Source organism: Cohnella sp. WQ 127256 (assembly GCF_024519285.1).
Taxonomy (GTDB): Bacteria; Bacillota; Bacilli; order Paenibacillales; family Paenibacillaceae; genus Cohnella.
Genome location: NZ_JAMZCY010000006.1, coordinates 57,672 through 173,014, shown reverse-complemented (window position 1 = coordinate 173,014; position 115,343 = coordinate 57,672). Strand labels below are relative to the sequence as shown.

The 115,343-nt window shown below is 46.5% G+C and carries 96 protein-coding genes, 2 pseudogenes and 1 riboswitch (1 of these 99 only partly in view); of the genes and pseudogenes, 26 read left to right on the top strand and 72 right to left on the bottom strand.

Going from position 1 to position 115,343, the window contains the following annotated elements; genetic code table 11:
• Positions 1-100: 100 nt before the first annotated feature.
• The 15 genes and pseudogenes from M1K58_RS19220 to M1K58_RS29515 all read right to left on the bottom strand — a co-directional run bounded on the left by M1K58_RS19220 (position 101) and on the right by M1K58_RS29515 (position 22,662).
• Complete coding sequence (locus M1K58_RS19220; protein ID WP_256760494.1) at positions 101-2,344, bottom strand: glycoside hydrolase family 2 protein; 2,244 nt, start codon at positions 2,342-2,344, stop codon at positions 101-103.
• Between the two features lie 25 nt (positions 2,345-2,369).
• Positions 2,370-5,084 carry a glycoside hydrolase family 38 N-terminal domain-containing protein gene (locus tag M1K58_RS19215; RefSeq protein ID WP_256760493.1) on the bottom strand — a complete coding sequence of 905 codons (2,715 nt, stop codon included), beginning with the start codon at positions 5,082-5,084 and terminating at the stop codon, positions 2,370-2,372.
• Between the two features lie 81 nt (positions 5,085-5,165).
• Positions 5,166-6,794, bottom strand: a complete 1,629-nt coding sequence (locus tag M1K58_RS19210; RefSeq protein ID WP_256760492.1) for an extracellular solute-binding protein — start codon at positions 6,792-6,794, stop codon at positions 5,166-5,168.
• A 58-nt stretch (positions 6,795-6,852) separates the two neighbouring features.
• Positions 6,853-7,734: a carbohydrate ABC transporter permease gene (locus tag M1K58_RS19205; protein ID WP_256760491.1), complete on the bottom strand. Its 882-nt coding sequence runs from the start codon at positions 7,732-7,734 to the stop codon at positions 6,853-6,855.
• A 17-nt stretch (positions 7,735-7,751) separates the two neighbouring features.
• A complete protein-coding gene (locus M1K58_RS19200) occupies positions 7,752-8,828 on the bottom strand; it encodes an ABC transporter permease (protein WP_306220576.1) in 1,077 nt (358 codons plus the stop codon).
• A gap of 78 nt (positions 8,829-8,906) precedes the next feature.
• A complete protein-coding gene (locus M1K58_RS19195; RefSeq protein ID WP_256760490.1) occupies positions 8,907-11,264 on the bottom strand; it encodes a helix-turn-helix domain-containing protein in 2,358 nt (785 codons plus the stop codon).
• A gap of 134 nt (positions 11,265-11,398) precedes the next feature.
• Positions 11,399-14,542: a GxGYxYP domain-containing protein gene (locus M1K58_RS19190; RefSeq protein ID WP_256760489.1), complete on the bottom strand. Its 3,144-nt coding sequence runs from the start codon at positions 14,540-14,542 to the stop codon at positions 11,399-11,401.
• A 112-nt stretch (positions 14,543-14,654) separates the two neighbouring features.
• Entirely contained in the window at positions 14,655-17,180 is a 2,526-nt protein-coding gene (locus M1K58_RS19185) for a glycoside hydrolase family 2 protein (protein WP_256760488.1), read from the bottom strand.
• 285 nt (positions 17,181-17,465) lie between these two features.
• On the bottom strand, positions 17,466-17,726 hold the full coding sequence (locus M1K58_RS19180) for an S-layer homology domain-containing protein (protein WP_256760487.1): 261 nt from the start codon (positions 17,724-17,726) through the stop codon (positions 17,466-17,468).
• Between the two features lie 3 nt (positions 17,727-17,729).
• Positions 17,730-17,861: pseudogene (locus M1K58_RS29715) on the bottom strand (S-layer homology domain-containing protein); the annotation flags it as partial.
• Positions 17,809-18,924 carry a response regulator gene (locus tag M1K58_RS19175; RefSeq protein ID WP_256760486.1) on the bottom strand — a complete coding sequence of 372 codons (1,116 nt, stop codon included), beginning with the start codon at positions 18,922-18,924 and terminating at the stop codon, positions 17,809-17,811. The pseudogene M1K58_RS29715 and the gene M1K58_RS19175, both read right to left, overlap by 53 nt.
• Entirely contained in the window at positions 18,924-20,654 is a 1,731-nt protein-coding gene (locus M1K58_RS19170) for a sensor histidine kinase (RefSeq protein WP_256760485.1), read from the bottom strand. Before M1K58_RS19170 ends, M1K58_RS19175 begins: the two co-directional genes overlap by 1 nt.
• A gap of 198 nt (positions 20,655-20,852) precedes the next feature.
• The gene (locus M1K58_RS19165; RefSeq protein WP_256760484.1) at positions 20,853-22,142 is read right to left on the bottom strand and encodes a hypothetical protein; all 1,290 of its coding nucleotides are present in this window, start codon (positions 22,140-22,142) and stop codon (positions 20,853-20,855) included.
• On the bottom strand, positions 22,129-22,362 hold the full coding sequence (locus tag M1K58_RS29520; protein ID WP_372339190.1) for a sigma factor-like helix-turn-helix DNA-binding protein: 234 nt from the start codon (positions 22,360-22,362) through the stop codon (positions 22,129-22,131). Before M1K58_RS29520 ends, M1K58_RS19165 begins: the two co-directional genes overlap by 14 nt.
• Before the next feature lie 24 nt (positions 22,363-22,386).
• A complete protein-coding gene (locus M1K58_RS29515; RefSeq protein ID WP_306220574.1) occupies positions 22,387-22,662 on the bottom strand; it encodes a sigma-70 family RNA polymerase sigma factor in 276 nt (91 codons plus the stop codon).
• 164 nt (positions 22,663-22,826) lie between these two features.
• On the opposite strand from M1K58_RS29515, the gene M1K58_RS19155 reads away from it, so the two are divergent.
• The 3 genes from M1K58_RS19155 (at position 22,827) to M1K58_RS19145 (ending at position 24,021) form a co-directional block, all read left to right on the top strand.
• Positions 22,827-23,150 carry a 2Fe-2S iron-sulfur cluster-binding protein gene (locus M1K58_RS19155; protein WP_256760483.1) on the top strand — a complete coding sequence of 108 codons (324 nt, stop codon included), beginning with the start codon at positions 22,827-22,829 and terminating at the stop codon, positions 23,148-23,150.
• A 203-nt stretch (positions 23,151-23,353) separates the two neighbouring features.
• Positions 23,354-23,719 (top strand): DUF6864 domain-containing function, encoded by a 366-nt coding sequence (locus M1K58_RS19150; RefSeq protein ID WP_256760482.1) that lies wholly within the window; start codon positions 23,354-23,356, stop codon positions 23,717-23,719.
• Positions 23,716-24,021 (top strand): hypothetical protein, encoded by a 306-nt coding sequence (locus tag M1K58_RS19145; RefSeq protein ID WP_256760481.1) that lies wholly within the window; start codon positions 23,716-23,718, stop codon positions 24,019-24,021. Before M1K58_RS19150 ends, M1K58_RS19145 begins: the two co-directional genes overlap by 4 nt.
• A gap of 10 nt (positions 24,022-24,031) precedes the next feature.
• On the opposite strand, the gene M1K58_RS19140 is transcribed toward M1K58_RS19145, so the two are convergent.
• The 11 genes from M1K58_RS19140 to M1K58_RS19090 form a co-directional block, all read right to left on the bottom strand.
• Entirely contained in the window at positions 24,032-24,970 is a 939-nt protein-coding gene (locus M1K58_RS19140) for a WD40/YVTN/BNR-like repeat-containing protein (protein WP_256760480.1), read from the bottom strand.
• A 145-nt stretch (positions 24,971-25,115) separates the two neighbouring features.
• Positions 25,116-25,925, bottom strand: a complete 810-nt coding sequence (locus M1K58_RS19135) for a MerR family transcriptional regulator (RefSeq protein WP_256760479.1) — start codon at positions 25,923-25,925, stop codon at positions 25,116-25,118.
• Between the two features lie 301 nt (positions 25,926-26,226).
• On the bottom strand, positions 26,227-29,271 hold the full coding sequence (locus tag M1K58_RS19130) for an S-layer homology domain-containing protein (RefSeq protein WP_256760478.1): 3,045 nt from the start codon (positions 29,269-29,271) through the stop codon (positions 26,227-26,229).
• Positions 29,272-29,414: 143 nt separating this feature from the next.
• Positions 29,415-30,596: an N-acetylglucosamine-6-phosphate deacetylase gene (gene nagA, locus M1K58_RS19125; RefSeq protein ID WP_256760477.1), complete on the bottom strand. Its 1,182-nt coding sequence runs from the start codon at positions 30,594-30,596 to the stop codon at positions 29,415-29,417.
• Positions 30,597-30,600: 4 nt separating this feature from the next.
• The gene (locus M1K58_RS19120) at positions 30,601-31,761 is read right to left on the bottom strand and encodes a glycerate kinase family protein (RefSeq protein ID WP_256760476.1); all 1,161 of its coding nucleotides are present in this window, start codon (positions 31,759-31,761) and stop codon (positions 30,601-30,603) included.
• 97 nt (positions 31,762-31,858) lie between these two features.
• Positions 31,859-32,653 carry a creatininase family protein gene (locus M1K58_RS19115; RefSeq protein ID WP_256760475.1) on the bottom strand — a complete coding sequence of 265 codons (795 nt, stop codon included), beginning with the start codon at positions 32,651-32,653 and terminating at the stop codon, positions 31,859-31,861.
• Positions 32,654-32,672: 19 nt separating this feature from the next.
• The gene (locus M1K58_RS19110) at positions 32,673-33,677 is read right to left on the bottom strand and encodes an N-acetylglucosamine kinase (RefSeq protein WP_256760474.1); all 1,005 of its coding nucleotides are present in this window, start codon (positions 33,675-33,677) and stop codon (positions 32,673-32,675) included.
• Positions 33,678-33,699: 22 nt separating this feature from the next.
• The gene (locus M1K58_RS19105; RefSeq protein ID WP_256760473.1) at positions 33,700-34,992 is read right to left on the bottom strand and encodes a 6-phospho-beta-glucosidase; all 1,293 of its coding nucleotides are present in this window, start codon (positions 34,990-34,992) and stop codon (positions 33,700-33,702) included.
• A gap of 41 nt (positions 34,993-35,033) precedes the next feature.
• A complete protein-coding gene (locus M1K58_RS19100) occupies positions 35,034-35,873 on the bottom strand; it encodes a carbohydrate ABC transporter permease (protein ID WP_256760472.1) in 840 nt (279 codons plus the stop codon).
• 27 nt (positions 35,874-35,900) lie between these two features.
• Positions 35,901-36,782, bottom strand: coding sequence for a carbohydrate ABC transporter permease (locus M1K58_RS19095; protein WP_256760471.1), 882 nt, complete (start codon positions 36,780-36,782; stop codon positions 35,901-35,903).
• Between the two features lie 92 nt (positions 36,783-36,874).
• Positions 36,875-38,272 (bottom strand): extracellular solute-binding protein, encoded by a 1,398-nt coding sequence (locus tag M1K58_RS19090; RefSeq protein WP_256760470.1) that lies wholly within the window; start codon positions 38,270-38,272, stop codon positions 36,875-36,877.
• 200 nt (positions 38,273-38,472) lie between these two features.
• On the opposite strand from M1K58_RS19090, the gene M1K58_RS19085 reads away from it, so the two are divergent.
• Positions 38,473-39,339, top strand: a complete 867-nt coding sequence (locus tag M1K58_RS19085) for an AraC family transcriptional regulator (RefSeq protein ID WP_256760469.1) — start codon at positions 38,473-38,475, stop codon at positions 39,337-39,339.
• 141 nt (positions 39,340-39,480) lie between these two features.
• Here M1K58_RS19085 and M1K58_RS19080 read toward each other — a convergent pair whose 3' ends face one another.
• Complete coding sequence (locus M1K58_RS19080; RefSeq protein WP_256760468.1) at positions 39,481-41,259, bottom strand: hypothetical protein; 1,779 nt, start codon at positions 41,257-41,259, stop codon at positions 39,481-39,483.
• A 721-nt stretch (positions 41,260-41,980) separates the two neighbouring features.
• On the opposite strand from M1K58_RS19080, the gene M1K58_RS19075 reads away from it, so the two are divergent.
• Together M1K58_RS19075 and nspC are read left to right on the top strand one after the other, a co-directional pair.
• Entirely contained in the window at positions 41,981-43,219 is a 1,239-nt protein-coding gene (locus M1K58_RS19075; RefSeq protein WP_256760467.1) for a saccharopine dehydrogenase family protein, read from the top strand.
• A gap of 1 nt (position 43,220) precedes the next feature.
• Positions 43,221-44,348, top strand: a complete 1,128-nt coding sequence (gene nspC / locus M1K58_RS19070; RefSeq protein WP_256760466.1) for a carboxynorspermidine decarboxylase — start codon at positions 43,221-43,223, stop codon at positions 44,346-44,348.
• Positions 44,349-44,777: 429 nt separating this feature from the next.
• Here nspC and M1K58_RS19065 read toward each other — a convergent pair whose 3' ends face one another.
• From M1K58_RS19065 to M1K58_RS19025, 9 genes are all read right to left on the bottom strand, one after another.
• Positions 44,778-47,045, bottom strand: a complete 2,268-nt coding sequence (locus M1K58_RS19065) for an S-layer homology domain-containing protein (protein ID WP_256760465.1) — start codon at positions 47,043-47,045, stop codon at positions 44,778-44,780.
• A 381-nt stretch (positions 47,046-47,426) separates the two neighbouring features.
• Positions 47,427-48,671 carry a DUF4153 domain-containing protein gene (locus tag M1K58_RS19060; RefSeq protein ID WP_256760464.1) on the bottom strand — a complete coding sequence of 415 codons (1,245 nt, stop codon included), beginning with the start codon at positions 48,669-48,671 and terminating at the stop codon, positions 47,427-47,429.
• A gap of 13 nt (positions 48,672-48,684) precedes the next feature.
• Positions 48,685-48,903, bottom strand: a complete 219-nt coding sequence (locus M1K58_RS19055) for a helix-turn-helix domain-containing protein (RefSeq protein ID WP_256760463.1) — start codon at positions 48,901-48,903, stop codon at positions 48,685-48,687.
• Between the two features lie 10 nt (positions 48,904-48,913).
• On the bottom strand, positions 48,914-49,396 hold the full coding sequence (locus M1K58_RS19050; protein WP_256760462.1) for a DUF2975 domain-containing protein: 483 nt from the start codon (positions 49,394-49,396) through the stop codon (positions 48,914-48,916).
• Between the two features lie 517 nt (positions 49,397-49,913).
• Positions 49,914-50,588: a hypothetical protein gene (locus M1K58_RS19045; RefSeq protein WP_256760461.1), complete on the bottom strand. Its 675-nt coding sequence runs from the start codon at positions 50,586-50,588 to the stop codon at positions 49,914-49,916.
• A gap of 504 nt (positions 50,589-51,092) precedes the next feature.
• Positions 51,093-51,512 (bottom strand): DUF1801 domain-containing protein, encoded by a 420-nt coding sequence (locus M1K58_RS19040; RefSeq protein WP_256760460.1) that lies wholly within the window; start codon positions 51,510-51,512, stop codon positions 51,093-51,095.
• Between the two features lie 40 nt (positions 51,513-51,552).
• Positions 51,553-52,029, bottom strand: coding sequence for a GyrI-like domain-containing protein (locus M1K58_RS19035; protein WP_256760459.1), 477 nt, complete (start codon positions 52,027-52,029; stop codon positions 51,553-51,555).
• 76 nt (positions 52,030-52,105) lie between these two features.
• A complete protein-coding gene (locus tag M1K58_RS19030; protein ID WP_256760458.1) occupies positions 52,106-54,004 on the bottom strand; it encodes a serine hydrolase domain-containing protein in 1,899 nt (632 codons plus the stop codon).
• 421 nt (positions 54,005-54,425) lie between these two features.
• Positions 54,426-55,334, bottom strand: coding sequence for a LysR family transcriptional regulator (locus M1K58_RS19025; protein ID WP_256760674.1), 909 nt, complete (start codon positions 55,332-55,334; stop codon positions 54,426-54,428).
• Positions 55,335-55,449: 115 nt separating this feature from the next.
• Between M1K58_RS19025 and dapA the strand changes: the two genes are divergently transcribed.
• The gene (dapA, locus tag M1K58_RS19020) at positions 55,450-56,337 is read left to right on the top strand and encodes a 4-hydroxy-tetrahydrodipicolinate synthase (protein ID WP_256760673.1); all 888 of its coding nucleotides are present in this window, start codon (positions 55,450-55,452) and stop codon (positions 56,335-56,337) included.
• Positions 56,338-56,610: 273 nt separating this feature from the next.
• Here dapA and M1K58_RS19015 read toward each other — a convergent pair whose 3' ends face one another.
• From M1K58_RS19015 to M1K58_RS18950, 14 genes are all read right to left on the bottom strand, one after another.
• On the bottom strand, positions 56,611-57,087 hold the full coding sequence (locus tag M1K58_RS19015) for a hypothetical protein (RefSeq protein ID WP_256760457.1): 477 nt from the start codon (positions 57,085-57,087) through the stop codon (positions 56,611-56,613).
• Positions 57,088-57,142: 55 nt separating this feature from the next.
• Positions 57,143-57,907: an SDR family NAD(P)-dependent oxidoreductase gene (locus M1K58_RS19010; protein ID WP_256760456.1), complete on the bottom strand. Its 765-nt coding sequence runs from the start codon at positions 57,905-57,907 to the stop codon at positions 57,143-57,145.
• A 136-nt stretch (positions 57,908-58,043) separates the two neighbouring features.
• Complete coding sequence (locus tag M1K58_RS19005; protein WP_256760455.1) at positions 58,044-58,469, bottom strand: MarR family winged helix-turn-helix transcriptional regulator; 426 nt, start codon at positions 58,467-58,469, stop codon at positions 58,044-58,046.
• Positions 58,470-59,016: 547 nt separating this feature from the next.
• Positions 59,017-60,927 (bottom strand): serine hydrolase, encoded by a 1,911-nt coding sequence (locus M1K58_RS19000; protein ID WP_256760454.1) that lies wholly within the window; start codon positions 60,925-60,927, stop codon positions 59,017-59,019.
• A gap of 526 nt (positions 60,928-61,453) precedes the next feature.
• Entirely contained in the window at positions 61,454-62,323 is an 870-nt protein-coding gene (locus tag M1K58_RS18995; RefSeq protein WP_256760453.1) for a sulfurtransferase, read from the bottom strand.
• Between the two features lie 19 nt (positions 62,324-62,342).
• Positions 62,343-63,116: an ABC transporter ATP-binding protein gene (locus M1K58_RS18990; protein ID WP_256760452.1), complete on the bottom strand. Its 774-nt coding sequence runs from the start codon at positions 63,114-63,116 to the stop codon at positions 62,343-62,345.
• 21 nt (positions 63,117-63,137) lie between these two features.
• On the bottom strand, positions 63,138-64,154 hold the full coding sequence (locus M1K58_RS18985) for an ABC transporter substrate-binding protein (protein ID WP_256760451.1): 1,017 nt from the start codon (positions 64,152-64,154) through the stop codon (positions 63,138-63,140).
• A 33-nt stretch (positions 64,155-64,187) separates the two neighbouring features.
• The gene (locus M1K58_RS18980) at positions 64,188-64,967 is read right to left on the bottom strand and encodes an ABC transporter permease (protein ID WP_256760450.1); all 780 of its coding nucleotides are present in this window, start codon (positions 64,965-64,967) and stop codon (positions 64,188-64,190) included.
• Between the two features lie 40 nt (positions 64,968-65,007).
• Positions 65,008-66,372, bottom strand: coding sequence for an LLM class flavin-dependent oxidoreductase (locus M1K58_RS18975; protein WP_256760449.1), 1,365 nt, complete (start codon positions 66,370-66,372; stop codon positions 65,008-65,010).
• Positions 66,373-66,420: 48 nt separating this feature from the next.
• On the bottom strand, positions 66,421-67,407 hold the full coding sequence (locus M1K58_RS18970) for an aldo/keto reductase (protein ID WP_256760448.1): 987 nt from the start codon (positions 67,405-67,407) through the stop codon (positions 66,421-66,423).
• A 234-nt stretch (positions 67,408-67,641) separates the two neighbouring features.
• Positions 67,642-68,778 carry a THUMP domain-containing class I SAM-dependent RNA methyltransferase gene (locus M1K58_RS18965; protein ID WP_256760447.1) on the bottom strand — a complete coding sequence of 379 codons (1,137 nt, stop codon included), beginning with the start codon at positions 68,776-68,778 and terminating at the stop codon, positions 67,642-67,644.
• A gap of 243 nt (positions 68,779-69,021) precedes the next feature.
• Complete coding sequence (locus M1K58_RS18960) at positions 69,022-70,593, bottom strand: ABC-F family ATP-binding cassette domain-containing protein (protein WP_256760446.1); 1,572 nt, start codon at positions 70,591-70,593, stop codon at positions 69,022-69,024.
• 85 nt (positions 70,594-70,678) lie between these two features.
• Positions 70,679-71,689 carry a S66 family peptidase gene (locus M1K58_RS18955; RefSeq protein ID WP_256760445.1) on the bottom strand — a complete coding sequence of 337 codons (1,011 nt, stop codon included), beginning with the start codon at positions 71,687-71,689 and terminating at the stop codon, positions 70,679-70,681.
• A 5-nt stretch (positions 71,690-71,694) separates the two neighbouring features.
• On the bottom strand, positions 71,695-72,177 hold the full coding sequence (locus M1K58_RS18950; protein WP_256760444.1) for a GNAT family N-acetyltransferase: 483 nt from the start codon (positions 72,175-72,177) through the stop codon (positions 71,695-71,697).
• A gap of 245 nt (positions 72,178-72,422) precedes the next feature.
• Between M1K58_RS18950 and M1K58_RS18945 the strand changes: the two genes are divergently transcribed.
• The gene (locus M1K58_RS18945) at positions 72,423-73,826 is read left to right on the top strand and encodes a GNAT family N-acetyltransferase (protein WP_256760443.1); all 1,404 of its coding nucleotides are present in this window, start codon (positions 72,423-72,425) and stop codon (positions 73,824-73,826) included.
• Between the two features lie 82 nt (positions 73,827-73,908).
• Here the strand turns inward: M1K58_RS18945 and M1K58_RS18940 are convergent, their stop codons facing one another.
• Positions 73,909-74,124: a hypothetical protein gene (locus M1K58_RS18940; RefSeq protein ID WP_256760442.1), complete on the bottom strand. Its 216-nt coding sequence runs from the start codon at positions 74,122-74,124 to the stop codon at positions 73,909-73,911.
• 561 nt (positions 74,125-74,685) lie between these two features.
• On the opposite strand from M1K58_RS18940, the gene M1K58_RS18935 reads away from it, so the two are divergent.
• Entirely contained in the window at positions 74,686-75,120 is a 435-nt protein-coding gene (locus M1K58_RS18935; RefSeq protein WP_256760441.1) for a methylglyoxal synthase, read from the top strand.
• Positions 75,121-75,216: 96 nt separating this feature from the next.
• Here M1K58_RS18935 and M1K58_RS18930 read toward each other — a convergent pair whose 3' ends face one another.
• The 7 genes from M1K58_RS18930 to M1K58_RS18900 form a co-directional block, all read right to left on the bottom strand.
• On the bottom strand, positions 75,217-76,443 hold the full coding sequence (locus tag M1K58_RS18930) for a winged helix-turn-helix domain-containing protein (protein ID WP_256760440.1): 1,227 nt from the start codon (positions 76,441-76,443) through the stop codon (positions 75,217-75,219).
• Between the two features lie 170 nt (positions 76,444-76,613).
• The gene (locus tag M1K58_RS18925; protein WP_256760439.1) at positions 76,614-77,462 is read right to left on the bottom strand and encodes a Gfo/Idh/MocA family oxidoreductase; all 849 of its coding nucleotides are present in this window, start codon (positions 77,460-77,462) and stop codon (positions 76,614-76,616) included.
• Positions 77,463-77,474: 12 nt separating this feature from the next.
• Complete coding sequence (locus M1K58_RS18920) at positions 77,475-78,536, bottom strand: Gfo/Idh/MocA family protein (RefSeq protein ID WP_256760438.1); 1,062 nt, start codon at positions 78,534-78,536, stop codon at positions 77,475-77,477.
• Between the two features lie 27 nt (positions 78,537-78,563).
• Positions 78,564-79,433 carry a carbohydrate ABC transporter permease gene (locus tag M1K58_RS18915; RefSeq protein WP_256760437.1) on the bottom strand — a complete coding sequence of 290 codons (870 nt, stop codon included), beginning with the start codon at positions 79,431-79,433 and terminating at the stop codon, positions 78,564-78,566.
• Between the two features lies 1 nt (position 79,434).
• Positions 79,435-80,337, bottom strand: coding sequence for a carbohydrate ABC transporter permease (locus tag M1K58_RS18910; RefSeq protein WP_256760436.1), 903 nt, complete (start codon positions 80,335-80,337; stop codon positions 79,435-79,437).
• A 92-nt stretch (positions 80,338-80,429) separates the two neighbouring features.
• Positions 80,430-81,776: an ABC transporter substrate-binding protein gene (locus tag M1K58_RS18905; RefSeq protein WP_256760435.1), complete on the bottom strand. Its 1,347-nt coding sequence runs from the start codon at positions 81,774-81,776 to the stop codon at positions 80,430-80,432.
• A 252-nt stretch (positions 81,777-82,028) separates the two neighbouring features.
• Positions 82,029-82,739, bottom strand: coding sequence for an N-acetylmannosamine-6-phosphate 2-epimerase (locus M1K58_RS18900; RefSeq protein WP_256760434.1), 711 nt, complete (start codon positions 82,737-82,739; stop codon positions 82,029-82,031).
• A 189-nt stretch (positions 82,740-82,928) separates the two neighbouring features.
• Between M1K58_RS18900 and M1K58_RS18895 the strand changes: the two genes are divergently transcribed.
• Positions 82,929-84,497, top strand: coding sequence for a DUF4127 family protein (locus M1K58_RS18895; RefSeq protein WP_256760433.1), 1,569 nt, complete (start codon positions 82,929-82,931; stop codon positions 84,495-84,497).
• Between the two features lie 64 nt (positions 84,498-84,561).
• On the opposite strand, the gene M1K58_RS18890 is transcribed toward M1K58_RS18895, so the two are convergent.
• Together M1K58_RS18890 and M1K58_RS18885 are read right to left on the bottom strand one after the other, a co-directional pair.
• On the bottom strand, positions 84,562-85,506 hold the full coding sequence (locus M1K58_RS18890) for an ROK family protein (RefSeq protein WP_256760432.1): 945 nt from the start codon (positions 85,504-85,506) through the stop codon (positions 84,562-84,564).
• 74 nt (positions 85,507-85,580) lie between these two features.
• Positions 85,581-86,450 carry a MurR/RpiR family transcriptional regulator gene (locus M1K58_RS18885; protein ID WP_256760431.1) on the bottom strand — a complete coding sequence of 290 codons (870 nt, stop codon included), beginning with the start codon at positions 86,448-86,450 and terminating at the stop codon, positions 85,581-85,583.
• A 446-nt stretch (positions 86,451-86,896) separates the two neighbouring features.
• Here M1K58_RS18885 and M1K58_RS18880 point away from each other — a divergent pair, with 446 nt between their 5' ends.
• From M1K58_RS18880 to M1K58_RS18870, 3 genes are all read left to right on the top strand, one after another.
• Positions 86,897-87,676: a TerC family protein gene (locus M1K58_RS18880; RefSeq protein ID WP_256760430.1), complete on the top strand. Its 780-nt coding sequence runs from the start codon at positions 86,897-86,899 to the stop codon at positions 87,674-87,676.
• Between the two features lie 402 nt (positions 87,677-88,078).
• Positions 88,079-89,569 (top strand): ABC transporter permease subunit, encoded by a 1,491-nt coding sequence (locus tag M1K58_RS18875; RefSeq protein ID WP_256760429.1) that lies wholly within the window; start codon positions 88,079-88,081, stop codon positions 89,567-89,569.
• Entirely contained in the window at positions 89,562-90,284 is a 723-nt protein-coding gene (locus M1K58_RS18870; RefSeq protein WP_256760428.1) for an amino acid ABC transporter ATP-binding protein, read from the top strand. Before M1K58_RS18875 ends, M1K58_RS18870 begins: the two co-directional genes overlap by 8 nt.
• A gap of 100 nt (positions 90,285-90,384) precedes the next feature.
• Here the strand turns inward: M1K58_RS18870 and thrS are convergent, their stop codons facing one another.
• The gene (thrS, locus tag M1K58_RS18865) at positions 90,385-92,298 is read right to left on the bottom strand and encodes a threonine--tRNA ligase (RefSeq protein WP_256760427.1); all 1,914 of its coding nucleotides are present in this window, start codon (positions 92,296-92,298) and stop codon (positions 90,385-90,387) included.
• Between the two features lie 512 nt (positions 92,299-92,810).
• On the opposite strand from thrS, the gene M1K58_RS18860 reads away from it, so the two are divergent.
• Complete coding sequence (locus tag M1K58_RS18860; protein ID WP_256760426.1) at positions 92,811-93,296, top strand: DUF2798 domain-containing protein; 486 nt, start codon at positions 92,811-92,813, stop codon at positions 93,294-93,296.
• On the opposite strand, the gene M1K58_RS18855 is transcribed toward M1K58_RS18860, so the two are convergent.
• Positions 93,249-94,130, bottom strand: coding sequence for a bifunctional 5,10-methylenetetrahydrofolate dehydrogenase/5,10-methenyltetrahydrofolate cyclohydrolase (locus M1K58_RS18855; RefSeq protein WP_306220563.1), 882 nt, complete (start codon positions 94,128-94,130; stop codon positions 93,249-93,251). The genes M1K58_RS18860 and M1K58_RS18855 overlap by 48 nt on opposite strands.
• Before the next feature lie 58 nt (positions 94,131-94,188).
• A riboswitch (ZMP/ZTP riboswitch) is annotated at positions 94,189-94,269 on the bottom strand.
• Between the two features lie 285 nt (positions 94,270-94,554).
• Here M1K58_RS18855 and M1K58_RS18850 point away from each other — a divergent pair.
• Positions 94,555-95,592, top strand: coding sequence for an NAD(P)/FAD-dependent oxidoreductase (locus M1K58_RS18850; RefSeq protein ID WP_256760425.1), 1,038 nt, complete (start codon positions 94,555-94,557; stop codon positions 95,590-95,592).
• On the opposite strand, the gene M1K58_RS18845 is transcribed toward M1K58_RS18850, so the two are convergent.
• Entirely contained in the window at positions 95,552-97,165 is a 1,614-nt protein-coding gene (locus M1K58_RS18845; RefSeq protein ID WP_256760424.1) for an AraC family transcriptional regulator, read from the bottom strand. The genes M1K58_RS18850 and M1K58_RS18845 overlap by 41 nt on opposite strands.
• Positions 97,166-97,289: 124 nt before the next feature.
• Positions 97,290-98,309 carry an ABC transporter substrate-binding protein gene (locus tag M1K58_RS18840; RefSeq protein WP_256760671.1) on the bottom strand — a complete coding sequence of 340 codons (1,020 nt, stop codon included), beginning with the start codon at positions 98,307-98,309 and terminating at the stop codon, positions 97,290-97,292.
• A gap of 252 nt (positions 98,310-98,561) precedes the next feature.
• On the opposite strand from M1K58_RS18840, the gene M1K58_RS18835 reads away from it, so the two are divergent.
• From M1K58_RS18835 to M1K58_RS18825, 3 genes are read left to right on the top strand one after another with little or no spacing between them, the layout of a single operon-like run.
• Positions 98,562-99,611: a FecCD family ABC transporter permease gene (locus M1K58_RS18835; protein ID WP_256760423.1), complete on the top strand. Its 1,050-nt coding sequence runs from the start codon at positions 98,562-98,564 to the stop codon at positions 99,609-99,611.
• A 52-nt stretch (positions 99,612-99,663) separates the two neighbouring features.
• Positions 99,664-100,644 (top strand): FecCD family ABC transporter permease, encoded by a 981-nt coding sequence (locus M1K58_RS18830; RefSeq protein ID WP_372339189.1) that lies wholly within the window; start codon positions 99,664-99,666, stop codon positions 100,642-100,644.
• Between the two features lie 16 nt (positions 100,645-100,660).
• Complete coding sequence (locus M1K58_RS18825) at positions 100,661-102,376, top strand: ABC transporter ATP-binding protein (RefSeq protein ID WP_256760421.1); 1,716 nt, start codon at positions 100,661-100,663, stop codon at positions 102,374-102,376.
• 81 nt (positions 102,377-102,457) lie between these two features.
• Here M1K58_RS18825 and M1K58_RS18820 read toward each other — a convergent pair whose 3' ends face one another.
• From M1K58_RS18820 to M1K58_RS18805, 4 genes and pseudogenes are all read right to left on the bottom strand, one after another.
• A complete protein-coding gene (locus M1K58_RS18820) occupies positions 102,458-102,871 on the bottom strand; it encodes a VOC family protein (protein ID WP_256760420.1) in 414 nt (137 codons plus the stop codon).
• A 91-nt stretch (positions 102,872-102,962) separates the two neighbouring features.
• A pseudogene (locus M1K58_RS18815) lies at positions 102,963-103,379 on the bottom strand (M48 family metallopeptidase); the annotation flags it as partial.
• 72 nt (positions 103,380-103,451) lie between these two features.
• Positions 103,452-104,102, bottom strand: coding sequence for a response regulator transcription factor (locus tag M1K58_RS18810; RefSeq protein ID WP_256760419.1), 651 nt, complete (start codon positions 104,100-104,102; stop codon positions 103,452-103,454).
• The gene (locus M1K58_RS18805) at positions 104,099-105,229 is read right to left on the bottom strand and encodes a sensor histidine kinase (protein ID WP_256760418.1); all 1,131 of its coding nucleotides are present in this window, start codon (positions 105,227-105,229) and stop codon (positions 104,099-104,101) included. Before M1K58_RS18805 ends, M1K58_RS18810 begins: the two co-directional genes overlap by 4 nt.
• Before the next feature lie 134 nt (positions 105,230-105,363).
• Between M1K58_RS18805 and M1K58_RS18800 the strand changes: the two genes are divergently transcribed.
• From M1K58_RS18800 to M1K58_RS18785, 5 genes are all read left to right on the top strand, one after another.
• Complete coding sequence (locus tag M1K58_RS18800) at positions 105,364-106,038, top strand: hypothetical protein (RefSeq protein ID WP_256760417.1); 675 nt, start codon at positions 105,364-105,366, stop codon at positions 106,036-106,038.
• A gap of 65 nt (positions 106,039-106,103) precedes the next feature.
• Complete coding sequence (locus M1K58_RS18795) at positions 106,104-107,063, top strand: hypothetical protein (protein WP_256760416.1); 960 nt, start codon at positions 106,104-106,106, stop codon at positions 107,061-107,063.
• 37 nt (positions 107,064-107,100) lie between these two features.
• A complete protein-coding gene (locus tag M1K58_RS18790) occupies positions 107,101-107,286 on the top strand; it encodes a hypothetical protein (RefSeq protein ID WP_256760415.1) in 186 nt (61 codons plus the stop codon).
• Positions 107,255-107,551, top strand: a complete 297-nt coding sequence (locus tag M1K58_RS29710) for a 5' nucleotidase, NT5C type (protein ID WP_372339185.1) — start codon at positions 107,255-107,257, stop codon at positions 107,549-107,551. Before M1K58_RS18790 ends, M1K58_RS29710 begins: the two co-directional genes overlap by 32 nt.
• 186 nt (positions 107,552-107,737) lie before the next feature.
• The gene (locus M1K58_RS18785) at positions 107,738-108,067 is read left to right on the top strand and encodes a hypothetical protein (RefSeq protein WP_256760414.1); all 330 of its coding nucleotides are present in this window, start codon (positions 107,738-107,740) and stop codon (positions 108,065-108,067) included.
• 440 nt (positions 108,068-108,507) lie between these two features.
• Here M1K58_RS18785 and M1K58_RS18780 read toward each other — a convergent pair whose 3' ends face one another.
• Together M1K58_RS18780 and M1K58_RS18775 are read right to left on the bottom strand one after the other, a co-directional pair.
• Positions 108,508-109,857 carry an amidohydrolase family protein gene (locus M1K58_RS18780; RefSeq protein ID WP_256760413.1) on the bottom strand — a complete coding sequence of 450 codons (1,350 nt, stop codon included), beginning with the start codon at positions 109,855-109,857 and terminating at the stop codon, positions 108,508-108,510.
• 1 nt (position 109,858) lies between these two features.
• Positions 109,859-111,250: a purine-cytosine permease family protein gene (locus M1K58_RS18775; protein WP_256760412.1), complete on the bottom strand. Its 1,392-nt coding sequence runs from the start codon at positions 111,248-111,250 to the stop codon at positions 109,859-109,861.
• A gap of 308 nt (positions 111,251-111,558) precedes the next feature.
• On the opposite strand from M1K58_RS18775, the gene M1K58_RS18770 reads away from it, so the two are divergent.
• Together M1K58_RS18770 and M1K58_RS18765 are read left to right on the top strand one after the other, a co-directional pair.
• The gene (locus tag M1K58_RS18770; protein ID WP_256760411.1) at positions 111,559-112,317 is read left to right on the top strand and encodes a TrmB family transcriptional regulator; all 759 of its coding nucleotides are present in this window, start codon (positions 111,559-111,561) and stop codon (positions 112,315-112,317) included.
• Positions 112,318-112,364: 47 nt separating this feature from the next.
• Entirely contained in the window at positions 112,365-112,976 is a 612-nt protein-coding gene (locus M1K58_RS18765; protein ID WP_256760410.1) for a TetR/AcrR family transcriptional regulator, read from the top strand.
• Between the two features lie 83 nt (positions 112,977-113,059).
• Here the strand turns inward: M1K58_RS18765 and M1K58_RS18760 are convergent, their stop codons facing one another.
• Positions 113,060-113,830, bottom strand: a complete 771-nt coding sequence (locus M1K58_RS18760) for an SDR family NAD(P)-dependent oxidoreductase (protein WP_256760409.1) — start codon at positions 113,828-113,830, stop codon at positions 113,060-113,062.
• Positions 113,831-114,097: 267 nt separating this feature from the next.
• A complete protein-coding gene (locus M1K58_RS18755; RefSeq protein WP_256760408.1) occupies positions 114,098-114,478 on the bottom strand; it encodes a winged helix-turn-helix transcriptional regulator in 381 nt (126 codons plus the stop codon).
• A 118-nt stretch (positions 114,479-114,596) separates the two neighbouring features.
• On the opposite strand from M1K58_RS18755, the gene M1K58_RS18750 reads away from it, so the two are divergent.
• A protein-coding gene (locus M1K58_RS18750; RefSeq protein ID WP_256760407.1) for a zinc-dependent alcohol dehydrogenase family protein crosses the window boundary here: on the top strand, positions 114,597-115,343 show its 5' portion. Its footprint extends 267 nt past the window's final position; only the first 747 of its 1,014 coding nucleotides appear in the window; its start codon is at positions 114,597-114,599; its stop codon lies beyond the right edge, outside the window.

The following is a 115,343-nucleotide window of genomic DNA, read 5'->3' as shown; positions in this document are numbered from 1 at the left end:
AACCATCATGTTTTAATTATAGAGAACACGCAACAATCAAAGCTCATCTTCGTTTCGGAAAAAGTTGACTTTATTTCGGATTTGCGAAGTTGTGCGGCCGTTACATATTGAGCAATCGCGCCCGTGATTCCTCGGAGGATAGAGAAGGTGTATATTGCAACGTATATAAGGAATCCCACTCCTCCCTGCCCCGTATCCGAAGTTTCAAAGTCATATACTCGGCCGTTCTATGCGGAAGCACGTACCTAACGATGGGTCCGCAACGGTTCGCGTTAGGCTCCAACGCCGCGAAGTTCCATTCCAGCAGTGGTACTTCGTCTTCTCCCGGTCCGAAATTCAGAACCGCCTCTACCGTCCCGCCAAGCAGATCCTCGTAACAATCGTTAAGAACCCACAGTTCGGGAGCGAACATCTCTCCCTCCGTCCATGCGAACTTCTCGATTCTCGCGCTGGCCAGCACCGGTCGGCAGGAAGCTTTCACCGCTTCATAGGCGGGCTTCGGTTCCGCAGGCCAATTGACGAGGCTGTTATTTGCCGCAGTAGGCCATGGCTCGTTAAAGCACCAATTCAACGCCATGGAGCATTTCGGCTTCTGTCTTCGGGCTTCCTCGTAGATCGCTTTGTAGCCCTCAGCCTGCAGCCATTGCCCCCGCTCCACAAGTTGCTCCAACGATTCGCAAGGTCCGAAATAATGCTCGATCGTCCCCAGGTTCAACCAATCGTCGGATAGCCAAGCCCCGAAAGCATGATGGGTCTCCCACGCCGTGCCGGGCCGCGGCGGGAAAAGTTCGGATTCGGGAATAAACTGCCGAATATACTCGGCAGACGAAGGTCCCGGCACTCCAAACTCCGTATACGCCGTGTTGTTCGCACGGGCCATCCATTGATAAACCTCTTCTCCTGAATCGTCCCGGAATTTGTAGTGTCCATGAGCCATCCCCATTAACGGAGAGGTCATTAAAAACGGTCGCTGCGGATCCAATTCGTAACAATTTTTGTTTAACAGTCGCAAGGCCAACGATTGATCCGTCATCCCCGACCAGCTATTGAACAACTCGTTTCCCCCGCACCACATCACAACAGAGCAATGGGAACGCAATCTGTGAATAATGGATTTGGATTCCTGATCCAACACCTGCAAATACGCATCCGTACCGACGTAATTGTTGCAGGCCAGCGGGAACTCCTGCCAGACCATCAAACCCATCTCGTCGCAAAGCTGGAAGAAGACGTCCTTATTAATAATCCCACCTCCCCAGGAGCGCAGGAGATTCATATTCGCGTCTTTGGTCAACTTCAGCAAACTTCCGTAAGTTTGCTCCCGAATCGTCCCCGGGAAAATCTCGGGATTGACCCAGTTAGAGCCTTTGCAGAAAATCTCCCTTCCGTTTACTTCGAGCATAATGGGAGGATTGCTGCGACTCTTAGGAAATTGGGACGGCTCTTGCCAAGCCCCAGGATGCATGACTAGCCTTACGGTTCGGAAACCGACAGCCTGCCGCTTCCGGTCGTTCCGACGCCCGCCCTCAGTCCACTCTACGGCCGATTCGTACAAGACCGGATCGCCGTGTTCGGCCGGCCACCATAATTCCGGCTTTACAAGTTCCGTGCGAATCCGTAACGTTCGCTCCCCCGGTGCGATCTCTTTGGAAGCCACGACCGCTCCGTGTCGATCCGTTAAAGTCCACCGAAGAACGCCTTCCTCATACGGCAATTCGGACAGTTGCACGGCCATGTCGATCTCCGCCAATTGTAAATCCGACGACAACCGATAGAATGTCTCGAAAGATTCAATATGGGACGCGGCTCTCGTCTCCAAATAAGTGTCGTCCCAGATGCCGAGCGGCACGAGCCGCGGGTGCCAATCCCAGCCGTAGCTTACGGCCGGCTTACAGGATTGATCAGCTTGCTCGCGCCCGGGCGACGCTCCCTCTCGCTTGGGCGCCGGGAAAACGACGATCCGAAGCTCGTCGCCTTCCACCGCTAAACCCGTCAAATCGATCTCAAACGGTGTGAACATCCCTTCCTGCTCGTGCAGAATGTCCCCGTTCAGCAGGACCTTAAAGCGATAGTCGACCCCCTTGCATACGAAATAGAGACGCTCCCGGGCTTCTAATTCCGGCAAAGACAGAATCGCGGAATACGTCCAGAAGCAATCCTCCATCCACGCATACTGCTCCAAATGATCGACATACCCGTGATCGCCCCAGCCTTCCGCCCGCGCCCAGTCCAATTGCACGGCCCCGGGTACGATCGCCGGCACCATTTTGTCTGGATGCATATCGCTCGACCGGCTCCAGCCGACTGTCCATTCTAGCTCTTTCTTTCTTAGCGACTGAGACATTAATATGACCTCGCCTTTCTATTCTTTAATCCCTAGATACGTTCAAGCGAACCGTTTCAATTCGGCGAGGTCCCACCTCAATTGTTAAGGAATCCCGATCCGAAACGATAGGCTGGCAGGGCTCCTCCAATAAGTTCGTCAGAGAAGCTCTCCTGATCGGCACCGGCAAACGGAGCTTTGCTGAATCCGTTACATCGCTTGCATTGAATAAGCGCAGCACGAAGCCATCACGATCCTCTGCCTCCTTCACCGCCGAGAGCATCACTTCCCCATCTATCGATAACAGGGTTTGACCGAGAGGGAGCTTGTCCTTATGTTCATTTGGATCTGCTTCCTTGAATACGCCGGTATGCATGGAAGCTTGCACCCATGCTCTCCCTTCATTCCATCTCCGCTCGTCCATGGCAAACAGCTTTGTCTGCAAGCCTTGATGGAACAATTCGGCCTCTTGATAGAGCAGCGTTGCCTGATGCGAATAATCTCCCTCAGTGGATGCGAAAGGACGTATAGCTAGAGAATAGGAATGATTACCCAGACATTGGCCCTTGGGCTGTAAATCCTGTTCTAAATGTATCGCTTCTCTGATATTGATATTTTCAACTCCGCGCAGCAGCGTAACTTCCGCCTGTCGTCCTTCTTTAGTCATTTCGTATTCATGAATCCCTTTGGCGAAAACTGCGACGCCGCAACCTTTGCTAACGGGCGCAAACCATTTCCAGAAAGGTTGAGCATTCGCATCTGGCTGCCATTCCATCCCCTGATCCCATGAACGTTTGACGATATCGAACTGACCTCCAGCCCACACTTCATCCGCAGCGGTTTCGCAAGGGAACAGCACCCTAATCCGGTGATCCTTCGCTAGATTGTTCATCTCGACATGCATATTCACCTGCCGCGCGCCCTTCTCCAGCCTTAACCGAACTTCAAACGTGCAAGGCACGACAGAATCGCTTCTCGTCATGCGATCTTCGTTCAAGTGTTCCGGCAATTCCCAAGTGAAGCGATAAGAGCATTCCTCGTAGAGCTCATTGGATATAGCCGTTTCCATGACGACTTCGCCGCTCCACACTTCGCTTTGCCGCTTTCCTTCCGTCCGCTTGAACACGTAGAGATAGCCGCGGTCGCCGTCGTCCTGAAAGCGTCCTTGATTGCGATGAGTCACGCCGCTCGCTTTATCAGAGAGATGGAACGAACCGTCCGACTGCACTTCGACACGAATATGCTCATTCTCCAGTACGACGGCATGTTTATCCATCACCTGATCCATAATCCCCCCGATAACAGATTCAGACGGGCAAACCCGAAAAGTAGCGTAGCCAAGCTTCGGCACCTCCGGCTGCCATTCGATGTCGTACCGTCTAAGCTTCAGATCCCCCGGCAAGTTAATCGGGCTAGTGACGTAATAACGCGTAGGCTGAGAGGACAATACGCGATAGGGAATTTCGCGTCCTTCTCCGTCCAAGATCACGAAAGCTTTCACCTGATCGCTCTCCATAAAATAAATAGCCGTTTGAATTACGGGTGACGCGGCGAGCTGTGATGTGTTCGCAACAAACAGCTTTTGATCCTGATTGTCGAACAACGATGCTCCCACCTGACGGGCAAGCACGGTCATCTTACGGTCGATGACCTCCTCCGCCAATTCGCGTACGCGTACATAACGGTCCATCATATGATCATGAACGGCATCTTGGCTGCAGCCACATATCGAATCGTGAGGATGATTCTCCATATAGAGCTTCCAAACATAGCGCATCGTATCCGACTCATAAGCATCCAATCCAAGCATAGCGCACCATACTGACAAGGGCTCCATCCACTTCTCGATCAAATCGTGGCATGCCATGTTCTCCTGCTTAATATAGATCCGACTCGACAGAGTTCCGGCGAGTATTTCATGCTCGAGTCCTTCCCTCAGTTCGCCAACTACGGTTTCGAATGAACCGGATGGTTGCTCAATCATATGCTGACGGACAGCTTCGGCATATTGGGGCAAAGTATCATGCACAATATGGATTTCATCGCCATAACGCTTTCTCAGCTTCCCCAGCACTTCGGTAAGATCGTACTGAGCCTCCAGGTGATCGACTCCGTTCATCATGGCATAATGCGGAGAGTCAATCGCCTTCTCCTCCCGTTCCCGGATCACATCGAACAATTCGAATAACCGGGTTTCTTCATTCGGTAGACGCTGTGCATTATTGTACCAGTGAGCCATCAGAATTCCGGTCACATTAGAGCCGTCTGGAGACTGCCAATGGAAATAAGGGCTGGCATGTCTCTTGAGATCATACCCCCTCCCGAATATCACCCGATCCAACCCAACTCCGTAGAAAATTTGCGGCATTTGCCCAATAAGGCCGAAATGATCCGGCAAATATCCAATTTTCATCTCGCCTCCGAGCTGTCGTGAACGTCCGATCCCCTCTATTAAATTGCGTACCGTTGATTCCCCGCTCGTTAAGTAAAGATCGTTTTGTTGAAACCAGGGACCGATTAAAATTCTACCCTCCCGAATGTAACGCTCTAGCCGTTCAGTGTTGTTCGGGCGCAATGCGGCATAATCCTCCAGCACGATCGTCTGGCCGTCCAAGTGAAAATATTTGAACTCTGGATCCCGGTCGAGCAAATCCAGTAACCGATCAATCAGATTAACCAACCGATATCGAAACTTCTCGAACGTGAGATACCATTCCCTGTCCCAATGCGTATGCGAAATAAAATGATAGGTTTTGTTCAACCGATTGTCCTCCTATAAAAACAGGATCGACTGGTTAATGCATTGTCGATCCTGCTTATAATTTGAATAGGGATGCGAGTCTTACTTAGCTGCCAAATACGCATTAATCTGCTTGGTTGCCTCTTCACGAATCTTATCTAACCCAAGCTTGCGCGCTTTCTGGTTTAAATCGTGGGCTTTCTTGAATGTATCTTGGAAAGCACCCGAAGCATAGATTTGACCGATTTGATCCATAACTGGAGCTACTTTAGCTATTTCCGATTTAACAGGCTCGGTATCGAAGGTAAAGCCCGCGAGCGGCGTTTGATAGTAGCTATCCACATTCATGGAATAATCGAGAAGCTGGTATACCTGTTCATCCATTCCTGCCAAATTACGGATCGAATTCGGATTCCAAGTCATTTGATAGCCTGGGAACACATATCTTGGACCGCTTTCTGGATATTTGAACAGAGCATCCCCTTCCGCAATCCAATCGACGCCCTCTATCCCGCGTTCGAACAAATCATGATTGGCCTTATCTGAGAACAACCAATCAAAGAACTTCATAACCGAATCCGCTTTCTTGGAGGTTACCGGAATGCTAATAAAGTTGAACGCTTTGAAGTCTGTTTTCATTGCACGAGGCTGTAAAGCGCGCTGTGAATCACCGGAGGAGAAAAACTCTAATTGCGCACCGGGCACTGCTTTAGCAAGCTGATCTTTAAGGGTCGCAAATTGAGAGATGCCATGCGCCAGGGCTCCGGACTTCCCAGCAGAGAACATAGAGGCTGCATTTTGCTGTGTCAACAGATCCTTCTCGAAGTAGCCTGTACCCTTCCAACGTGTCGAAATCTCTACAGTATCATATGGAATTCCCTCTAATTGCTCTTGTCTATCTCCGGGCAGCTCCATAGTAACGCATTCCTTCAAGTCTCCACTCATTTCACATTGTGCCTGTATGCTGCCTGTCAGTCCGATCATGAACTTATTGGACTTTGCAAGGAAATAGTCGTTCTCGTCATTCAGGCCGTAATTCCATCTTAAAGCGTTCCCATCATCGGCTAACGGAATCATTCCTGACTCATTCTTTAGGACATGATCAAAGTATTGCTCCAGCTCGCTTAGACTCGATATCTGACCCATTCCGTACTTTTCTCTTAAGTCTTTGCGAATAAAGAAGCCATTAATTTCTTTATAACCTTGCGTGAAAGGAATCCCATAAAGCTTTTCATTAAACTTGTTGTTATTGACATACTCTTGTCCGAAAGCCTGCTTTAATCCCGGATATTCGTCATTCAAGAAATATTTGTCTAATTCCAGATATAGATCTTGATTGATATTGTTAATCATTGTAGCCCAAGGGGCATCAAAGACAGCATCCACTTCTTCGCCAGCCGTCAGCTTCAACTTCACTTTATTGAAGAAGTCAGCCATTGGCGTCCATGAAATATTGATCTTCATATTCAGCGTGTCTTTGGTTCTCTTCTCGAATTCTGCCAGCACATCATCCATTCCCGCCGGTTTATCCCCCCATAGCATGAAATTCAACTCAACGGGGTCTGGTGCAGGCTTGCTTGCTTCAGGAGCTTCTGATTGTGCGCTTTCTGTTGGAGCATTTGCATGGGTCGCGTTGCTCTTATCGTTTTTTTGCGCACACGCTGCCAACATACTCATCAACATAACCATGAATAACACTAGCGCTGTACTTCTCATCACTTTGATCTTCAAAATTGAACCCTCCATTTTTTTTATAATAACATCTATACTAAACCGATGGATATCGGACTTAGCCCTTCACAGCACCCATAACCAGCCCTCGAATGAAATACCTCTGGAGAAAAGGGTATAGAAAAATGATAGGCCCAATTGCAACGACAGTAGTCGCCATCCTTGCCGAGAGCGCAGGTACGACCGTGGCGATTTGCTGATTGCTATTAATCATGCTGCTCGCAAAATCGAGATTACGAATAATAGCCATAATGATATATTGCAAAGGATAAAGATCTGGTTTCTCAATAAACAACAGTGCTCTGAACCATTCATTCCAGAAACCGATTGCATAAAACAACCCAATCGTTGACATCGCAGGCAACGAAACCGGTATAATAATTCGCAACAAAACCGTAAAATCGTTGGCCCCATCAATACGTGCAGATTCAGACAAGGCTTCCGGTACTGTACGGAAAAAGTTACGGAGCATATACACGTAATATGGACTTAAAATACCTGGAAGAACTAGCGCCCATAACGTATCCTTCATATGCAAATACTTCACAATTAACAGGTAATACGCGACTAAACCGCCATTAAACAAGATAGTTAGATATAAGAAAAAAGAGATGACGCCTGCATACTTCAGTCTTCTTTCTGAAATCGCGTAAGCAATCCCGCTAGTTACGATCATACTGAGCACCGTTCCAACTAAGGTCATGATGGCGGTGACAAGATAAGAATTGTAGATGACATCTGTCTTAAGAATGAGCTTATAAGCTTCAAAGGAAAATTTCTGAGGCATCAGGTTGTATCCATTCTGAATAAGTGACAATTCATCCGTCATTGAGCTGGAAACCAGCAACAGGAAGGGTAGAATACAAACGAGAGCAAATAAACTAATGGCAATATAGAAAATCCCCAGTAACAACTTGTCGCTCCATGTTCGTGTTTTCATGTTGGTCCCCCAGCAAATTAATAAATTGAAGCATCTCTGTCGTATAATTTCACGATCTTATTCGTGATCAAGATAAGGATAAGCCCCATAATGGACTGATACAGTCCAACTGCTGAAGCCATGCCGAAATCCCCTAACGTACGAAGTGACCTGTACACAAACGTATCGATGACGTCCGTCGTTGGGTACAAGAATTGGTTATCTCCGACCAGCGCATAAATCATGCCGAAATCTCCATAGAAAATTTTCCCTAGAGCAAGCAGGACAAGAAGGATTGTGATGCTCTTCATTAGAGGGAGTGTGATATAACGAATCATTTGCAAGCGGTTTGCTCCATCAATCTTGGCCGACTCGTATAAATCATTGTTAATTCCGGCCATTGCAGCCAAATAAATAATGGTTCCATATCCGGCGCTCTTCCAAATACGGATTGCGATCAGAATCCCTGGCCACGCTTCGGGAGACGAATAAAAACTGATGGATTGTAAGCCCATAGCCTCTAAAGTGTTGTTGATCAAGCCCGTATCTGAGGAGAGGAGTGCAATCATGAATATCGAGACCACTGCCCAAGAAATAAAGAAAGGAAGAATAATGACTGACTGCGTTACTCTCTTAAACCATTTACCGCCTATTTCATTAATGACGACAGCCAACACGATTGCGGATACAATCTCTCCCAGGATAAATAGAAGATTAAGATAAATCGTATTAAACGTCACTCGCGGCCAATCGAGTCCGCTGAAAAAGAAGTCGAAGTTTCGCAAGCCTACAAACTCACTGCCAGTCAAACCCTTGATCGGATTAAAATCCAAGAAGGCTACATAGACACCGAGCATCGGAATGTAATTGAAGATCAGAATAAAAAGTAAGCCTGGCACTGTCAGCAAATAAAGATATTTATTTCTTGCCAATTCTCGAAAAACCGATTGAAACACGTTTCTTCTAAATTTTGTCTGCTCCATCCACTCTGCACACTCCTGATCCATAAAATCACCAATAAGTATTTCTAACTCTTGACCTCGTCGATTGCTTATCAGCTTATCCTTTAACGCACATTGTTGAGTAGCTTGTTTTTTAATGATTGCCTTGATCATTCATGAATGGGCACCTAATATCCTCATTACGTAACCGATTATTCATGAATAACGAAATGAAAGAACGCCATCTGACCCTTATGAGGTCAAATGGCGTTCTTTGGAATCTTCCCGATACTGCGCAGCGCTTACTCCCGTATATTTTTTGAAGCTCGTATAGAAGTAGCTTGAGTTAGCAAAGCCCACTTCTTCCGCAATATCTTTGATCGAATCATTTGTTTCTCGCAGCAGCTGCATAGCATGCATGAATCGAACATCCGTAATATATTCGGATATCGACTTTCCTACCTGCTTCTTGAAGATTAATCGCAAATGATTAGGCGATAGGTAAACCAACTCAGCCAGACTTTCAACGCTCAAGTTCGTATCGTGATAATGTGTAAGGATGTATTCCTCAACTTTCTTAATCACTTCTTCTTGCTTGGAATCTTTTCTTTCGTTCACAACGGTGATAATTGCAATATAAAGCTTCTTGTACCAATCCTTAATTTCATTAAGGGTGTCTAACTCAGAAATTTGTTTCATAATATTCTGTCTCTGTGATCCCAGTCGCTCAGGATCAACCTGCATGATGCCTGTAGCTGTCTTAATGATTGCAAGTGCCGATTGGGTTAAGGAGAGAATAATCTCGTCATAAGTAAATTGACTTACCGATTGCATGAGCTTGTCTAATGTTCGCATATATTTTTCTTCATCTTCAAGCTTCAGACTATCCACTAGCTTTTTTTCCAAATCAAGCGGGTATAAATATTCTTCTCCCCCATTACCTGGAACTGAATCCTGATCAATAATAGCTCCCCTGCCAAGTCTGAGTCTGCTATTCGAAGCGTTTATAGCACTATAATAGGACTTTCCAATATCTGAAATATGACTGAATACAGTACCGATTCCCACAGTTATGGACAGCTTCACATTGATTTCAACTGCTTCTTGAATGTTTTTGAAATTTTCTTTTACATTCAGTAAGGGTTTGCCTTTCATTGAGCTAATAAGAAAGCTAATTGTATCCTCTCTGCTCTCAATTTCTTCAACATAATAATTCCCTTCAATTAGCTCACTCGAAATATTAGAAATGGCAAACCGGTATAACGCGATATCCCGCAGAGAGTAGCGCTCTGATAATGCTTTATATTCATCTATTCTAAGGATAACAATAAGATTGTGCTCAGAATTGGGTGGGATGCCGACAGATTGAAGTTCATCCTCCATATTCTTGTTCAGGTAGACTTCGTTACGTATGAGCCGCTCCAGAAGCTCCTTTTTCTTGGCCGGCCTATAGGCGTTCAATGTATGATTCAATCCGGATATATCGGTTGTCATGTGATCGAAGGCATCGCGAAGAAACTCGAATTCGCTGACCGATGAAGAATTCGCCGAAAGCTTGCCCTGTGATTTAACCCGCTGGATTAAGCGATGTATCGGTTTATACAAGCTTCTTATAAACAATAGAGAAATAATGGCGGATATGAGGATAAAAATGCCTGTAATCAGAAAAACGGTGTCTCCCAGTTGAGATATTCGGGATACCAATTGTTCATATTCAATGATACTGATGAAGTACCATCCTAGAATATTACTGGATTTTAAATACGTAATGAAGTGCTTCTTGCCCTGTTTATCCGAGGTGAAGTATCCGCTATTCTCTTCTTTGGCATTTGATTGAATCGTGCGAAAAAACGCTTCATCCGACAATTCACGATTGGAGGCAAAATTGTCCGTTTGTATAATGACGGTACCCTTGTGGTTAACGATCAACTTCTGATTCTTATTGCCCATCGACTCCAGCGCCAACATTTCCTTTATTTTTTCGAGGCTGATATTGATAATTAACGCTGCATCGGTCGTCGCTGTATTCGATGATTCTGAGAAAATAATAGAGATAAACTTGTGTTCTTCCCATTTATCATAAATACGAAAGTTTGCATCCCTAGGAATAAAGATCGGATTGTTGACCACATTAGTCTCGTTCAAATAATCCACAATGTCCTTGTCGTAGAATTCCCCGGTCTCCCTAACTGTTGTTCCACTTGAGAATACGGCGTCAGCATTCCGATTTAGGATATAAACAGACGAGACTAAGGGACTGAACTGCATAGAGTCGATAAGCGTTTTACTAATCTCGTACATCTCTTCCGTTCCGAATTGATCGGCATAGAGAGCATTAAATACATTGCTGTTGTTTCTAAAAAATCTGGAGTAATAATTATACACAGCCATCAACTGTGCATCTATCATTCGATAAGTCTGCTCTAGTTGATCCACTGAGATGCTGTACGTATCCTGTATGCTTCTTTCCGAATATTTGCTGAATAGAAATGCAGACAACGATGAAAGAAGAATAGCACAGGACATGATTAGGATGAGGAGCATTCGAATTAATGATTTGTTATGCTTCAAGAAATAGATAAATGGACTCCATGCTGATGTCTTCCCCATAGGCTACCCCACCGTTGATATTTAAGAATAAATGGAAATTTCAAGAGCCGCCATACAACGATAAAAGTAATACCTCTGCAATTGATATGCAGAAGTATTACTTTCACTTTTCCAGAATCGCTTAGCGAGCGATATTAATTTGCAAATGTGTACTCCACTCTTGCTAATTGCGGGTTCCAATAATTTGTGGAATTGTGCTTGTACACAATCTTAAGGTACTTTGTTCCGGCAGGCAATGTATCTCCGCTATACGTTACTTTATTCCAGACTATGCCTGTTCCGTTTACGGCTGTCTTCGACGGAGCTAATTGCGTAAAGATTATGTTATCCGGCGAAGTGTAGAACGCATAATCTGTAATGGCTTCATCGGGCCAAAACCATCCATCCGCCGAGAAGCTTGTCATAGATTGAGCTGTTGCAGGCGTCTTATAGACAACATATTCCTCTGTATTCGAAGTCCTGGCAAGCCTTGATGCGTCTCCATTAAAATTCGCTTGACCGCTTGCGTCGATAAAGAGGCTCGCACTATGACTGAATACTTTCGACCAATCATTCATGTCATCGGTCACTGTCTCGGATATAGGCTCAGTGAGGATTTCAAAGCTGCCCAACTGTGGATTCCAATAATTCGACGAATTATGTTTATACACAATCTTTATAAATTTTGTCCCAGCAGGCAGATTGCTTCCATTATATATTACTTTGTTCCAGACCGATCCCGTTCCGCTTACTGTCGTTGTCGACGAGGTAAATGACGTATAGGTTATGTTATCCGGCGAAGTGTAGAACGCATAATCTGTAATGGCTTCATCGGGCCAGAACCATCCTTCTGCTGAAAAACCAGTTAAATCCCTTGTCATCGAAGGAGTCTTATAGACCGCGTATTCCTCTGTATTCGAATTCCTAGTCAGCCTTGAAGCATCTCCATTAAAATTCGTTGGACCGCTTGTGTCGAAATACAAATTCGGGCTATGACTATGCATCTTCGAGAAATCATTCAAGTCATCGTGCATACTCGTTATTAATCGATCAGCATACAACCTTTGTGCAGACACCATTTCATCTAATCTGGCAAATTTATATTGACCAGGAAATAAAGCATTTAGCGTATCTTGGACTTCCTTTAGAATTGTCGGATTTACAGCCATCACCTGCCCTGCTCCGGGCTCATGACCATACTGGTTTTTTTCAGCCTCTCCTGTAAACATATAGCCATAGTAACCTGAGAGAAAAGAGGGTTTTGCTTTTGCGATATCGACGGTTTGACTCTTAATATAATTGATAATCTGTTGTGCTTGTGTAGTAGATACAGCCTTTATCTCATCAAAGTGAGTATGGGATGATCCGGTTGCCAATCCTAGTGATCCAGATGTGAAAGTTGCATCTGTTATATCAATTACGAGCTTATTGTTAACGTAACCTTTGAGAGATGTACCTGATGCAACAATTCTAAGATCATAGAACGTATCCGCTTGATGTGTGAAGTCCACTTCTGTCCCGAGAATCGTCTGGGTTCCATTAACCACCTTCATAAGGCCTGCCTTGTTGCCATCCTTCAAATAGAACCAGTAATAATTGTCACCCGTTCCCTTCCTGAAGACAATTCCGGCCGAGCCTGATACGGAGGCTTGCTTGCTAAGCCTGACATCCGCATTCACATAAGTGTGCACGCCGCTAGTCGCATAAGCCAGGCGTTGGGTAAGGGCGGTGCTGCTCTGACTGAATTCCCCTCCTTCAATTGCCCAAGTCCCACTTGCTGATGTCCATTTGCCGGTACCACTTGAGAAGTCATCACTGAAGTCAGTTTGTCTTAGCGGATACATGTTTGATCTGCCCGACACGAAAGTATTACCCCATACTTGATAATCGCCCGACGGAATTTCCGACACGAAGGCGTCTAGCCCTAACGCTCCGCCCAAATCTTCATAGATGGCAGGATCGAATGGACCGATCGCCCCATAACCGCTGTATAAATCAAGAAATCTTTGATCTACCTTATTCATTAGAATCGCACCACGATTTTTAATGTCATTTCTTGCATCCACGGGCATTTCATCATAATCGGCAAATCCTAGCGGTGTAGCCCCACCGCTAAAGAAATAGTCATTATCTGTCGCAGCTGCGTAATAATATTCTGCTAGTGCAGGTGTTTCTTCCGCCATACTTGCCTCGAATCCCCAGTTGATCGGAACTTCTCCTCTATTGTCGTCAAGCCACGATCCGAACTGGAATGTCGTGACAGCTTTAGGCGTATCATTCTCGGAGGCAGTAAATGTGATGTAATACTTATCTTCATCTAACGTTGTATTATCCATAGTGTAGTTCACATTATGTTTGAAAGAATTTTCTGCAGTCGGTATTTTATTATGAAATGATAAGTTGGTACTGCCCGCCATCTTGATATACCCACCATAGGGTGCCATGGCATCGAGATCTATATCTTCCTGTTGAACCCAACCCCATACAGGGAATGAAGCATTCCTAGCATCATAATAGCCGTAAATACTTTTTAAGAGGTTAAATTGATTCGAATCCCCTGATAGAAGGTATGCATAGAACATTTTTCTTTCTGCCGCCAGGTCAAAGGATTCTTCAGCCATATGATGAAACTCATGAGGGTTACAATATTTCAGCAAATGATTATAACCCCATTCATAAGCTTGCAACGGCGTAGTCCATCCATAGGTTTCGAGCCTCCCGCTTATTATACTGGGGGCATCTGGATAATCCATAAAGCTATCCGTAAGAGTCAAAGTTGTAGCAGGGTATAGACCATATTCGGTTTGAAAATGGCTAACCTGTGAGGATAAGATCGGTATTCTGTCGGTAAGAGATCCCACCACAGCAGCCATATCAAGCTCCGGCCAATGGTACAGGTCCGTGGTAAGCGTGTGATTGAAGGTGACTACACCATTGAAATAGCTTTTGAAGGTGTCATACACCTCACCGATTGAATTTAACGTGACGAAGGTGTATCCTTTGTTCTCATAATAGGCTTTCCAGTGTATATCGCTGTCAGTGTAATAATTTAGGCTTTGATCTACAAAGAGATTAGGTTCCGTCCTGTTTACAACCCCTTGCACGATTTTTAATGCGACATAGTCTGACATCCCAAGCAGAGTACTAGGTAATCCAGTTTCTGGGTCATTGTAACCGGCCAGATCATACGCTTTGAAATAATAGACGGTTTTTCCTGTTGCAGTGGAAACTTGGTAACCACTAAAGGTTGAAGCAATACAAATTAAAATGGTGATCATTATCTTCGTAGCTTTTCCCATCAATACCACCCCATTTGTTTGAATTGACTTTGCATTAAAACTACCACATCCTTCTCTCTAACAAGCATTCGAATATTCATTCATTGCATGATTTATCATGAATTCTGTCTTTTCATCTGATGTTTAGCCCCTCCATATATAAATCCTGCTGTTCCAGCGATCCTTGAGCACATCGAACAGCTTGCTGCTCTCCAGGCATTAAGATCAAATCATTGCGATCCAATTGCAGCATGCGACCGGCATCCCGTTCAATCAACATCAAACCGACGGCACAGATATGCGAATCGTTAACTAGCACGATTCCTTCGTCCTTTTTCAGCAACCTGATTTTGGCCTGTGGAAGTGACCGCAATGGCGCCAACGGCGCGATTGCGTCTATGGTGAACAAATAGCGATTGTCGGCCACTACTCCACCGCGGCTTGTTGTTGTCAATGATACGATAAATAAGGAATGCTCCAATGGCTTAACATCCCATTCGATCGAGCCGATCTTGTTCACGACTGTAAGCAAATCGGACTCAAATACTCTCTCCAGCAGCAACATGCCGTCAGCGGAATAGATCCTGCATGTAACCGTACACTCCTGGAGACCTTCTTCATCATGTACATAAACCGATGCCGAGAATCGCTCACCAGTCTTATAAGTCAACCGCTCGTATGATGCTGAAACATGAAACTTGGCGAAAGCCTTTTTAAGAGCATAGTAAGCAGGCTTCGGCACCCCATCGAATTCAATGAGCGAAGTGTTGGCATTGTTGGCAAACGGCTCGTTACCCATCCATACGATGAAACCGGAGGATTGCGGTTCTCGACGACGCACAGACTCCGCCATATATCGCAGCGATTCCATTTGCAAATATCTGCTTGCTTGGCAGTAGGCGTCTAACTCTTCATTTTCCTTGTCCCAACTGCCAAACAATTCGGTCAATTGATCCCACTGGAGCCACCATGAGCCGCGATGATTCCAATAGGGATTGTCCTTGGTTGGCGGCCAACAGGATTGCTTGCCTGCCCATTTTCTGATCATTTCCACCCTCGAAGTACCTGGCGTTCCGCTCTCCGAGCGAAATAAAGCATCGTCTCCATTGAAGTAACGATAGTGTGACTCCTCCCCCGAATAAACCCAAGGGCCATGCACGTCATGATGCACACCTAGACCAAATTCATCTTCAGAAGCGGTGAAGCGTGGACCGGATGCACTTGCCGGCAAAAAATACTTGTGGGGATCCAGCTCGTCAACAATACGTTTAAGCAGCGCAATATTGGAGTGGTTTTCATTTACTGGTCGAAAATTATCCCACATGAGTTCATTGCCGCCGCACCAAATGATCAAGCTTGGATGTGCTCGTTTCTCGATGATAGCGATTCGGGACACTTCCTCCAATTGCTTCAAAAATACGGCACTGTCCGGAGGACAATTATTAATGCCGCTGGAGGATTGCAGAAATTCCTGCCATACCATCAGTCCATTCTGGTTGCAATAGTCATAGAACGGCTCTTTCTCTGTTATGCCGCCACCCCAAACCCGCAATACATTCACATTCATCGCTTTGAACCGGCTTAAGTAACGCTCATAGTCCGATTGGGATACGCCTCCATAATAAGGATTAATCGGCACCCAATTGACACCCTTCATAAAGATGCGCTTTCCATTAAGAAGCAGCGTATAGGGAAGAGATCCTGCCGGCGCTTGCTCATTCTGGATAAACTTGATGTTCCGGAATCCGATGCTTCTGGTCCGAACATCGCATGTTCGTCCCTCCGCATCCCAAACTGTCAGAATAGTGGAATAGACCGGATGCTCTCCATAACCATTAGGCCACCAGGGCTTCACATCGGCGAGGGATATATGCTGCTCCAACATTGTTCTGCCCGCTCGAAGCGCCGCTGATGATTGGTTGATATAGATTGTCTGCCCATCGCTATTCATTACCTTATATTCAAAGGTAAAGCACCCTGGCGACAATACCTCTATCTCCGTTTTAAAGTGTACATGCCCTATTGTCAGATCATTCTCTAAGGAAGCATCGGGGTAGAAATCCGTAATTTTAAGCCCGCGGTATGTTAACAATCGCACACTTTGCCATATTCCAACCGGAACGATTCGCGGACACCAGTCCCAGCCATAGTTAAATCGCGACTTCAATACCTCTATCCTGTTGGAATATCCATATTGCCCGTAGACCTCCCGACTTGGAAAAAAAGCGACCAGCAGCCGGTTTACACCCTCATCGCGATTACGAATAAGTCCGGTAACATCAAGCCGGATTGGCTTAAACATCCCTTCGAAATCAGCCAGCTTAACTCCATTGAGATAGATTTCTCCTACATCGTCTAGTCCATCGAATATCAATTCGCACCGATCCTGAAGCCATTCCTCTGATACTTCGAAGGACTTCTCGAATACCCAATCCCGATGATTGACCCATTCGTGATTCAAGCTGTTTAAACCTTCATTAGGATTGGATAGCCATCCTGCTGCCATTAAATCTTGCTGTACCGCACCGGGTACCACCGCTTTAATACAGGGAACTGGTGCGTGGAATGAACTGCCCAGCTCCATAGATGAATGCACGTGCCACTGAAGATGATGCCAGCCTGTTAGCGTCCAGTCATCACCGCTTAAGCTTATTTCCACTTCACCGTCATCTCCTATCAACGTTAAATATGTTCTAGCTCGCGGAACCCTTCAATTTCATTTCTCTCTAGCTAACCTCCCGCTCATCATCTCTGCCGGATGTCTCTTAATGTACATCGCAGGATTATGAATATGTAGCTTGTTTTTTAATGATTAGCTTGATCGTTCATGATCTTTTAACATATATTGAAATGCAAACAAGTACCCATCGATTGGATGGGTACTTGTTTGCATTTCTAATGATAAGGATTTTCCTATACGTGAGATAAGTTGCGCGAGATAAGTTCAATTAATCAATTTGGAATTTTGTGGCAGTCGCTTGATAATGACAGTTACTTCGGCTTTCGTTATAGACGCTTGAGGTGCAAGCATTGTACTCGTTTTATCAGAAAAGATATCCGCTAGCAAGCTATCGGTTACGCCACTCTTTGCCCACTTGGAAACTTTTCCTGCATCTACAAATGATCCAAGCAATTCGTTTGGCGTTTTCGCAGGAAGTGTTTTTTTCAACTCCGTCATTTTCATAGCCACAGACATAATGGTCATTGCTTGCTCTCTCGTAATCTTATCATTTGGACGGAATGTTCCGTCAGCAAAGCCGTTGGTAATTATTTGATTGAGAAAGTGGTCACTGAAATCGCTGAATGAGCTGCTGAATTTTCGTCGAAGGCTGCATGCCAAGCTCTAGTAGTAGCAATTGTGTATAGCGTTCATAATAGTTATGGAGCGACTGCCGATCTCCCATCGTAGCGAATATATTCAACATCAGTAGGCTTGATTCTTCATCAAACTCATTACGGGATAAGATTTTCTTAGCCATTTGTGCTGCTTCACTGAACCGTTTACGTGCCAGCAACCAGCTTGCAAGACGCTTCAAGAATGAAACAAACAACATCGTTAGTCGTTCTTTTTCCGCATTTGCCCAATCATAGCACTTGCCCTCGAACAGCTCGCCTATGTATTCTTTCTCTACCTCTATAGCCGCAGCTTCATTATCTTCGTTGATCTCTATCATTTCCTCCATAACCAGTTCAAATCGAATAAAATCAACGACGATCTGATCCATATCCACACGATACTGTTCTTGTGCTGAAATAACGACATCCTTGAACCCTTGTAGCGATAAAACCTTCCTAAGCTGGTAGACCGCTGTATTGAGGTAAGTTTCCGCATTCTTAACAGGCATCTCTGGGAAAATATCCTCCAAAATCCGGATTTTCGCTACACTCCGACCTCTACTAGTGAGCAAATAGGCGAACAATTCCATACTTTTTTTGGAAATCCATTTCACTGAACCTTCTTGCTTGCTGCTGACCTCGAAGCACCCCATTCCCCGAACCATCAGCTGGTTAGGTACGAGATCACCAGTATCATAGGTTGCAGCGCTATACATGTTAGCCGCTCTTGCGATCGTCTGGGTCAGGCGTATTCTGGAAATCGGCTTAACTATATAGTCCAATGGATAAACATCGTAAGCGTCCATCGCAAATTCTGCATGCGAGGTTGTAAACACAATGGCAAGCTCAGCACGAATCGAACGCAAGCGACGGGCCAGCTCTAAACCGTCATCCTCAGCAATCATGATGTCCAGGATTGCAAGATCCACGTCACAGTCCCGAACGAAGTTGAGCGCCTCTGCCGCACTGCAGAAGCTTCCAACAAGCTCCACGTCTTCCATCGTCGATAACATTCGCTTCATCACCAGGAGCATCGCAGGCTCATCATCAACAATGAGAACTTTCATCAGGGTGTACCTCCTCTCACGGTGAAATGAAATACGCTCCCTTGCCCCGCTTTGCTTTCCACCCACAAACGCCCACCGCTTCGTTGTACGAACTGCCGACTTACGAGCAGTCCAAGTCCCGTTCCCCTCTCTCCCAGCGTGCCGTTCAATGAGTTGAGCTGCTTCTCACCAAATAGCTGACGAACCTGCTCTTCTTCCATACCAACCCCATTATCGCGGACGGAAATAATCACCATGCCCTCCGATAACTGTGCATTCACATCGACTGAACCACCTGTTCCAGTAAATTTGATGGCGTTGGATAACAAATTGCGGATAATTAGCCCGACAGCTTCCCGATCAGCATACACTTGAGTACCTGAAGCAATGTTGTTATTCACTGTAATTTGTTTGGACTCGCTTGTAATATGCAGTATATGACAGCAATCCTCCACAACCTCAGACAGCTCCAGTAACTGTGGATGAAGAACCATGTCTTCTCTCTGGCTGCGGAACCACTCTAACAAATTATTAGCCATTCCGAGTGTGGTGCGAGTCTGATTAGCCAGCCTCTCGATGATTTCCCGATGATCCGTTTCGAAGCTGTCACTATCTTCCTCTAACAATTCAACAAGTTGAAACTGCAGCGCCAACGGACTTCGAATATCGTGTGACACAATTGTAAACAGTTGGTCCTTCAACTGGTTAAGCTGTGCAATCTGCTCCAGATGCCGTTGCTTCTCCGTAATATCAAAGATAAGAGAAATACTGCCCTGCCTCCGTCGACGCTGTGTACGCAATTGATATACATTCACACTGTAAATTTTTCTTTCTCCATCTAGCCAAATGTCAATTTCCACATTACCCTGCTGCATAGACTCACAAAGCATATGCCAATTGGGCCACTGCTCTAGCAGCTCTGCGATATTTCGGCCGGATATAGCTGAATAACCCATCTTCTCAAACCACTGAGAGGCTTGCTTATTGCTGTCAATGATCTGCCCTGAAGCATTCGCGATCAGAATACTTTCCTGAAGGGTATCAAGCACCATGTTCCTAGCAAAAGGAACGATAGAGAAAAATTTATAACGCAGTATAATAACGAGCATTAACATACCTATAAATCCACAATAAACCGTCAACGGAAGTAGCCATGGCGACCATTCGGGATTCAAGTATTTTACAATCTCAAGTATAAAAGAAAATGAAGCAAGAAACAGAACCCACATCACCGGCTTACGCAAATCATGACGAATATTCCTTATATACTGAAATAGAAAGTACATACATACAACCACAATACTGTAGCACATCATAGCAAACGTAATGGAATATACAGTTTTCATAGTGACTAAATGGCCGTCATAGAGCTCAATCGAGCGATAGATCATATGAAGATCTGAATCGAACCACATCAGAAGCGACCATAGCGCGAACACCACGAAAAGCATAACCTTCCATCGCGTCCTTAATAACCTGTCGCGAGCGATTAATTCAAGTGTAAACAATAAAAAGAACGGCACCATTAAATTGAGCGCCGTTTGATGGATATTGCGAAAAAACAGCTTATCCAATAATAAATCGCTGCTTTTCTCTAGGATGACACCGCTCGCGTAAATAATCCGACACACGATTACACCGACAAGATAACTTACACCACGAACTTTTCTGAACCTATAAATAGAAAGCAAAATGAAACCCATCATCATCATTGACGCAATCATAAAGACAAGCTCTAACGTGGCATTCATGAGGTAGGCTTCCTTCATTCTGACATGTAAAGGGTATTAATTTCTTTGAATTAAAATAAACCTATATAATAGGAATATCTTACCATTATATAGGTCGCTCTATTGCAAGGCAAGGAGAAGCTTCACAGAGAAGATCCTCTTCATTTAAATAACATTGCCAGTGCGATTATACTTGTTACCATTATTCTTAACTGAAACTTATTTCCCTACCTTAAAGCTTTCTTCCGCAAATTCAAATTGCCATGGTCCCCTCATGATAACTCCCGGTCTAATTAACTTTAAGTTAACTTGCTTACTACCTGGTTCAACTTCAAATTCGATGTAATCAATTGCACCGGTACGCTCATTTAGTTTGGCGACGTTGCTAAATCCCTCTATGTCGAGGTTATATAGAGATGCAGGCGCTTCCTCGTTATAATGAAAATCCATATACACCCTAAGCCCGTTTTCTTTTAGCTTTTCGATCCGTGTGATCGTTACCGGAAATCCGGCGATTTCGAAGGTTTGATTCCATAGCTGTTTCGCTTCTGTCGATACCTTAATCGAGACCTCATCCTTATAAGTCACACTAATTTCGGGTAGAGATAACGTATAGTGCCCTCCTGCTTTTCCCGACAATCCGAAGTAAAACTCGCTTGCAGGACTACTAACGCCTCGAATATGCTCGATTTCTACCTTTTTGCCGGTGTCATTTAATACATATAACTTTTGACTCTCATCATGCATATGCACGCCATATATCCCGTAATCGCTAATGTCAAAGTCCTCGGAATGACGAGCAACGAATGAGATCCTCGCCTGCTCTCCTACCCGGTCGGCAATTGCGGTAATGGATACGCCGTTTGCAGTAGCTGTTTCTCCCATATCCTGATAACTGGAAACCGTTTCGGCTTTCGCGAGAGTAATAGGCACTTCGATTGTAGGTTCCAAAGGGAAGATCAGCTTGATGTTTTCCCCACCAATATTTAGCTTACCTTTATGCCAGAATCCAGACGTCCACTCCGTCGAACTCCAAGAGGCCGTGGAGCTTCTTAAGTTATACTCGGCTCCTTGTTCACTTACTAAAGTAATACTTTCGAACCTTTGCGTATTCTTTCCCACCATCGTGATATAAGTCATATCTTCATCTGACAGAATACCGGTAATCATAATGGACCCTTCCCCAACATTCAAAGAAATCGGTTGCTTCAGAACGTACCGTTCCGATGATGAATCTTCCTCTTTGACAATGCCAATGCCAGGCACGAACTGAAGCGCCTTTTGTATTGAGGCCCAGACATAATTATGATTCATGAGATCTGTTGACAGAAATATTAGGGCAAGAGCTGCGACAATTGCACCCACTCTCCGCCTGACCCTCTTGTTCTTTCGACGGCTGTCTTCTTGTTGCTCCAACATGGCTTGTTCAATGCCCAGCTGACTCTTTTGACGAATCCCGGAAGGAATGGGGATAGCGCTGAGCTGCTGTTTAAGTTTATTTGGACTCATAAATGTTATCCCCCTCTACCCGCTTCCGCAATTTTCTCAATGCTCGATACAACAATGTCTTTCCTGTTCCAAGTGGAATGTCCATGATCTTTGTTACTTTACGGATTGTAAAATCATAATAAAACCTCAAAATAATCACATGCTTTTCCTCAATATCAAGCGTCCCGATTAACTCTTGTAACGATAAGGAGAGCGGAGTATCGCCATCATTGCTCGCTATTATCGAATCGTAGTATTCAGGTTTTCAATGAACCTCTTTTTTACGTTTACGGAGCAGGTCAATGGCACAGCTAATGGTTATTTTGATAAGCCAGGTTTTAAAGTGCTGTGGCTCCTTCAGCTTGCCAATGAATTTATACGATCGATATGCAGTTTCTTGAACAACGTCGAGCGCATCCTCCTGATTGCCTAAATAAACGTAAGCCGTACGGTATATATCATCCTCATACTGCTGATACAGTTCTAAATACGCGATTCCATCGCCTCGCTGTGCTCTTTTAACCAGATCTATAATCTCCATCACCCACTCCACTTTTAAGCTTCTATAGATTAGACGCAGTTAATTGGACATTTAGCTTTAATACGGCGAATTTCTTTTGACGAAATAACGATCGAATTGGACTAATCCATGAAGGTAATGGTTTAATAGTAAGCGAGTAAGGACAAAACAAGGAGGAATGGTCGATGCCGACGGTTCAAATAGAAGGAAGAGACGCCATTCAGGCTGTCGAAGGTACGAAGCTAGTACTAGCGTTAGAGGATAGCGGGGTCGACATTCTGCACCGATGTGGTGGCAACGCCAAGTGCACGACATGTGCCGTAGAGGTTCTTTCTGGGAATGTGAGCGAGAAGGAAGAAGCAGAAGCGACAGTGCTCCGCAACAAAGGAATCGAGGACGACACCGTCCGACTATCCTGCCAAATTCGGCTACATAGTGACATAACGGTCCGTCTTATTAAGACAGCCACATCTACAGGCCTGGAACCAGGAACACGTCCCCAGGATTGATTGAACTTTCTTTGAGAACAAGACTTCCATATCCATATCAGATGAAGCCACTTCTAACGGGAGTGGTTTCATTATTATTTTCAAAAACTTGAAGTGAAATATCCTCAGTAAAATCAGGTGCCAGTTGTCATGTACTAATTACTTATTCATATAAATAGGAAGATGACGCTCGTACGAATGACAGTCTGCCTTGGGGGATGAGCATGAAAATAACGTCCGGAGGATTCGAAGTTGTTTATCACGGAAGAGTATTCGCTTACGGAATGAGCCCGATTGAAATCATGTTGTCCGAAGAGAATGATCCTTTAACGTTTGTTTTTTGCATTGAACATGAAGCGGAACGGGATGACTTCATGACCGACATACGGCTTACCCATTACAACGAGGTGCGCATCGCATGCGTCAACTTCCCTAGAGGCAAGCCGATCGGTAACCAGGATATGATCCATCTCGGCGTTCTAAACAATCGTAAGTTGTCTCTTCGTTACGAGGTAACCATAAACTTCGACATGACGGCTTGGCTGCTGACATTTACTTTTTACGCGGGGGAAGGGGTCTTGGATTCATGAATAAAATTGAAATCCAAGATCCTAAAGTCACCAGCAAGATCATTGCAGCGAATGCAGAGAACGAGAAACGTAAAGCAGAGCTGGGGTTCCTCGGAAGGTTCTTCGGCTCGGGGGACAACGTCCGTTTGTACATCGTTGGTACAATCGCACTCGGAATACTCCTCATCGCGCTTGTCTATACTTTGACACCTGAGAAGTATCGTTCAACCGATTTCGGATTAAAAGAAATGTGGTCGCTGGTACTCCCCGTCGAAACAACAATTATCGGATATTTAATCGGATCACAATCTAAGAACACCTGAGGTTAATAGCTTATTTGTAACCTTCCAGCTTGTCATATGTTTCATCATAAACCCATGTCAGGCCACCATCTTTGCTGATAAGATTAATGGTTCCAATGTCATTGAGCTCCTGATCTCTTACTGCAATCGGAAACAGGCCTTCTTTCCCGTTAAATATAGGCGAGAGAGGATTCATCCTGTATTCGTCAAACTTATCCGGCAGCGTGACGGTGAGTCTTTCCCATGACTTTCCTTGATCTTTGGTCCAATAAATGACTGGCCCGTAGTCCATATAATATCGGAAGCCTAAAAAGCCAATATCTTGGTTATAAAAACCCGCAGCCGTCAGATGTTCCGAATAAACCTCATTTGCGTTCCCAATTTCTACCCATGTCTTTCCACCGTCCGAGGTTTGGTATACGTAATTCAATGCACTTCCGAGCCCGTTGGAAGCGCCGCTAACAATCCAACCTTCCTTATCCGTTGCGAACCCGATAAATTTTGTCTCAAATCCTTTTGCACCTTTGATTTCATAGTCGTTCCATGTGTCACCTTTGTCATCCGTGATTAATACATGGAGTGGCTCTGATGCTCCGTTCGCGAAACCGTACACGATAGCCGTTTTGTCCTCCGATATATAAAGTCCTGTTTCTTCCTTACCCATCCCCATAACTTTCCCGGTCACATCTAACTGCACAGGAGCTTTCGCAGTAACGGCTCCGTTCTTGTAAGAAATCGATATATTGCCTTCTTGGTCAATCGAATACGAATTACCGGCATCATAGGAAATGAATTGATTGCCGTTGAAGCCGACGGAATATACGGTGCCCGGTTTAAACGCCGAGCTCTGTCCATTCACGCTCGTACAAGCGGAGAGCAGGACGACCGCCCCAATCCACAGCAAGACGGAAGGGACAACCCCATTTCGTTGTTTCTTCCTATTTAAGATATCCACAAATCGCTGCCTCATAGTATGTTTCCCTCCTGAACTCATCGATAATGCCTTTTTATCAGTACGGAATTACATAATAGACGATTTTAAGGAAGAAAAAGTTAATTGCAAACGCAGAAAAAAAGAGAATCAGATTCGTCTGATTCCCTTCCCCCTACTCTGCTCAAGCTACTGGAATATAGATATCCATTTCCGAGCGCTCGTCCTCCGGCCCGATAAACCGTTCGTCGTATCGCTCAAAGTCGATGCCTTTGATTGGCTCGAGGCCATGGAACGGTAACCACTTGCTGTAGATCAGCTCGTAAGTTACGCCTAATTGCTCGATATTCCCTTTGTGAGTGAAGACGGCATAGCGCTGCGCCGGAGCGGTTACTTTCGTCATCCCTTCAGGAATACTCTCACCATTCGTCTCAAAACCCGCTACATAAGTAAAGCCATCGTTGTCCCCTGACTGGCAAATCCCATAGGTGACAGTGGGATTTAGCTTACCTGTAATTTCATGCTCTCGCGGCATGAACCTCTGCCACATACCAGGAATATCCCCTTCGCTAGTTTTGCTGTTCCACTCCATGCCGACAACTGTGAACGAGTCGTTTTCCACCATTCTTGGTTCCATCGGTATGCCTCCATTAAACGTCATATACTCGACCATGCGATGGATGGCAGCAAGCTGCTTTTGCTGAGCTGCAATTTCGCTTTGAATACCGTCTGCTCTCTGCTGGAGAAGCAGTCTGATCTTATCAGCGTCACCCAAGGTACCGTTGCGCTTAAGTACCTGGATCGCTTCAATTCCGAGACCCATGGAACGAAGGAATACAATTCTTCGCAGCTCGGGTAATTGATCGGGAGAATATAAGCGGTACAGATTATCTTCTCCGATTCGGACTGGCTTGAACAATCCGATGGCATCATAATGCCTGAGCGTCTTGGGTGTTATATCGAATAAGCGCGCGATAAGTCCAACGGTAAGCAAATCGAGTCCTCCTTTCGCAGTGGTCTGTATTTCCATCCTACAACGTTTACCTTGGGGCAAGGTCAATCCTTATTTTTATTCGAGCCAAGATCCTAATTGAGGGATATTGGGGTTAGTTGATCTTCAGGGGCTGATGCAGGAAATTATGTTGCACCAGCAAACGACACAGTAAGTACGGGAGTCATAACTGTTGCACCCTAATAATCATTTACAAAGATCATTTCCTCAATAAAAGACCTTTCTAGCGGAAGTGCAGAAGCAACCCAAGCCGCCACAGTCGAATAAGACTGTGGCGGCTTTTTTACCTTATACCAGAACTCCGTGTAGCCGATTTAATAGGAGTAGCTTTGCTTTCAGCACCCTTATTATTCACTGCTGTGATCTTATAGTAGTTTGTTGTACCAATTGCGGCCGTTGAATCCGTGAAAGTCGTACCGCTAACCTTGGAACCTATTGCTTCATAGGTACCGTTCGCAGCGCCTGAGCGCATCACGTTATAGCCTGTTGCACCTTCAACCGCGTTCCAACTGAGGATAACTTTCCCGCTGTTTATGTCTGTACTTGCATTGAAATTCCCGGGAGTAGGCACAAACAATGGGTTTACGGTTATTACTGGATCTATTGGTATTACAATAATGTCTTTAAGATCAATAGGCGACACCGGCTTAGCCTCTTTAATAAGGGAGTCCTTGCTTTCATTGCCGATATTATTCAACGCTGTGACCTTGTAGTAGTACGTTTTGCCGTTTTCAACTGTCGTATCCGTGAAGGTCGTATCGCTAACCTTGGAACCAATTGTTACATAGGTACCGTCGGTAGCATTCGAGCGCTTCACGTTGTAGCCTGATGCTGTGTTTACTGCATTCCAACTGAGGACAACCTTCCCACTGTGTGGCTCTGCGATAAAATTGTCGGGAGCAGGCATTAACAATACTTCTATAGGAACTTGTGGTGTGACGGGTGTTATATCTATTACAACACCCTTAGTAACATATGCCTTATTGCTAATTTCACTTTCTCCACCACGATCTAATGCTGTGACGATGTAGCTGTATCCTTTAAGAATAGAAGCCGCTGTATCCGTAAACGTAGACTCGTTAATGTTAGAAGCTATCGTCTCATAGGTATTGCTGGAGCCTTCAGCTCGCTTCACATTATACGTTATGAAGCCACCAATTTTATCCCAGTTGAGAATGGCTGTTCCGCCACTCCTTACCGCGGTTAAATTCACAGGTGGTTGAGGTGGCATATCCACTACGGTGACAGGTAGAATTCGAGAGGGCGCGCCTTCACCATTTTCATTCCCTGCTGTGACTTGATAATAGTACGTATTCCCTTTGGAAGCTGTCGTATCCGTATACGTAGTCCCTTTAAGGTTGGAGCGTTTGGCCTTAAACGGACCACCAGGAGCATCCGAGCGCTTTACGTTATAGCTCGTTGCACCGCTCACTGTGTCCCATCTCAGTTCAACATCAGTTCGGTCCAATATGCCCTCACCAAACTTACCGAATTGAACATTTACACCAATTAATTTGGCATTCAAGTTATTAGGTGGCTGTGGTGGTGCACAATTGATTTCATCCTTAAATAACAGATAATCCAAGTTCACCAAAGTTTTTGATATTTTACCATCCGCTACCCACACGTCATAGCCTGCAATCACATCTAATTTGAGAAAAGCGCTAACACTGATCGCATCACATGGCTCTTGTTCTATAAAGTCCGCTCGAATACCAGGATAAAGTTCAATTCCAGCATAGGCAATATCTAATAAAGTCAGCGTTAATTGGAAATCCGGACCGGCAGCGAGACTGGCGTTAACCTTCGAGTTCACATCTAACGTTGCTGTGTTCGTTGTTTTATTAATAGCTTGGAAGCCTTTATTGGACGAATAGGTGAAGCCTTGTTCCAGATGAAATTTATCCTCAAACTTGATTTCTAATGAAGCTCCAAATTTAGGGTCGATTCTCAAATATAGCTGTCCTTTTACGAATACACCAGTAAAAACAGGCACATAAAATGGAGCTGTCAACGGAATAAATTTGGGCTTGTTTATGTCACCTTTTCCTGTATCGGCTTTCAATGTCACATTAGTCGTTATATCTCCGGTTAGCACCAGTTTTGAATAAAAATCCAAATCCACATCAAACCAATCCACATCAATATCAAGACCAATATCCGCAATTACCCCTAAGTTACAGAAATTCATGCGAGCATTGAGAACAAGACCTTCGTAATTTGCATTATTCATGGCAATATTGAAGCAGGGCAGGGTCAAGGACGTATCCAATTTGGATACTTCGTTCATCTTAATCTGGATCGAAGGATCTGCTGGGACGAGCATCTTTGGATTAATGGCCTCTATCGCATGCACGTCGAGCTTGGAGAAAACCTCCCTAAGCCTGGGAACTGATGTTTTAACGACAAGAGCACCCTTCTCCCGACTAATGGATACCACTTTTTTCGCAATACCGCCAAAATATTTGTCATTCGGAGGCATGACAAACACATCGCCAACCTCTAACTTCAAATTTGGATCGTTAATGACCCATGTAACTTCATCTCGTTTCGAATAATTCGTACTATTGCTTTGCTTCACTTCAGGCTTGTATTCTACAATTTTGCGAGGAGCATCTGATGACGAAGTCGGTGTTGTCGGCGTTTGACCCGGTGAATAATGAAGAGCGCGCACCAACATAACCGCTGCTTCCGCTCGAGTAGAATTATTCCCACCTTTGAACGTACCATCTGGATTCCCTCGAATAATTCCCGTTCCTAACGCTGCTTCGATCAAGTCACGATTCCACTTAATATCCGCTTGATCCTTCACATTTCCAAGTAATTTCTCTTCCTTTTGCGGCGGAAGCTGCAACGCTCTTACAATCCAAACCGCCATTTCATTCCGCGTAATGGGCTGGCTCGGTTTAAAACCGTCTGGAAAATCAGCGAGAAGCAAAATGCCGTTCGTTAATCCTGCAGCGATATAAGGTACAGACCAGCGCTCCGGCTTAACGTCATTGAACAGAACAGCGCTGGATTCCTTCGGAAGCTTCCTTAGCTCTACGAGCATCTTCAGAAACTCTTCCCGAGTGACATTGCCAGTAGGCTTAAATGTTCCGTCTTTGAAACCATTCACAATGTTCGCAGCGGAAAGCTCCATAATTTCTTTGTACGCCCAATGAGACTGGATATCGCTGAATGTAGCCGGTTGCTCCCCACCCTTGGCACCGCTTTCAGCAGCAGAAGCAAGATACGGAGCGATTACGCTAAACAGCATCAGAAAAATGGATGTCCAGATCAGAGATTTAAATCTTCGCCTAAAAATAATAACACCTCCCCATTTCATTTTTACTTAGTTCATGATATCACGCCCTTAAATAGTCCGATATTCTCCTAAAGGTGTAGAAAAGTATGATTTTTACCATAAGCCTGCTCATTCTTCGTGCATGAACAGGCTACTTCACCCGAATTCCCGAACGGTATTCTTATTCAGCCATGCATGCTTAACGGTATTCCCCCTATCCACACCCTACGCAATTCGAGAGCTGGGCTGAGTTGTATGAGGTCCGCCCGAAGACCCTGTTTCAGGCTGCCCGTAACGTCCGCAAGCCCGATCTGCTTGGCTGGATTAACACTCGCCATCTTACTGGCTTCCTCGATGGATAGGCCAGTTTCCCGAATCATGTTGCGGAAAGCGTCGATCATAGTAAGTGTGCTGCCTGCCAAGTTACCTGACGATTTCAATCTTGCGATTCCGCATGACATCACTACGGGCAAGCCTCCAAGCACGTATTCTCCGTCTTCGTGACCTGCCGCCAAAATGGCATCCGTCACGAGTATGATCCTATCCGTGCCTTTCACCTTTTGGAGCAGTCGAAGACCTGCTGGATGGACATGATGGCCATCCGCGATGACCTCTGCCATGATGCGGTCATCCGTCAACACTGCGCCAACCGTTCCCGGCTCTCGGTGATGGAAAGGACGCATTGCGTTAAAAGCATGGACGGCATGCCGCAGCCCTCTATCTGCGGCCTCCTTAATCTGATCAAATGTCGCGTCAGTGTGTCCACAGGAGGGAACGATTCCGTGGGCTACCAGACGATCGATGTAGACTAAAGCTCCATCCAGCTCGGGAGCAAGCGTCTGAATTCTGATGATGCCTGGGAAATCCGAAACCCACTCCTCGAGCCATGCGAGCTGGGGGACGATCGCGTATTGCCCGTTCTGTCCCCCTTTCCATTCTTCATTAATGAATGGACCTTCCAGATGCGCACCCCACACCTGCGCATAGGGCATCGGTTCCGACATGTATTCGCTGACCCCGCGGAGCATACTGCTTATATCCGCTTTAGGCGCAGTAAGCGACGTAGCGAGCAATCCCGTCGTTCCATGCTGTGCATGGAATCGGCTAATCTCTCCTATGCCTTGCGTATCAACATCCATGAAGTCATAGCCAGCTCCGCCATGGACATGAACGTCGATGAATCCAGGGAGTAGCCAACCATTTTCCGCGTCTAACCACTCTAAATCCTTCTGCCTATTCAGATCTAAAGTCGTCTTATCACCAATTTCAGCCACACGACCTTCTTCTACCCGTAGCCAGCCTCCTTCAACTATTCCGTCTGGCATAACGATCTTAGCGTTCATGATGATCCTATCCTGTTTGTTCATGTGATTAACCCCCCTCTTGGTTGCGAGATGTGAAGCCCGTTGCCCGAACTAGGCGAAACAGCTGCATAGTCGTCTCTTCCACCCATTCTGAAGTCCGAGAGAATGCCTCTTGCAAGGAGCAAGGATTCTGCACGACAGAGAATGCCGCTGTAAGACCCAGCTCATCAAGCTCTTTTCCCGTTAATTCCTTGCCTCCGCAAATTCCCAATACAGGTACCCCATGCTTACGAGCGAAACGGCAGACACCGGATATCGTCTTACCCGATAAGGTCTGCTCATCCAGTCTGCCTTCTCCGGTAACCACAAAGTCAGCCCTTTTCAAGGTAGCCTCAAAGCCGGTTGCTTGCAGAACAAGCTCAATTCCTGGTTGGATATCGGAGTGCAGGAATACAGCTAATGAAGCGCCCATCCCACCCGCTGCTCCCCCACCTGCCATCCCCCTTACTTCCAACCCTTTCTGCGCAAGTATACAGTCTGCAAGTTTATTTAAACCTTCGTCTAAGCGGACAACCGCCACTTCATCAGCACCCTTCTGTGGCCCGAAGATCACAGAAGCACCATCGGGACCAACCATCGGATTCGCGACATCTCCCGCCGTACTGAAGGTACATTCCCTAAGACGTGCATCCAGTCCCGACTCATCAAAACGAACCAATTCAAGAAGCGAGCCTCCGCCCTCCGCTAATTCCCTTCCATTCGCCCCATAGAATTCCAACCCGAGTGCGCGCAGAAGTCCCATGCCTCCATCATTTGTGGCACTTCCGCCAAGACAGATAATAAATCTTCGGAATCCCCTGTCTAACGCATCCCGTATCAGTTCACCCGTCCCTCGACTCGATGTGACTAGCGGATTTCGCTCCTCGTCCTTCAGGAGAGGAAGTCCGCTCGCTCTCGCCATCTCGATGACAGCCGTCTTGCCATCTCCGAGCACACCGTAGGCGGCTTGAATCTTCCGCCCTAGCGGATCGGAAACTGTAACTTCCCTCCATGTTCCACGTGTCGATCGAACCAGTAGCTCAGCCGTTCCTTCTCCACCGTCTGCGAGGGGGTGCATGTCGATGATAGCATCGGGGTACACCCGCTTCACTCCCCGTGAGATGCTTGCACATAGCTCATCCGCTGATGCTGAGCCTTTAAAGGAATCAGGTGCTGCAATAACCCGCATAACTGCGCCTCCTTTTATTTACCAATTTCAGCTTACGCAAATCGCCCGCCATCGCCGGGAGAACCGACTATTGCGGGCGATTTCATGTGCATAACTCTTAACTCTTACTCTGACCGCCAGACACTTCACGAACCAGACCGAAGAACTCCGCGTTTAAACCTGCCACAGCCTCGTCTTTCTTCACAGCACTGATGAAGCTCGCGAAATGACTTACATGCAAATCGACAAGCGGTTTTGAGAGTTCAGCCGACGCTTTACGCGCGTCGCCAGCATAATGATCCGGATATTCTGCATACCAATGAATTCCTGTTCCTGCGTTGGGAATATGGCTAAGCCTGCCAAGTGGGAGCGCGGGCTCCTTCGGAACTTTGTCCCATTGGGTAAGATTAGGGCTTATTCCATGAGATAACGTTGTCTCCCATTCGTCCGCATGTCCTTGGTCCATACCGGTTAGAGCTTTGATTTCCTCGCTCAATCGCTCTACATACAAGTACACTTGATAGCTTTTCTCTTCCCATAGGCTGCACTGGTTTAGGAATTGGAGAAAATGCCAGTTTCCACCGTGCGTGTTATAGAGAATAATTTTCTTGAAGCCATTACGACCGATCTCATCAAATACACTCTGAAATAGCTCAAGCAGCAATGTCGGTTTGATCGTGAACGTTCCAGGGAAACAGCGGGCTTCATAAATCTGTCCGAAGTAAAAAGGGGGAAACACGACAGCCGGCTCCTTCTCCGCTGCCAAGACGGATATCCCATGTGCATTCAGAAAATCCGTGCCGAGTGGCAAATGCTCGCTATGCTTCTCAAGAACGCCGAGCGGAAGAATGCATACTCCCGTCTCCTTAACCGCTTCCGCAAACCCTGTGGACGTTAGCTGTTCCCATTGCATAAGCCATCTCTCCTTTAAGTTAACTTACCAGTGATTTCAATTGTCTTCCCAAATCCGCTTTCTCGTCAACCGTCAGTTTTGCCCCGGCCAGTTCGAGTGCCCATAGAATCGCGCCCATAACCGGAGGCTCCTGAAGCAGCATATATCGAACCGTCCGTCCGTCCGCATGTCCATCAACGTAAGTCGTGAACGCATTCAGCATTTCCGAATGCCGACCCTTGATATAGAGGGAGCCCGCTAAGATGATATCGACTGGCTCGTCCACCGGAAACCGCAAATTACGTAGCGCTCCTGCGACAGAACGCGCTGCTGAATTGCCGTTAGCCCTTAGGAGAGAGAGGGCAGTCTCGTCTCCCGCTTCCGCGGCAATGAAAGCAAGACGGGACAAGCTATCCATTCGAATGGGACCTTTGTTCACTTGAGCATACACAGCAGACACAAGCGCTGAGGGCTTATCGATACCCAGCTTTTCAAACAATAAACCGGTAAGTGCCGTTTCATTCCCCATCCGATAGTGCTGCTCGTAAACCGCGCGAATAACGTCAGCCCCCAGCTGGGCGCCGCCTGCTACATCCCCGAACACGCTTCCTACGCCACCAACCTGAAGCTCGTTACCCTCGGGATCCATTGCGGCACAGATTGTGCCCGCGCCGTTAATGCTACAAATCCCGAAGCCGTTGACGCTTCCCGCTTTTATTCCCAAAAATCCATCATTACAAGCCTTGAAGCGCTGAATTCCAATATCAGAAATGATCCTCTCGATGCTCGTCTTCTGCTCCTCAATATCAATACCCGCCATACCGAATATGGCAAAGGCAATGTCGTCGAACGTAAGCCCTGCTTGCGATAACAGGGACTGGATTTGAAGTGTTAATTCTCGACGTGTTCCCTCATACCCATCCGGGAAACACTCGTGACTAGACGTACCGCCTTGGATAAATTGTAACGGACGTCCGTGCAAATCGGATAATACATAGTGGGTTTTGCTGTTTCCACAATCCACTCCGATGACGTAGTTCCCCACTTTCCAACCTTCTCTCAATCATTTATTTAAAAAATTGTGGCAAATAGATTTTGTTCACTTCCAGCATCTCATCAAGAGCCCCTTTGGCTTTCGTGAAATCTCCAACAAGCGGATTCATCATCAGTGCATTAATTGCAGCTTCGTAATCACCATATAGGCCTGCTTTGACTGCATATTTTTCATATGATTTCACGGTTCTCATCAAGCTCTTGATGTGCTCGTTCGCAAAGTTAGGAACCGCGATCGCTTTAGCACCATGCGCCCCCACAAGGCAATTAATCTCGATGACATCATCATCCGCCATGAAATCAAGAGCACCCTCGTTCCGAACATTGACAATATGGCGCTCATTCTTATCATTGACGATGGCACTGACGACCGAGAGGGCCACTTCTGAATAGTTGCCGCCACCGCGTTGACTGAGTAGCTCTGGAATATCTACTCGGTTCGGATCTGCATACATATCCATAAGCTCGTTCTCGATATCACGGCATACCTCTCCGCGTGTTTTCTCTTCAAGCTTTTCTTTCTGCAAATGTCGCTCCGGGTAATAATAATAAGTCAGGTAATTGTTCGGGACACCACACGCACTACGAATAAGGACATCGTCATAATCGATAATTGGAATGTTCTTCATCCGGGTAAAATCGTATTGGCCAGACAACTGCTTCTGAAGAATCTCTACACCATCTGCATAGATCGAAGTTATCCACGCAAGATGGTTTAACCCGACGTATTCAATGAAGACATCCTTGGTACCCTCCGGCACGCGACTCAACGAGTCCTTCGACATTGAGAACGGACAGTTGCATAAGCCGATTGCATTCGTGGATGTGTAATTTAGCAAAGCCTCGGTCACCAATCCCGCCGGATTCGTAAAGTTAACAATCCAAGCACCTGGCTTCGCATATGCCTTTACGACATCGGAGATGTTCTTCATAACAGGAATCGTACGCATCGCTTTCATGAACCCACCGATACCGACCGTTTCTTGGCCAATGAGATCATATTTTAGAGGGATTTTCTCATCGTTGATACGGGCTTCAAGCTGCCCTACCCGAATTTGGGTTAGAACGAAGGAGACATCGCGTACAGCAGCGACGATATCCGTTGTGAGGACGACCTCGCATTTGATTCCGCCCTTCTCAAGCAGCTTCTTAGCGAAGTTACCTACCGTTTCGAGCTTGGAAAGATTAATGTCCATTAGATAGAGCTTCTCAACTTGAAGCTCGTCTTTTCTTTTGATGAAGCCGCCAATTAACTCCGGCGTGTATGAGCTACCAGCGCCGATTACGGCTATTTTGAGACCAGCCATAGGGATCACTCCTATCCATGTTGTTTGATATCGCCAAATGCTTATCCTTTGGTCGCTCCGGCTGTTAGACCCGCAATGAGCTTGTTCTGAAATATAAAGTAAATGATTAGTACAGGAAGCATGGCAATAACTAAACCGGCGAACAACGCGCCCCAGTCCGTCGCGAAACGTTGAATGGTCGACAAGTCTACGATGTTAACGGCGACCGTCTTCTTCTCAGGGGAGCTTAATATTGCCATGGCGAGTGGATACTCGTTCCATACGCTTATAATATTCAATATCCCAATTACCACTATGCCAGGCATCGCGATCGGAAAGATGATTTTCCAATATGTGTTTGTCGCACTGCTTCCGTCCAATAATGCTGACTCTTCAAAGCTAGTGTCCAGATGCTTGAAGAATCCAGCTAAGATGAAGATCGACATCGGGAGACCACCCGCAGCATAGACGAGCACGAGACCGCTAAGCTTATTCAATAGATTCAATTCCATCATGAGCAGGAACGTCGGAATAAGCGCGAAAACCGATGGCAAGAAGAGCGACAGCATCATTATTTTATGAATGAAGGAAGCTCCGAAAAATTTGTATCTCGTTAAAATAAATGCAGTCGTAGAAGATAAAATAATAATCAGCGCTACGGACAATACCGATACATAAATACTATTAAAGAAGCTCTCAAAAAACTTAGACTTGATAAGCGCGTTGTAATAGTTCGAAAACTCAATTCGTGACGGCAGTAGCCAAGGATTACGGTAAAAATCAGTTCTCGTCTTAAACGAACTATAAATCGTCCACAGCAACGGATAAACAACAGCTACAGCCTGTACCGCAAGAATCAGCCTAACTATCCATCTTCCCAAAAAATGGTTTGCGCTCCCCACTTCTACCCCTCCTTCCTTTCGTCGTGGCTAGTCTAGTTTGCTTTTGCGGGTAAGAATCTGGCTAAGCAAGGAAAGTCCCGTCGCAATGATGAAGATAAAAACCCCTATTGCTGTAGCGTATCCGTATTCGTGGTCGTTCTGAGCTACGCGGTACATATAGGTTGCGATAAATTCCGTCGAGCGGGCCGGTCCACCGTCTGTCATAATCCAAGGAAGTGCGAATGAGTAGTTGAATGCCCCTAGAATGAACAGTACCAAGGTAACTCGGATTGTCTCCCAGATAAGCGGAATCGTTATATATCTAACCTTATCCCATTGACTAGCTCCATCAATTGAAGCAGCTTCCATGAGAGATTCATCGATATTGTTAATCGCAGTCAAGTAGAGAACCATATAGAAGCCGACGACTGACCAGATCATAGGAACGCACAGTGCCCATAAAGCGGTATCGGGATTACCTAGAAGTGGATAATCTAAATGAATACCAAACCATCCGAGAATGGAGGTCACAAGTCCATAATCTCCGCCGAGCATGTTCTGCCAAAGAATCGCAGTAATCGTTACCGGCAATACATACGGTACGAAGAGCAGCGCGCGATACCATTTCGATTCCTTGAGCTTGAATTGCGAGATTGCAACCGCATTAAATAATGCGAAAATAAAAGAAAAGATCGGAACAGCCAGCATAATATACAAATTGTGCTTCAGCGTCATCGGAATAATATCGTCGTCAAGCATTCTCTTGAAATTATCCAATCCAACGAACGTGGTAACATCACTGAAGCCCGACCATTCATAGAAACTCATCTTCAGCCCATTGAAGTAAGGATAGAGCGTAAATATTCCGAATAGGGCCAGCGTCGGCGTTAGGAAGCTGAGGATGAAGACGAGTTCGTGTTTTTTAAGCATTAGGTCATCCCCTTACCAACTGAATAACGACTCAAGACGGTTGTAAGGGAACTACTTCAAGCTTAGCTCCCTTACAGCCCTTCTATAATCTGTTATTTGGTCGAATTAAATTTCTTGGCAATCGCTGCTTGAACTTCCTCGGATGTCTTCTTCTTGAGCATAATTTCCGTAAATCCTGTCCATGCTTCGCCGAGAGCACCGTTCATCTTGGCATCGAGACGATCGCTTATGAGCGTTGCACCAGTTTGCTCGATGACATCGATTGTGTTCTGAACCGATTGCGGAATTAACGAGCCTACAAGTTCAACCGCACCTTTGACCGGTTTAATCGCGGTTGTCTTCTCAGAGTAAAACTTGATGTTTTCTTGCGTTAAGCAGAATCTTAGAAATTCTTTAGCTAATTCAGGATTTTTGGCTTTTGCCGGCATGTACATAAGCTCATAGTCACCAATTACGTATCTCGGTCCGCCCGCTTCGGCAGCCGGCATCGGCATGAAGCCGAATTCAAATTTATTAGGTAATGTCGGAAGTACGTCTTTCATTTCGCTCTCCGCCCAAGTTCCCCATGGAATGAATAGGGATTTTCCTAGAAGGAAATCGGTCTGTGCTTGAACCTCAGTTTTGTCGAGAATGTTCTTCATAACGAGGTCATTTTTTGCCAGGTTCTCTATCGTTTGTAGCGCTTGGACTACGCAAGGCTTCTCGATGGCACCGTCTTGAGCAGTTTTGATTGCTTCATAACCATCCGCTCCGCAGTATGCGGCAAGTGCTCCGTAGAAGTTAATGTGCATGTAATCGGGATACATTCCTTGATAGGTCCAGAATGCTTTCGAATCAGCGTATTTTGCTTTGAAGGTTTCGCCAAGCTTGAAGAACTCATCCCACGTCGTAGGTACGCTCCAACCATTTTCCTTCATAATCGTCGCATTATAATAAATTCCTTGGTAGGTAACGTTAAGTGGCAACGCGGCAATTTTACCGTCAACATTGATCGTAGGATAATTGAGAACCTCTGGATTCAGAATGTCCTTCAGTGTGCCTTGTCCGTCCAACGTGTCGGAGTTCACAACATCGGATAGATCAGCTAGTTGGCCTTCACGCATGAGAATTCGAACATCCATTTTGCCGTTATTCGTATTCGCAACGATGTCTGGATAGTCACCCGCTACGAAACGCGGTTGAAGAATGTCGCTCAGTTTAGGACTAGTCAACAGATTTACTTTAGTACCAGGATACGTTGCTTCAAATTTTTTAACGATTTCTTCCCAATAAGCCGTCCCGAATCCGCCAGCAAATGCTGCAACCTCAATCTCGCCTTCCAGCTTTTTGCCGGTATCCTCAGGAGTGACCGATGAGCTTGAGCTTGGGCTTGCACTAGTCGATGGTGAAGCTTCGTTATTTCCTTTGTTCGATCCACATGCCGATAAAATACTTACGAATACTGCCACTACTGCCAACATGGTAAACGCCCTTACGACCTTTGTCTTCATAAGCAGTTTGTATTCCTCCCTTTTCGTATGTGTCCTCTTGTTTACTGCTTCATTATACGGATATAAAATAACCAATTTCTTTGTTTAATTTGACCGTTTTTATGTTTTTCTTGATATTGCAAAAATTGTCGAAAAACAATTGACGGATACTCATTGATCCCGTAGGCTTATATCCAAATCGGCGTGAAAGGACATCCTCTATGGCTAACATGAAGAACACGACCCCCAATGTAGAGATCTTCTATGACCGGACGAGCATCCACCAGAATCCAACTTGGGAATTTCATCTGCACGATTATTTCGAGATTTACCTGTTGCTTAAAGGAGAGACCAGTTACTTCATTGGTAAACAGGTTTACAAGCTTACCTCAGGTGATCTAGTCGTTATTAATCACAAAGAAATCCATAAACGAGTAGCGACCGCGAATACCGAGGAGTACGAACGGATACTCGTTTTTTTTGACCCGAACATACCGACTCGCTTTAGTCCAAGCAATTATAATCTTCTCAGATGCTTCCTGAACCGCGCGAACGGCGAGCATAACCATTTGAGACTCACACCTCAGCAGCTAGAAATTATCATGGGACTATTCGACCGTTGGGAGAAGTACGCGATCGAGGAATCCTCGTCTGCCAAAGTCCTTTCCCAATCCTATTTGATCGAGTTACTCGTGTTTATCAACGAGTACTTTGAGATGAGCAGCCCCAATCCCTCACCCCCATCCGTTACGATCTCAGTCAAGCTTGTCCCTGTAATTGGGTATATTGAAACGCACCTGGACGCCGAGCTTACCCTAGAGGCACTCGAGCGGATTTTCTTTATCAACCGCTATTATTTAAGTCGGCTTTTCAAGTCTGAAACCGGTCTAGGCATACACAAATTCATTATGATGAAACGCATTATTAAAGCGAAGGAATTACTTTCGCAAGGCCACCAAACGACGGAGGTTTGTTACCTTACTGGGTTTAACGATTACTCTAATTTCATTAAGCTCTTCAAGAAAATTGTCGGTCTCTCTCCGTCCAAATATTTGCGCAACTCCACCCAAGTTCAGCGGAAGTTATAACATAAGTTTGGGATGTAACTCTTATAAACCAGAAAATAAAAAGAGGATGAAGTCCTGCTTCACCCTCAAATGTTAACAATTCTAGAAAGCCAAAAGAGAGCCCGCCTACTGCCGGACTCTCTTTCCGTTTATGCTATTCTTTCAGGGAGCAAAGACAAGATTTGAATCTGTCAGCGTGATATATTCCCATGCAGATGCTGCTACGGCTGGCCATACGTGGTATTCGTAAGGGTAGGGGATATACGCTTGATTAGAATAGACAAGACCACCCTTGGGGTCCGCATCATGCATCGCCTTCATGGAATTGACGAGTCCCGTCGTGCTGGTACCTGATCGCATGAAATACGTGATAACTCCCCACGTTCCTTCCGTCCATACGATACTTGGTGCTCCAACAGCATCGTATGGCTTATAACCAGACAATGCCGCTGTCGTTTGATAGCTCATGTTATAATCCGTGGAACCGCTGCTTAACACCATCGAAGATCCGCTCACCGCGAAGTTCGACAGATAAGAGGCAGTATAGGCATCCAGATCACTCCGTCCAATCGCCTGTAGGAATAGCGCCCCCCAAGAGCCAGCATCCAGCGCTTTCTCCGTATCGCCGATCCCTTGGTTAAATCGGTTCTCCGATGTATTCCAATGGTAATTCAATAACGCATCCTTAACATCGGTAGCGGCATTCGAATACGTCGTACTGCCTGTAAGAATAGCGAGATCTCTAAAGAAGAAGTAGCTGTCAATGTTATGCTCCGTTGAGTACCACGATACGTCCGGACCGCCTTTGATACTACCAGTAGTCGTGTTCTTCATCGTCAACAAATAATTCGCGGCATTGACTGCTAAATCCCGGTACGTATTATCCGAGAACGCATTCTCATATACAGTCTCCGCATAGCCAACCCATGCGAGTGACCCGCTTCTGACCGTCGTATCTGATTGAAAACCCGCGTATACATCATAGGACAAGTAGAGAGATCCATCTGTATTCTGCAGGCTCTTAAGCGTATCGAGTATAGCGGAGGCACGAGTCTGATCCCCAGCTGCAGTGAACGCAATAATCGCTAATGCATCATCGTAAATCCAACTACGTCGGTCGATCTCTAAATTATAGAAGGGGTCATCCAATGGAACATAATAGGACCTAATTAAGTCTAGCCGATGTTCTTCGGTCGTTCCCATCATCTTCTCGTTGGAGGTATGAACAACACGAGCAAACTTGTCCCCTGCCAGAACAGCCGGCCACCATCCTAGAAAATTAGTACCATCAAATGAAGGAAAAGCGTGAGTCTCGAATGTACCATTCGTCTTCACAGGGACTCTTGTCTGAAGCGCAGGAGTTCCGTTAACGGAATACACCCAGACTTCATATCCGTCGACAACCTGTGTAACCGGTTGATTGGCCTCTGTCACGAATATCGTACCATTCTTGATGAGTGCGACCATGGGAGTGCCCAAGAAGGTAACCGAACCTGCCGACCACGTTCCGTCCGGATTAAGGTTCACCGATTTCTTGAAATATCCGATGTCCGTGTAATCGAAGACAAATGCCTTATAATCGGAGAGAGTACCCAAGCCACCTCCCCAGGTTCCCGATACCGTTCCTGAATATCCTAGTGGATAAGTTGCTAGTGTTTCGATATGCGGAAGAGTGCGCGTCGTATAGCCGCTGGGTAGGGAGCTAACAGATACAGTTCCCGATACATTACCTACGTAAGAGCTTCCGTAAGATGAGTCAAAGGCAATAGAGACGGGGTATGGAACGGGGGCGAGTTGCTTCTCAAGCCAATCGAGAGCAGCATTCGCGTGAGGATCCGTTGCCATCGCTTGCGGAGTATTGCCGGCTAACAGTACCATGACTATTACGATCATTCCCACAGACCATTTCATCAGTAACCTGTTCATGCTTATTGCCATCATTCTTCCACACCCTATTCCATATAAGTTGGCTTCCTTTCTCAGCATAAGCGATAGGTGCAACTCAATCTGTGTTTTATGTGACCTTTTATGTGCTTTTGTTGACCATTTCGATACAAATTCAATCTAGCGAGGGCTAAATACTAACTGGACCACTCCGCCATTTCGGCATTATCCGAGCATATTAGACCCTCTTCAAAAATTTTTCTTGCTCAATAATCCCTATCCTGCTACTATGAAGGAGTATGATTTTTGGAAAGCTAATATTTGAAATATCTAGGATCTTTCCAAGCAGATAATCTTTGACCACTTCCATTAGGAAGTTAAGGCCATACGGACAGCCGGGTCAAATGCCGATTGGCAACTTTCGTTGCTTTATTGATTGAGTTAAAAGCTCAAATTTTATAAGTTGGTTACTTTACAACCAGTGCATATGCACACAACTTGTGAAACGGTCAATAAGAGTGGTAAAAGTAATTATTTGCTATATAGACTCTGATCCTAACATGATATATTTGAATATTAAGGTCCTTTCCATGAAACTATGCGTTTTATGGCTGACTGACGAACACGCAAGAGGTTTGTCCAGTCATACTTATTGGGACTATCTAATTATTTGACTATATCAGAGCAAGTGTGATGCGCATGCAGCGTGTTTCACTTGCTTTTTTGTTGCCGTTTTTACATTTCGGAAAAAAATCTAAATGAGTTAGGAGATTGAAAAATGGGAAAAGCACTTGTCATTGGCGCCGGTGGCGTAGCATCAGTAGCAATTCATAAATGCGTTCAAAACAGCGAGGTTTTCGAAGAAATCTGTATCGCTAGCCGTACGAAATCCAAATGTGATGCACTGAAAGCGAAATTGGATGGCGGAAAAACCAAAATCACGACCGCGCAGGTCGATGCAGACAACGTAGATGAGCTGATCGCTCTAATTAATGAAGTCAAACCAGATATCGTCATGAACTTGGCTCTGCCTTACCAGGATCTAACGATCATGGATGCTTGCCTGGCCACCAAAACGAACTATATGGATACGGCAAACTATGAGCCGGAAGATACGGCGAAATTCGAATACAAATGGCAATGGGATTACCGCGAACGCTTTGAAAAAGCCGGGATCACAGCTCTCTTGGGCAGCGGTTTCGACCCAGGTGTAACTGGCGTATTTTCCGCCTATGCGCTGAAACACTATTTTGACGAAATCGAATATATCGACATTCTGGATTGCAACGGCGGGGATCACGGCTATCCTTTCGCAACTAACTTCAACCCAGAAATCAACATCCGTGAAGTATCCGCTAACGGACGCTACTGGGAAAACGGGGAATGGATCGAAACGAAACCGATGGAAATCAAACGCGGTTATAACTTCGCTGAAGTCGGTGACAAGGACATGTATCTGCTTTACCATGAAGAGCTCGAATCCCTTGTACAGAACATGCCTGGACTGAAACGCATCCGTTTCTTCATGACTTTCGGTCCAAGCTATCTCATGCACTTAAAGGCGCTTGAAAACGTAGGAATGACTTCCATCGAACCGATCGAATACGAAGGAAAACAAATCATTCCGCTTCAATTCCTGAAGGCCATTCTCCCAGACCCGGCGTCCCTCGGACCACGTACAGTGGGCAAGACGAACATCGGCTGCATTTTCAAAGGGAAGAAAGATGGCCAAGACAAGACTTACTATGTCTACAATATTTGTGACCACCAAGAGTGCTATAAGGAAGTGGGCTCTCAGGCCATCTCCTACACAACTGGCGTACCTGCCATGATCGGCGCGGCGATGGTCATGACTGGCAAATGGAATAAGCCTGGCGTATTTAATATCGAAGAGTTTGATCCAGATCCATTCATGGAAGAGTTGAACAAATGGGGACTTCCGTGGGTAGAAGACTTTAATCCGGTGCTTGTTGACGCACTACCTGAAGAAGCTAAAAAACCGGAGCTCGTGCGCTAATATGAGGTTCGAGGAATTGCCTACCCCCTGTTTCGTAGTCGATGAAGCACTCATTGAAAAAAACCTCAACATTTTGAATGGAGTCATGCAGCGTACAGGAGCTAAGATTATTCTAGCGCAAAAAGCTTTTTCCATGACCACCATGTATCCCCTCATCGGAAAATACTTAAACGGCACCACTGCGAGCGGTTTATATGAGGCGCGGCTTGGTCACGAGGAAATGGGCAAAGAAAATCACGTCTTTGCCCCTGCCTATCGTGAAGATGAAATCGACGAAATTATATCTATTTGCGACCATATGATATTCAATTCCTTCTCCCAGCTGGAAAAGTATAAAACGAAGGCTCTTGCAGCTGACAGAAAAGTAGGCCTTCGCATTAATCCCGAATGCTCAACGCAAGAGGGACATGAGATCTATGATCCGTGTTCGCCTGGATCAAGATTTGGCGTAAAACAGGAGGAAGTCCGTCAGGAGCTACTTGAAGGCGTCTCGGGATTGCACTTCCATACCCTTTGCCAGCAGAACTCGAACGATTTGGAGACAACGTTGAATGCGGTTGAAGAAAAATTCGGGCCTTGGTTGACGCAAATGGAATGGATCAATTTCGGTGGTGGTCACCATATCACAAGAGATGACTATGATATCCCGAGGCTCGAAGCTTGCATTCAGCGAATGCAGGATAAATACGGCTTGGAAGTTTACCTTGAACCGGGAGAAGCCATTGCGCTAAATGCGGGCTATATGGTCACCTCCGTACTGGATATCCATAGGAACGGCATGGAGATTGCTATCGTGGACACGTCGGCTACCTGTCATATGCCGGATGTTCTGGAAATGCCGTATCGTCCGCCGCTTATAGGTTCGGGCGAAGCCGGTGAGAAGCCATACACCTATCGGCTTGGCGGTCCAACCTGCCTTACGGGCGATGTAATCGGAGACTATTCCTTCGACCAGCCCTTAAAGAATGGCGACAGATTAGTGTTTGAAGATATGGCGATCTACTCCATGGTGAAAACCAACACCTTCAACGGCATGCCGCTGCCGGCCATCGCCGTGCAGGAGAAGGACGGTAATTGCCGTATCGTTCGCGAGTTCGGCTATCAGGATTTTAAGACGAGACTAGCTTAATAAATAACCAAAGCCTTAACCCTGCTCATAAGAAGGGTTAAGGCTTTTTGGTTAGCCGTCTATTTCTGCTCTAATACTAGCTTTCCTTATTTAACAAAATGTCTACGATCTAATGTATTCAAAAGAGGATAGCAATTCGGCATTCAATATGTTGTAAAAGTTCTGAAAATCCATATTCGAATAAAATCTCACAACAGTATCACGAGATTATTAGTGGTGATTTTGCAAGCTATTGAACGAGAATGCCAAAGAGGGCTGCAACCTATCGCAGCCCTCTAGCGCGCATCCATCGCAACCTCTTCGCCTTTACTCTTCTCCCGTCACGACCAGATTCCCCTCAATGATCAAAGATGTGTCTACGATATTCGTAACACTAGGCTTGAGGAGATCATCTGTGCGGACTTGCCGTTTACGACAATAATAATCAAATTAAATGCCAGGGTTGTTCGGACCGGGGTTGTTCGGACCAGGGTTGTTCGGACCAGGGTCCTGGGTCGGACTCGGTTCTGGGCTTGGGCTTGGGCTTGGGCTCGGACTCGGACTCGGGCTCGGGCTCGGGCTCGGGCTCGGGCTCGGGCTTGGGCTCGGGCTCGGGCTCGGGCTCGGGCTCGGGCTTGGGCTTGGGCTCGGGCTCGGACTTGGTGTTGGTGCCGTTGATTTCCCGTTGACAGCCTTCACTTTAGAAAGGTCATCGTCATTTTCGAAAATCGATGCAGGATTTACTCCCGATGGAACGGTCAAATTAGTGATAGAAGTGGAGTCTCCCAGAATAATCTGTTGATTATTTCCAGTTATCTGAAGACTTCCGATCGTTCCCTGTACATTCAAATTAACTTGTCCGGCATTGCCGCCAAATACGGCCGCCTGCCCTATGTTCACTGAACCTGTGAAGGAGGTAATGCCGACTGGCGTATGGTCAGCCATATCCGAACTACCGATGACTAGGGAACCGATTGGCGTTGGACTTAAATATTGCATACTAACGCCAGGCTGAAGGGTGAGGGTATTAATCGTAGAGGGCGTATCGGCGCTGAGTTCGGTATTCGCCGCCGCCGTAACCGTGGCGTGTATGTTTTCAACAGCAAGTCGCAAGCCGCTCGCAACACCATTAGCCGAATTGCCAAAGACTCCAGAGTTTGTACCGTTGTTTGTACCAGTGCCTTCGCCAAAAACTCCAGTAAAAAACGCAATACCTCCCGAAGCATCTGGCTGTCTCCCAAATATATTCGAGAATGTTTGGCTGCCAAATACTCCTCCATCTTGTCCCCCAAATATAGCCGAGAATGTATCGCTGCCAAATACTCCTCCATCTGCTTGCGAAGAAAAGCCCAAGAAACCGCCGGATCCCGTAGCAATTTTAGTTTTATCATTAATGGCGCCTTGCCAAAATTGAAGGCCAACGGAGTCTTCGGGGCGGTTAAAGTATCCGACATAAAGGTTTTGGATTATGCTTAAGTCACTTACTCCCAAGGTGCGGACTTCTCCCTCTGACTTGGAGCTTGACTTAGACGTCTTGTCCACACTGACATCAACCTTTTTCAATAAAGCACTGTTAAACAAATAGATTTCGCCGAGATCGCTATGCTTGAACCATATATTTGTGATCTGTGATTTCGGACGACCGTTATCTTTCAGGAATACCGTTTTGCCTTGAACGAGCACATTGAAGGCAAAGAAATCCGACTCAACTGCCGGGGTCAAATTTAAATCCCCTTTAACTTCCAAGTGAGCCACCGCGACCTGATTGGAGCTCACCATTACGGTTCCGTTGACGGTGTTGCCTTTGGCATCAAATATGATAGGTGCAGCCATTCCTTTTAAGGCGTCTTTGTATCCAATAATCAGCCCTTCAACAGACTTTATCGTATCCCCTGCAGAGGTGAACTGAATCGCCGCTTTGTGCAAAGCCGCTTTGTTCGACGGTTGAAAAATGCCTTGTACCGATGCGCCCGCGCGATAGGTCTGACCATCGATCTTAATTGTGCCGTCACTGCCAATGTCTTGAATGATAGACGGAGTGAAGAAGGAGCGATAAAGTAGAGATATCCCTTCAGCCAGCACAATGTTTGCGTTTGGAGCGAAGCTAGTCTTCGTTTTCCCGTTCGCAATACCCGCTTTCGTCAAGGCGCCTACTGCGCCAGCATACCAGCTTTTCTGCGGAACATCACGGAATCCGCTACCGACTTGCGGTTCTGGCTTCAGCTTCTTGGCCGTGACGATCAAGCTCGCCACTTCAGCCCTTGTAATCTTTAAGTTCGGACGGAACGTGCCGTCTGTGTAACCTTTCGCCAGCCCCGCATCATGGAGGGCAACAACATAACCTGTTAATTCGCCGCCAACAGGCATATCCTTAAACTTTGAGGCGCTTTTGGAAGGCGACAGCTCTAGTGAGATCGCAAGAAACTTAGCAAAATCGCCGCGTGTCATAACAACTTGGGGGCTTAGTTTATCTCCTTGCTTCGGTTTAAGAATTCCTAGCATAATCCAAGTGTTAACCGCCTCTGCGTACCATGCTGTATCTGGTACATCCGAGTAGCGTTGCTGGTTAATCGGTTGGACAGAAGTAGCAGATCCCGCCTGGCTTACTTGCGGCTGCGGGGATTCGGTCGCCACACTAAAAGGCGAGCAGATAGTTAGAAACAGTAACGAAACGAGCGCAACAGTCAACCATTTTGTACGATTAATAGTAAATAACATTGGGAGTCTCCTTTTTTTGTCGTCCAAATTAATTAAAGTCCAACTCTCATCCTAACATCATTATTAATCGAGAAATCTTAATGAAAACTTAATGGATTTTGTCCGTAGAGAGGCAAAACCTTCGTAACGGCATCTTATAAAAAAGGAGACCCTATGACTAAAGGTCTCCTGTATCACATTCTGATATTTGATATTCTTCGCATGAAGCAAGTTCATAATCATCGTCATAACCAGACTCTCCCTATGAGTCCACAACAAAAAGAAAACCCGCATTAGCTCTTAACCACGCTAATCGAGTCTCATTTATTCCATCCTAGACCCTATCCTACCCCGTTACAATCCCATGCCACGTCTCTATTGCCGGTCCCGAGAGTCTTTCTATTAAAAAAACAAAGGAAATATAAAGGTAACGAAAGCAGCCCACAGTCCGTAGATCGGCAAAAACTTCGTAACGGCATCTTGAATGGCTAACGGTCCGGTTTTGTTTCCTAGAAAACGCACATAGGAAAGGTTAATCCAAAGGAGATTGGCAAAGATCAGTAGGTTCACACCTAAGACAGCAAGTCTGTTGGGCGTAATCCCATAAGAAGAAAGCCTGAACACGATGGCCGATAAAGCTATACCGTCAATGATAAGAGCAAGGGCGATGAGGGCAAAATTGATATAATCGGAAACGTTCATTTTCTCGTCTGTACCTCGTTCGGTAATGGAGAAGATGGTGACGGCCAATACACTAAGGAGCACTCCGTTGAAAACCAATAGGAAATCGCGATCCAAGAATGGATTTTTGCCGATCCAAATTACGGCTATAAAGTAGACCAACAAGGTTGCCAGAACAAGCGGACTGAAAATTCTCGCGATATATGGGGCTATATTTTTAGCGAGCTTAATGTCCCTTGTCACCAGATATGCAGCTACGATTGACAGAGCGGCAGCACCGAATAATACGACGTTTCTAAAATAGAATTCCGTTATGTCCGTACCGATGAATCTGAATAACTGCATGGTTATTAAGGTTAGCACCATTCCGCTTATGGCCATGCAGGCGTAAAGGATGATAAATTCCCCGTTAAACTTAAGATAGGCTAATCTTGCGCCACTTCTGCTGTATTGATTCCCAGTAAATGCTAGACCCATGACTACCCATAAGAAAATGGGAAGGTGAAGATAGGCCATGATCATACTGTCTTTATTCTCTAGCGGAAGCACATTCAGATAAACTCCGGAGATCAGGAATAACGATGAGAGGGTGTAAATCACGTTTCTATTGGAGGGGTTATTGTATACAAAATAAATAGCCATAAAGGGAAGAATGCCAAAAACAAGGTTAATAGGAGCGATTACTTCCTGTTCGGTAAAATGAAAAAGGAGCCTCGTGCTAATCCCGGCCAGGATTGCTAAAATGCCCATGAATAAGAAGTTTCTCCAGAGCGAAGAACTCTTTTCCGTATTTTCCGTCTGCTTGAAATGCAGTCTTTCCTGCCAAACAGCAAGAATCTGCGAATCGGGGTTTTGTTCCCATGCGTAGGAGAATGATTTTTTGAACACTTCGGGTTCATTTCTAAACATTCTCTCCAGCTCATGGGGATTATCCATGTTCTCTGTAATGAGATTGTTATTGTCCATCGTTATGCCTCCCCTAGGCTTGGGTTTCGTCGCTTTTATATTCCAAAATATCTCCCGGCTGACATTCCAAATGCTTGCATATCGCCTCTAAAGTAGATAATCGAACCGCTTTTGCCTTTCCGTTTTTCAATATGGAAAGGTTGGCCATCGTAATTCCGACCCGCTCCGAAAGTTCCGTTACGCTCATCTTCCGTTTAGCCAACATCACATCAATATTGATTATGATCGCCATACTATTCACCTCAGACCGTTAAGTCATTTTCTGATTTGATATCAATAGCCTCTTTTAGAAGCATCTGAAGAACGGCGGCAAACACGGCAATGACCAAGGAGGCAAATATGATAACCATTCCGATTACAATGATCCCCGGGGCATCGTCTTTGTCCGCCACGAAATAGAAGAGCGGCATGCCTAACGCATACAAAACGCTGATTGCGATCGCGCAGTTTTTGATATTCTTTAAAGCCCACACGGATAATTCCGAGAACGCTTTGTTCTTGTCGATGTAGCTTAAAAGTTGAAGCGCTTGATACAGAGCGACGTAAAAAGGAACCGCCGATGCATACAAATCGATGTACAGGAGAGATTTCAAATACGTTCTATCCGGATACAATTCCGCTGCGTAATTCGCGATCTCAGGCACCAAAAAGATGCACACAGCAAGAACTGCAATTCCAATCAGCATGATAACTGCTTTCAAAAAGAATGTTGTTCCTCGTTTCATAAGAAAGCCCCTCACTTGTAATGAATTAGCTTCATCTTAACATATATATATATCGTTTTACAATAAATTTATGATGTTAATAGATATATTTTTGTCGTTATTAATGCTGATACTAAAATTAGGTTTTCTGGCTAAGACATAAATCAGACTTGGGGGGGCGAGAAATGAATTAGTCATACGCAAAATTGGCCGGTAGCACCTCGAAAGAGGGGCATACCGGCTCTTAGTGTGCACAGGCATACGAGCACATGCTCGATTCAATGCTTCGCGTAAGTATTTTCAGGAGCGGAGTGTTGACCCCGTGTTGACTCAGAACCTATGCTGACGGTAATATTTCGGGGACGGTTTTAAGCAGGGTCTTGTGTTCCTTTATCATTTGCCAAGAAACAAGCACAACGCAAAGAAGTACATCGCCATATGAGCGTTGTACTTCGGATTACATACTGCTACGTTGTTTACTCCTTCTCTTCGTGACCCGTAGCGATCGGATTCTCTTTGACTATCTATCGAATTGGATTTACTTGTAGTGAGAAGTAGTCAGCGGAACGAATACGGATGTGTCCTTCTTTGCGTCACCGTAAATATAAAGCTCTTTAACGCCGCCGATTCCGACTTCAACCGTGACTAAGCCATCTTCGGGCTTTATCGACTCAACGGTTTTCAAAATCGAGTTGTTATCGCTGTCTTTAACGGTTAGATTGGTAATATCTCCGCCTACAGCAGCGATTTGCAAGTATAACGTTTGATGCTCTTTTTTCGGGTACAGCATGAAGCTGGCTTCGCGATTACCTGAACCGGTATTGAAATATGCTTCTTTATAGTCTTTACCTTTGTAGGTTGTTTGCGCAGGATCCTTGGTATGATACATATCGTCGAAACCTTTCGCAATGGACACCCCGTCCACTTTCTCGCCTAGTATGATCGTTTGAGTAGGCCCATCAAAATCAACAGCAACATCAAGCGCATCGGAAATTGCACGTATTGAAAAGTAGTTAGCGCCTTCATAAACAATAGGTGCGATTGCGTTGCCTTTAACATCACGCAAATCAACATATGTACCGTCAACCTGAACTTTTATTTCCGGATTGAGATACGCTTTAATCTCTTTCAGCTTAGTTGCCGCAAACGCTCCGGTTCCCATGCTCGCTAGCATTGACAAGCTTATTACGGCTGCAAATGTTTTTTTCTTCAATTTTCCTCATGCCCCAATCTATGGTGATAGTCATTTACAAAAAGTATAACTTCTGAGTATTCCGACTACAATAGTCCTTTAGTAACAACTTCCATTTATTGTATATACTTAAGAATCCCGTAGACGACGGGGCTTGGCTGATCATTATCATTTAAGCCAAGTCGCGTCTTCCACGGGTTTATTAGGAATGGAATTACAATGTGCCATGGCCGTATTCACCGTCAATCTTAAGCGAATATTGAAACTTATGTAGGCAGAAAACGATCCGAAAAAGCAATTCAATCGTAGAAAAGACGACTCTTGCTCCACCAAATGGAATTCGGAGTCGTCTTTTCGTTCTTTCATTGTCATTACTCAGAAAATCTCTAGTTCTTCAGTGCCCTCGATATTACGCGGTTCTTCGCTTTTTAGTATGACGCGCCCGGTACGACTCTAATCCAATCGCTCCAGCTACCGTTTATGTTCTGGGGAGCTTTCAATTAGGGCGCTTCTTGTTTATCTTTATCATAAGCCAAGCATTGGAAGATGTTTTCGAGAATGGTAAGTGAGAGATAATGAAATACATTGTTTTAATTCATCTACTGATATTTCCTCGTTATCACCGAACACGATTGCCCGATTGCCTTCAAAGTTGAATATATCACTAAAAGCTTCCTTGAATGTGCCAATAAGCGTTGTGTTACAGTTAAAATACATGGCATACTGTTGTGGGCTTGACTCTTTCCAGGCTATTCTAATCGTACTTCCACGTTTCGTGACGTAACTAGGTTCTCCCCATTTCAGTGTTTCTTCAAGGTGATCCATACCTTCTAACTCTGATGCAGTATCCAGAATCAATTGGCGAAGAAACAACAACTTCTTCTGAATGTGGTTCGGATAATGTTCGAACACAGCTGCTACCTTAGTGTTCTCAATCGCACCCATGTCGATCATTCCTTTACTTATTTTTCATATAAAGTTTCGACTACTGGCGAATGGCAATATATATTTCAGCTTGCCCGTCATTCGGATCGATATTCGGACCGTAATACTCAAAATCGCCTGTGAACGCCCGCTTATTACCGGGCTGTTGCGACCATTGCCAAATATCGCCCCAAGCCCGCTGTACCACCTCAATAATCGGTCCCCGCTCTGTGACGAATACGGCGTATTTCGCAGAGGGAACTTTGAACGTCGAAATGGACTCGAGATGTTGATCCTGCAATGCTTCCCGTACGTGTGCAGCTATCAACACTTCATATTGACCGGCATCACCCTGCTCATAGTTAAAGTAACAGCTATAATGACCAGGCTGTAGTAGATGGACGGCCAGTTGCCCCCCAATATTGGGTGAGTGGAATTTTTCAAACAGCTTACCAATTTTACCTTTGCCACTTAATTCGGCTGCATTTTCGCTCCAAATTAAGCATTCGTCATAAAACTTGACTTCGCCACTCTCCATTGCGACACGCTATGAAATGTTCTGAGAGCATTACCCTTTTTCAATGGCGAGGCTTTTCATGCCCTCGGCCGCTTACTCAGTACTCTAACCCAGACCAACCCAGCAAATTCCAGTAGTTTAAATATAAAAGAAAGATAATTTGTACCAGCATAAGAAGCACTCGCCCCGAACCCGCCAGGATCACCCTTACGCTCCGATTCGCAGGCAATTTCCGATTCCGCCATCGATATAACCATCGCGCTAGTTCGAACATCAAGAGTATTGCTGAGATGACGGGAAGACTTAGAAGTATCATCATGCTTACGTGCGCTTGCTCGCCTATGGTAACGCTTATTCGGTAGAAGCCGGCGATGAATACACCAAATACTCCACATACTACACCCGGAATCGAGTGCCAATTGAATCGATTTCGAAGGCTTGCAACGATCCATACCAACGTCCCCAGCGCGAAGAACAGCGTAAATCCGCCAATTACAACCCAATGGAGTAGCTGGTCCTCATACCATGAGATACGCCGAAAGTCATGTGCCTGCAAACCTGAGAACTGCAAATATAGACCGTCCCGGTTTTGATACGAAGCAAAAAGGTTGTCACCCCGCGAATTTCGCCACAGCCCGTTCCTATCATAAGTATAAGTTTCATTGCCGATTCCGCTGAAGGTAATAGAGCCATCCACATTTGCTGTAGCGGTAATCCAAATATTTTCTATCAGTATGGAAATCTTATTCACGGACTCAGAAGGATACCGGTTCATGATATATCGTCCTGCTAGATCTACCGCAGATGGAGTATCGGATGAGAGACGATCGCTCTCCGAAGCCATCGCAGGTGCCGTCCATGGTATAAAGCGATTGAGAAAAGTATACATTAGCTCATTAGTCACACCAGGATCGCCATCCCCATTAACAGCGACGAAAACGCCAATATTTTGACCAGGGATTATCCACATATTACTTTGCCAACCTAGAATGTACCCGCCATGCCAAATGACATCCATATCGGCCCACTTATTGATAAGGAAACCGTATCCCACTCCACCTAGCATTGGATGGAATGAGCTCTGAATGGACATCATTCTCGCTTTCGTGTCGGGCTGTAAGATTTGCTGTCCTGCCTCATTGCTTACTTGCAACAACGCCATCATAAATTTCCCCATATCGGACGCTGTTGCAAACAAACTGCCTGTAGGTATGTATTCCGGCCAATCGTTCATTTCCCCGATCTGCTGTCCATCTGCACCATATGGAACCGCCAAGTGAGATAAGATCTCCGGTGTCGGACTGAAGCTGCTACTATCCATCTCCAGGGGACGAAGAATGCGATCGTCGATATATTGCGCGAAGGGGACACCGGATTGCGTTTGCACGATGTATCCTGCAAGCGCCATTCCATAATTGCTATAACTTTTGACCGTTCCCGGATCTCTTATGATAGGAGGCTTATATATGCTCTGGAAATCCCCCAAATCCGCATTCTTAGGGGGCCAATTCCAATTGTATGTTCGATAGGTTTCATCAAAACCTGCCGTATGCGTAAGCAGATTGGCAAGTGTAATCGGGTGATTCTTGCGATTAGGAATCCGAAATGGAAGATAATGATTAATGTCTTCGTCCAGCTTGACTTTGCCTTGCTCCTCCAATTGCATAATCGCCGTTGCCGTGAACAACTTGGAAATCGAGGCAACTCGATATCTGGTCGAATCGGGATCCGCTTTGAGCTTGTTCCCTTTGTCTGCATATCCATAGCCTTTTGAGAACAACACTCCATCGCCATTCACCGCAATGATTGTGGCCCCCGGAATCTTATTTAACTTTTCTGCGAAAAAGCCATTAAAAAAAGTAGATAGTTCATCCTCTTTCCATTCGTTAGGAGCGGCGCGTACTGTTGAAATGAAACTTATGGAAATGCTGACGATTAGTAAAACCATTAAAGACACACGTAACCAAAGCACCTTGCCTGTTCCGAGAATCATCATTCATAGACTCCCTCCTAGATTATTATTTCATAAATTTACTAGAAAAAATAAAAGTTTCCACCCTCTTTATTTACACCTTATTGGTAGTAGAATGCAAGCTAAGGATCTGTTGACTCGATGTTGATTGACTCTTTTATAAATTAGAATGTTGACTTCGCTACGAAGAGCTGAATGGGTCGATAGAGTTGAGCCAGATAATTGTCCCGAAAAAGTAGCAAAGACCAGAATCCTCAGGCGAGGGGTTCTGGCCTTCTTTATGTCTATATGGAGGATGCGAGCGAACACCCAGCCCATCAATGTGTTGTAAGTATTTTCAGAAACTGAGGGTTGACTCCGTGTTGACTTCGAATATAGAAAAATACATCGCCGGGGCTAAAGGATTGACTCGGGAATCGATTGAAATGTAAGTATTAAATTATCATTACCCTTTAACAGGTCGACGTGCCGTTTCTTTGACCGGGCCTCCCCGCATTCGGATCATAAAATCCGCCAGCGCATGGGAAATCCATTTTTTTGGATGCTTCACGAGTTGAAGCTCTAGCCTAATCTCGGGGTGAGCGAACGGCAGAACCGCCAGCTCCCCTCTACGGATCTCATCTTCCACCGCCATGCGTGGTAAGAGCGCGATGCCGTCGCCAGCCATGACGCAGCGCTTGATCGCTTCCGGGTTCCCGAGTTCCAAGCCGACACGATACACGATGTCGTTCGCCCTTAGTACCTTCTCCAACATGATGCGGTAGTTGCAGCTGTCTTCGCTCATGAACCATTCCATGCCCGTAAAATGCGGCAGTTCCACCCTATCCAACGCCGTAAGCGGATGGTCTGAACTAGCGATGAGCACCAACGGCTCTTCCCGAATCGCTATCCATTCGAGCGCCGGATCAGACGGGGTGTTCGCCAGAATAAGCCCTATATCATATTCGCCGTCTTTGATTTTGTTTAGGATGGCTTCTTCGTTGTCCGGTTGCAACCGGATCACCAGCTCGGGATAATCCCGGCGTAGCTGTTGAATGTAGGCCGGGAGATAGTAAGACGCGACGGAATCGATAGTTCCGATAATCAATGTGCCCCCGCCTTGACGAGTCAGCTTTTCCTTGGATTCCTGGAACAGATCTAGCATTTTTACCGCTGTCTTCAGTAGTTCCTCGCCAGCCGATGTAAGCCTCAGTCCACGTCCGAACCGCTCGAATAGCTCAACGCCGTACATCTTCTCCAGCTTTTGAATTTGCGTCGTCACGCTGGACTGCGCATAGCCTAGCTCTTGCGCCGCTCGGGTAAAGCTCTGACGCATCGCCACTTCACGAAAGGTTTGCAAGTAGATCAGATCCAGCATTCGCAGCACCCTCATCAATAATATTGATATCGCATATCACTTATTATAGATAACTATGATGATGCTTACTATGCTACATTTACCTTATCATCACAACTTCGGAGGTGCAGTTATGTTGAGGGAAGAGCATGTACGAGGAATATTCGTTCCTGTTGTAACGCCGTTTTCACAGGACGAGACACTGGATGAAGCGTCTTACCGCCGCTATTTAGAGGGCCTGCTGGATCATAACATTCAGGGGCTAGTCATTAACGGAACGACGGGAGAAGCACCGACAGTATCGTGGGGGGAAGTCCAGGAGCTTGTCCGGTGGACGAAACAGATCATGACGAGAAAAAGTAAATCCGTTCCGATCATCGTCGGTACCGGAACCAACGATACGCGTTCAACCGTTGCCCGGACCGAACAGGTCGGAGAGCTTGGCGCGGACGCCGCGCTTGTCGTCGTGCCATATTACAGCAGACCGTCTCAAGAGGGCATCATCGAACATTTTCGCCGCGCCGCGCAGACGGGAGTGCCAGTAATCGCGTATGAGGTTCCGATCCGCACAGGCGTACGCCTAAGCGCGGACACGGCAGAGGCGATCTTAGCGCTAAGCGGTGTCGTTGGAATGAAGGACAGCTCCGGCGGTACCGAGCTTGTCTCCATGTTGATGCAGCGCGGCGTCAGGAAGCCTATCTTATGCGGAGAAGATGCTACTTTTCTCTCGATGCTTCATCACGGCGCGTCAGGAGGCATACTGGCATCGGCCAACCTCAAGACGGAGGCGTTCATCGAGACCTATCGGCTGTTCGAGGAAGGCCGAACCGCCGAGGCGGCAACCACCTTCGATTCGTTGTCTCCCCTTATTGATCTGCTGTTCAGGGAGTCCAACCCCACCCCACTCAAATGGCTGCTCTCTCGTCTCGGCATTCTAGCGTCGAGTACCCTTCGTCTACCGCTGCTGCCCATTTCTGAGGAGTTGCGGAAGGAGCTTGTGACGGTGCTGGATGTTAGTTAGACCTACTTTTAAGCTCTTTGTTGATTTTAAGTTGATTGACTCGCTTAGTCATTTGAATTGTTGACTTGCTTAGAAGCCGGGGAACGCAGCACCTCTATGGTGGGGCGTCCCGGCCCTTCTTTGTATATATGGGCATACGAGCGAGTGCCCGGACCGATGTTCTGTAAGTATTTTCAGCAGTCGGACGTTGACTCCGTGTTGACTTCGGGGCATAAAAAATACATCGCCGGAGCGTGAGAGCCACAGGGCGATGTATTCATTGAGCAATTACTGCTATCCTTGGTGCTGTTCCTCTTCATCCCCGGTTGCTATCGGGTTATCTTGCCAAGTAATCCAATCGCTCCAATTCGATTCATAGCACGCTGCGCCGTCTATACGGTTGTCCTCTTGGGCAAGATGCTGAAATGCGGAAGACAGACTGTCTACGAATTTTAATTGTATGGCCCCCTGCCGCTGAACTTCCCTACTTGTTACAGTTTCTTTGATGGCTTCAGGCAGCACGACGACAATCCATCGCAAGTGCGGATGTTCGAGTATCGGCAGGGCTTTGAACATCGTATCAAGAGAGGCGACAGTCTGTTCGGCAATGATCCGATTATCAATCAGAATGTGAAAGGGACCCGTTGCCTCTTGCAGAGCAATGTGCGTATTTACGGCGATATCCCTGAAATCCTCAACGGTTACAAACGATTCAAAATGCGTCAATGCTAGAATATGATCTTGTATCAGCCAACCTGTTTTATAGCGCATATTTGGACTCCTTTCGTTATTCGGTCAGATGTTGATTTCTGCACTAACCTTGTGACTAAAGCAAAACAGCTTGCCGACTATATGCCCAAAGCGCCTTAACTTCTTGACCTCCAGGCAAGGGGGTAGGGAACCGCATGGGGCGATTCTGCTTCCAATGTACCCCCGAATGCTTCTCTAAGATCAGCCGACCTAGGTATGCGCTACCTTTGGCTATTGGCTTGCCTAATACCCGTGACAACAATCGGATCGGTAACGTTGCCTCCCTGAACAGGTTTGTTCGAACCATTCCCGGATAGCAGGTATGCACGCGCAGTTGCGGATGTTGCTTGGCGAGTTCGGAAGCATAGAGATCGACTGCAAGCGCCGCCTTGAACGCGGCTTGTAGACCAGCATGGGATTCAGCCCAAGCGGTCGAAGCATTCTTGTGGCCGCCATTGCCTCCTACCATGACGATGCATCCGCCGGGAACGATTTTGTTCTGCTGAAGGAGCAACTGCGATAAAGCGAATTTACTTAAAAAATTCGTTGCGAATGTCGTCTCCAACCCTTCATCGGTCAAACGGGTCTCTTTGCTGGTAGATATTCCTCCTGCACACAGCGCTAACGCATCAATCGGTTCTTCGAGTTGTTCCGCTAATTTACGTACATCCGACATCTTGGATAAATCCGCATAGAGATAGTCCGCGCCCAGCTCGGCGGCAAGCTTCACGCCTTGCGTTCGATTACGACCGACGATCGTTACCTTGCATCCGCGTTCCGCTGCTAAACGCGCCGTCCCGTAACCGATTCCGCTTGTTCCTCCCGTAACTACAATTCGCATAATATCCCCCCCATTAACTAGGATCCTAGCTATAAAACAATCCTCTTTCATCCTTGTCCTTAACTGCATCCCATTGCACTCACCTCCTTTCAGAACGTTAGGATGCTAGCTATATAGGCAGCTAAACGACCCTTTATTAATAAAATTCCTTATCGCCTAGATTCTTGGCGACGCGTTGCAGCCATTGCCCCAGCAAATCTCTCTCGGCTTGCGTGAACCCTTTAAGCATTTCATTCTCGAATTCATGAATGAGATCAACCAGCTTAACGAACACTTCGTTGCCCTGCTTCGTGAGCGTGACAACGTTAGCCCTTCCATCCGTATGACTAGGTTTACGCGAAATGTATGACCGATCCTCCAGCTTATCTAAAATTCCGGTTAATGTAGCGGACGTAATCCCGCTATGGTGCTGGAGCTTCTGCTGCTCTAATCCTCCGGATTGAGACAGATAGCCTAGGATCTCGAATTGCGAGGTCGTCAGATTAAACTTGCTTAACCGCACGTCAAGCTCTTTACGCATAATAATATAGGTTCTTTTCAAATATAGGATCGATTGAGACATGCAGTATGGCTCCATTCTTAGGTCATTTCGATATCGTTAGCATCCTAATTATATTCTAAGTATTTCCAGGATGTCAATCTCAGTTGTGTCTGACATGATGGCCTTAATCAGTGCTTCGCATTTTGCAATACCTCCTCAAATGATTTCAGCGAAATACACTTAATCCAACTGTTGACCTTACGTTGACCACCCTCATTAACAGCTAAAATTGTTGACTTCAAGTTAGTGGATCCGGGATCCGTACCGCTTAGGTGGGGCATTGCCGGCCCATTATTTGTCTGTACAGCGCATTGTGAAGCATACGAGCACGTGTTTGGCCCGAATCACTCTGTAAATATTTTCATGAATGGATTGTTTACTCCGTGTTGATTTCGGGGCTTAAAAATACATCACCTGGGCATACGACCCATCTGGCGATGTATTCTACGATTCAATACTGCTATGCGTCCTTCAACTCTTACTCTTCCCCCACAACAACCGCATTCCCCTCATAACTAATCCAATCACTCCAGCTGTCTATTTGTGTTCATTACCGAGACTCACAATATTACTCCAATCCTGACCACCCTAACAAGTTCCAATAATTCAAATAAAGAAGAAATGCGAGTTGTAACATGATAAGGAACATTCGGCCCGAACTACGTAGGATACCCAAAACTCTCCGCTCTGATTGAGGTTTCCATTTGCGCCATTCATTCACCCATCGCATAAGTTCGATAGCCAAGAGCAGCGCCGCAATTATGGGGAGACTGAGAACAACCTTCATGCTCTGCCCAATAATAACTCCTAAATTGTTTGCATTATTGAATATAACAATGATTCCTGCACAGAAAACCATATAGATTCCGCATACGATACCTGGAATTGAGCGCCACATGGATCGATATCGAAAGCTTCCAATCATCCAGACCAATATCCCCAGAACGAATAACAATGCAAATCCAATGATTATGATCCCATGAAGCTGTTCATCTTCGTACCATGCAATTCGCCGAAAATCAGCAGCCGGACTACCTGAAAATTGCAAAAATTCTCCGTCTCTATCCTTGTAGGAAGAAAATGAGTTGTCTCCGAGCACATTTCGCCACAGGCCGTTCCTATCGTAAGTATAGGTTTCGGGATTTCCCATTCCGCTGGCGGTAATAGAGCCATCTTCGTTCGCTGTAACGGTTATTCTAATATTTTGCGATAGCGTTGCAATCTTATAGACCGATTGGGAAATATGTCGATTAATAATATACCGTCCCGCCAAATCTACCGCAGGCTGAGCTTCGAATGATGAAGTTTGCCCGCTATCGGGGGCGGTTGCAGCTACTGTCCATGGCATAAAGCGGTTCAAAAATAATCTCATTAGCTCGGTAGGCAAACCGGGGTCACCATCCCCGTTGACGGCAACGAAGACACCTGTTTTCATCTCGGGGATCAGCCACAAGATACTATGCCATCCGGGAAGGTCTCCGCCATGCCATATGATCTGCGCCCCGTCGCTCCCTTCTTTGATAAAGAAGCCGTATCCCATACCGCCGAGCAAAGGATTGAATGAGCTTTGAAGAGACATCATCTCAGCCTTGGTATCGGCATTCAAAATCCGATCCCCCACGGTCTTGCCTTCTTGCAGAAACGACATCATGAACTTTCCCATGTCGGAAGCCGTCGCGAACAACCCACCGGCAGGTATATACGCCGGTTTGAGATTCCATTCCTGTATCGGCTGACCAGCTGCACCGTATGGGACCGCCAAATGAGAGATGATTTCTGGCTTCGGTTGGAAGCTGCTGTTGTCCATCTGCAAAGGATGCAGTATATGTTCATCGATATATTGTGTGAACGGAACGCCGGATTGTCTTTGAACGATATACCCTGCGAGGCTCATCCCGAAATTGCTGTAGCTTTTGACAGAACCCGGATCTCTTAGAATAGGAGGGATGTAGATGTTCTTGAAGTCCCCCAAATCCGCATCGGGAGAGGGAGGCCAATTCTCGTTGCCAATTTGCACCGTTTCATCAAATCCTGCAGTATGCGTAAGCAGATGAGCCAACTCGATCGGGTGATCTTTGCGATTAGGTATGCGAAAAGGAAGATACTTGTTAATATCTTCGTCCAATCGAATTTCCCCTTGTTCCACTAATTGCATAATAGCCGATGAGGTAAACAGTTTGGAGATCGAACCGACTCGGTACTCGGTCGAATCGGGATTTGCTTTGAGCTTATGCTCTTTGTCAGCATACCCATAGCCTTGTGAAAACAACACACCTTCGCTGTTTACCGCAATGATCACAGCCCCCGGAGCCTTGTCTAATTTCCCATCCATATATCCATCGAAAAAGGCAGACAACTCTTTCGTATTCCATTCCGTAGGATTTGCGCTTGTTCTTGGGGTATAACCTAAGAAGAGGCTCATGATGAACAACAATATGACAGCCATTCGAATCCGACCCGCGTTATCCTTTCCAACCAACTTTTATCCCTCCCGTCGACTTCGTTTGTATTTTACCATTTTATGTATCTATTGTATTGCGCATATCGCATATATTGATGCCTTTTGATAACTTCGAACGGAAATTGCTTGCTTCTATGCACATTCTTACGGAATCGTATATATCGCAATAATGGTGGACATCCTTCGGGACCTACATTTTGTCCGCTTGCATTGCTCAATGCTAAACTCATAATAAACATGCCGATCACAGCGGCCGGAACTTTGGCGGCTTTATACATTCGGTTAAAGGTGTTGATTTAATGTTGATCGGTTCATCTAATTCATTTGTATTGTTGACCTGCAAAAGACGTCGATTTGCGGCACCTCTATGTGGGGGAAAACTGGCTTCTTTGTATACATGGACATAGGAACGTGTATTCGTTTCGACCCGTTAAGAAAGTATTTTCAGGAACCGCTTGTTGACTCCGTGTTGACTTCTCGGCATAAAAAATACATCGCCAGGGTCTATGGCCCGTATGACGATGTATTCATCGAGAAAGTACTGTTATACGTCTTCCGTCTTCTCTTCATCCCCGACGGCTATCGGGTTATCGTGCCAAGTAATCCAATCGCTCCAGCTACCCGCATATAGCTTCACATTAGTGAAGCCAGCTTCCTGAAGAGCCAGAACGTTCGGTGTAGCCGAGATGCCTGAGCCACAATAGACGATGATTTCGTCTGAGGCCCCCACAGAAGCGAATTGCTCGCGCAGCTGCTCGGGTGACTTCCATAAACCATCCTCCGTCAACCCATCCTTCCAGAAGATGTTCACGGCACCTGGAATGTGACCCGCAATCGGATCGAATGGCGCTTCTAAGCCAAGGTACTGATTGGCATCACGGGAATCGATAAGCGCCGGCCCACCGTCACTACGACTCGACGCGAGACGCACTTCATCCACGCCCACGAGCAACTCCGGATGAGGAGCCGCATCAAACGTACGTCGCTCGTACTCCGGCAATGCTTGAGAAATGGGCAGACCAGCAGCCGTCCAAGCACGATATCCACCATCTAGGACATAAACGTTATCGTTGCCCAAATACTTCAACACCCACCATAACCGAGAAGCGGCCGGCCCGTTGATATCTTCATAGACAACAACGTCGGTCGAGCGGTCGATGCCGAGCCCACCGAATATATCAGCTAGCCTTTCGGGTGTTGGGAGCGGACTCCGTCCACCGTGCTCTCCCGCGGGATCTGTCAGATCTGCCTTGAAGTTTACGAAAACTGCGCCAGGCAGATGACCTTGCTCATAAGCACTACGACCATAATCCGCATCCTTCGGGGAGAAACGTACATCAGCGATGACAATCCGCTGACCCGATTGCTGTCGGGATCTCAACCATTCCACACTAACGATATTAGATGATGACATGGTTCACATGCTCCTCACGTTAAATAATAAATTCTAGATTTTCCTGCGTCTTCACTTCGTGAATAGCAGCATAGATGTCGTTCTGGATCTTTAGCAGCTCGATGTCATCTCGCTTGCGCGGATGCTTGTTCGGCACCCGGAATATTTTGTTAATCCGGCCCGGTCTTGGCGACAACAACACGACCCGATCGCCCAAGAACACCGCCTCAGATACATCATGGGTCACGAAGACGACCGTCTTCTTCTCTGCTTCCCAAATTCTCAACAGATCATCCTGCAGCTGCAGCCGAGTCAGATGGTCGACCGCCCCGAAGGGCTCGTCCATGAGTAGCACTTCCGGACTGTTGGCCAGAGCGCGGGCAAGGCCCGCCCGCTGCTTCATGCCACCAGACAAGTGATGGGGATACTTATTCTCGAAGCCTTGCAGCCCGACCATGTCCAAATATTTTTGAGCAGCTAATTTCCTCTCGACCTTGTTCTTATGCCGAAGCTCCAAACCGAGCTCAACATTCTGCATCACCGTCCGCCAAGGGTAGAGTGAAGGATCCTGAAAAACAACTCCCCGCTCAATGCCCGGTCCTTGTAGCTTCTTCCCCTCAAACCAGATTTCCCCTGACGTAGGCAGCTGCAAGCCAGCCAATATTTCGAGCAAGGTGCTCTTGCCACAACCGCTAGGGCCCAGAATACTTAGAAATTCTCCATCTTCTATCGTTAGATCGATGTCCACCAGAGTTTCGGTAGGAGTCGTCCCCCCGTACACTTTAGAAACTCCGTTAATTAAGAAGCCCGCCATAGGAACACCTCGCTGTTCAACTTACTTTTTCGGAATAAAACGTAGATCAAGTACTTGCTCAGTATCATAAATTTGGTCTTGGAATCCAAGATCCACTTGGATTTGCTGTGTCTCTTTCAACGAATCCAGATTCACATCCGGATTGTTCTCCCACAGTACGCTTTCACGCTCGAATGCCAGGTCGACCGCTTTTTCATCCACTTTGACGTTCTTTAAGAAATAGGCTCTATACTCGTCGTGGTGACTTTTCGCATATTCCTGGGACTTGAAGTAGGCACGTAGAAGCTTCTCTATGAGCTCCGGCTTCTCCTCGATGAAATCCTTCCGAGACGCCAGTACACCTGTGTGGAAGTTCGGTAGATAGTCCCAGCCTTTAGCCAGAATCTTACCTTTTCCTTCTAATTCAACCAAAGAAGCAAATGGCTCGTGAATAATCGTCGCATCCACTTGGCCTGAGGTAAAGCTTGCATACGCTGCTTCTTGTGCGCCGTTAGCTACATAAGATACATCGTCCTTGCTAAGTCCGTGCTTCTTCAGAATCACTTGGGTATACGCGTCTAACCCACTGCCGAATGAGCCTGCACCAACGGTTTTGCCTTTCAGATCTTCAACGCTATTAATACTAGGAGCAGCAATGAGATAAAATGGACCTTTCGTACGGAATAAGGAAGAGACGATTTTAATTGGAGCCCCTTTACCCGCGGCAACTATCGCAGTAGTCGTAGGCATGTCAGCAATATCCACGTCCTTGCTCACTAATCCTTCGACTGCATTTTTAGTTGAAATAAACTCTACATCGAGCCCTTCTTCTTCAAAGAAGCCTTGCTCCGCGCCGAATCGAACGGCTAACCCACTGATTCCACTTAAAGGTGCATATCTGATTTTCTGTAGCTCTTTGCCACTTACAGCCGAAGCGGATGGCGAAGCTCCCTTCGCCTCACTATTTCCTTTGCTATTGGAATTGCCAGAGCATCCTGACAACAAAATTACAGCAGCAAGACTTACGATTCCTATACCTGTCCAACTTTTCTTTCTCATCGGTTGTTCCCCCTTGGGTTTCTTAATGATAAATTAGGATGATTTCCACTTCAGGACGATCTTTTTCTCAAATAAGTCAATTAACGCAATGATAAGTACAGAGACGATCGTAACAATCGTAATAATCGCGAAAGCTTTGGTCGTATCGTACAGAGAAGTTGCCTGAACGAGTAGATTGCCAAGACCATCCTTGGAAGCAATCATTTCCCCGAATAACGCACCGACCAAGCCTGTAGCTGCTGATAAACGCAATGCCACGAAGATGGTGGGCGCCGCAGACGGCAAAATCACTTTAATAATCGTCTGAAGCTTGGTTGCCTCGAATACACGTGCTACCTTGAGGTGATTATCCGCTGTCTGCTTAATCCCAGTAATCGTATTGAATGCAATAGTAAAGAAGCAAAACAGGAATACAATCGCAATTTTGTTGGATAACCCTATTCCGAGCCATAACATAAGCATTGGGATAATGGTCACTTTAGGAACTGCAAGCAGCGCGGAGAGAAAGGGCTTGAAGAAGGTTTCCGCCCGCGGAATAAGGACGAGAAACATGCCTGTTCCAATTCCAGCCGCCGCGGAGAGCACGTATCCGACAAGGAATTCCCAAAGCGTGACAGACAGATGGTGAAAAATCTCACCCTCCGCAAATAATCGAATGATCTCCTTAATAACTAAGGTTGGCCGCGACAAATATAAGCTGCCCACGATTTCTGCACTGACGATATATTCGATAGCTCCAAGGATAAGCAGCAATAACGCAATTTGACCGGAAATCATGCGCCAATTATAGTGAGCCGTTGTCTTGTTGCCCATACATTTCCCCTCGTTTCCCACGTTGCCTCAAGCGGCTGCCTTAATGAACAGCGCCTTGCAATGTGGCGCTCTTAGCGAACTGATTATCCGGACGAGATAAGCCGAAGTGCTCGCGGAACGTGCTACCCTCATACTCCGTGCGGAACAATCCACGGCGTTGAAGCACCGGCACAACCAAATCTACGAATAGATCCAGTCCATCGTGCATGTAAGGAGGGCAAATATTGAATCCGTCAGCAGCCTCTTGCACGAACCATTCCTCCATCTGATCGGCAACTTGTTCAGGATCACCGATGATGAGGAGATGGCCTCTCGCCGTTGCAGCGAAGTAGTAGAACAGCTCACGGACCGAGATGTCTTTATATCCAGAAGCCTGCTCAGCAAGCCCAACCAGCGCTTTGACTTTTTCGCTCGGTAGAGTGGATAGCGATAAGTCCGGAAGTGGACCATCCAGCGGATAACTGCTCAAGTCAATGCCAATCCGATTGGACAGAGCCGTGATATTGAAATCTGTAACGAGCAGCTGGCTGAGCTCGAAATATTTGGCGCGAGCTTCTTCTTCTGTTCGTCCAACAAGCGGAACAAGCCCCGGCATAATAAACAGTTCATTCGGTTCACGCCCATGTTTGTTCAGCTTTCCTTTGATCCCTGCATAGAATTTCTTAGCTTCTTCGATCAGAATCTCGCCTGTGAAGATTGCACTGGAGAATTGAGCACCTAGCTCTTGGCTCCGTTCGGAGGTGCCTGCGGATAGCAATGGAATTTGCCCTTGCGGGGGTCTAGCTACATTAAGCGGTCCAGCAACAGAGAATTGATCGCCTACATGGTTAATGGCATGTACCTTGCTCTTATCCACGTACTCCCCGGTTTCTTTGTCACGTATGAACGCATCATCTTCCCAGGTATCCCAAAGCTTCTTAACAACGCCCACGAATTCATCTGCGTAATCATAGCGTTTCGCATTGTCCCAATGCTTCTCACGGCTAAAGTTCAACGCCGCACGCTGGTCTGCTCCTGTTACGACATTCCACGCTAACCGCCCTTTGCTCAAATAATCGAGCGATGCCGTCATGCGAGCGACATGATACGGCTCTGCATATGTTGTATTCACCGTCACGATTAAGCCGATTTTCTTCGTGATCGCCGCTAAGTAAGAGAGCATGGTGAATGGCTCCAATCGAACCATTTGAGATGGGAATGAATACTGCTCGTCCGCACCGGACGCCAATCTATCTCCTAAGAAGAAGAAATCGAACTTCGCTTCCTCTAGCTTGGTAACGACTCTTTCCAGAAACTGTGGATCAAACGCCCCGTCTGTGACTGCCTCTGGCAGCCTCCATCCGGCTGGGTGGTACCCTGTTGAAAATAAAAATAAACCGAGATGTAGCTGACGTTTTTGGCTCATTGTGTTTTCCCCCTATTGAATATGAATGCTCTACTGTGTGTATGGTTGTTAAATCGTAAGACCGATGCTCCGCGATACCTCATCAATGTGTGAAAGCTCTTCCTGTGTCAGGCGTTGGTCTACATACCGTAGGGAATCCTGAATCTGTTCTACTTTAGACACTCCAAGAATGGCTGAGGAGATGTACGAATGACTGAGCACCCAGGATAAGGCGAACTGCGCGAGTGTCCAACCGCGTGCTTCGGCAAGCGGGCGAATCGCATCAACGAGAGAGAAAGCTGGGTTTGAATGAAGCAGCTGCTCCAGCTTCTTTTCTCCAGCAGCGAGTCTAGACTCGGCCGGCGGCGCTTCACCTGCGCTATATTTGCCTGTCAGAATCCCTCTACCTAGCGGGCTATAAGTAATGATCCCGATATTGTCCGCTTCTGCCAGCGGAACAACCTCTCGCTCAATGCCCCTGGTAATTAAGCTGTACTCCGGCTGGATGCTCTCAAAGCGATGAAGACCATGAACAGCGCTCACTCCATGTGCTTTAGCTAACTGCCAAGCTGCGTAGTTGGAGCAGCCCAGATAGCGGATCTTTCCTTCCTTAACCAGATCATCCAGAGCCCGAAGGGTCTCTTCGATCGGGGTCGTTGGATCAAAGCCATGAATCTGATAAAGATCAATATGGTCCGTCTGCAGCCGTCTAAGGCTATTCTCTAATGCCCGATAAATATGGTAGCGACTTTGCCCCGCATCATTAATGCCTTTGCCTACCTTGGCATTGAACTTCGTCGCGAGCACAATATCGTTTCTTCGCGTCTTAAGCGTGCGGCCAAGGATAGCTTCGGATTCTCCAAAAAGGGAGAAGTCTCCGTTGTCCATTCCTCTGCCGTAAACATCGGCGGTATCGATGACGTTAATTCCGGCTTCCAATGCAGCATTTAACACTTCCTCTGAAGCCTTCTCATCAATCCACCGCCCGAAAGCCATCGTACCCAAGCTAACCTCGGACACCTTCAATCCTGTTCTCCCTAATTTGCGATATTGCATGTTCTCGCACACCCCTTCTAGTTGATAAAAATGGATTAAAATAAAACAGCCGGAAAGACGCCTAACTTGCAAGCGCCTCTCCGGCTGTCCGGTAGAGTCTCGTATTTTATTAATATTACTTTTCCGATAGATTAACTAGGATAATATCATCTCTTATCCGATTTGGCAATAGGAAAAAACCGGACACTCTCCTTCTGGAGAATGCCCGGCCCGCCTGTCTTCTCCTTCAACGCATCATCCACGTGGAGGCAAAGGTCCAAAATATTGATAATACGTGCACTCAATCTGGCCGTTAAAGAGCTTGCGCTTCTTGTCTGCCTTACGACCAAATGTCGTTTCGAACGTTTTGTCCGGCGTAATGATGAAATGGGACCAGTTGTGCAACTGCTTAGCTGCTTTCCCTAATTGCTTTGTGAGTAAATCTACCTCTGACAATGTCCCGATACGCTCTCCGTAAGGTGGATTCGTGATGATGCATCCGTAATCGCCTTCTGGGCGGATGTCTGCTACAGGGATCATATTCAACTTAATTTCCTTCATCAATCCCGCATTTCTTACGTTCGATAGAGCAGCCTTGATGGCTTCACCGTCAATATCACTACCAACAATGTTCATAGGCGTATCTTCCTTCATCAGGTCGAAGGCTTCCTCTCTCGCCTCCTCCCATATTTCCGGTGTCATGTTCGCCCAGTCTTCGGAGTTAAATTTACGGTGAAGTCCTGGCGCGATATTCAGACCGATTAGAGCAGCTTCGATGAGTATCGTTCCAGATCCGCAGAACGGATCGTACAGCGGACGCTCTGGACGCCATCTACTTAGCAGGATCATCGCGGCAGCAAGCGATTCGCGTAAAGGAGCTTGAATCGTATCAATACGATACCCCCGCTTATGCAATCCCGCTCCAGTCGTATCAAGCGTTAACGTTGCAACGTCATTAAGCAGCGTGACTTCCGCGACATAACGTGCCCCAGTCTCCTGAAACCACTCGGTGTTGTATTTTTGCTTCATTTTCTCCACGATAGCCTTCTTAACGATGCCTTGGCAGGCGGGCACGCTACTCAGCTGTGACTTATGTGAGCGCCCGTCCACCGGGAATTCCCCGTCCTCTGGAATCCAGTCAGGCCATGCTAATGCTTTTGTTCCCTCGAATAGCTCATCAAATGTGCGCGCTTCGAATTCACCCATCTTAATGAGGATACGACCAGCGGTTCTCAGCCACATGTTGGTTATACATATATCTTTCTCAGTACCATAGAACGTTACACGCCCGTTTTCCACAAGTTGATCCTCGTAGCCTAGATTTTTGAGCTCTCTGGAGAGCACAGCTTCAAGGCCCATTGGAGTTGTTGCGATTAATTCATATTTAGACATCAGCAGGATCACTCATTTCTTGTACTTATTTCGTGGGTATCTAAACCCAGTCATTCACTTTCCCTATAGTATACAAGTTAACCCTCAACTACGCGAAAACAATTAAAGTTCCAGATCTATTTTCATTGCTATTTTAACATAATGAAAGACAAGGCAAAATTAATAGGAATGAGCCCGGCATAGCACCGAGCTCATTCCTATTAAATAACCGATAAATTGGATATACCATACGAGTTGTGTGTACTATAGATTCTGTTCCGTTATTCCCGATACAGGGTCGAACGTAAGCATTTTGGTCGCTATTTTATCGATGAAAAATCGATCATGGCTTACCGTAACCACGGCACCAGGGAAGTGAATGAGCGCCTGCTCCATGACCTGAATGCTTGTCAGATCAAGGTGATTGGTAGGCTCGTCTAATATAATTACAGTTGCTCCGGAGAGAAGACACTTGGCTAGCGCCACCCTGGCTTGCTGTCCACCAGATAAATTGCCAATCGTTTTACTCAGATCCGCTTCCGAGAATTGCAGCATCGATAGAAATTTGTTCACTTTTTTCCGTGGCGCATGGAGTCCAAGCCCTGAAATATTGACCGCGTGGCTAACGGTATCCTTCAGATCTAGCTCATCCCACATCCGGTTGAAATACGCGTAGCTGACACCCTTCTCCCAAGTCACTTCACCGGATTCTGGCTTTTCTTGTCCCGTAATCACCTTAATGAGTGTAGATTTCCCGCTTCCATTCGGGCCCACGATAGCGATTCGATCTTCTTTCTGAATATCGAAGCTGACGTTCTGGAAGATCGTCCGTTCGCCGTACATCTGTCCGATCTTCTTCACTTCACATAGCTTATCTGGAAAACGTAAATTTTCATAAATGTCAGTAATCAACACGTTCACAGGATGAGGCTCAACCCGCTTCTTCATATCCGTCAGCTTGCGTGCGATTCGGTCCTTCGAGGACTTCTTGCTCGCGCGGCTATCAATAGCTTCGGATTCCATAATGAGAAGCTCTTCCTCCCATTCGAACTGGCGGTCCAATTCTTTCTTCCGCAGCTTCTTCTTCCGTATGTAATCGGTATAGTTACCTTCATATTCTTGAAAATGATAGTTCTCAATTTCAATGACTTGGGTAACGACCCTATCTATAAACTGCCGATCATGCGACACCAGAAGCATTGCCCCATTGAAACGGTGGAGCCACTGCTCTAACCACACCAGACCTTCCATATCCAGAAAGTTAGTCGGCTCATCGAGCAAGACGACATCCGGTAGCTCAATTAGCATCTTGGCGAGTGCGGCACGGTTCCTCCAGCCTCCAGATAATTCATCAACAGGCTGATTACGAGACCGTTCATCGAACCCCAGCTTGGATAGCACCGTGTCGATCTCGACGGATACATTCCAGCCATCCAAATGCTCCATCTGTTCGAACAGCTCCGCTTGCCGCGTTAACAGCTGATCCATCTCATCATTATCGGTAACTTGGCCTAGCTTCTCCCCAACTTCATTTAGCTCTTGCTCGATAAGCTTAACCTGCTCAAAGCACAATTCTAACTCCTGCTGAACAGACAAGCCTCCGCGCATTTCAGAGAATTGTGAGAAATAACCTATTTTAACGGTAGGGTCTACTTCCACTTTGCCCGACGTTGGTTCTTCTTTACCCATGATCAGCTTGAAAACCGTCGATTTACCGGCACCATTCCGCCCAATAAGACCGATCCGCTCCCCCTTGCTCACGCGAAAATAAATATCACGAAATATCAGAGTATCCTCGTATTTCTTCGTTACATTTTCCAATCGTATTACGCTCATACCATCACCCTTCTCGTTTTAAAACTCAACCCCACGAACTTTAGAAAACATGAGGGTGTCTCTTAATAAGCCTTCTAGTTCTATATCAAGAAAATGTCATCGTGATTTCTCCCTTGCCGTCCGAACAGACCACCTCGGCGAAAGCACCATTAATCAATGTCATTTGCGGAGGAACATGACCAATATCTACATTATAAAGGACTGGGATGTTCAGGGGGACAAATATCTTCTGCAACGCATCCGTTAATTCAAAGTTCTTGCAGGGGGAGTACCCTGCTGCTCTACCAATGAGGACACCGTTCGTATTGTTAAACCAACCGCATTGCCTCATTTGCCACAAATGTCTGTAGATATCGGCGGCGTTCATCTCACAGCTTTCCAAATACCAGATCATACCGCTATCTTGGCAGTAGTCTTCGGAAAATTGCTCTACCGGAGCGAATTCCGTTCCTATCAGTATAGATATCGTATCCATACAGCCCCCAATTAGCCTACCGCTAAATTGTTCACTGATCCTATCTCCAAGAATCTCCCATCTAGTTGGAGTGTCTTGCCCATTTCCCCATGACGAACGATATTGCGAAGATGAGGTTTGAGTGACTCGTTGTCCCTGCTGGGTCCTGAGTACCTCTAACCATTTGACTGTCGTATCGTCCACTTTATCGGGACCGATATCAACATAACCGGGGCCATGAGCGGTCGCATATCCCGTTAACAACGTATAAGCGAATAATAATGTGCTTATATCCGAATATCCAACAATCCAGTTGGGTTGTTGATTTTTCAACCCCTCCCAATTAATCAAGGGAAGTAGCTCCATTAGAAATTCCCCTCCCCACGGAGGAATAATCGCTTTTACACGATCATCCAACAAATAGGATTCCAACTCGCGGACTCTAGCCTCTTTACTGGTGCTGACACATTTGTCGTTGGTCCAAATCGTTTCGCCTTCGACGATGGTGAAGCCGAGCTTCTCAAGATTCGCCTTGGATCTCGTTAATAAATGATGCAAGTCAGACTCAAGTCCACTGGACGGTGCAGTTATCGCAATCGTATCGCCTTGTTGCAGGGGTTCGGGATAAATGATTTTCCGCATTCGGCTCACCCTTTTCGCTCGAGAATTTTTAGCTTGAACTTTTGACGCGATCCACCCTCAGGTCCATTAGCAACTCTTTCATCCGGTTTAAATCCATTTTTGATATACAACTCTCTTGCCGGCAACCCATCCGCTATATCGGTACCGAATGTTGTAACGGTAACCTCTGCCGGGCTGGGAACAAGAGTTAAGACGTATGTCATTAAAGCAGTGGCAACACCACTTTTTCTTGCCCTTGATGCAACAGCAAGCCATCCAATGTTATATAAAGGAGCTGCAGACGAAGAGAATAACAGCCCACCCAATAGAGATGAGCCTGGCGGCCCGTCATTTTCACGTATACAAAAAGCACTTCCCCTGCTTATATTCTTTTGAAGCGCCTGTAAGAAAATGGGATCCTCCGCCATTAGGCCGAAGAGGTATTCAACCTCCGAAGCGAGTCGTAACCAAGAAGCAATATCTTCTTCTATAGCATTCCATACGATCAAAGCAGCCCACCCACCCCTTATATAGCGATTGGTTAAAAAACAAATAAAACTTGATAAACCTGGAAATATAACTGAGAATATTTAATGAGGGAAAGCTTCATAACACATACAGTCATTATACCCCTACAACGACCTTAAGGAGTGATGGTGTTTGATTACAAACAAAACCGCAAGTAAACCAATGAGAGGTCGTTATTCTTAAACAAATAAGCACCTCTCATTAGGTAATGGGAGGCTAACAGCCAATGATGTCGTTAAGAAACATGATTCAGGTTACAGTAAATGATTTTCCCGCCAAAAAGCTTATCCAGTATTGGGAGCATGATGCGGAGACGCTAAGGTTCTGGAGAGCGAGTAGTAACTTTGTTTATGATTTTGAAAATGGCGGTATTCGTCACTTTCTGAGATTCATTCACGAAGAGGATAACACCATAGAGAATATCCAGGCTGAATTAGACTTTATGCTGTATTTGTTAGCCCAAGGATATCCGACTGTTGCTCCTGTTCGTTCCATAAGCGGACAATGGATTGAGACCCTTACAACGGATAACGGACTTTATTACGGAGTCGTTTTTGAGCAGGCCGCAGGAAAACATGTCCCAATGGATCAGATGTCGGATTTCCACTTTGAAAAATGGGGTAAATCTCTCGCTTCTCTACACCGTTTATCAGAAATGTATACCCCAGCGACAACTTCACAAAGAAGCTGGGAAGATGCACTCGCGTATATCTCATCGGTCTTGCAGCGTTACCCCAAGGAGATAGGTGCTCGACAAGAACTTGAGCGATTACGAGGTCAGCTCTCGGAGCTTCCAATTGGCGCGGGACATACAGGGATGATCCATTATGATTTTGAGACTGATAATATTTTCTACGACGATGAGGAAGCGCGATATTGTGCGATCGATTTCGACGATGCCATGGTTCATTGGTTCATGATGGATGTTACATCCGCCATATCTGATCTTCTCGAACAGGATGAAGAAGCCAAGCAGAACATTCAGCAGTTCCTTGTCGGGTATAGATCAGTGAAGGTTTTAGACGAGACATATTTAAGCTTACTTCCCGTGTTCCAGAGGTTTAGTGAACTCTATACTTTCGCACGATTGCTTCGCAGCGTTGAGAATATGGATGACTCTCCATCTCCGGAGTGGGCTATTAAGCTGAAAAATAAGCTAATTGGGATATGCGACCGAATACGCGGAGGTTATCGACCGGTAGTGGAACTCAGACCGATCAATACACACAATTGGTACGAATGCACTGAGCTTCAAGTATCGGATGAGCAGAAAAGCGTCTTCCCTGTTCAAGCGGTCTATTGGTTGGCTGAGTCCGCCTATTGCGGATTCACTCCTCTTGCTATGTACACCGGTGAACAATTAGTGGGGTTTACGGTTTATGCAGTCGATCCCGATGAAGGAAGCTATTGGATCATGGCCTTCATGATCGATCATAAGTTCCAACAGAGTGGTTTGGGACGATCAGGTATGGAGGAGCTTGTGCGCTATATCAAGGAAAAGCACGCCTGCGACAAAATCGTGCTAGGCCATCGACCGAATAATGAGAGAGCGGCTCAGCTATACGCTTCTCTAGGTTTCCAAGCAGTGAATCGAGATGACTCTGAAGTCATTCGTGAATTGAAATTCTAAAACCATGAAGAGGCTGCATCAGAAGGTCGCTATAACCCTTCTGATGCAGCCTTTTACATACGACTCCAATTGTCCTACGCTACTATTTCCGATTAGCAGACTTAATCAAATCTTTTCTCCAGAAATCGATCACCGTATGGTCTGCAAACTCCATGGAAGACCACGAGTTCTTATATTTCAAACCTAGACCATCCATCATCTCTATTGTGTTTTTAACTTCCGATTTCTCCACTCTCAGCTCCATGGATACCACGTTTTTAATAATATTTTTTAACATGTCCAATTCTGAAGTTGTCATTGATTTGTTATCCCCTTCAAGCTTTCCTATTTGGTTATCATTAAAATGAGCAGATTAGGTGTCCGCCATTCGTCTTGACCTTAAATATTCGATATTCGATATTCCATAACAACGCCCTTTTCACAGTAAAAACCCACCTCAGGATTCACAGCCAAAGGTGGGTTAAACCTGTTCAGTTTGAATGGTCACGCATCCAAGCTTTCGTTATCCGCCGAGTGTTTGCGCACCCAGACTATCTATTGCCATTCTAGCATGTGCCCTGCAATGAAAACAAATCGCGCCTCTTATGCTCCAATGTCACAAAACGATTCGTTCGTCTGTCTTACATGGCTTTAAATTCGGTGCGGAACCCCTCAATCTCAATTCCTCATCTATTTTACGTCAGTTTATATTACATATTTAGAGTTTTAAGTGTCATAAAAGGCTCTAATCTTCATTGTGTGTCATATTAATTAACACAAAGTTGTTGATGAACAGTCTAGTCTCTGTTATGGTAATACAAAGAACTACGAAGCCGGCTGACGCCAGTACAACTAAGAACGAAAACAGGAGGCGTTTGATATGCAAATCGCATTAATCGCTCATGACTCGAAAAAAGAAGAAATGGTCAACTTCGTCATTGCCTATAAGCATATTTTCGAAGCCCATAACATTCTGGCCACCGGTACGACAGGCACACGAGTCATGCTGGAATGCTTTGTTAAGGTTAATCGATTAAAATCCGGCCCTCTCGGTGGCGATCAACAAATCGGATCTCTAGTTGCGAGCAACGAAATTGATCTGGTTATCTTCTTGAGGGATCCTCTTGTCGCACAGCCACACGAGCCCGACATTACCGCCCTGCTTCGTCTCTGCGATGTGCAATGCATCCCTCTCGCAACGAATATTGCGACCGCGGAATTGTTAATTAAATCGATGGAAAGAGCAGATTTTGCCTGGAGAGACGTCGTTAAAGCAAAATATAAGCAATTACCTAAGACAGGAACCGATGACTAACCCACCTGGTTCGTATATTAACCATCGATCATTTAACGGTATAACGAAAGAAATAGACCTGATCCGCCTCTTACCAGGCGCGACAGGTCTATTGTCTTAACGAACAAACTTCTCTTGCTGACCAGGTCCATCTGAAGGCGAAGCATCGTTGGCCCTCACCCGATAATGCGTCCCGAGCTGTAAGGCGAAACGTTCAAGGCATCGCTCGATACTCTCGACCATCCGAACGTCGTCCGAGTCCACACCTTCCTCCCACCACCAATTGTGAATCGCTAACGGTGAATTCTTCCGATGCTTAACCGGGTCAAACCGAGCAACGATCCGGTCGCCAAAGACGACAGGTAGCACATAGTATCCGTATTTCCTCTCTGCCGCTGGCTTGTACACTTCCCAACGGTATTCGAAATCAAATAACTCCCGAATTAACTGCCTATCCCAAATCAGGTTGTCCAGCGGAGCAAGCACACTCGCCCGCTCATTCGGCCGATCGTCCGACAAGACCTTCTCCATAATCCCCATATCCGAGCTGCGCATGTAGAGGGGATGCTGTAGCCCTTCAACCTTGACACTCAAGATTCGCCCCTCTCCCACAAGTCTTGCGAACGCTTCGTTCCTTTCGAGGCTCTTCAAGCCGCGAATACCCAACCACGCATCGCTCGGCCTATTCCACAGCAAACCCACACTTCCGATACGTCGTAGCACAAACCAAGCATAATAGTGTTCTTCCGTTGCGAAAGGATCCTGTTCGGAAAGTATTTCTTCTGGAATCAGCCGTTCCGTCAGGTCGTAATACTTGCGGGTATGCGCCTTATGATGAACACCGAGTCGCCCGGAATGATACATGCCCTCTAACGCGGCGCGGGATAATCTCGTTGGCCCCCACGCCCAATCGACTTTCTCATTGTCTTCCAAATCTCCGGAACAGAGAGCTCCTCTGCTTTCGATTTCCGAACGAACCCGTTCCACAACCACCTCATTAGAGCGACACCAAGCCCCGTAGTGGTCACGAAGCCGCGAGAAATGCGGCCAATCCTCAACCGAGAAGATCGACATGCACTTGTCCCAGTAATCGATAAGCTTCCGGTCGGTATATAGTAACTCTGAGAGCATGCCGCGATCGAAATCCTCGACCTTCGACCGCAGCACGAGTTCTGGATTTGTACCGACGACATTAAGCGGATCATATTGGATACAACCAACTCTCTGAATGTAAGCCAAAACCCCCTCTTTGCCGCGGAATTCAAACTCGCCGTATAAGCCGTGATACATTAGAAGGAATTTTCTCGCCTGACTCTTCGTAATCGCGATCGAGACCGTTTCCATACGCTAGACTCTCCCATTACAATAGGATATTCTTTCGATAACTCACAAGATTCGAACCCTTCAAATCTTATTTTAACTCATCCCATCGCCATCTACCAAAAAAATACAGAGCCCCGAGGATAACCTCAAGCGCTCTGCTTATCTCATTCATATCATTCTTCCCACAGTCGCTACACAGGCAACTCTAGCCACTCTCCCGGGGAGATAGAGGCCTTGCGCGCATATTCGATCAAGGTAATGACCGCGATCGTCTCTGTAGGCTTGACCGGAGGTTGACCCGTTCGGAAAAATTCAACAAGACTACGGACGAACGGTGCGAAGAAATCGGTCTGCGCCACCACTTGCACGGATGCCCCCGCCTCATACTGGTAAGTCAGCCGGAATGGAGCATCCTCTAAGTGATGCATTGTCGCCCTGCGGCCATCCGGATACTCGATGACCAACGCAGGCGTCCTCTCCGTGCCGATAAATTGGATCCGCCGTGCATCCGCCCCCATGATCGACACGATGGGTTCGATCTGATGGATCGCATAGTTGCTGAATTTACCCGGCCCTTGGCTGCACAACGTATCGATGCGCCGACCCCCAGAACGGTGAAGCTCATCAGTATACTCCGATGCGAATCTTAACGCCGAGGATGAGAAAATCGGCGTACCGGAACGACTCGCCACTTCGAATAACCTCATTGCCGCAGCACGATCCGGCGCGAACGTCTTATCAATAAACGTCGGCTTGCCCGATCTAAGCGGCAACTCCGCCAACTGTTCATGGAATTCCGGGTGGTCTGGTGATAGTACGATGAGATAGTCGCTTTGTTCCACAACTGCCTCTATCGAGTCTAGCAACGTGATCCCGTGCTTGCGGCACCACTCCGCATTACTGAGTCCATTCGGAGAATCAATCAGGCCGTATGCGCAATTGACCTGCATGCCACCTTTCGTCGCTTCCGCGATCCAGCTAGGTAGATTATCTGCATGCCATTCGTCCAAGTAATAATCAATAAAGCCGATTGTTTTCATAACACCCTCCGATTAGTCCAACGTCATTTCTTTATGTTGATCCGACGAGTCGTAGATAGCTTGAATAATACGAGAGGATAGAATAACCGTGTCGATATGGGACGGCAACTTCTCGCCCGTGCGAATACAACTAAGGAAACCGTCGATCTCATTTTGAAACATATCGCTTGTGCGATATTGCGGAGTCGATTCCATCAAAGAGCCGTTTCGAGCACTGAATAACTGAAACTCCTTGCCATACTGAAGACGGATACCCGACTTGTCACCCAAGAAATCGATATACATCTCATCGATCCCGATATTCTGAGCCCAAGCTCCATTCAACGTAACGGTCGGCCCCTCCGTCCGGATGAGAGCCGTAACGAAATCATCTACATCGTAAGTCCCATCAAGCTTCGGAGGACCCGCCCACATATTAAGGTACGTGTAATCGCTCATATCCTTGCCCAACTTGCTATAAGCTTGCCCGGTTACCGTCTTCGGCAACGGATCACCAAGGCAATACATCACGATATCTAGAAAATGTACTCCCCAATCGATCAGCGCCCCTCCGCCAGCAATCGCCTTCGTCGTGAACGCTCCACCCAGCCCCGGAATCGACCGATGCGCACGGAAACTAACATAGACATGATAGACCTCGCCCAGCTCTCCCGCTTCGATCATATCCTTAATGACATTGACTCCAGAGTTGAACCGATTTACAACGCCGATATTGAGCACCTTACCACTTTCCCGCTGCGCCTTCTGCATCTCAAGCGCTTCGGCATACGTCCTCGCAGCTGGCTTCTCGCACAACACATTCTTGCCAGCCTGCAAGCATGCGATAGAAAGCGATGCATGCAGATGATTCGGCGTACAAATGGACACCGCTTCGACCTCAGGATCCTCTAGAATGATCCGGTAATCAGTTATGGCTTGCCCACTTCCGACGTCCGCAACCGCCGCCTCGGCACGAGATAAATCAATATCGCACAGGTATTTGATTTCTGCATCCGGATTGTCTTTATAAGCCTTAATATGCTGACTGCTCGCGATTGCACCACAGCCAATCACAGCTACCTTGATTTTACCCATTGATTTTCACCGCCATCGAGTATGTGTTTATCCTTTAATTCCGGTTAGCTTAATTCCTTCGATCAGCTGCTTCTGCGCAAAGAAGAACAGAACGATGATCGGCACAGTGAACATCGCAGCGGCCGCCATCAGCTTCTCCCACATAATATAGTGCGTCTGCATGAACGAGTACAGCCCCAAGGACAGAGTGTAATCTTTCTCATTGTTCAGATAGAGCAAAGGCCCGAGGAAATCAGACCACGTGGCTAGGAATAGCAAGACCCCAACCGTCGCGATAATTGGCTTGCAAAGCGGCAACAGAATTTGTAAGTAGATCCGCATCTCCGACGCACCGTCGATCTTAGCTGCTTGAACAAGCGATACCGGTAGCGTCATGAAAAATTGCCGGAGCATGAAGATATAATAGCCAGCGCCAGCGCTCAAGAACGCAGGTAGAACGAGCGGCACGTACGTACCAATAAGCCCAAGCTTACCCCAAATAATATAAGTAGGAATCATTGTAACTTGGTAAGGAAGCAAGAGCGTACCAATAACGATTGCAAATACGATATTTTTCCCTCTCCACTCAATGTGCGAACAGGCGTAGGCAACAAGAGGCGCAGAGATAAGCACGCCGATAACAGACAGGGCCGACACGAGAAAGGTGTTCCATGTCATCCCCGGAAAGTCGATCACCTTAAATACATCAGCATAATTTTCCCAACGCGGATGCTTCGGGAAGAACACCGGCGGAATGGCGTATAAATCCTTGTCCGACTTAATAGATGTTACTAACAGCCACAAAATCGGTGTCACGAACACAAAGCTGAATGCCGTCAATAACACATGCGATAAAAAGCGTCGATATTGGCCCCCCGTACGGAAACGACGGGAGAAGGCGCTTGTTGCTGAACTCATGTCAATCCCCCCCGTAAGTAACCCATCTGTTCGAAGTTCGGAATATTACATACGTGACGACGGACGTTATGACGAACAGCACCCACGCCATCGCGCTCGCGTGTCCCATTCGGAAGTCCACGAATGCTTCCCGGTAAAGTAGAATCGCATAGAATAGCAACGATTTCTCCGGTCCAGCCATCGTCTGGACCGAGCCCGAATTGGACATGGACGCGACCATGAACGCCTGTGCGAAGTATTGAAAGTAAGTAATCAAACCAATAATTAGTTGGAATAAAATAATCGGCGATATCGTCGGCAAGGTGATATTCATGAACTTTCTGACTTTACCCGCGCCATCGATCTCCGCGGATTCGTAAAGACTCCTCGGCACATCCTGAAGCGCAGCCAGGAAGATGATCATCGTCCCCCCAGCACCCCAAGCTCCCATCATAATAAGTGCCGGTTTCGTCCACACAGGATCGAGCAACCAGTTAGGTCCGCGAATACCTATATAATCGAGAGCCGTATTAATGAGCCCACTCTTCGGATTAAGCACCCACATCCATACGAGCGAGGTGGCGATTGCAGGAACGATGGACGGAATATAGAACAAGGTACGATAAATCGATTGTCCCCGCACCTTAATATTCAGCATTTGAGCGAGCAACAGCCCCACGATCAGGCTGATCGGAGTTGCGAACGCAACCATGTACAACGTATTCCGAATGCTTTTCCAGACTTCATCTTCCTGGAACACCCAACGATAGTTATCGAAACCGACCCAGGTAGGCGACTTAAACATATTGAAATCGGTAAAACTGTACACGAGCGAGGCTCCGATCGGGTACAAAGTAAACAGCGCGAAGCCGATAAGGAACGGGCTCGAGAACAGCAGCCCCGTAATCGTCGCTTTTTTGATCATGCGGTCACCCCCGGTTCATGGAGTAGAGAGCCCCTCCGTCCGAGAACGAAGGGGACTTCTAAGCTGTTCTTTCCGATATTCGGAATATTGGGTTATTTTAATGTTGCAGAGAGAACCCCTTCAAGCTTGCTCATCGTCTCTTCAGGCGTCTTCTTCAAGTTGTACATAAGCTCCAGTTGCTCTGCAAGCGCCTTGTCGAAATCGCTACGTTTCGCGAAATGCGGAATAGATTTCAAGTTCGGGCTCATAGTCAACGGAATGACTTGATCCGAATCAACCATATCCTTCATCGCCGGGCTAGACATTGCACTCTTGGTAGCTGGAACGTTACCCATAAGGGATAAGAACTTCGCCAAAGGCTCTGCGGAGTAGAGGTATTTCATGAATTCCCAAGCGCCATCTACGTTCTTGGACGTCTTAGCGATGTAGAAGATCGAGCTTCCAGTAATCCCGCTACCCGCCGTTTCTGGCTTGCCTTCCAGATACGGAAGGGCCGCAATGCCATAGTCGACATCAATTTGCTTGCTCTTGATCGTGGCAGAAAGCCAAGGACCGTCGAAGCGGATCGCCTGCTTACCAATCAGGAACGGATCAGTAGGATCCAACCATTTGCCAGACGCTTGAATCTGACGGATGTTGTCTACGCCGAACTTCGTATTGTAATCACGGATCATATTCATCGCCGCTAGGGTACCTTCGTTGTTAAAGGTAAGGGCAGAAGCATCTTCATTCACGTAAGTAGATCCAAAACCGTATGCGAGTGCATTGAATAAATAAGCCTCTGAAGGATAGGACGGAGAGCCCAGCACATCTATCGTTCCGTTGCTGTTCACCTTCGTCGTCTTGACCATGACATCGTATAGCTCCGCACTAGTCTTCGGCGGTTCCGTAAATCCCGCATCGGCTAGCAGCTTCTTATTGTAGTACATAACAGAGAAGTTAACGTTAAGCGGTAGCGCGTATTGCTTGCCATCAAAGTTACCAGAAGCGAGAGCGGCCGGCACGAAGTCCGACACGTCGTATCCATCCCTAGCAATCAGATCGTCAAGCGGCAACGCTATCCCTTGTTGTGCATACTGGGGAACAACGAAATCGAATGAGTCCGTAAGATCGGGGCCTTTGCCACCGGCAATCGCAACCTTAATTTTCTGCTCGTCTGGCACGGACAGCCCTTCCACCAAGTATTTATCTTGGCTTGCGTTGAAGTCCTTAATGATTTGCTCAAGCGCTTCGCCTTCGGCTCCACCCCACAAGTACCATACGGATACTTTAGACTTCTCGCCTACCGGCTTCGAGGATTCGTTCGCGGATGCAGCCGGTGAACTGCTGGCGCCACCTTCCTTGTTGCCATTGTTGCCGCCACACGCCGCTAACACCGTAGACAATAACATCACCGTAACTAACATACTCGCCGCTTTTTTACTGTTCTTTGCTCGCATACTTTCTTCACCCTCGCCTCTTTATGTTATTTTATCTAACACAAACCCTTGCGAACCTCCCCTTCAACACCCCCCTAAACTAATCCACATTCATTAATGTCAATATAACTCACATATTAATAAAAATGATATATCTTTTTTGAAAAATAATTAAAAAAATTATTCCACCATAAAATGTCATGATAACCCTTACATTTTATCGTTTGCTGCAATGGCAGATAACTCTACGTTAGCAGTCGTCTGCCAAGTCACTTAAGAAGTTTGTTCTTGACGGGCCGCTTCCCGAATCGCACTCGCGAATCTGCGCGTGATATCCTGAGGTCGCGTAATCGCCGTTCCGACGACGACGGCATACGCCCCCACCTTCAAACACTCCGCGGCTTCAGAAGGAGTCCATATTCGTCCTTCCGCTAATACGGGAACGTCACCTAATGCGGATAAGCGACGAACAAGTTCAATGTCTGGTCCATCATTAGACAGACTGTGCGGTGTATAACCGGACATAGTCGTCGACACAAGATCGACGCCAAGCTTCATCGCAGTTACGCCCTCGTCGTAAGTTGACACGTCCGCAACAATAAGTACTCCCGGACATTGTTCTCTAATAGACTGTACGAAGTGCTCAAGCTCTTCTCCACCCGGCCTTGTCAACGAAGTCGCGTCAATAGCAACGAATTCCGCTCCGGCCTCTGCAATCTCCCGGACTTCACGAATCGTCGGAGTGATATACACAGCCGAATCCGGATAGTCCTTCTTGTAGAGTCCGATAATCGGAAGCTTGCATCTCCGCTTGATCGCTCGAACATCCTGCGGGGTATTCGCCCGAATCGCGATAGCCCCTCCCTCTTGTGCGGCTACGGCCATGGCAGCCATATACTCAGGTCCGTAGAGCGGTTCATCCTCCAGCGCCTGACAAGAGACAATAATGTTTTGCGCCAACTGTGCAATTAAATTCTGAGTCATTCCATCACCTGTTATCCTGAGTTTGCTCACGATTTGTTGAATCGCTATTGATCTGTGATGGGCTCATTATATCAACAGTTTTCGAATAAATAAAGATATTTTTTATTTTAAAAAATAAAGCAGATTTATTCTCCAAAACCTATGTTATAATTGGCTCATTATTTATATAACCACACAGGAGGCTTTTACATGTCCGCTATTGTTTACGTTCCATTAGATGAACGACCTTGCAACGCCGGTTATCCGGTTCAGATAGCGGCCGCTACCGATCTCCACATGATCTCTCCGCCTTCGGAGCTACTCGGCAACAAGAAACAGCCTGCCGATACGACTAAGCTATGCTCTTGGCTGATCGAGCATGCTTCAACGGCCGATAGGTTGATTCTGTCTATCGACATGATCGTCTATGGCGGTATCGTACCGTCCCGGCTCCATTCCTGGAGTTTCGAGCAATGCGCCGAACGCCTTCGGACGATTGCCGAATGCAAGCGAATCAATCCCCAGCTTCGTGTATACGCATTCAATCTTATTATGCGGGCGCCCGCGTATAGCAGCAGCGAAGAGGAGCCCGACTACTACGCGGAGTACGGTGCAGAGCTTGCGCGTAATGGCTGGTTGCAAGACAAGCTGCAACGAGATGGATGGACGGAGGAGGAACGGGCGGAGAGCGAAAGCATCGCGCAACGGCTCCCCCAAGAAGTCCGTGATGAGTTCATAGGGCGTAGACAGACGAACGCCTCCGTTAATCGCTTGTCCATCGATCTCGTGCGCGATGGTGTTATCGACTTCCTGATCATCCCATTGGATGATAACGCCAAGTACGGATACACCTCGCAAGAGCAGCGCAAGCTGCTTCAGATTATTGAACGGGAACGATTGATGAACCGCGTTCATATGTACCCCGGTGCTGACGAAATTGGATGCACGCTATTCTCTCGCGTTTTCTGCGAATTAAAAGAATATCGTCCCGAAGTATTCATCCGACACGCATCGACGAACGGTCCGTTCATCCTTCCCAAATACGAGGATCGCTCCCTCGGCGAGAGCCTCAAGTCGCATTTAACCGCAGCTGGCGCCTTCATCTGCGACGGCTCGGCCGAAGCCGATGTCGTGCTGATGGTCAATTCCCCGCCCATCGGCGCCCATGAGATGGCGGAGACGGATTCCGAGTATGAGAAACGACATTCCTCCTACTTCTCCGAGGTCGGATTGCGTGAATTCGTAGGGGCCATCCGCGCTTATTCCGACAAAGGTAAGCTGATAGCCCTAGCCGATGTCGCTACCTGCAACGGAGGCGATGAATCGCTCATGAATCTCGTGTCCGATTCGGGACTTCTGCCTCACTTGTCCGCTTATGCTGGCTGGAATACATCAGGTAATACGCTTGGCACAGTCATAGCCCACGCCATTGTAGAGTCTTACTACCGGCGTTCCGATCTTCAGCCCATTGAAGGCAGGGAACACCAAAGCAAGCTATTCTATTGGTCTCGGTTAATCGAAGATTGGGGCTACCAAGCGGTCGTCCGTACCGATATCGTCAAGAACAATCTAGAAGCCTTAGGTGGTAGCTACTTCCATATCTCTCACATACAAGATGCGGTAATCGATTTGATTAACGATAAGTTGAAGCTATTCTTAGCACGGAATGCAGCAGATTTACACCCCGAACGAATGCGGATTCGAGATATTCAGCTCCCATGGAACCGGATGTTCGAGGTCAGCTTCACACTGGAAGCAGATTCCATTACTCAAAAATAAAGAGCCAGGCCCCTTGCGCATGAAGCTATCGCTTCTCGTAAGGGGCCTGACTATTGCCGTTACATTAACCGTTCCCGTAGAGCCATACCTGAGCGGCAGCTCCGATTACACCCGCGTCATTCCCGACATATGCCGGAAGAAGGCGATATGCAGATCTGACAGCCGTGGACGTGCGACTCTTAATTTCTTGATCTAACGCGTTCAAGAACGGAGCACCCGCCTCCGCTACTCCGCCGCCCAAGATAACCGCTTGAGGATTACACATATGAATATAGCCTGCAATCGCCGCCGCTAACGCGCGAATCGCGATATCCATTACTTGAGAGGCATATCGCTCGCCCTGAAGCCACGCCTGCGTGATCGCCCTGGAATCCGGCTGCCACGGAACAATCCCGCCTGCTCCAGCCAACACTTCCCGACCCAGTCTCGCTATTCCCGATCCGGAGGCATAGAGCTCAACGCAACCATTGTTTCCGCAGTTTTCGCAAATCGGGCCGTTAAAATCAACGGACACATGCCCCAGTTCTCCCGCACAGCCTTTCGCGCCTCGAACGACACGCCCCGCTTCGACGATCGCGCCGCCGATTCCCGTGCCCAAGGCAACGACGATAAAGCTGTCCAAGCCGCGCCCCGCACCATACATTTGCTCCGCAACAGCAATCGCGTTCACATCGTTATCGGCATACGCAGGAAGAAGATAACGTTCCTTCAAGATCCTCGTGATCGGAGTTCCAGTCCACCCCGGAAGCTGAGAACCCGCATACTCTACCGTTCCAGTTACGAAATTAATCTGACCGGCACTTCCTACGCCGATCCCAGACGCTTTCGATCCACTCGGCATTCGTTGAATCATTGTGTCAACACCTTGGAGCACCAAGCTCATCACGTGGTCCGCACCTAGCTGCGCTTCACTCGGCACCCGATGACTGTCAACGATGCGTCCCTCTCGATCCACAACTGCGAAATGAATCTTCGTTCCGCCGATGTCCACCCCGATTGCGTATTCCATTCTTGTCACCTTCCATTGTTGGCAGATGTACTCTAAGTTGCTCAAATCCAATATACACGCGGAATCTTTTTCGATTAATAGAGCTTGTCCACGACCGAGCGAGCAGTTTTCTCCAAAGCCTGTCCCGCCCCTTCCATCTTCAACGACAAGATCGTCGTCAGAATGCTTAGCAGATGAATCTGCATGAACTTCGTCGACAGCGCACCACCCTCAGTGGGCATCTCTCTGGAGGGAACGAGCAACACCACATCGGCATAAGCGACAATCGGTGAACGATAATGGCTTGTCATACAGATGACAGAAGCTCCGTTTGCCTTAGCTTGCTTCACTGGATCAACCACGTCTCTAGTGCTACCGGACGTTGAGATGACGAAGACGAGATCCCCCGTCTTCACGAGCGAAGCCGACATAGCAATGATATGCGAGTCCCGGTGAGCTTCAACATTAAACCCCGTCCGCATGAGCCGATAGTGTAGATCAAGTGCCGTAATCCCGGATGACCCTACTCCGTATACGTAAATTTTATTGGCCGTCAACATCAAGTCGACCGCAAGCCCCAAGCTTTCCTCGCCGAGAAGTTCAACCGTGTTCTTCAGCATCGTTTCATGGTACATCGACACCTTGCGAGCAACCGTTATCATGTCATCCGCTTGATCGATGACCGCATCCGACAACGAAGACGGGCGATCCACCAAATTTTGCGCAACAGACAATTTGAACTCGTGATACCCTCGGAATCCAAGCGTACGACAGAACCGAATGACAGAAGTTTCTCCGACTCCCGCCTGTTCAGCCAAATCCGTTACCGTAGCTAGAACCGCTTCCTCCGGATTGCCCAGAACCGCGTCCGCTACTTTCTTCTCCGCTTTCGATAAAGAAGAATACACACTTGAAATCATCAGTAATGTATTCGATTGATTAAGCTTAGGACCTACTCTAGCCAACCTTTCCCCACCCGCTTCTAGTATTGATATATAGATTAAGCATAGTAGATTCCAGACTCTATGACAAGCATAAAGGTAATTAAATTCTTTTTTTGTTTAGTATTCGGAGAAATTTTCCTTTCACATTAGAACATGCCCCGTTTGATGCTGGCGTCCTCCAACTCTTCGTCGCGGTAACCGGATATACAATTGAAACCATGTCACTAAAGCTACGTATTTATTCCCTGAGATGCTTTTCCACAAACCGCATAGAAACCCTAACTCCAAAGGGAGTAGCTGCAATGTAACATAAAGTCACGAGAGCCTGCTAAGGGTTCGGCTTTATTATCCGTATGACCAATACGGCGTTATCAGCGAGACCTTTGTCCAAATTCGGTGAAGGTCTCTTGTGTATTTTGGGAAAGACTAGATATTAAAGTAAATATTTTACTCCAGGGGGATGTCAAATGGATTTCGGTTTATTGTTGGAGTATGGTTGGGTACTGCTCGTACTTATTGCGCTTGAAGGATTGCTCGCTGCCGACAACGCTCTTGTGCTTGCCATTATGGTGAAACACTTGCCTGAGCAGGAACGGAAGAAGGCATTATTCTACGGTTTAGCAGGTGCGTTCGTATTCCGCTTCGCTTCGTTATTCGTGATCTCGTTCTTGGTGGACGTATGGCAGGTACAAGCTATAGGAGCTTTATACCTTCTGTTTATTGCATTGAACCACATTTTCCGTAAGCTCATCGTGAAGAAGGGCGAACAATCCGCGGACAAGAGCTCGGAAAAGAAAAAAAGCGGATTCTGGATGACGGTTTTCAAGGTCGAGGTTGCGGATATCGCTTTTGCCATCGACTCCATTCTAGCCGCAGTCGCTCTAGCCGTCGCGTTGCCAACTACAACCTTGCCTAAGATCGGCGGAATGGACGGCGGACACTTCATCGTAATTTTCCTAGGCGGATTTATCGGTCTTATCATTATGCGATTCGCCGCGAATATGTTCGTGAAGCTGCTGGAGAGCAGACCTTCTTTGGAAGTTGCTGCTTTCGTTATCGTCGGCTGGGTCGGTGTCAAGCTGGCGGTCCATACGCTGGCGCATCCGTCTCTAAACGTCATCCCCCACGATTTTGCGGAATCAACAGGCTGGAAGCTGACCTTCTATGTGGTGCTTCTGGGCATCGCCTTAACCGGGTGGTTGTTGTCTGGAAAGAGTAAAGATAAAGAGCCGTCCAAAGCGGCATAATTAAGCATACCACCTTTCCGAACACATCAAATAAAGCAACGGCGCACCATCCGCCGTTGCTTTTTCTTTTTCGCCACCAAACAAGCTTCAGCAAACAAGCTATCTTAATTGAAGCTACGCAATTCTAGATTGCGTGGATCAACTTGGCTGTCTCAAAAGTTTTCACCTTTGGGACAGCCTCTGCTGCACCCTTCGCAATTCGCTCCCACTGCACGACCTTAAAATTCTGGTTGAGCTCTTTGTCACCTTCCATGATATTTATCAACAGAATGTAAATGATAAGGGGAGGAAATAATTGGATCGGTTTTGTATACCTCCAACTATTCACTTCACTTAACAATCGGCTTATACTTGGAAGTCGATAAATATGTCACAGTCCATACGCACAAGAAAGAGGAAATTATGAATAGAAACAGACTACAACGCTTGTACATTCCGCTCATTGTCTTCACGCTTCTGCTGTTATCGATCATATCCATAACTTCATTAGCTAAGACCGATTTGGCTCATGCGGCAAAAGAGCCTACGTCAGCAGTCAAGAAACTCGTGATGGGGACTTCCCCCGACTACCCTCCTTATGAAAGTGTAGATGCGAAAAATAACGGTGAAATTGTCGGTTTGGATATCGACATCGCCAAATACATTACGAGTCAGCTCGGCTATGAGCTGGAGATTACCAGTATGGACTTTAGCGGACTGATCGCCGCCCTTCAAACGGAGCGAGTCGATTTCGTCATGTCCGGGATGTCGGTTACCGATGAGCGCAAGAAAAGCGTAGCTTTCTCCGATAGCTACTACACCGCGCGGAATACGATCGTCTCCCAGAAAAAAAATGGATTCGAAACCGTCGAACAGCTCTCGGGCAAGCTCGTCGGGACCCAGCTTGGCTCCACTCAAGATCAGTTCGCAGAAACGATACCGGGCGCTAAGCACAAAAAGCTCAATAAAATTGCCGACCTTATTCAAGAATTGAACTCTGGGCGAATCGATGCCGCAATTGTTGAAGATGCCGTCGCGATTGAAATGGTCCTTGCAAACTCGGATCTTGCCATGAACTTCATTCCAGTCGTGGAGGAAGCTAACGGATATGCCATCGCATTTCCTAAGCAGACCGCGCTAGTCGCCGACTTCAATCGTATGCTCGATCAGATGAAGGAAAATGGTGAGCTGCAAAACATTATCGATAAATGGTTCGAAGAAAAGCAAGCAGACACATCGGGGCAGACAGGCTTCCTCAATATTGATTTTCGCGTGCTGGATGGGTACGTACCTTATATTCTTAAGGGCGTATATGTCACCTTGCTGTTCACGCTCGTCTCTGCCTTACTCGGATTATTCTGGGGAACGATTCTCTCTCTCTTCAAAATCTCGGGTATTCGACCGTTGCAATGGTTTGCTACCGCTTATACCTCGGTATTCCGCGGAACGCCTTTGCTCGTACAGCTTACGCTTATCTATTATGCGGTTCCGCAGCTATTCAACTTCGACATCCCTGCACTACTTGCAGCAGGACTTGCGTTCGGACTGAATTCAGCAGCGTACTTATCGGAAACGATTCGCGGCGGGATTATGGCGGTTGACAAGGGTCAACGAGAAGCCTCGATTGCCCTTGGGATTCCTTATCGGAAAATGATGGTGCGCATCATATTCCCACAGGCTCTTCGTCACATTTTGCCCGCGCTGGTGAATGAATTCGTCGCTCTGCTTAAGGAATCTTCGCTCGTCTCCGTCATCGGAGTCACCGAATTGATGCGTCGTGCCGACGTTGTTAGAGCTAGCACCTTCCGTTCTTTCGAGGCGCTGCTGCTTGTTGCCGCGATCTATTACGTGCTTGTGCTCGTACTCACATCTCTTGCTCGTATGCTGGAAAGGAGACTACGCCGAAGTGATTAACATAACGAATTTAACGAAAGCCTTTGGCAAAGCTCAGGTGCTTAAAGGCATCTCGACCCAAGTAGATCAGGGCGAGGTTGTCGCGTTGATCGGACCGTCCGGCTCTGGCAAATCGACTTTTCTACGCTGTCTGAACCTACTCGAAACCCCAACCTCCGGCACCATAACGATTGATGGGGTGGAGTTGACGAATCCAAAAGTCGATGCTGCTCAAGTTCGTCTGCGAATTGGCATGGTGTTTCAGCACTTTCATCTGTTTCCCCACATGACCGTGCTCGACAATATTACCTTTGCACCTATCGAGGTTAAGGGATTATCCGTGGAAGCTGCTCGGGCTAAAGCCCATGAACTACTCGCCAGAGTCGGTCTTTCGGATAAAGCCGATAGTTATCCTTCACGGCTCTCCGGTGGACAGAAACAACGTGTCGCCATTGCACGCAGCTTGGCGATGGAGCCTGATATTATGCTCTTCGACGAACCAACCTCGGCGCTCGATCCTGAGATGGTCAAAGAGGTTCTGAACGTTATTCGCACACTCGCAGACAGTGGGATGACAATGCTTATCGTCACCCACGAGATGAAATTTGCACGCGAAGCTGCAGATACGATCTACTTCCTCGATGATGGGAAGCTCGTTGAACGGGCGACTCCGGAGCAATTTTTCAGCAATCCGCAGAGTGAACGCGCCGCTCGTTTTTTGGAGCAGGTATTATAAATGTGCATACAACAAACCCCACCCGAAGCCACTTTAATGTAGGCTTGAGGTGGGGTTTTCTTGTTCAATCCTTAGACAGCGCCCATGTGAGGGTACTCCACTATCTCTTCTCTTGGATTTCCTTCACCATATGCGCGGCTATCTCAGACACCGACATGGAGCCGATATCCCCTTCTCCTCGATGTCTAACCGCCACAGTTCCAGAGATTCTCTCCTTCTCTCCGATTACGAACATGTAAGGAACCTTCTCCAACTGTGCTTCGCGGATTTTGTAGCCTAGCTTCTCCGCTCTAATATCGACGTCCACGCGAATTCCCGCTTCCGCGAGTTCTTGCTTAACTTGGAGCGCATAATCAATAAAGTTGTCCGAGACCGGTAGCAACTTCGCTTGCACGGGAGCTAACCAGAGTGGAAACGCCCCGCTGTAGTGCTCAGTCAGCATACCTATAAACCGATCAATCGAGCCGTAAACCGCGCGGTGAATAACGACCGGACAATGCTTGTTATTATCCTCACCGATGTACGTAAGATCGAATTTCCCCGGCATCTGAAAATCTAGCTGAATCGTTCCACATTGCCAGCTACGTTTAAGTGCATCAAGAATATGAAAGTCGATTTTCGGTCCGTAAAAGGCTCCATCGCCCTCATTGAGATGATAATCGATCCCCCGCTTCTCCAACACATTCTGCAACGATTGTTCCGCCTTATCCCATATCTCTTCCGAACCCATGAAATCCTCAGGCCGAGTCGACAGCTCGATCTTATATTCAAAGCCGAACACCTGATAAATGTGGTCGATTAGAGCAATCACCTTACTGATTTCATCTTCAATCTGATCTGGCCGCAGGAAAATGTGAGCATCATCCTGACAAAATGTGCGAACCCGCATCATTCCGTTAAGTGCCCCCGAATACTCATGACGATGAACCTGACCAAATTCAGATATGCGTATAGGTAGCTCTCGATATGAATGCAGACTGTTTTTGAAAATAAGCATGTGTCCCGGACAGTTCATCGGCTTAAGCGCAAACTTCGTTTCATCTACCTGAGTAAAGTACATATTGTCTTTGTAATGATCCCAATGCCCCGAATTCTCCCATACCCGACTATTCATCATAAACGGGGTACGCACTTCATCATATTCCCCTTTGTTCTGAACTTCGCGCGAGAAGTTCTCAAGCTCTGTCCGGAGCGTCATTCCCTTCGGAAGATAGAACGGCATACCTGGCGCTTCTTCGGAGAACATGAACAACTCAAGCTCTTTGCCCAGCTTACGGTGATCCCGTTTCTTAGCTTCCTCCAACAGGCTCAGATGCTCAGATAATTGGTCACCCTTCGGAAAAGAAGTGCCATAGATTCGCTGAAGCACCTTATTGTTAGAGTCGCCACGCCAGTATGCGCCCGCCACATTAAGCAGCTTAAACGCCTTGATTCGACCCGTGGATGGGAGATGAGGTCCCCGGCAAAGATCCACGAATTCCCCTTGTTCATACAGGGTAATAACGGCATCCTCCGGCAGATCCCGGATGAGCTCTAGCTTGAGCGGATCCTCAAGCTTCTCGAATAGGTTCTTCGCCTCCCGTCGACTTACAACACGTCGAACGATAGGAAGGTTCTCTTGCACAATCTTCCCCATCTCACGTTCAATGGCGACAAGATCATCGATAGATAACGGCTTCTCAATATCGATATCATAATAAAATCCGTCCTGAATCACCGGTCCGATTCCCAGCTTTACGGCTTGATCCCCGTAGATTCTCTTGATCGCTTGGGCCATCAGATGGGCTGTGCTATGACGATAAACCTCTAAGCCTTCTTTGCTGTCGAGTGTAATAATCTCGATGTGGCTATCCTCCTCGATCGACCTATTCAGATCAACGGGAATGCCATTTATTTTGCCTGCTACCGCGCTTTTCTTCAGGCTTAGGCTGATGAGCTCCGCTACCTGTTCAATCGTCGTCCCCTGTTCTACCTCTCGTATCTTTCCATCCGGCAATGTAACTTTGATGACCATGATTAAGCCTCCTAGGGTTTATTTGAACGCAAAAAAACGCACATCTCCACAAAGGGACGAGTGCGTTCAGCTCGTGGTTCCACCCTAATTCGATCCGCCGCAATCATGAATTGGCAATAGGCCAGAACATGTTGAGCAAGATCCTTAATCGGTATCCATTAACGGGGATAAGACGGTATCGCATACTACTGTGGTGACCCAAGGGTTACGCTCACAGGTTCAACGTTACAGCTACAAAGGGGTAATTTCGCTTCCGCTTGCTTGAGAGGCTTTCAGCCTGAACCTCTCTCTCTGTGAAGCTCGTAAAGGAAATCATGTCTTTGATCATCGCTTGATGGGTATTTCTTGTGATCATTATAGGTGCAATGATCATCGAGGTCAACAGGCGAGTGTTGTACTACCCTAGCTCAAATGGTAAATATTATAACTTAAAACGTTCACAATCTGTTCACTTATGAGGAGGCTATCTCTCTCTCTATAATTACAAGAGTAAACAGAAGGGATGATGGAAATTGCCTACAACAAAGAAAGAAGAATTTTATTTTGGATTGATGATGTGTGCTGGGATGGTCGTATTCATGATGTTTTATAATTTTTTTACACACGACCTACTTGGCACGATAACCCTAAAGGAAATACTTATTCAACTTGTTACCATCTTTATTATTGCTTCCTTATTGGAAATATTCGTTGTCGGTCCAGTGGCAAAGAAGATTGCTTTTTCCTTACCCTTTGACAAATCTAAGAAGGGTTTAGTGATCCTATCTCTAGCACTTTGTATGGTAAGCGGAATGGTTCTCTGTATGTCTCTTTACGGATTGGTGACCGCTTATTTATCTAACAGCCTCATTGGAGAATCATTAGTTGAAAGTTACTTTTCACTCGTTTTTAAAAATTTTATATTTGCATTGCCTCTGCAGCTCATCATTGTAGGACCGACTGTTCGATATTTATTTGTTAAATTCGTTAAGGTTAACAGAATGACTGAAGCTGTGTGATCTTTCTGCAGAATCAACGGTATGTTTAAGCAGCATTGCGATCGTTACTGGCCCAACACCTGCTGGGACTGGGGTGATCGCACTTGCTTTTTCCAAACATGCCTCATAATACACGTCACCCATATTACCAGCATTGTATCCTGCGTCGAGCACGATCGCTCCCTCTTTAATCCAATCCCCTTGGATAAACCGCGGCTTACCTACAGCAGCCACAACAATATCACCCAAGCCGACTATTTTATCGAGATTGTTTGTTTTGGAATGGCAAATCGTTACCGTAGCATTCCTGTTTAGAAGCATAAGAGACACTGGCTTACCCAATATTGGGCTTCTACCAACGACAATAGCATGCTTACCCTCGATCGGTATCTGGTAGTAATCAAGTATCGCAATAATGGCTGCGGGCGTACAGGATGGGTAGGCTGCTAACCCAAAGGCATTTTGCGCAAATCCCATAGTTGTGACTCCATCCACGTCCTTATCTATGCTTATCGATTCGAAAGCCGCTCTCTCATCAATCTGAGTAGGAACAGGATGCTGCAGTAAAATTCCGTGTACACCGCTATCCTCGTTAAGCTGTTGGATAACGTGGATGAGTTGCTCGGTTGTTGTGTCCTTGTCCAAGCTAATCCTTCTTGATTCGATTCCGAGACGGTTGCATGCATTTCCTTTCATTCGTACGTAAGTGGCAGATGCAGGATCATCGCCAACAAGAATCGTTGCCAGACAGGGAATTACTCCTTTTGCTAAAAGTAAATTTACCCTCTCAGACAACTCATTCTTAATTTCTTGTGCGACACAGGAACCATCCAATATGCGTTTTTGTTCCAGCATTTCATACACACCCCTTTTTCGGCTATAAAAGCATAAAGAGGTAAGGGGGTATCCCCCTTACCTCTGCCCAGGCGTACGGCTAAATATGCTATGTGCTCCCTCATGGTTAGTCCATGCTCCGCCAGTCACACACAGTCGTAATATACTTAGATCATACGGCTTCGTTCCCGCGAAGACAATGATTTTTTCTGAGAAAATGTGCTCTATTAAATTAGACAGCTAGACCTACAAACAAAGACACACCATCGCCGTTCGGTGAGCTTTCTGTTCTAAGAGGAGGACTCATCAATCCTTGAATCTGTACAAAAATCCGTTTTTATTTGTCCATTGTGAGCATGAAGATGGCGAGATACAATAGGGAAAGCGTTAATGAGAACACTTCTCATTAGTGAGTATAATGAATTGCATACTGGAGTGATCTATTGTGGCGAACCCATTGGAATTATATGACGTGACGATTATCGGCGGAGGCCCTGCGGGGATGTACTCTGCCTTCTATAGTGGGATGCGTGATCTAAAGACGAAGCTGATTGAAGCGAAGGAAGAGTTAGGCGGACGCATGCTCATCTATCCGGAAAAAATGATATGGGACGTAGGCGGCTTCGCTCCGGTCGTGTGCGAGCAGCTCATAACCCAGCTTGCCCATCAAGCAACAATCTTCGATCCGACTGTCGTCTTCGGACAGCAAATTACGGGGTTAGAGCGACAAGAGGACGGGACATATGTGCTGTTGGCTGAATCAGGGGAAAGACATTGGACGCGTACCCTTATACTCGCACTAGGACGGGGTATTCTAAAGATGGCGAAGCTAGAGATTGAAGGGGCAGAGCGCTATGAAATCACCAACCTGCATTATACCGTTCAGGAGCTGGAGCCCTTCCGTGGCAAGAGAGTGCTTATCTCTGGCGGCGGCAACTCGGCCGTAGACTGGGCTAATGAACTAGAGCCGATCGCGAGCAGCGTAACGGTCGTGCATCGCCGCGATCAATTCGGTGGGCACGAGAAGAACATTGAACGTATGAGATCGTCCTCCGTAGATGTGCGTACACCTTACGCCCTTACTCAACTGTCTAGTGGTAATGGAGAGACAATCGACGAAGTCACGGTCAGCCATATAGATACCGGTGATACCGCGCAACTGGAAGTCGACGCCATTGTCGTCAACCACGGGTTGCAGTCCGATTTTACCGGAATCAAAGAGTGGGGCCTGGATATGGATGATTGGAACGTGTTCGCGAGCAGCAAGCTGGAGACCAACCTGCCGGGCATATTCGCTGCAGGCGACTTCGCTGAATATCCAAGTAAAGTAAACTTGATCGCAGGGGCATTCTCGGATGCTGTACTGGCAGTTAACAGCGCAAAATTGTATATGGACCCAGAAGCACCCCGGGTAGCCTATGTTTCCTCACATAACGACCGATTTAAGCAAAAGAACCGGGAGCTTGGCGTGATCGAAGAATAGGAGGCAGCGCATCGAGCAGCCTCTCTCGGGTCATGGCATCGCTATAGTTCCATTTTTCAGCCTCCACGACGTGAATTCGTCCGTTTCGGACAGCGGGAAGGCTTTGCCAAAGAGCGCTGTTCATCATCTCCTCCATCGCTTTTCTGGATTCATCTTTCTCGGGAATCAGCATGAATATTCGGTCTCCCGCATACGAAGGTAAACCTGCTGCGGAGATTTCCTCAAATCCTTTACCCTCATCCAACACCTCCTGTATCTTATCAACTGGCTGAAAACCGTTCGGGTGGTAGAGCATAGAAGAAAGACCTGATGCCCCCATGACGAATAGCCGTCTGCCGTGATCATAGATAAATACGGAGGCTGTTTCACCCGGCTCAATAATGTTCCGAAGCTGTTTCCATGCAAGGTGAGCTTTGTCGTTATAAGTATCCAGCCATTGCTCAGCTTCCCGCTTCTTGCCCAGCCAATTACCGAGCGTCTTCAGACGCTTGTCGAGCGGTGCAAAGGAATTAAACGTCACGGTAGGCGCAACTTTAGAAATTTTGTTGTACTTCCTTTCGTCAGAGCTTGCCAGAATAATCAAATCTGGCTTCAGCTCCTCTAGTTGATCCGGATGAATAGAGTCTCCGACGGCTTCAATGCCAAGAGCTAATAAATCCCCGAATGTTTCCCCATAATAGATAATCCGTTGAGGCTGAGTTGGGATTTCCACTTCATGACCTGTCCAATCCCTTACTTTTGTCGTATCGCATATGTAACGAGCATATTGTTTGGGTGTCATTCCCGTTGTATGGCGAAAGCGGCGGTTGAAATAGTATTCATCTGCAAAGCCAACCCGACGGGCAATCTCCCTTAAGGGGGCTTTCGAATTTATAAGCAGCTCTTTTGAACGACTAATGCGAAGCTCTGTTAAGTAGTCCAACGGTTTCTTTCCCGTCAATTCCTGAAAGATCGACGTATACTGCCAGCTTGGTACATTGGCTAACTGAGCAAGCTTCTTGACGGTAATGTTATGAGTGTAATTGTTCTTCACGTAATGAATGGTACTCTCAACAGACTGCGTAGAGTTAAATTGGTGATCAGACTGAAGATTTTGTTCGACCAGGAAACTGAGCAGCTCTTGGAACCGAATACGCTGTTTAAAGGATTCGATGTCGCAGCTATTATCAATTCCTACATATAGCTCTTCCGCAAGACGGATTAATCGGGAGAAGGGATATGCCATTAATTCATGCCGGTCAGTCAGGATATTCCCCGTATATGTATCATGTAGCGGACTGCCGAGTGTAATGGCGGTAAACGTAATCCGGTAAAAGCGGACTGCACTGTCATACTCGTTGTCAATCTGAAGCGAAGTGCCTGGGGACATCAAATAGCATTTGTCAGCTGTGAATCGAACAGACTTATCATCCAGAAGCAAGCTGCCTGATCCGGCTGTAAATAGGAGAAGAGTGTGGGCATCAGTCGTTTGTTGGCCGGAGCTCCATCCGACGGGGTGAACGACCAGCTCAATCTCCAGCATATGAAAAAGCAGGGAGTGGAGTGGAGCCAAAGCCCATGTCTGGTTAATCATCTGAAAGTATCCCTCCCTAATTGAGAACGATTATCAATTAATTTCATTATATATAATAGAAAGAAGCTTTTCAACGATTGCTTGAAAAGCTTCTTATAAGTGTGTTAGCTATTGAAGAAAATGATTATTTTGCGAACATTTTTGGCAGTTCCTGTAGCATCCATTCCCTGGTGATGGCATCGCTACCCGATTTAATAATATCAATGGTATAGACATGATTATTCTTAACCGCAGGCAAGCTACTCCAGATCTTGCTCTTGAGCATTTCATCTGTCGATTTCTGTGCCTCTTCCGCTGCAGGAGTAAGGATAAAGATTCGATCTCCAGCATACTCCGGCAGTGCTTCCAAAGAAATTTGCTCGAAGCCTGAATTGGCATCCAGTACCTTCTGAATCGGAGGCGTAGCCTTAAACCCGTTCTTCTCGTACAATACTTGCGATAGTCCCGCCCGCGCCATGATGAACAATCGATCGCCAGGATAATAAGTGAAGACGGAGGCCGTCTCTCCTGGTTTCATTCCAGCAGCCTCAAGTTCCTTCCACATCGCATCCGCTTTGGCATTATACTCCGCAAGCCACTTCTCCGCCTCTTCTTTCTTTCCGACTAGATCGCCCAATAGAGGCAGCCGCTCGTTTAATGGAGCGAACGTATCGAAAGTCACCGTAGGTGCAATCTTGGATAATTGCTCATAGAGCTTCTCATCCGTATTCGCTACGAGGATTAAGTCTGGTTGGAGATTCAGCGTCTTCTCAAGATTGATCGGAAAGCCGACATCTTCTACGTTCGCCAGTCGATCCCCGTATACGGTGCCCAAGTTCCATTCTTTGTCCGTACCTACCGCCTCTACACCTAAGGCTAGTAAATCACTGAAAGTTTCCCCTGTGAAAATGATGCGCTTAGGTGAAACCGGGATTTCTGACTCGCGGCCCATATAATCTGTATACTTACGCGTAGCCGGTTCTGCTTCTTCGGCATCTTCAGTCGCAGGCGCCGAAGGGGCTGGAGTACCAGTCTGCTCGGCATTTGCGCTACTTGGTTGTGATTCGACTGCTTGTTCCTTGGAATTATTGCCGCACGCCAGTAACAAGAGCGCCATTAATGTAATAACGCTTAAAGCTAAAGTGAATTTTTTTGCCTGTCTCATCATTTTCTTCCTCCAAAATAATAGCTCAATATTTAGATAATGATTATCATTATCAATAGAATTCATCATATCGGGTTTTACCGTATGGCTCAATGGAGAAACAAAATGTTCGTATTTGATTTTGTACAAAAAAAACAATCACGTTTATCCATTGTCACCTCTCTGCTCCGTAACCTACAATTTACGGGTGTAATTGAGAATGAATCTCATATGAAGCAATGAAATTCATCATGGTATACAAGGATGGTACAAATGAGTCAAATACGATACGAAGAAACGACTGCTTCGAAGGTCGGGAAGCTCCACTCTCGTCCGTGGGCAGCGACATTAATCTTAATTGGCGGACTGATCGCATTGCTGTTCGGTATCGCATTGTCCATTTCGTTCGGAGCAAAGGATACTAAGCTGTATATCGTATGGGAGGCAGTCTTTAGCTTCAATCCAGATATTACGGAACATCAAATCATTCAAGAGCTTCGATTACCACGCGTGCTTGGCGGGGCGATGGTCGGGGCGTGTTTCGCCGTATCAGGCGCAATTATGCAGGGGATGACGCGAAATCCGCTTGCCGATTCTGGACTGCTCGGAATTAATGCCGGGGCAGGATTCGCACTCGCTCTCTGTTTTGCCTTTTTTCCCGGTCTCCCCTACATGATCCTCATCCTGTATTCCTTCTTGGGTGCCGGATTTGGGGCGGGTCTAGTCTATGGCATCGGTTCTTTGGCCAAAGGAGGCTTAACACCGGTTCGATTGGTGTTGGCGGGGGCGGCTCTAAGCGCATTGCTGGCCGCTCTAAGCGAAGGAATTGCACTGTACTTCAAGATCGGACAAGACTTGGCTTTCTGGTACGCGGGAGGCGTTGCGGGTACAAAATGGGCACAACTCAAAATCATGTTTCCTTGGATCGCCGCAGCGATCCTTGGGGCTATTGCGTTATCCCGTTCCATTACATTGCTTAGTCTTGGAGATGATGTTGCAAGAGGACTCGGTCAACGTACGACAATCGTGAAGCTGGCGGGAACCCTCATTACGTTAGTTCTCGCTGGAGCGGCTGTATCCATTGTCGGAGCGGTCGGGTTTGTCGGACTCATTGTCCCCCACTTGACCCGATACTTCGTCGGCGTCGATTATCGCTGGATTATTCCCTGTTCGGCTGTGCTAGGATCCTTGTTGGTCGTGCTGGCCGACTTGGCGGCCAGAATGATCATTCCACCTTACGAGACGCCGGTTGGGGCACTCATTGCACTCATCGGAGTGCCGTTGTTCCTATATCTGGCACGTAAGGAAAGGAGGGAGCTGTAATATGGACACTCTATCACTTGCCGTCGAACGACGCAGAAGAAAGCGCAATATCATGGTGTTGGCCATTTTCAGCATATCGATCCTTATTGCTTTTACCCTTAGCACGAACACCGGATTCATCAAGCTCAGTCCGATGGAGCTCATTCATACATTATTCGGAATGGGAACAAAAAAACAATCTCTCATCCTGTTCGATTTCCGGCTACCGCGTATTGTGATCTCTGTTCTGATTGGCGCAGGGCTAGCCGTATCGGGGTGCATTTTGCAGGGAATCTCACGTAATTCGCTTGCCGATCCTGGTATTCTCGGCATTAACGCCGGAGCTGGACTGACGGTAATGCTGTTTATTTCGTTCTACCCGACTACCAACGCTGCGCCGGTATTTCTTCTACCTATACTAGCCCTCATCGGTGCAGGATTAACTGCTGCCCTTATCTATGTTCTGGCGTATAAGAAGCATCAAGGACTGCTGCCCCTCCGAATGATCCTGACTGGAGTAGCTGTGGCGGCAGGAATTAGTGCGGCGACGATTGTGTTGACGCTCCGATTAAGTCCGGACAAATATCAAGTCGTCGCCACTTGGATGGCGGGTAGCATATGGGGAACCAACTGGAAGTTCGTACTAGCGCTGCTTCCATGGATCCTAGTCCTACTGCCCTTTGCTTTCTATAAGTCAAGGGTATTGAATACCCTGAACCTGGGTGACCAGATCGCCACCGGACTAGGAGCTCCCGTAGAGAAAGAAAGGCTAGTATTGCTTGCTGTGGCGGTCGGTCTAGCCGGATCTTGCGTCGCTGTAAGCGGAGGAATCGGATTCGTAGGGCTCGTTGCCCCCCATCTCGCACGCTCCCTTGTTGGTTCACGGCATCAGATTCTCCTTCCCACCGCTGCATTAGCCGGATCGCTGCTCGTCATTACAGCAGATACAATTGGACGATGGATTTTGCAGCCGTCCGAGGTGCCGACAGGTATCGTCGTTGCAGTAGTCGGTGCCCCATACTTCCTGTATTTACTTGCCAGAACAAAATCATAGAAAAAGGTGACAGTCCATGATTCGCCGTTTTTTTTCCTACTACATACCCTACAAGAAGCTGTTCCTGCTCGACTTCGGCTGTGCCGTGTTGGCGGGCTTAATGGAACTCGCTTTTCCATTGGTCGTTAACCGATTTGTTGATGACCTGCTGCCCGGCGGAAAGTGGACGATGATCCTATGGGCGTCTATTGGATTGTTAGCTTTATATGTTCTGAATACCTTCTTATACTATATTGTCAACTATTGGGGTCACATGCTGGGCATTAATATCGAGACGGACATGCGCAAGAAGCTGTTCAATCACATTCAAAAGCTATCTTTTCGTTTTTTCGACAATACCAAAACCGGGCATCTCATGTCGAGGCTCACCAACGATATGATGCAGATTGGCGAGATGGCCCATCACGGCCCAGAGGATTTATTCATAGCCGTCATGACGCTTGCCGGGTCGTTTGCACTAATGATGGCTATCAACTGGAAGCTGGCTGTTCTCACCTTTATCGTCGTGCCGGCAATTATATGGCTAGTCGTCTACTTTAACGGCAAAATGACGAAAGCAGTGGAGCAACTATTTACTGATATTGGGGATTTCAATGCCCGGGTGGAAGATAACGTCGGGGGGATTCGCGTCGTACAGGCCTTCTCCAACGAAGAGCATGAGAAAGCGCAGTTTCACGTTAACAATAGTCGTTTCCGCTCGACGAAGCTGCTTTCCTACAAGCTGATTGCCAAGAACGGCTCCATCAGCTACATGATGATGCGTTTTGTCACTCTGTTCGTCATGGTATGCGGAACCTGGTTCGTCATTCAAGGACAACTATCCTACGGCGAATTTATCGGTTTTCTGCTACTGACCAACGTATTTTTCCGTCCTATTGAGAAAATTAATGCAATTATCGAGAGTTACCCGCAAGGCATTGCCGGCTTTAAGCGATATAACGAGCTACTGGATACCGAACCAGACGTCGCAGATGCTCCGAATGCAGTGAATCTAGCGGAATTGAAACGGGAAATCCGGTTCGAAGGGGTCACCTTCGGTTACGAGAACGACAGGCGTGTGCTTCGCAATATCGACCTGACTGTCCACAAAGGGGAGACAATTGCTTTCGTAGGACCTTCTGGAGCAGGAAAAACGACGTTATGCAGTCTGTTACCTCGGTTCTATGAAGTGGAATCTGGGGCTATTAAGGTCGATGGTGTCGACATTCGCGATGTCAAGCTTAGCTCGTTGCGGCAACAGATCGGCATCGTTCAGCAGGACGTATTTCTGTTCTCTGGAACGATCCGCGAAAACATTTTGTATGGCAAGCTGAATGCAACGGAAGAAGAAATCTGGGAAGCAGCCCGACGTGCACGGCTGGACGAGTTAATCCGTTCACAGCAGGAAGGGATGAACACGGTGATCGGTGAGAGGGGAGTGAAGCTATCGGGCGGACAGAAACAAAGGCTGTCCATAGCCCGGATGTTCCTCAAGAACCCACCGATTCTCATTCTGGACGAAGCGACGTCGGCGCTAGATACGGAAACAGAAGCCCTTATCCAACAATCGCTTGCCGAGCTATCGCACGGACGCACTACGCTCGTGATTGCCCATCGATTGGCCACGATTAAGAATGCGGATCGCATTGTTGTTGTTAACGAAAAAGGCATCGTCGAGCAAGGACAGCATCAGGAGTTAGTCACTTCCGGGGGCGTATATAGCCGTTTACACAGAGCTCAATTCGGCACCTAACCAATGATGTGATGCGGACATTCCACAAAGGGCTGGGACACTCCTAACGGAGGAGATCCCAGCCCTTTGTTTGTCTAAAGCTTATACACAGTGCGCAATGCTCGGGTTGATCGCAAATAGAGAATGAATATTACCATCAGGGTCTGCAAAAAATCCCGTAGTATGTCCCCAAGACATGGACACCGGCTCTGTTATCGAAGTGGCTCCCTTCAAGACATAGTCCTGATAAGTAGCGCGAACAGCTTCGGGCGATTCACATTGGAAGTTAAGTTCAAAGGCTTGTCCCTTACGTTCTTCTATAAATGAATAATGCCCATTCGTATTATCCTCCATTAATGGCTTGGAACAAATCGCAAGACGAACTCCGTCATTTTCAAATTCGACATAATGACCTTCCTCTATAACGGTTTTAAATCCAAGCACTTCACGATAAAAGCTGGCCAAACGGGAAACATCATTCGACAATATTGTAATGCCCTCTAATTTCACTTTCATCCTCTTAGCTCCCCTTTATCCAATTGTCTTGTCACTTACCTTCGAAATGAGGTCCTCCTAATCCTATCCATACATCCCACTCCACATAGGATTAAACAGTCATCAAATGCCCATATCTAGCTAAGAACTCTTCCTTCTCTTTATAATCCGGCATTATACTCCCTACACGCCTCCAGAACGATCTATCGTGATTCATATGAATTAGGTGACAGAGCTCATGGATGATCACATAATCTATAACTTCAATAGGCGCCATGGCTAGCCGATAATTAAAAGTTAAGTTCTTGCTCGAACTACAGCTTCCCCACTTGGCTATGGACTCTACTACCTCGACGGTTTTGGGCTTTACCCTTAGTTGCATTTGATACTTCTTAATTCTTTCCCCTACAATCTTCTTACAGCTTGAGATGTAGAACTTTTTGAGATTTCTCTTCAATTCCTCTTCATTTAGCTCGCGAGTCTCTATTAAATCATGAATATTGTGGAACTTTCCGAGATAAAGCACCTTTTCAACAACGTTATCCGAGTTTTCCAATGTTCTTGCCCACCATCGTCTTTATAGAATGAACTGCCTTAATTTTTAAAATATCCGATCTCTCGCTAGATTAACCACTTCGGCACGATGTCGGACTCCCAATTTCGCATATAAAATAGATACATAATTTTTAACGGTACCTTCGCTTAAATGAAGATCTGCGGCAATCTCCTTGTTCGTCGCCCCTGAACAAAGCTTTCTCCATATATCTATATCTCTTGATGTTAAATTTTCTTGATTATCTTTCGTTTGATTGGTGCCGAGGTGCGCGCGAAATTGGATCTCAGGCGCATACCTTCTCCAATCCTTTGTCCAAAGGTCGGGGTCCCAATTATTATGATAAATTGCTCGTATCGCAGTTATTAATAAATCGGGAGGAATCTCCTTCATAAAACAAGCTACGGCTCCCGCATCAATAGCGTCCATAAGCCATTCTTCGTGGTGGAAGGTTGTTAACACAATCATCTGCGATTTCAGCTTCATTCTACGGATTCTGCGAATAGCAGTGGCTCCATCCATCTCAGGCATTCTTAGGTCCATTAGAATAATATCTGGTGCCACTTGTTCCGTTAGAACCATAGCTTCAACCCCTGTTTCGGCAGTCCAAGAAATTTCGAAATCCGACTCAAGCGCTAAGACGATAGCCAAGCTTTCTCTTATTAGTGCCTGATCCTCTGCAATACCGATTTGGATCATTCGGATACCACCCCCATTTCCCTGTGGTACGGAAGGGTCACAGAAACGATGGCTCCCTGCTCACGCGCATTTGTTATTTCCCAATTTCCGCCCACGGCTTGTGCAAGCTCTCTCATCGTCTTTATGCCAATCCCATAGCTCTTTGTAGAGAAGGCACCAAACCCTTTTCCATTATCCTTAATGGATATACGAACCTCATTATCTAATGCCTCAACTACCACTTCAATGATTTGTGCTTCCCCATGACGAACCGCGTTCGTCATCGACTCGATGACCGTTCGAGCAATCGTTTCAGCTATCGCTGTAGGATGTTCAAATCGATGCCAATCCATTGTAGGAGGCAATTCCAGAAGGACTTGAATCCCGGTTAATTGGCTGAAACGCGTGACGGAATTCTCCATATCGTTCAGCCATTCAGACGGCGTTTGCCTTCCTTCATTCCACTCCGTTACCGCGGTTCTCATTTCTTGGAGTCCATCCATAGCCGCTGCCCTTGCTTTTGTAATAAATTCTTCTCTTCGGTCCCCATCCAACCGCAATGCCACATCTAGTGCCCTTATAATGGCTGACCAGTATTGACCTGTACGATCATGCAGTTGTCCGGTAATACGCATACGTTCCTCTTCTTTAGCCCGCAATTCTCTTTCAAATACGGACACCTCGAGTAGACGCTTCGTCATTTCTCTCTCTTTTAGCAGCGCCCCTAGAACAAACGCGTATGCACCTACAATTAGCAGTAGAATCATTTGAATGTACAGGTAGGGATGGGAGTGAAAGGACTGGTGAAACCACCCTATACTACACACTTCAATAAGGAAAAGTAGGGAGGAGTCCTGCCACTTAAGATGAACACACGATCGAACAAGAGGTGAAAGCAATACGAACAGAACGACAGTATCTTGAATAACAAACGCCCATACAAAAACAAGAGCCGTCTCTATTCCGATTCCAAGACGCATGGTGGGGACAGGAGCACTCGGCTTTTTCCAAAGGTCCCACACACAGAAGGCGAAAATACCCATGCTAGTTACCCATTCCCACCACGACCAGCTTCCAGCTTGCGTAAAAGCATATATCAAAACGATGCCGTATCCTACCAGCCGTAATAATATGAATGTTGCTCGCAACCCAATTCCTCCTGAATATGACGAATAGATGACTACAGTCAGTATTCATGTGACTTAAGTGAAGTCTAAAATTAACGATATCACATGGAAGCCATTGTCTTCATCCATAATTTTCAAATTAGGAGGGTTTTACGATGTTAGCAGGACATTATTCCATTAGCTATTTCATTAAAAAGACGGATCCTACAATTAAGCTATGGCAATTGTTTTTAGCCGTGCAATTATTGGATGTCATTTGGAGTGTATTTATTCTCTTGGGAATCGAGAAGGCGGACACTGTCGATACCCTTCCCGCAAGCCCCATTCACCTCACGTATATGCCTTATACGCATGGCTTAGCCTCAGCAATATTCTGGTCAGCAGTTGTCTATCTATTGTACAGAGTAATCCCGACGTTTAAAAGAGATCACAAGTCAGCTTTACTGCTAGCCGTAGCTGCTTTCTCCCACTGGCCGCTGGACTTGCTCGTTCATGATAGAGATCTACCCTTACTCGGAAATGCATTTAAAGTGGGCTTCGGTGTTTATCATAGTATTTTCTGGAGTCTTCTTATTGAGGTTCTTCTTTTGTTATCTGGTCTGTTGTTCTATTTGAGATCTACCGAGGATCGGGGATGCTTCGGCAGCAAGTACGGGATGATCCTAGTCTTTGTATCGCTAGTGCTGTTCAATGCCAATTCAATATGGGGGCCTCATCCTCCTAATGAGAAGGTCGTAGCTGTATTTAATTTCTGTTATTATATCGGCTTTGCTTGGATCATCTCTAGGGTGGAGCTCAGAAGAGCCCCCCATAACCAACAATATGAGTAGTTGCCCAATTATTCCAAATATTATAGAATTTTATTATTCTTATTTCCATACAGGGAGTGTCGGAGATGATAGATCCGTCTAATCAACCGCTTTGGGTGAAAAAGGTAATGATTTGGGTGGGTGCAATCCTTTGTGGTCTTCTTACCATGGCAGGCACCATAGGAGGTGATTGGGAGATGGCACTTATTGGCGGGGGTTCGACAGTCCTTTGTATTGCTGGACTAGTGTTCTTACATCGCCAACATACTGCCCCTTCGACGTATCGACCCGGTAAAGGCTTCTGGTTTCATCGTCTTACCCCCAGACGAAAAAACCGCGTTCTGACTATAGGCCAAGTCGCTATCCTTCTTCTGATTATTGGTAACATCTGGTCTGGAGATGTTAATTTGTACATGATTGGGTATTCTCTCGGCGGTATCGCTCTTTTACAATTCATGGTCAAACCCCGAATTAAACTCCATGCACCAGTTGACGATGCGGCACTGTTTGAGTTGGAGGATCTCGGAATTATCCGGCCGGATGAACTTGTTGTCGGTATGTACAAAGATTTTCAGAGCTGGAACACCGTTAACGCTGGCGCAAAATTACTTCTATTAACACCCGCCCGTTTGATTGCCATCCGCATGTTAACACCTGAAGAAGGTGAACGAAAGGATATTCAATTGATGGACATCGACCGCCTGGGTCTTATAGGTCATGGAAAAAAGGGGCTAGGATTGATCTTGTCGGTTGGGCTGACTGACGATTCAATCATCCGATTCATGTTGCTTGGACAATCCTACAAGTATTCCCCCGAACAGTTCATTCAGCAACTATTAGAGCTGCTAGATAAACGACCTTCCAGACAAGGGGAGGTACAGGATTCGATTCCTTCTTTACGCGTGCGCCCAGATGGTCATTCACCCGTATCACATCAATACAATCTGGTGTTCCGTCCCCTAGATTTACATAAAGAGTCGACAGCTCCTGCCTCCAATTCACCCCAACAACTGTCGGTTAGCCAGCAGAAGGCTCTCGACTTTTAATGTGTGCTTTAGTCATTTTTGTTAGGAGTTGCATGCCTTGCATATTGGAGTAGATATTGATAACACCATTCTTGATGCCACTTCAGCCCATTTGAAATATTACAACAAAGTGTCTGGATTATCGTTTACACCCGACGACGTTAACGATTTTTATATTTACCGACTATACGGGTGGGATAAAGCTGAACGGGATGCCATTTGCTCGACCTTTACTATTCCGTGAGGTTACCCTCCAATGGCTTAAATTACACAAGATTAACTTTCACAGCATTTCACTTGTTGAGAACAAGCTTCAAGAATGTATCCATTCAAAAGTAGATGTATTAATCGATGATGGTCCACACTATGCTGAGGAGTTTGCTCTTCTAAAAAAGCCCGTTATTTTATATGAACAGCCATATAATCTTTCCATTAATAATGATTTTGTTTATCGTGCCTCGAACTGGATGGAGGTAAAACAGCATATTGATTACTTGGATTCAAAATAAAATTTGATTAAGTGACCCAAACTCTCCGAAGAGGACGTTTGGGTCTTTGCTATGTATCTGAATCTACCACAATTTTAAACCCAAGATGTCTGCGCTTTAACCAACTTAGATGGTCTTTCGGTATGCCGTAACGCCGAACTAGGCTCTCGCATAGGATAATCCAAGATCGAAATGGAGGTCATGACCATGAGCTCAATCAATACGGTGCAGCAAGAGCTGACGCCAATCTATCAGTGCAACCCCGAGGTTCATCAGATGCTAAAGTCCATTAAAGTCCATCTTCATCAGCTGTGCGCTGACCACTCTCATCGACTGGTAAAGGTTGAAACGATGGACGGAGATGTCTTCGAAGGTTACATCGTGCATTGCGACAGGGGAATTCTTCACCTCCGCCTATCGAATGAAGGTTATGCGCGGGCATTCTTCCCTGGTCCCCCACCACCCCCTTTCAACAATAACAGCAACTTCGTGCTCCCTCTCGTCCTGTTTAACCTTCTTGCCATCTCTCTTATCTGAGTAAGTAATGACAATCCAATGATCAAAGGAGTGATTAACTTGGCCTTTACGCCTCCCTTGGGACCGCAAGGTGGGATGCAGCCACCCTCTTCGCCGCCTCCTCAAGCGATTCCCCCTAAGCCTCTTACCTCAACTTTAGCCATCGATCCGGGCGCAATTTCCAGATGTATGTTCCGTTATACTTATATTTGGCCGCGAAACGGGTCTGGCTTCTGGTTCTACCCTGTATTCATTGGTAGGACGTCCATCTCAGGGTTTCGCTGGAACGGATTCTTCTGGATGTTCTCCGGGTTTGATCTTCAGAGGATAGAGTCGTTCTCATGCTTCTAATAGGGGTTATACGACAAAATAAACCGGAGCTCCCTCCTAAAGTAACAGGGGGCTTACCGGTTTATTGATGTCTGACTTGAAAGGGGCTTCTGCTTTTAGTTAATCATGACTTAACCAAGGCCCGTCAATTTTTTATGATATTCTCTTCTTCTCATCCAATCCTCTCCCTGTGTCTGTGCCATAATCATGACTTCCGTTTCACTAACCTTTGTTGATTTTCCTTGGCGCACAAGGATTTCACCTTGGACCATAACTGTATCCACATTTTCGCCTTTGGCAGAGAATACTAGATTCCATAACAGATTGGTTTCCTCTTCATTCCAGAACACAGGCTGAAGATTGGGTCTAAAGAAGTCGACTAAGATCATGTCCGCGCTTTTTCCAACTTCGATGGAGCCTATTTCATTTTCCATGTTTAAGGATTTAGCTCCGTTAATGGTTGCCATACGCAGCATTTCCTTTGCACTCATGACTGAAGCATCGTAATTTGTTGCTTTTTGAATTAAGGAAGCGAATTTCATTTCTTGAAAAAGGTCCATGCTATTATTATCAATAACTCCGTCAGAGCCGATGGATACGTTAACTCCCTCTTTCAGCATTAAAGGAATTCTCGCCACCCCACAACCCAGCTTAGCTGCCGAAATCGCACAATGGGCTAAGTTCGTACCTGTCGCAGCCATTTTTTTAATATCATCATCGTTCACCCACACACAGTGCGCAAGCAACGTTTTTTCGCCCAATATCCCTCTTTGCTCTAACATATCAATAGAGGATTTGCCGAATGTTCGGATGATATTCTGCTCTTCCTCCTCTTGTTCGCAGCCATGCGTATGAATGCCAACCCCGTATTCCTGCTGAGCTCTAATCGCGCCCTTATACATGTCCTCACTGCAATAAAACAAATTCTCTAAGCCCATCCAAACCCGAATTTTCCCGTTCTGACTCATATGATGCGTCTTAATTAATTTCTCGTTGGCCTTAGCGGTTTCGAAGAAATCGTAGGGCTGAACATCTGCTGCATAAGGTGCTAAGTGTAGTCGAATTCCTAATTCTCCTGCCGCCTCAGCACTTCGATGCATAAAACGGTACATATCCATAATGGTTGTTGTCCCATTCTTGAGACATTCCAAATAACTAAGCCTCGCAGCGTGATAAGCATCCTCTTCCGTACATGCACGATGCTCTAGATCATAAACGGGCAGCCAATCCACTAACCTTAGACCTTCTGCCACACCGCGCATTAGACTGGAATGGTTATGTGAGTCAATCAGTCCCGGAAGCAGAGCCATCTGCCCTCTTCCATCTATAATTTCATCTGCATCAATGGGAATTGATATGTCTTCCTTCTTGCCTACGGCTGCAATCAGACCGTCCCTTACGATTACTGTACCCTTTCTAATCAGGGTATCTGTCCGATCTACTGTAAAAATGACTACGTTTGTTATGACTGTACACTTCAAATTAAACACCTCTAGTATTGTTAAGTTGTGGTGTGCCTTTACTACCGATTCGACCTGCCAGCTTTGCTTTCATCGGGAAATAATAGAGCAACGAAGCGGATACGATCCCTACAAGCCATGCCAGATCAATTCCATCGAGCATGTTTGCAATCGGCCCTACATACAAGGTCGTGTTGATGAACGGTACTTCTATGACAATCGATGCTAAGAAGGCAAAAATCGTGATCCAATTGAACTTCCCATAACGCCCAGAGACATCGAATATATCATGGATGCTATACTGCCCTTTGCGCAGTATGAAGTAATCGACTAAATTGATCGCTGTCCATGGGATAAGGAAATAACTCATGAAGAATATAAAGTTGATGAAGAAGGTAATAAAGTTGCCCTCTCCCCCTAATAAGCTCAGTCCGATATTGATTAACATAATGATTCCTAAAATAACAATCCTCACAAGTGGAGTAACTTTGAGCTTATTGAAGGGCTGGATCGTCGTCACAATGGACATAAACGCTCCGTAAAAGTTAAAGACATTGATGCCGAGCAAACCATAGATGATCAATACATACATGATGGTGTCATATCCATTAAATAATCCGGCTAACCCCCCACCTGAATTATCCGAAAAGCTTGGTAAAGCTACCGCGAGTATTGCACCTATTGCCATCATCCAGCTTGTTGAGGTCGAAAGCCCAAGATACGTATACCAAAAGACTTTGGACGATGAGGAGTTCGATGGCAAATACCGAGAGTAGTCGGCGACATACGGCGCCAAAGCGAGCATATACGTCGTAACCATACCAACGCCTAGCACGAATAGCGCGACATCAAAATGGTTTATGCTCCATGCCTCTTGGGGAAACGGTAGACGTAACGCGAGTACTGTTGCGATACCCAATACAATGAATGCACTAATGGAAAGCCATTTTTGAGTGATATGAATCAATTTATAACCGTAGATGGCTATGACGATTGAAATCAAACTGAATAAAAAGATAATCCAATTTGAAGAAATCGGTGTAACATCACTCAAGGTTTGAGTAACAAGTAAGGTGTTCGCCACTCCAAAACCTAAATACACGAACATCACGAAAATCATAGGCACGATCGCTCCCAAAACACCAAACTGAGCTCTGCTTTGAATCATTTGTGGAATTCCCAGCTTAGGACCTTGAACAGAGTGGGAAGCAACGAAGATAGCGCCGATCAGGGAACCTAAGATAATCGCAATAATACTCCAGAATAAGTTCAATCCCAGCATGATCAATACTGCACCCGTCACAATCGTTGTTAAATTTAGATTGGCACCAAACCATACTGCGAACAAACCTCTAGGTTTTCCATACCGCTCGGACTCAGGAATATAATCAATGCTATGTTGTTCCATATTCATAAAATCACCCTCCATTATGTATGTTTTGTTATCTTGTCATCATGAGTGACGAAATTTCCTTCATCATCGGTTTACGTGTTCTCACATGCTTTCCACTCTTGTTCAGCGTTCAATTATCTAACATATAATCACACCATTCGGTCTAATTTGGATTCACCAATTCAATTAATGTTAGATTTAATAACTTATCATGTTATAAATGGTTACTACCGAGATAGTAACCCATATAGAACATTTCGTCAATAGTGGTTTCAGCCCTAATATGATATATACTGATAGCAGTATCATGATTTAGGGAGGATGAACTCTTGCTTCAGAAATTTGGTTTCTCACAATACGAAAGTCAAGTTTATGAAATGATGGTGAATGCAGGCCAGGCGGTAGAAGCATCTGCAATCTCTAAACAATCCGGCGTCCCAAAGGCAAAAGTGTACGAAGTCATATCCAGACTGCTCGACAAAGGCATTCTACTTGATTCAATGCTTGAGAAGAAAAAAATGTACAGAGCTATCCCAGTCGATCAGGTGATACAAAAGCTGACATCACAATTCCAATCAGATATTGAACAATTAAGTCTTATTGAGCAAAAGCAGTTTACGCCAGATGATCGGGTGTGGAATTTGGTTACGGAAGAATCCATTTATGCGTATAGCATTTCGTTAATCGAAAATGCAAAAAAAACCATATACATTTCTACATGGAAAGAGATTATACTTGCTTATTTGCCGTTATTGGAGGAGAAAGAAAAGCAAGGCGTGCATGTAGAAGTACACGTTGTAGGGGAAATGGATTCGAAGCTACAAAATCTGAAGTATTTTGTACCGACCGAAAGTCAAAAGGAGCTTAAGAAGTTTCAAAACATTGTCGTAGATGATACCGAAGTCGTCTTTGCAATCGCTAAGCATCCCGCATGGCATTCCATCGTCACTAAATCTGAGCAGCTAGTCGATGTATTTAGAGATTTCTTTTATCGGGACGTCATCCTTACCAGATTAAGTGATAAGTATAGTGACATCCTGCAGAACGATGCTGAATATGTTGATCTGTTGTCCAAGTTGAGATATTAACACTTGTTCGCCGATATCTTCCTATTACAGAACGAGGAGGAACCTTTGTGCTTAACTCGTTGTCCAAAACCGATCGTCGGGTACACAAGTCAAGATCTGCCTTGAAGCAGGCATTGCTCGAATGGATGTCTCATAAACCGTTCAGTAACATTTCCATATCCGATATCGTAAAAACGGCCGATTTGAATCGAGGCACCTTCTATAAGCATTATATTTACAAGGAAGATCTGCTCAACGATATATTGGACGATGTCATTACCGATCTCATTCGCTCGTATCGAGCTCCATACTTACAACGTCGGGACTTCGATGTGCAAAGTTTGAACGCGTCGGCCATCAAAATTTTTGATCATGTATATGCCTACGCGAACGTATATACCTTAATGGTGAGAACGAATATCCTGTCAGATTTCCGGGACACGATTAATCAGACTCTCAAAAGCCTGTATCTAAACGATGTAACGGATATGTCTCCAAACCCGAAGATCAACAAGGAGCTACTCGCGTGCTATCAAGCGCATGCCGTACTTGGCCTCATTACCGAATGGGTACAGTGCGACTTCAAATACAGCTCTTCCTATATGGCAGAGCAGCTATTGGAATTCACGCGTATGAACCGCGCTAACGAAGAATATCGATCGAATCTTAGCTTGGCTTAAGTTACGATAACAAAAAAGAGCCTGGCTTTCGCCAGGAACTCTTTGGATATTGTTTATTTAGTTGCTCTTTGGATATTGTTCATTTAGTTGCTAATCCAACCGCCATCGACAGTCAGCTCAATACCCGTCACGAACTTGGATTCGTCCGAAGCAAGGTACAGGTAAGCGTTGGCAATATCCATCGATTCGCCGGCATGTGGACTTAACGGCGCCAAATTTTTATAATGCGTGCCCATTTCCACCTGTGATTTAATGCCTGCTTTTTCTACCATCCCCGTAAATATAGCTCCTGGGTGAACCGAGTTAACACGGATTTGATCTTTGGCAAACCACTGTGCTGCATGTTTAGTAAGCGCACGCACGGCACCTTTGGATGCGCTGTAGGCTGCGCCATGCCCATCGGAAATACCGCCAATAATTGCAGCAATGGATGCCGTATTCACAATGGAACCTTGTCCGTTCTTCTGCATATGCGGGATAACGGACTTCATTCCTAACCATACACCGGTGCTGTTGATGGACATGACCTTCTCCCAATCGTCCAGCTCCGCTTCAAGTATTCCTTTTGCAATATGAATTCCTGCATTGTTAACAAGAATATCAATTTTTCCATATTTCGAAATGGTTGCATCCACAACAGCCTTCCATGATTCCGGGCTGGAAACATCAAGCTTTAGCGCGATTGCTTCTCCACCATTTGCCACAATCTCATTCACTCGCTCTTGCAAAGCACCCTCGACTACATCCGTCGCGACGACTTTTGCGCCTTCTTTAGCAAATAATTGTGCCCCGGCCAAGCCCATACCACTTGCTGCTCCCGTAATAATCGCTACTTTCCCTGTCAGTCTACCCATTTCCGTCATCCCTTCTTTTGGCGCGCTTTGTAATATGCCTACCCTCCCTAAGTATAGAGAGTGATTAAAGCGCTCTTCAATCAGCAAACCGCAAGGATTCTGTTTGTTAAGCAACAGTCTGAAGCGAATCTGTTCGTTTACCACAGAATGTACGCTTAAAAGTAACTTGAAGCAATATAACTGTTGACCTGGAAAATAAAAAAAATACATCACCACAGGGCATGACCCAGTGAGCAATGTATCTAACCCTTATTAGGAATCTGACGACTACCGAACGATAGAATCCGCTACTCCGAGGTCATACTCTTCTCTTGCCTTCCTCACAACGGAGTAGTGTTCGGATGCCCACTCTTTTAACATTTTCATACACGGAATCAACGTTTCCCCAAGCGGGGTTAATGTATACTCGACGACAGGCGGTACCGCCGGTGTGACTTTCCGATTGACTAATCCATCCCGTTCCAGTTGCCTCAAGGTTTGAGTTAGCATTTTCTGTGATATGCCTTCAATGCGCCTCTTTATCTCCCCATATCGGATGGTCCCTTCCTCTAAGGCGTAGATGACCAGAGCTGACCACTTATTAGATACGATTTCCAACACATGACTATAGCTGCAAACCGTCAGGGATATGTCCGATGGCTTCTTCATACGTATCCGTCCTCTCTTTACGCACCTTTGGGTTCGTAACCGACCTTAAAGTGCCGTCTAGCTACATCTTATTATATGGATTATTGTGTGTCTATTCCCAAATAAGGAGAGATGCATAATGAAAGCTTACGTTATTCAAGGCGGCTTTGGACTCGATCACCTCGTAGAAATTGATCGTCCGATTCCAAACCCCGCACGAGGCGAAGTGCTTATTCGAATGAAGGCTGTATCGCTGAACTCACGTGATATAGGAGTCATAAACGGATTTTATAACCCCGAGTTAAACGTGCCGCTTGTTCCAGTATCGGATGGGGTAGGTGAAATTATCGCCTTAGGTGAACAAGCCAGTAAGTTCCGAATAGGAGAACGCGTGAGCGCGATCTTTACTCAAAGCTGGAAGTTGGGTGAAGCGACGCAAGAGAACTGGATTTCCTCGTTGGGGAGTCCGCTCGATGGGATGCTCGCGGAGTATGTTGTGCTGCCTGAGGAAGGATTGGTTCGTGTACCCCAATATTTGACTGATGTCGAAGCAGCGACTCTGCCATGCGCTGGTGTTACCGCCTGGCATGCAGTCGTAGAGGAGGGCAAAGTAAAAGCGGGGGATACGGTTGTCGTCCAAGGTACCGGCGGTGTCTCCTTATTCGCCCTGCAATTCGCTAAACTTCAAGGTGCCAAAGTCATCGTAACCTCAAGCAATGATGACAAGCTAGCAAGAGCGAAAGCGTTAGGCGCCGACCACGGAATCAATTACATGCAAATGGTGGAGTGGGACAAAGCTGTATTAGAGTACACCCAAGGGCGGGGAGCTGATCATATCATCGACCTTGGAGGTGGGAATACGCTTAATCGTTCCATCTCCGCATTA

Coding starts and splice junctions, on each gene's coding strand:
- M1K58_RS19220 (WP_256760494.1), bottom strand. CDS start 2,344: ATGTCTCAGTCGCTAAGAAAGAAAGAGCTAGAATGGACAGTCGGCTGG.
- M1K58_RS19205 (WP_256760491.1), bottom strand. CDS start 7,734: ATGAAAACACGAACATGGAGCGACAAGTTGTTACTGGGGATTTTCTAT.
- M1K58_RS19200 (WP_306220576.1), bottom strand. CDS start 8,828: ATGATCAAGGCAATCATTAAAAAACAAGCTACTCAACAATGTGCGTTA.
- M1K58_RS19195 (WP_256760490.1), bottom strand. CDS start 11,264: ATGGGGAAGACATCAGCATGGAGTCCATTTATCTATTTCTTGAAGCAT.
- M1K58_RS19190 (WP_256760489.1), bottom strand. CDS start 14,542: ATGGGAAAAGCTACGAAGATAATGATCACCATTTTAATTTGTATTGCT.
- M1K58_RS19180 (WP_256760487.1), bottom strand. CDS start 17,726: ATGACCATTATGTCTGTGGCTATGAAAATGACGGAGTTGAAAAAAACA.
- M1K58_RS19175 (WP_256760486.1), bottom strand. CDS start 18,924: ATGAAAGTTCTCATTGTTGATGATGAGCCTGCGATGCTCCTGGTGATG.
- M1K58_RS19170 (WP_256760485.1), bottom strand. CDS start 20,654: ATGAATGCCACGTTAGAGCTTGTCTTTATGATTGCGTCAATGATGATG.
- M1K58_RS19165 (WP_256760484.1), bottom strand. CDS start 22,142: ATGAGTCCAAATAAACTTAAACAGCAGCTCAGCGCTATCCCCATTCCT.
- M1K58_RS29515 (WP_306220574.1), bottom strand. CDS start 22,662: ATGGAGATTATAGATCTGGTTAAAAGAGCACAGCGAGGCGATGGAATC.
- M1K58_RS19155 (WP_256760483.1), top strand. CDS start 22,827: ATGCCGACGGTTCAAATAGAAGGAAGAGACGCCATTCAGGCTGTCGAA.
- M1K58_RS19150 (WP_256760482.1), top strand. CDS start 23,354: ATGAAAATAACGTCCGGAGGATTCGAAGTTGTTTATCACGGAAGAGTA.
- M1K58_RS19145 (WP_256760481.1), top strand. CDS start 23,716: ATGAATAAAATTGAAATCCAAGATCCTAAAGTCACCAGCAAGATCATT.
- M1K58_RS19140 (WP_256760480.1), bottom strand. CDS start 24,970: ATGAGGCAGCGATTTGTGGATATCTTAAATAGGAAGAAACAACGAAAT.
- M1K58_RS19130 (WP_256760478.1), bottom strand. CDS start 29,271: ATGAAATGGGGAGGTGTTATTATTTTTAGGCGAAGATTTAAATCTCTG.
- nagA (WP_256760477.1), bottom strand. CDS start 30,596: ATGAACAAACAGGATAGGATCATCATGAACGCTAAGATCGTTATGCCA.
- M1K58_RS19120 (WP_256760476.1), bottom strand. CDS start 31,761: ATGCGGGTTATTGCAGCACCTGATTCCTTTAAAGGCTCAGCATCAGCG.
- M1K58_RS19115 (WP_256760475.1), bottom strand. CDS start 32,653: ATGCAATGGGAACAGCTAACGTCCACAGGGTTTGCGGAAGCGGTTAAG.
- M1K58_RS19105 (WP_256760473.1), bottom strand. CDS start 34,992: ATGGCTGGTCTCAAAATAGCCGTAATCGGCGCTGGTAGCTCATACACG.
- M1K58_RS19095 (WP_256760471.1), bottom strand. CDS start 36,782: ATGCTTAAAAAACACGAACTCGTCTTCATCCTCAGCTTCCTAACGCCG.
- M1K58_RS19090 (WP_256760470.1), bottom strand. CDS start 38,272: ATGAAGACAAAGGTCGTAAGGGCGTTTACCATGTTGGCAGTAGTGGCA.
- M1K58_RS19085 (WP_256760469.1), top strand. CDS start 38,473: ATGGCTAACATGAAGAACACGACCCCCAATGTAGAGATCTTCTATGAC.
- M1K58_RS19080 (WP_256760468.1), bottom strand. CDS start 41,259: ATGATGGCAATAAGCATGAACAGGTTACTGATGAAATGGTCTGTGGGA.
- M1K58_RS19075 (WP_256760467.1), top strand. CDS start 41,981: ATGGGAAAAGCACTTGTCATTGGCGCCGGTGGCGTAGCATCAGTAGCA.
- nspC (WP_256760466.1), top strand. CDS start 43,221: ATGAGGTTCGAGGAATTGCCTACCCCCTGTTTCGTAGTCGATGAAGCA.
- M1K58_RS19065 (WP_256760465.1), bottom strand. CDS start 47,045: ATGTTATTTACTATTAATCGTACAAAATGGTTGACTGTTGCGCTCGTT.
- M1K58_RS19060 (WP_256760464.1), bottom strand. CDS start 48,671: ATGGACAATAACAATCTCATTACAGAGAACATGGATAATCCCCATGAG.
- M1K58_RS19055 (WP_256760463.1), bottom strand. CDS start 48,903: ATGGCGATCATAATCAATATTGATGTGATGTTGGCTAAACGGAAGATG.
- M1K58_RS19050 (WP_256760462.1), bottom strand. CDS start 49,396: ATGAAACGAGGAACAACATTCTTTTTGAAAGCAGTTATCATGCTGATT.
- M1K58_RS19040 (WP_256760460.1), bottom strand. CDS start 51,512: ATGGGTGCGATTGAGAACACTAAGGTAGCAGCTGTGTTCGAACATTAT.
- M1K58_RS19035 (WP_256760459.1), bottom strand. CDS start 52,029: ATGGAGAGTGGCGAAGTCAAGTTTTATGACGAATGCTTAATTTGGAGC.
- M1K58_RS19030 (WP_256760458.1), bottom strand. CDS start 54,004: ATGATGATTCTCGGAACAGGCAAGGTGCTTTGGTTACGTGTGTCTTTA.
- dapA (WP_256760673.1), top strand. CDS start 55,450: ATGTTGAGGGAAGAGCATGTACGAGGAATATTCGTTCCTGTTGTAACG.
- M1K58_RS19015 (WP_256760457.1), bottom strand. CDS start 57,087: ATGCGCTATAAAACAGGTTGGCTGATACAAGATCATATTCTAGCATTG.
- M1K58_RS19010 (WP_256760456.1), bottom strand. CDS start 57,907: ATGCGAATTGTAGTTACGGGAGGAACAAGCGGAATCGGTTACGGGACG.
- M1K58_RS19005 (WP_256760455.1), bottom strand. CDS start 58,469: ATGTCTCAATCGATCCTATATTTGAAAAGAACCTATATTATTATGCGT.
- M1K58_RS18995 (WP_256760453.1), bottom strand. CDS start 62,323: ATGTCATCATCTAATATCGTTAGTGTGGAATGGTTGAGATCCCGACAG.
- M1K58_RS18990 (WP_256760452.1), bottom strand. CDS start 63,116: ATGGCGGGCTTCTTAATTAACGGAGTTTCTAAAGTGTACGGGGGGACG.
- M1K58_RS18985 (WP_256760451.1), bottom strand. CDS start 64,154: ATGAGAAAGAAAAGTTGGACAGGTATAGGAATCGTAAGTCTTGCTGCT.
- M1K58_RS18980 (WP_256760450.1), bottom strand. CDS start 64,967: ATGGGCAACAAGACAACGGCTCACTATAATTGGCGCATGATTTCCGGT.
- M1K58_RS18975 (WP_256760449.1), bottom strand. CDS start 66,372: ATGAGCCAAAAACGTCAGCTACATCTCGGTTTATTTTTATTTTCAACA.
- M1K58_RS18970 (WP_256760448.1), bottom strand. CDS start 67,407: ATGCAATATCGCAAATTAGGGAGAACAGGATTGAAGGTGTCCGAGGTT.
- M1K58_RS18965 (WP_256760447.1), bottom strand. CDS start 68,778: ATGTCTAAATATGAATTAATCGCAACAACTCCAATGGGCCTTGAAGCT.
- M1K58_RS18960 (WP_256760446.1), bottom strand. CDS start 70,593: ATGAGCGTAATACGATTGGAAAATGTAACGAAGAAATACGAGGATACT.
- M1K58_RS18955 (WP_256760445.1), bottom strand. CDS start 71,689: ATGCGGAAAATCATTTATCCCGAACCCCTGCAACAAGGCGATACGATT.
- M1K58_RS18945 (WP_256760443.1), top strand. CDS start 72,423: ATGATGTCGTTAAGAAACATGATTCAGGTTACAGTAAATGATTTTCCC.
- M1K58_RS18940 (WP_256760442.1), bottom strand. CDS start 74,124: ATGACAACTTCAGAATTGGACATGTTAAAAAATATTATTAAAAACGTG.
- M1K58_RS18935 (WP_256760441.1), top strand. CDS start 74,686: ATGCAAATCGCATTAATCGCTCATGACTCGAAAAAAGAAGAAATGGTC.
- M1K58_RS18930 (WP_256760440.1), bottom strand. CDS start 76,443: ATGGAAACGGTCTCGATCGCGATTACGAAGAGTCAGGCGAGAAAATTC.
- M1K58_RS18925 (WP_256760439.1), bottom strand. CDS start 77,462: ATGAAAACAATCGGCTTTATTGATTATTACTTGGACGAATGGCATGCA.
- M1K58_RS18920 (WP_256760438.1), bottom strand. CDS start 78,536: ATGGGTAAAATCAAGGTAGCTGTGATTGGCTGTGGTGCAATCGCGAGC.
- M1K58_RS18915 (WP_256760437.1), bottom strand. CDS start 79,433: ATGAGTTCAGCAACAAGCGCCTTCTCCCGTCGTTTCCGTACGGGGGGC.
- M1K58_RS18910 (WP_256760436.1), bottom strand. CDS start 80,337: ATGATCAAAAAAGCGACGATTACGGGGCTGCTGTTCTCGAGCCCGTTC.
- M1K58_RS18905 (WP_256760435.1), bottom strand. CDS start 81,776: ATGCGAGCAAAGAACAGTAAAAAAGCGGCGAGTATGTTAGTTACGGTG.
- M1K58_RS18900 (WP_256760434.1), bottom strand. CDS start 82,739: ATGACTCAGAATTTAATTGCACAGTTGGCGCAAAACATTATTGTCTCT.
- M1K58_RS18895 (WP_256760433.1), top strand. CDS start 82,929: ATGTCCGCTATTGTTTACGTTCCATTAGATGAACGACCTTGCAACGCC.
- M1K58_RS18890 (WP_256760432.1), bottom strand. CDS start 85,506: ATGGAATACGCAATCGGGGTGGACATCGGCGGAACGAAGATTCATTTC.
- M1K58_RS18880 (WP_256760430.1), top strand. CDS start 86,897: ATGGATTTCGGTTTATTGTTGGAGTATGGTTGGGTACTGCTCGTACTT.
- M1K58_RS18875 (WP_256760429.1), top strand. CDS start 88,079: ATGAATAGAAACAGACTACAACGCTTGTACATTCCGCTCATTGTCTTC.
- thrS (WP_256760427.1), bottom strand. CDS start 92,298: ATGGTCATCAAAGTTACATTGCCGGATGGAAAGATACGAGAGGTAGAA.
- M1K58_RS18855 (WP_306220563.1), bottom strand. CDS start 94,130: ATGCTGGAACAAAAACGCATATTGGATGGTTCCTGTGTCGCACAAGAA.
- M1K58_RS18845 (WP_256760424.1), bottom strand. CDS start 97,165: ATGATTAACCAGACATGGGCTTTGGCTCCACTCCACTCCCTGCTTTTT.
- M1K58_RS18840 (WP_256760671.1), bottom strand. CDS start 98,309: ATGAGACAGGCAAAAAAATTCACTTTAGCTTTAAGCGTTATTACATTA.
- M1K58_RS18835 (WP_256760423.1), top strand. CDS start 98,562: ATGAGTCAAATACGATACGAAGAAACGACTGCTTCGAAGGTCGGGAAG.
- M1K58_RS18830 (WP_372339189.1), top strand. CDS start 99,664: ATGGTGTTGGCCATTTTCAGCATATCGATCCTTATTGCTTTTACCCTT.
- M1K58_RS18825 (WP_256760421.1), top strand. CDS start 100,661: ATGATTCGCCGTTTTTTTTCCTACTACATACCCTACAAGAAGCTGTTC.
- M1K58_RS18820 (WP_256760420.1), bottom strand. CDS start 102,871: ATGAAAGTGAAATTAGAGGGCATTACAATATTGTCGAATGATGTTTCC.
- M1K58_RS18810 (WP_256760419.1), bottom strand. CDS start 104,102: ATGATCCAAATCGGTATTGCAGAGGATCAGGCACTAATAAGAGAAAGC.
- M1K58_RS18800 (WP_256760417.1), top strand. CDS start 105,364: ATGTTAGCAGGACATTATTCCATTAGCTATTTCATTAAAAAGACGGAT.
- M1K58_RS18795 (WP_256760416.1), top strand. CDS start 106,104: ATGATAGATCCGTCTAATCAACCGCTTTGGGTGAAAAAGGTAATGATT.
- M1K58_RS29710 (WP_372339185.1), top strand. CDS start 107,255: ATGCCATTTGCTCGACCTTTACTATTCCGTGAGGTTACCCTCCAATGG.
- M1K58_RS18785 (WP_256760414.1), top strand. CDS start 107,738: ATGAGCTCAATCAATACGGTGCAGCAAGAGCTGACGCCAATCTATCAG.
- M1K58_RS18775 (WP_256760412.1), bottom strand. CDS start 111,250: ATGAATATGGAACAACATAGCATTGATTATATTCCTGAGTCCGAGCGG.
- M1K58_RS18760 (WP_256760409.1), bottom strand. CDS start 113,830: ATGGGTAGACTGACAGGGAAAGTAGCGATTATTACGGGAGCAGCAAGT.
- M1K58_RS18755 (WP_256760408.1), bottom strand. CDS start 114,478: ATGAAGAAGCCATCGGACATATCCCTGACGGTTTGCAGCTATAGTCAT.